Genomic DNA, 110,824 nt, shown 5'->3' on the forward strand with positions numbered 1-110,824 from the left:
GCCGCCCCGGCACCGGGCGTATCGGGCGCCGCCGGCAGGAGAGACGCGAAGTGGGTCAACGCGGCGTCCATCTCGACGACGTCGTCGGCATCGGCTCCTTCTGAGGGCCGAAGACGGCGGCGGCCCCGTTCGGCCCGAGGAGCGGGTTGGAGACGTCGGAGACGATGACGGCGCCCCCTTTCGGCAGGGCGACCAGCCCCGTCAGGTCGACGGAGCGCAGCGAGGCGAGCCCGCGCGCACCGGGCGCGATCGGCGCGCCCTCGGCGGTCAGGAAGACGGCGCCGAGGGCCTCGAGCGCCCCGGCTCCGCCGTCGGTGGAGCAGCTGGAGCCGACCGCTAGCAGCAGCCTCGATGCGCCGGCCGCGATCGCGCCGGCGACGGCCTCCCCGAAGCCGCGGGTCGTGGCATCCTGCGCTCTCAGGTCGTCTTCGGCGAGGAGGGTGATGCCGCTGGTCGACGCGAGCTCGACGACCGCCGTGCCGTCGGGCAGGAGCAGCCAGCCCGCGTCGACCGGATCACCGAGCGGGCCGGTCACGCGCAGCACTCGACGCTCGGCCCCCGGGACCGCCGCTTCGAACGCGTCGAGAGTGCCCTCGCCACCGTCCGCCATGGGCATCGGCACGACGTCGTCGTCGGGGCGCACCGACGCCCACCCGCGCCCGATGGCTGCGGCGACCTCGGCGGCGTCGGCGGAGCCCTTGAACGAGTCGGGAGCGACGATGATCCTCATCCCTCGAGCCTAGGGCGTCTCTCTCGATCGCCCGCGGGCCGTGTGCGGCCTTGCACCGCGATCCGCGGGCCGTGGAGGGCTGGCCTCCGCGATCCGCGGGTCGTGCGTCGGGGCGGCCCGGCGCGAGTACGATTCAAAGGCACAGCCCGAGCTGTGGGCGGGGGCTGTCCGAACGACCGACGGCGGAGAAACCGTGCCGAAAGACCAGCGCCCGAAGCAGGAGCGCGCCCAGGCGACGAGGGCGGCGATCATCCGTGCCGCGGCCGCGATCTTCGGCCAGCGTGGCTACGCCCGCACCACCCTCGACGTCGTCGCCGTCGAAGCCGGCGTCACCAAGGGCGCCCTGTATTTCCACTTCGACTCGAAGCACGACCTCGCGAACGCGGTGATCGCCGAAGAGCTGCGGCTCACCTCCGTTCGCGCGCAGGAGACCCTCGACGGCGGTTTCTCCGGCATCGAGACGCTCGTGCGCCTGAACCGCAACCTCACCGACCAGATCGTGAACGACGTGGTCGTGGCGGCCGGCGTGAAGCTCACGACCGAGGAGCTGGTGGCGCAGCTCTCGATCCAGACGCCGTACGACACCTGGACCGACGTCTACAGCCGGCTCTTCGAGCGGGGCATCGCCGAGGGGAGCTGCTCGCCGACATCGACGTCGAGCGACTCACCCGGTTCGTCATCGGGGCCTTCACGGGCGTGCAGATGATGTCCGCATCGCTCACCGGCCGTGCCGACCTCTTCGATCGGGTCCGCGAGATGTGGGAGATCCTGCTCCCGGCTATCAGCGCCCCGCACTGCCTGGAGGCGTGCCGCTCCCTGCCGGCGCTCATCCGCCCCTGACCCGCTGGTGGCTCTCCGCCGCGGCCGCTCGCCCGGTGACGACTCCGGCGGCGGCGCGGGTGAACCTCGGCGACGAGGCTAGAAAAGTACCGACCAGTATGGTTTCATCGATGGATCGGCACTGAGGGGCCGAGGCAACACTGGGGCGAGCTGCCGGTGCGAGCGCTTCGAGCCTCGCCCGGCACCTCTCGCCCTCCTCGCGGCGGCAACATCCATCGATCGGTTGATGCCGCACCGACCGATCCACTGTTCTGTTCCCGGCGACGCCGCGCGATCCTGGTCTCATGACAGAGACCGAGCACGTGATCGTGCGAGACCTGCGCAAGACCTACGGCACCTTCGACGCCGTCGCCGGGGTGAGCTTCGAGATCCACCGCGGCGAGACGTTCGCTCTGCTCGGCCCCAACGGAGCGGGCAAGAGCACCACCATCGAGATCCTCGAGGGCTACCGCGACCGCACCTCGGGCTCGGTGTCGGTCCTCGGCACCGACCCGCAGACGGCCGGGCGCGACTGGCGAGCTCGCCTCGGCATGGTCCTCCAGTCCAGCGGCGAGAGCGGCAACGTCACGGTCCGCGAGCAGGTGGCGCACTTCGCGCGCATCTACCCCGACCCCCGCGACGTCGACGAGACGATCGCCGCCGTCGGCCTCAGCGAAAAAGCCGGTACCAGGATCAAAGCGCTCTCCGGCGGGCAGCGACGTCGCGTCGACGTCGCACTCGGCGTGATCGGGCGCCCCGAGCTGCTCTTCCTCGACGAGCCCACGACCGGCTTCGACCCCGAGGCCCGACGCGAGTTCTGGGAGTTGATCCGATCCCTCAAACGCGAGGGCACGACGATCCTGCTCACCACCCACTACCTCGACGAGGCGGCCCAATTGAGCGACCGGGCCGGAGTGATCGCGGGCGGTCGGCTGATCGACATCGGGCGCATCGACGAGATCGGCGGGCAGGAAGCGCGAACTCCCGTCGTCCGCTGGCGCGACTCCGAAGGAGCGCACGAGGAGCGGACGGCGCAGCCCGCGGCGCTCGTGGCACGCCTGTACTCGACCCTGGGCGACTCGCTCGATCAGCTCGAGGTCGTGCGCCCCAGCCTCGAAGACATCTACCTCGGCCTCGTCGCCGAGTTCGAGCGGCGCCCCGCCGCAGAGAAGGAGCTCGCATGAACGCCATCGCCCTCGGCTTCGACCGCGCCCGCTACGAGACGCGGGTCTACTTCCGGCAGGGGGACACGATCCTGTTCACCTTCCTCTTTCCGATCATCATGCTGACGATCTTCTCGGTGGCCTTCAGCTCGGCCGGGAACATCGGCGCGCGCCCCGACGGCACAGGCGGTGTGACCCCCGCGGCCTTCTACCTGCCGGGGATGATCGCCGCGGGGATCCTGCTCTCCGGAGTCCAGAACCTCGCGGTCGACATCGCCGTCGAGCGCGGAGACGGGACGCTGAAGCGGCTGGCCGGGACGCCGCTGCCGGTGCTGTCGTACTTCATCGGCAAGCTGGGGCAGGTGTTCGCCACCTCGGTGCTGCAGGTGATCCTGCTCATCGTGATGGCGCACTTCGCATTCGGCGTGGCCCTCCCGACCCGCGCCTCCGCCTGGCTCACGTTCCTCTGGATCTACGTGTTCGGCATGATCACGTCGGCGGTCCTGGGGATCGCTCTGTCGCGAGTGCCGCGCTCGGGCAAGAGCGCGACCGCGGTCATCATCCCGATCGTGCTCGTGCTGCAGTTCATTAGCGGCGTCTACCTGCAGTTCTCGATGCTGCCCGTCTGGCTGCAGAACGTCGCGTCGATCTTCCCGCTGAAGTGGATCGCCCAGGGGACGCGATCGGTGTTCCTGCCCTCGTCGTTCGCCGTGCAGGAGCAGGGCGGCGACTGGAACCTCGGGGAGTCGCGCTCGTCCTCGGCATCTGGCTCGTCGTCGGGGTGGTGGCCGCGCTCGTGACGTTCCGGTGGATCCGCAAGGACTCCTGATGCCGTCGTCGACGGGTGTGGACACCTCCTGCGCGGCTTCGCCGATGCGTGGAATGCTGTCCGCATGACCGGGAACAGGTGGTGGCACGCGCTCTTCGCGACGACGATGGCCGTGCTCGTCGCGGTGGCCCTCGTGAACCTCCCCGGCGGCACCGGCGACGAGTACCTGGCGCTCGCGGCCATCGGGGTGCTCGTCGCCGCCTATGCCACCTTCGGCCGACGCGGCTTCGACTCGCAGCGCGTCGGCTTCGTCATGATCGCAGTCCTCGTCGTGTGCTCCGGCGCAGCCGTTCGCGTCGATCCGTCGATGGCACTGATCCAGTGCATCGCGATGCCGCTCATCTGGTGCCAGCTGCAGCGCACTCGCGACGCCGTCGTCGGCAACGTCGTGATCGTGGCCGTCATCGCGCTCGCCATGGCCGGCTACCTCGGTCCGTCCGCCTCCACCGTCGTCCAGGTCGTCCTCATCGAGGGCATCAGCCTGGCCGGCAGCATCGCGCTCGGGCTCTGGGTCTCGCGGCTCGCCGAACTCAGCGCCGAGCGCGCCCGCCTGCTCGACGAGCTCCGTCGAGCGCAGGCCGAGGTCGAGGCGCTCGGGTGCGAGGCGGGCAGCACCAGCGAGCGCGAGCGGTGGGCGCGCGAGATCCACGACACGATCGCGCAGAGCCTCACCGGGCTGGTGATGCTCGGGCAGCGAGCTCGCCGCGAACTCGCCGCGAGCTCCGCGCTCTCCGGGGCGGCTCCGATCGCCGAGAAGTCTCCGCGCGCCGAAGGGTCTGCGCTGGCCGAGACCCTCGAGCTCCTCGAAGAGACCGCCCGCCAAGCCCTCGTCGAGACGAGGTCGCTGGTCGCGGCGACGGCTCCGGTCGATCTCGGCGGCGGCATCGCCGCGGCGCTCGAGCGCCTGGGCCGACGGTTCGAACGCGAGACCGGTATCGCCGTGCTCGTGTCGGTCGACGACGGTCTCTCCTCGTCGACCCGGGGTCGGATCGCGGCGCCGAGGTGGTCCTGCTGCGCTGCGCCCAGGAGGGGCTGGCCAATGTTCGCAAGCACTCCGGAGCCTCGACGGCCGACCTGGTGCTGAGGCGCATCGGCGGCGACATCGTGTTGACCGTGCACGACGACGGCTGCGGGTTCGACGCCTCGGCCCTCTCCGACGGCTTCGGTCTGGCCGGTATGCGTGAGCGCATCGCCCTGGTCCGCGGTCACCTCGAGGTGCGGAGCGCTCCCGGCAGCGGATCGACGCTGACCGTGGCGCTTCCGGTGGAAGGGGCGTCGGCTGCCGGCGCCCCCGCGGCGGTTGCCTCGTCCAGTGCGGGCACGCCCGCGGGAGGCACGTCCACGGGGGCGGCCGCGCGGCAGCCGGGCGCGGTGGCGGGCGGGCCCGGGGTGCCGGTGTGATCCGGGTGCTCGTGGCCGACGATCACCCGATCGTCCGCAGTGGGATCGTCGCGCTGCTCGCCTCGACGCCCGACTTCGACGTCGTCGGCGAAGCCTCCGACGGTCGCGAGGCGGTCGAGCGGGCCCTCGTGTCGAAGCCCGACCTCGTGCTCATCGACCTCCGCATGCCCGTCCTCGGCGGCGAGGAGGCGACCGCGCAGATCCTGGCCGCCGACCCGGCCATCCGCGTCGTCGTGCTCACCACCTACGACACCGACGACGCCATCCTTCCAGCGATCGAGGCCGGCGCCAGCGGCTACCTCCTCAAGGCTGCTCCCGAGGAGGAGCTCCTGGCGGGCCTCCGCTCGGTGGCCCGGGGCGAAGTCGCTCTCGCGCCGTCGATCGCTGCGATGCTCGTACGCCGCGTAGCCACGAGCCGGACGGATCCCGCTCGTTCCGCCGATCCTGCGATCGTCCTCACCGAACGCGAGATCCAGGTGCTCGCCCTCGTCGCCCGCGGCCGGAGCAACCGGGCGGTCGCCGACGAGCTCTTCGTGAGCGAGGCGACGGTCAAGACGCATCTCGTGCACGCCTTCGAGAAGCTCGGTGTCCGAGACCGCACCCGTGCCGTGACTCTCGCGATGGAGCTCGGGCTGCTCCCCCGCTGACCTCTGCCCGCTGCGCCGCTGGCGACCTCTCGCCGGAGCCGGCGGTGAATATCCTGATAGTTCGCGCGAGCGACCCTCTAGTGTCGAGGGGTCGCCCACGGCTCCGCCCGAATCGGAGCCGGTGCCTGCGTACGAGCGTCGAACCCTAGCGGCGCCTCGTAGACCCGGCGGCCGTGCGCCCCGTCGTCCTGCGGCGGGGTGCACTCCTGCGTGCGGCGGCGGTGCCGGCGGCTCGCCGTTGCGCCGCCACCGCCTGCCCGGCGGGTCGGCCCGCCGGGCGCAGCCGCAGCCGCGCCCTAGTACGGCAACCGGACCCAGCGCCCTCCGTCGCGGCGGGTGAGGGCGGCACGCGTGACCTCGGCGAGGGGACTGGTCGCAGCAGCGACGGCGTCCGCGACGCGAGCGGCCGTGTGGTCGTCGTCGGCGGTGTAGCGAACGGTGATGCGGGCCTCGCCGCGCACCACGGCGACGTCTCGGGCCTCGACGGTCGTCAGGGTCGCGGCACCCGCGGCCGCGGCGGGCAGGACCGCATCGGGGGCGACCGCCGGCGCGAGACGGCCGACGGAGAGAGTGATCCGGTACGAAGCCACTAGCCCGCGTGCCCCGCGAGGCGCTGGACGAGCGACTGCTTCACGGTCGGCCACTCGCCGTCGATGATCGAGAAGACGACAGTGTCGCGGATCGTGCCGTCGGGCCACACCTTGTGGTTGCGGAGCACGCCGTCCTGCTTGGCGCCGAGCCGGGCGACGGCGGCGCGCGACTGCTGGTTGTGCCAGTGCACCCGGAACTCGACCGCGATGCAGCCGAGGGTCTCGAAGGCGTGGGTGAGCAGGAGGAGCTTCGCCTCGGCGTTGATGCCGGTGCGCTGCGCCGCGCGCCCGAGCCAGGTCGAGCCGATCTCGAGGCGTCGGTTGGCAGGTTCGAGGTTGAGGAACGTCGTGATGCCCACGGCCCGGCCGGACGCCGCGTCGACGACCGCCCACGGAACACTCGCCCCGGCCGCGTGCAGGGCTCGACGCGAGTCGATGTCGGCTGCCATCGCCTCGGGGGCGGCGATGTGCGTCGCGTACCAGGTCTTCCAGAGTTCGCCGTCGAGCACAGCCGCGGCCAGGTCGGCGGCGTGCGCCTGAGCGAGGGGCTCGAGGGTCACGCGGGCTCCGGTGAGCGTGGGCTGGGAAGTGAACTCCATGCCACCGACCCTAGGGCAGGCCGCCGACGCGGCCCGGCAGCCGGGCGGCCCGGCAGCCGGGCGGCCCGGCAGCTGGGCAGCCGGCTGCCCACGACCAGCAGCCGGCTCCCCACGACCGCGCGGCCCCGTACCCCGCCGTCGCACCTCAGTCGTACGTGCGCAGCAACCGCCAGAGCGTGCTGTACGGGTCGCGCGCCACGTCGAAGACGAACGTCTCGCCGCTCTCGGAGGTCGCCTGGAAGCGCCACGACTCGCGGCGCTCGAGCGGGTGCGTGAACGCGGGATCGAGGGCCGCCTCGGTCTGCCACCCGGGGAAGGTCGGGTTCAGGCGCGTGGGGGTGTCGCTCACTCGGAATCGCTGCGTGCCCCAGACGACCCGCTGGGGGATTCCGTCGTCGGAGACCCACACCATCACGGACTCGTCGACCCGGGTCATGGCTTCCACCGTGCTCCTCTCACTCGAACGTATGTTCGATAGAGGGCACTCTACGTCGAGGAGGCGCGACGCGCCAAGACCGGAGCCGAGACGGCAGGATCAGCCCGCTCGAACGATCCGATCCCCGGTCGTGAGCTGCCAGAGCGCGACGCCGTGCAGCCCGACCGACTCGGCGTAGTTAGACCGCACCGTCAGCGATTTGCCGTCGGACCACCAGAGCACGGTGCCGTCCTGCAGCTTGGCGGTCCACTCGCCCTGTGCGCTCACCCAGCTCGCCCGTGATCCTGCTTGCTTTCGCGCTTGAGCGGGTGTGACGACGCCGCCCTTGCCGTCTTTCTTCCAGCTGTAGCCGTAGCCGGCGACGCCGAGGTCGACCTTCGCGGGCTTCACGACGGAGGTGAGCGCCGAGACGACCTGTTTGGCCCAGAGGAGACCGCCGACCGGGCCGGCGGCGCTGAAGCCGGTGCCGTGCTCGTCGTAGGCCATGACCACGAAGCGGTCGACGAGGGGACTCAGGGCTGCCAGATCGTAGCCGGCGGCCTGATAGGCGGCGGGGCTCGTCTCGGCCATGACCGCCAGCGAGATGGTGGCGGTCTTCGGCAGGGTGGACCGCAGTTCGGTGACGAACGACACGAGATCGTCGGCGTTGTCGGCGGTGAGGTACTCGAGGTCGAGCTGGATCCCGTCGTAGCCGCCGTGGTCCACTTCGGACGCGAGGCCCGAGACGACGAAATCGCGGTTCTCGGCGCTCGAGAGCATCTTCGTCGCGATGCTGTTGCTGAAGTCGCCCTTGCTCGCGTCGATGTTGTTGACGAGCAGTTCGGACTTCGTGCCGTCTTTCTTCGCGGCCGCGGCGATCTTCAGGGCGTCGTCGGACGACGCGGCGACGCCTTCGCCCTCGGGCGTGATGCTGACCCCGGAGATCCCGATCATGTCGATGGCGTCGTGCTCCCGCGCGAGTGCGGCCAGCGTCGAAGCCCCGGCGACCCCGTAGCCCTCGACCGAGAGCGACGCCGGCACCGTCGCGGCCGTGGAGTCGGTCGAGGAGGAGGCCGAGCAGCCTGCGGCGGCGAGGACGGCGGCGACGGCGACCCCGGCGATGAGGGCGCGGCCCGTGCTCTGTCGATGCATGCGACGAGGGTATCCGGCTCGCGCGAGTCGACGCTGTGACCCCGCGCCGCCGTGGCGTCACCCCTTCGGCCTCGCCTGGGAGGTTGCGGGAGACACCCCCAGTTCGGGGTCCGACGCCGATCCGGTGGCCACGTCGCCAAGCGGTCCCAGGCGGACCTTCGACGCCGCCGGAGGGGTGTCCGAGCGGCTCACTGCGGACATCGCGCGCCCGGGGCGCACGACGTCAGGGGTACAAGAGGCCGTCGTGTCGGCGCGAAGATGGACCCGATCGCGGGCCCGCAGGATCACGCGCGTCACCGTGCCGGCCGGTAGCTCCTGCAATCGCACAGGCTGCAGTCGGTGCCGCGGCGGTAGTGCTCGTGCGCCTCTTCGACGTGGCCGCAGAGACAGAACCGTTCCGGCGGCGGCGTGGCGGGCGACATCGATCCTGCTTCGTCTGGGTGGAGGGGCTCACGGCTGAGGCGCTCCACCGACTCTGGAGATCACGATAACGCTCGGCGACCTCCTCGAACGGGCCGATTGCCATCGGGGTACACGGATGTCCTCATCGTGCCGGACCCGTGCTCTCCGGGATGCGCCCCGATCGGGTGACGAATCGGCCGACACCGGCTGCATCAGCAGGAGTGGGCGCCCGAAGCACCCCCGGACGCGGGGGTATTGCGGTCTCCCGGAGCGGAGCTACTTTGGCAGGACCCGAGGACGAGAACGGCAGCGGTCCCGAAGCCCACGCCGTTCGCGTCCAGGAGAAGAGGCGACCCGACCTCCTCTCCCCGCGCAGCCGTCGACGACCCGAACTCCTCGACGCCGCGCGAACAAGCACCACCCCTGCACCGCTTACCCGAATTGGCTACCCCATGACACCCAGCAGTGGCCTGCGCTCCAACGATCCGACCGTCTCGATCGTCATCCCCGCCCGCAACGACGCCAAGAACCTGGAGGTGGTCCTCCCCCAGCTCCCCGCCGTCCACGAGGTCATCCTCGTCGACGGCGACTCGGTCGACGGAACCGTCGAGACGGCCCTTCGCGTCCTCCCCGGCATCACGATCGTCCGCCAGACGCGCACCGGCAGAGGCAACGCTTTCGCCTGCGGCTTCGAGGCCGCGACCGGCGACGTCATCGTCATGTTCGACGCCGCAGGATCCGCCGACCCCGCCGAGATCCCCGCGTTCGTCGCGACCCTCGTCGCGGGCGCCGACGTCGCCAAGGGCAGCCGGTTCCGCCGGGCCGGTGGCTCCACGGGCAACCACGGTCTGAGCGTGGTCTGCAACATCCTGCTCGGCACCACGTACTCCGATCCCGGCTACGGCTTCAACGCCTTCTGGCGCGACGTCCTCCCCGCCGTCGACCTGCTCCCGACGACGATCGAGGCTCCGGCCGGAGGCGGCACGCTGTGGGGCGACGGCTTCGAGATCGAGACGATCCTGAGCTGCCGCTTTGCCGCCGCCAAACTGCGGGTGACGGAGGTGTCGAGTTCCGAGAAACACCGCACGCGCGGCGAGTCGACTATCGGTGATCGCCTCCGCGTCCTCAAGACGATCGTCACCGAGAAGCGTCGCGAGAACAGCGACGTCGACCTCACCGCCCTCGAGACCGTCGTCGCGCCGGCCGTCACGGCCCCGATCCGCATCGACGCCGAGCAGGGCGCCGCGTGACCCGCGCTCCCGACGTCAGCGTGGTCGTCTGCGCGCACGCGCGGCTTCGCTGGCGCGATCTCCAGGACTCCGTCGAGTCGGCTCGCGCTCAGCAGGACGCCGCGGAAGTCATCGTCGTCGTCGACCACGCGCCGGCACTGCTGCGGAGAGCGCAGGACCGGTGGCCGGCCCTCACCGTCGTCGAGAGCGCCGGGGCTCCAGGCCTTGCCGGAGCGCGCACCACGGGCGTGTCGGCGGCGACCACCGAGATCGTCGCGTTCCTCGACGGGGACGTCGTCGCCGACGCCGACTGGCTCACCTGGATGCTCGACTCGTTCGACGACCCCAACGTCGCCGGCGTCGGCGGGTTCGTGGAGCCGGTCTGGTCGGACGCCGCGGGCGTCGCCCGCCTCCCGGACGAACTGCTCTGGACCGTCGGCTGCACCCACGGGGGTCCTGCAGCCCCCACCGCCGACGTCCGCGACGTGCTCGGCTGCTCCCTGGCCCTCCGTCGCGCGGCGATCCTCGCCGTCGGCGGCTTCCCGTCGACCGGCGGTCGCCTCGGCGCGCTCCGGCTCGACGGGGGCGCAACCGAGCTCTGCATCCGCATCCATCAGGCCGATCCTGCCGCTCGGATCGTCTACGAGCCCCTCTCGCTCGTGCACCGCCGAGTCCCCGCGGACCGTGCCACCTGGCGCCACCTGTGGAGTCGCTCGTTCGCCGGGGGCGTCTCGAAGGCTGCGCTGAGTCGCGCGCTCGGCCGCACCGACGCGCTCTCGAGCGAGTCGTCGTACCTGACCCGCATCGTGCCCGGCGCCCTGGTCCGCGAACTCCGGCTGATCGGTCGCGGCGGTGGGAAGCGTGCCCTCGCGATCGTGACCGCGGTGGCGGCGACCCTCGGCGGCTACGCCCTCGGAGCCGTCGCGGGCGCCGTCACCCGCACCGCCACCGGTGGCCGGGCCCCCGGCGCAGGATCCGCGGCCGATCGCGCGCCGTCCGAGGCTGCGGTTCTCCGCTGATCGCCCCCGGCAGCCGGAGCGGCCCGGGCCGTTGAGTCAGGCTCGGAGCACCCCGGCTGGGCCCCACCGCTCGGGGCGGACCGGCCCGTTACACCGGGCTCAGCCCCAGATGCGCTGCGACACGATGTCAGCGCCCTCGCGCAGGGCGCGCAGCTTCGCCCACCCGACGTCGGTCGCGATGAACTCGTAGCTCGCGAAGGTTCCGAGGCCGCAGTCGATTCCGGCGATCACGCGCGTCGGGTCGCCGACGGCGTCGACGACCGCCTGGATTCGGTTCGCCACGACCTGCGGGTGCTCCAGGTAGTTCGTGGTGACGTCGATCACGCCCGGGATCAGCACCATGCCGTCGGGGAGCGGGTTGTCGCGGAACGCCACGCTCTCGTGCTCGTGGCGCGGGTTGCCCAGCGGGATGCTGAGCGCGCCGACCTTCGCCTCGTACAGCAGGTCGAGCAGCGCAGCCACGGGGACGTCGTCCTGGTGCGGTCCCTGCCAGTTGCCCCAGCACACGTGCAGGCGCACCTTCTCGGCGGGAATGTCGGCGAGCGCGAAGTTCATCGCCTCGATGTGCAGCCGCACGCTGTCGAGGAACACGTCGAGCGGGTCGTCGCCGAACATGATCACGCGCTCCATCGCGAGGTCGGGAGCATCGAGCTGCAGGACGTGCCCCCTCGAGACGATGTACTCGTACTCCTTCTTGAGCTCGGCCGCGACGCCGAAGACGTAGTCGCGGTCGGTCGCGTAGTCGGGGTTGTCGGCCGAGCGAAGCATCGTGGTGGTGACGATTCCGGGGGAGGCGGCGCTGACGAACGTCTCGCTCACCGCGGGCGAGATCGCAGGATCGCGGAGCCCCCGGTCGAAGAGATCGAGATCGTAGGTGATGCCGGCCAGCGACTCCTCGTAGTGCACCGCCTGCTGGGCCTCGGCGGTGTCCCACACCCGCGCCAGGTCTTCGGCCACGCCGATCTGGGTCTCGCCGAACTTCGCCCACTCGGGAAACTTCTGCAGGTCGAGCGACTGCTTGCGCCGGCTCACCCCGCCGAACCCCGACATGCGCTCGGTCACGTAGGTGGAGAAACCGACGCGCGGCACCTCGCCGTCGTTGACGATGTCGATCCCGGCCTCGACCTGGCCCTTCAGCACGAGGTCGAGAGCACGAGCGGCCTCGGCGTCGAACTCCGCCTGGTCGAACGGGCGCCGGCGCTCGCGGGCGACGAGGAGCTTCGTCAGCTCTTTCGTGCGGGGGAGGCTGCCGGTGTGGGTGGTCAGGATGCGGTCGGTGCTCTGCTTCACCGATTCAGGCTAGGGCACACGCCCAGGGCACGCCCGTCTTCCGTTACGCGGGGAGCGGGACTCCCTGGCTGCGGGGCCCGCCGCGGGGGAGGATGACTCCATGGACATGGATCGCGCGCAGCTGGCGCACTTCCTCCGTCGCCGTCGCGAGGCCCTCGTCCCGGCCGACGTCGGGCTCACGGACGGCGCGCGTCGCCGCACACCCGGACTCCGGCGCGAGGAGGTCGCGATGCTCGCCGGCATGAGCGTCGACTACGTCGGACGCCTGGAGCAGCAGCGCGCCACCCAGCCCTCGGAGCAGATGCTCAACGCGCTCGTCCGCGCCCTCCGGCTGACCCTCGACGAGCGGGACCACCTCTACCGGCTCGCGGGTCACAACCCGCCTGCGCGAATCGGCGCGACCGATCACGTGCATCCGACCCTCCTCCGGATCCTCGACCGCCTTCACGACACCCCGGCCCAGGTGGTCGACGACCTCGGGACGACGCTCGTGCAGAACCCTCTGGCGGTCGCCCTCCTCGGCGACGACAACCGCTTCGAGGGGCTCGACCGGTCGCTCGTGCACCGCTGGTTCACCGATCCGCGCGCTCGCGACGTCTACCCCGAGCAGGATCACGATCACCAGAGCCGCGTCCAGGTCGCCGACCTGAGAGCTGCCGTCGGGCGGAGAGGGGCGCAGGATCAGCGGGCCCGCGCCCTGGTCGACAGCCTCCTGGCCCGGAGCGCCGAGTTCCGGTCCCTCTGGGAGGAGCACGACGTCGCGGTCCGCCGGGGCGAGGAGAAGCGGATCGCCCACCCGCAGCTCGGCGTGATCGAGGTGCAGTGCCAGATCCTCAAGGTGAACGACGACTCGCAGTGGCTGCTCGTCTTCACGGCGACGCCGGGCACCGAGTCGGCCGGCCGGCTCGAGCTGCTCGGTGTGATCGGGCAGGGCTTGCTGGCGTAGCGCGAACAGGCCCCGCCGGGTGGGTTCGGGCCAGGACGCGCCCCTCGGCGCGGAGTGGGCGGAACCCGCCCACCCAAACAGGTCACTGCTAGGGACACGGACCTAGGCTGGACGCGAACCGACAACGACGCCAACGCAAAGGACCCCTCGTGAGCGACTCGACCGGCAACGCATCGCCGCAGCCCGGCTGGTACCCCAACCCTTCCGGCGAGGCCGGCTACCGGTGGTGGGACGGCCGTTCCTGGACGGAGCACGTCCGCGCTCCCGAGCCGACGGCTCCGCTGCACCAGCACGACTCGGTTCCGCGGCAGGCTCCCACTCCGGCCCCGCAGGTCGACCCGGCTCCCGTCCCGGCGCCTTCGTCGGTCACCGAGCCCGAGACCACGGTGCCGACGGCCCAGGAGGCGGCGCCCGGCGGGCGTGACGATGACCGGCCGGCGTACGGGGAGCGGATCCCTGGTTACCAGACGCCCGGCAGCTCGGCGGCGGCTCCGCGCTACGGCGAGAATGCTCCTCAGCAGCCCGGCGTCGGCCAGCAGCCCTACGGCCACCAGGGTTCCGCGGGTGCGTACGGCCAGCAGCAGCCGAGCCAGCAGCAGTACGGGCAGCAGGGCTACGGGCAGCAGCAGCCCTACGGGCAGCAGCAGTACGGCCAGCAGCAGCCGTATGGCCAGCAGGGTCACGGCCAGCAGCAGTACGGTCAGCAGCAGTACGGTCAGCAGCAGTACGGTCAGCAGCAGTACGGCCAGCAGCCCTATCCGGGCCAGCCCGGCTACGGCTACGCGCCCACGACCTTCCCGAAGGCGCCGGCGGGGGCCAAGATCTACAACCTCTTCATCTGGATCATCGTCGCTCTGCCGATCCTGTCGATCATCCTGAACCTCCTTTCGGTCAGCAGCATCGAGCCGATCCTGGAGGACGTCCTCAAGCAGGCCCAGGCCAACCCGGGCGCGCAGACCATCCCGACGACCCCGGCCACCACGCCGTGGGAGGTCGCGTCGCAACTCATCGGGCTCGCGATCGCGGCGGCCACGATCGTGCTCGCCTACTTCGACTGGAAGGCGCTCAAGGCGCAGGGCATCGCGCGTCCGTTCCACTGGGCGTTCGCCTTCTTCGCGCTCGCGACGCCGCTGGTCTACATCATCGGCCGGTCGGTCGTCGTCCGTCGCCGTGCTGGGCGTGGCCTCCTGCCGATGTGGATCTCGATCGGCATCCTCGTCGTCGGCTTCATCGTGGGGCTGTCGATCGTCATCGGCATCATCTCCGCGGTGGCCACGACGCTCAACTAGGGCCGGCGCCGGTCGGCCCCGCGGGCAGCAGGCGCCCGCCGGTCAGTTCAGCGCGCGGGAGAGCAGGACGGTCCCGCTCGACTCGTTCCTCACCTCGACGCGGCGAAGGTCGTTCAGGGTCGTGTCGATCGACCCCGTGGTGCGGGCCGTGGTGCCCGGGTCGGCCGTCCAGGTGGAGACGCGCTGGGTGTGTCCCTGGGCGTCGGTCACATACAGGCCGTAGCGCCAGGTGTCGTCGCCGGACGAGCCGGATCCTGCTGCGGGTCCGCCGTAGACGCAGGTCATGTCGATCCTGGTCCCCCACGCCTTCGTCGTGAAGGCGACGGTCGCGCTGAGGGCACTCGGAACCACCTGCTGCAGCGAGGTCGACGTCGTCGGCTTGGGCTGCGAGGCGAGCGGCGGCACGACGATGGCGAAGGCGACCACCGCTGCGGCGGCCAGGCCGGCCACGAGAGTGATGCCGAAGCGGCGGCGGCGAGTGCGGCGCACCCGGGAGACGAGGGCGGGCAGGATCTCGGCGGGCGGCTGGGCGGGGAACGCCTCGTCGACCGCCTCACCGTCGTCGACCGATGCGTCGGCGTCGTCGAGCATCGCGAACGCGTCCGCCGTCGGCACGGAGGCCAGCAGCCCGGGCATGGCGGCGAAACCCGCCACGGCGCGCTCGCACTCGGGACACGTGGCGAGGTGCTCCTCGAACTCGTGCCGCTCGGCCGGCGACAGCGCTCCGAGGACGTAGGCGGCATCCCACTCGCCGTAGCGCTCGCTGTGATCTCTCTGGTCGGTCATTGGGTGATCCCGCGTTCCTGCATGGCGAGACGGAGAGCTCGCAGGCCGTAGTGCATGCGTGACTTGACCGTCCCCTCGGGGATGTCGAGCTCGCGAGCGATCTCGGCGACCGAGCGGCCGCCGTAGTAGGCGTGGACGATGACCGCCCGGTGCTCCGGCCCGAGTGAGGCGAGGGCGTCGGAGACCGACCAGGCGTCGAGCAGAGCGTCGGCGCGGTCGGCGGCTTCCGGCTCGGGCAGGATCTCGGTCGGGAACTCGTGCGTGTGCCGCGCGCTGCGTCGGTCGTCGATGACGAGGTTCCGGGCGACGGTGAACAGCCAGGCCCGGGCGGAGGCTTCACGCTGGTCGAGGACGCTCGGCTTCTTCCACGCGCGGAGGAGGGTCTCCTGCACGATGTCGGAGGCGAGGGCGGTGTCGTGGGTCAGCCCGACCACATAGCGCCAGAGCGGCGCGGCGTGCTCGTCGTGCAGGGCACGCAGCAGAGTGGCGTCGTCGTCGACCATGCTCGTCCTCTCCCGCTCGCGGTGTGCCTTCGGTCACTAGATCACACGTGGCGTCGGGACAAAAGGTTCACTCGCGCTTGTCTGGGCGAAACCTCCGTTCCTGGCCGGTCGCGGCGGCGTAGCGTTCCGGCCATGGATCAGCTCACGGAACGTGAGGCGGCAGCTCTGGCTCTCGCTCTGGTCGCCGTCGCGACCGCTTCGGTGGACGGCGGGGAGGACGCGCAGTCCGCGAGCGAGGGCGGGCTCGTCGAACTCGTCGACGAGATGTGCGACGTACCGCTGACCGAACGGCAGGCCAGCGTGATCGAGACCATGGGAACCGCGAGTGCCGCCCTCACCGCCGGGCTCGGCGCCGCGCTCGCCGGGGAGCACGGCTGCGACGTCGCCGACGTCCTCCGTCTCGCCGCGCGGGCAGTGATCGGCCAGACGCCTGGCGACGACAAGCGGGCGGCCTGACGGAGCCCTCGCGCGGGCATCGATTCCGCGGCGACACGCCGCGTGTGCACGAGCGCGGGCATTCTCGTGCCCCATGCTTCTGAGAGGCGCTCGACCGACGCCGGAACCCTCTCGCCACAGGAGCACGAATGCTCGTCGCAGCCCAGGTCGTGGCCGCGCTCGCCGCGCTCCTCCACGTCGTCTTCTTCCTGTTCGAGAGCGTCTTCTGGAGCAGGCCGAAGATCTACGGCCGCTTCGGGATCGCCACCCAGGCGGAGGCCGACACCATCAGGCCCATGGCGTACAACCAGGGCTTCTACAACCTGGCCCTGGCGCTCGGCGTCATCGTCGGGATCTTCTTGCTCGAGGGGTCGTCCGGCATGTTCGTCGCCGGCAAGACCCTGGTCATCTTCGGCACGGCGTGCATGGTCGTCGCGGGGATCGTGCTCGCCTCGACGGGGCGCAGCTATCGGAGCGCGGCGGCGCTGCAGTTCGTGCCCGCCGTCGTCGCGCTCATACTCACTTCTTTGGTACCTGCGGCCTGATCCACAGCCCCGAGGATCAGCCTTGGGGAGGATGCCGGAACCGGAGAAGTGAAGTGAAGTAGAACCACACACGATGAGTTGTGAATGGGGTGGCGAAGTGAATGCTTACGGGGAGCTTGCACGTGATCTGTGGAGGGCTGCCGACGAGCGGCGCTTCCTCGCGATGGAGAGGCCGGACGACTTCTTCGGCGAGCTCGGGTCGCGGGTCGAGAAACGCGTCGCCGAACTGATCCCGATCTTCGCCGGCGACGCCCCGACCAACGAGCCGGCCCGCTGTCGCGACCTGCGCCTCCGCAAGGCCAAGAAGCAGTCCGAAGAGGTGGCTTATCAGGAGCTCATCTTCTCGCAGTCGGTCGTGCCGGCGTCGGAGCTCGTCGAGGCGTGACGGTGCGCTGCGTCGCCTGCCGGGTGGCGTGATCCTGCGCGGCCTTTCGCAGCTTCGCCGCCTGGGATAATCGACAGGTGACTTCTTCTGCGCCTGCCCTCGGACTTCTCCTCGACGTCGACGGCCCGATCGCCAGTCCGGTCACCCGGAGCATCAACCTCCCCGCGATCACTCGCGACCTCGTCGCGCTCGCGTCGGAGGGGTTCCGCTGATCTTCAACACCGGTCGCTCCGACGCCTTCATCCGCGACGAGGTCGTCAGGCCGCTGATCGCCGCCGGGCTGCCGGCCGACGCGCGCGTGCACGGTGTCTGCGAGAAGGGCGCCGTCTGGTTCTCGATCGGGCCGCAGTTCGGGCCCACCGGCATCGGAGGGCTGAGTGTCGACGAGTCCCTCGCCATGCCCGCCGACTTCGCGACGGAGATCGAGACTCTCGTCGCGTCCCGGTTCGCAGACGACGTCTTCTTCGACCGCACCAAGCGCGCCATGGTCTCCGTCGAGCAGCTCACGTCGATCGACACCGACGCCTACCTCGCGCTGCAGCCCGTGTTCGACGCGCTGGCGATGGAGGCGCTGCAGCGCCGGGGCTTCGGAGTCCGGCGCCTGGACGACGTCCGACCGGACGCCTCGGGCGAGGTGCAGTGGCGGATCGATCCGACCATCATCTCGACCGACATCGAGTCGATCCTCCTCGGCAAAGACCTCGGCGCCCGCCGTGCCCTCACCCTCCTCTCGGCCGACGGAGAACTCCCTCTCGCCTGGCGTACTGTCGGCGACTCGCGCAGCGACTACGCCATGGCCGACTGGCTGCACGCGGCGGGCTACACCGTCGAACACGTCGACGTGCGGCCGGCCGACGGTGTGCCCTCGAAGGCCTACCCGATCCGCGTGTCGGCGACCGGTGCCATCCACGACGAGGCCGGGGCGGAGTTCCTGGCGGGGTGGTTGGGCGAGGTGGCGTAGGGGGCTTCGCTTGTGCGCGTGTGCGGCGTCTCTCCGGCTGAGCAGGTCGGCCGGTCGCAGAGGAGGCGTGCTGAGCGCAGCACGAGAACGGGCCTGCAGCGTCGCGAGCGCCTTGAGTCGTGCGTGATCCTGCGCCGCCCGGAAGGACGCTTGCGCGAATCCCGTGGTCGGCGTGAAGCGGGCACGCGTCAGGTCTGACAGCGCGGGCACCAGTAGGTGTCGCGGAGCTCCAGCTCGGACTCGCCGAGGGAGCCGCGCCGGATCGTCGTTCCGCAGCGGAGACAGGGCTTGCCGGCGCGGCCGTAGACCCAGTCGGTCGCCCCGCGGAGCGTGCCGGTGGTGGTGCGCTCGACGCGGTCTTTGTTGGCGTGGATCAGGCGGTGGGCGAGGGTGACCAGGCGCGGCAGGTCGGGGACGTCGCCGACCGGGCGGGTCGGGAGCACCCCGCGGAGGAAGCAGAGTTCGTTGCGGTAGACGTTCCCGAGACCGGCGAGGGTTCGCTGGTCGAGGAGCGCTAGTCCGATTTCGCGAGCAGGATCACGGGAGAGGTTGGCCAGCGCTGTGTCTGCGTCCCAGCCGGGGCCGAGGAGATCGGGGCCGAGGTAGCCGACCACCGAGTCGTCGGGATCGCGCGGCACGAGCTCGACGACGCCGAGGTCGAAGCCCACGGTCACCCAGTCGGCCGTCTCGAGCACGACTCGCGCCTGGTAGGCGGGACGCCGCCACGCGGTTCCGTGCCGGTAGCGATGCCAGGAGCCCTCCATTTTGAAGTGGGTGTGCAGGGTGAGGTCGCCGATGTGGTGGAGCAGGTGCTTGCCGCGGCTGACGACGTCGTCGACCGTGCGGCCGGAGAGGTCGACGGTGGCGAAGGCAGGGACGCGGAAGTCGGTCGTCGTCAGGACCTGGCCCCGCAGGATCTCGTCGAGGTTCTTGGCTGCGCGGTAGACGGTATCGCCCTCGGGCACGGTCAGCGGCCTCTCGGGCTGCACGGGGCCACCCGGCGTGCAGCAGGGCCGCGGCCCACAGCGCCGCGCGACCAGTGTGCCCCGAGTCGGCCCGAGCGACGGGGCCCCAGCGCCGGGCCCCCGGCCGGGAGGATCGCGTCGCCGAGCGTCTGCCGCTCACGAGCGCAACCGCACGCCGCTCGGCGTCGGCGCGAAGCCGGCGGCCCGGAGAGCGTCGCCGAACGGACTGCCGAGGACGAACTCGCCGTCGACCCGTTCGACGGCCAGCTTGCCGAGGCGTGCGCGCACCACCGCGGCGAGAGAAGTGGCAGCGGCGGCCAGGTCGGCTTCGCCCGGCTCATCGAACGTGAGGATCGTCTTTCCGCCCCGCTCGACGTAGACGACGAGTCGGCCGTCGACGAGCACGACCAGCGCGCCGGCCTTGCGGCCGGGCCGGTGCCCGCGGGGGAGTCGTCGGGCACGGCCGGCCACGGGAGGGCTGCTCCGTACGGGTTGGCCGGGTCGGTGGCCGCGAGCGTGATCACGGGGAGGTCGGCGCCGCGCCCGGGGGCGGCGAGACCGTCGAGTGTCGAGCCGTCGCCGAACCCGCCGGCCCCGGCCGACGACCCGTCTCGGACGAAGGTGCGCAGGCGGTCGACGGTCGGCCCGGTCGCGAACTGCGCTGCTCCGAGGCCTTCCACGAAGTAGCCGCGTCGGGCGCGACCCGTTTCTTCGAACGACGAGAGCACCTTGTAGACGGTCGAAAAGCCGCCGCGGACGCCCTCGTTGACCACGGCGCCTCGGGTGACGACGCCGTGCCGCTCGAGGAGAAGCTCGGCCTGGGCGGCCGCGCGGATCGTCGCGTCGGGCTCGGCCAGGGGCAGCAGCGACCAGCGGCCGCCGACCGTGGGCGGCCCGGACTGGCGGGGCAGGACCGCGCGGGGCCGGCCGCGGTACGACGCGCGCGACCGGGTGGGGGTGCGCGGTCGGGGTGGCCGGCCGCCGACCTGCGTGCGGAGCGGGGCGAAGGTGTCGTTGGTGATCTGGCTCTGCCAGACGAGATCCCAGATGGCCGTGGCGAGTGCCTGGTCGTCGGTGGATCCGACCGCATCGGACAGCTGCCGGAAGAAGAAGGCGCCGCCACCGGCCAGAGCGGCGAGCACCTCGCGCTGCAGCTCGGTCGTCTCGGTCGTGGACGGCTCGGGGAGGGTGACCTGCGCGCCGTCGGCGAGGTGGAGGCTCACCCAGCCGTCGTTGCCGGGAAGCGCGCCGGCACCCGACCAGATGACCTCGCCGGTCGCGGTGAGCTCGTCGAGCATGCCGGTCGAGTACTCGGGGATTCTGGCGGGCAGGATCAGCGACTCCCACGCCGAGGCTGGAAGGGTCACCCCGCTGAGCTGGTCGACCACCTGGAGGACGCCGTCGAGCCCTCGGAGACCCGAGCCGCGAGCACCGGTCGCGACGTGCTGCCACGCCGGGAGGAACCGCCCGAGGGTGTCGCCCGAGACGGGCTCGACCTCGTGCCGAAGCGCGGCCAGCGACCGACTGCGCAGCTTGCGGAGAACCTCCGCGTCGCACCACTCGCTGCCCTGGCGGTCGGGCCGGAACTCGCCCTCGACGACGCGCCGCTGCGTGCCCAACCTGCGGAGGGTCTCGAGGACGACGGCCGTGCCGAGGCCGAGGCGCCGCGCGACGTCGACGGGTGCGAAGGGCGCGTGCGTGCGGGCGAATCGGCCGACGAGGTCGCCGAGCGGGTCGTCGACCGGTTCGACGAAGGCGGACGGGACGCCGATCGGAAGGTTGACGCCGAGGGCGTCGCGCAGGCGGCTGGCGTCTTCGATGCTGGCCCAGCGGTCGTCGCCGGCGTGGGTGAAGCGGAGAACGCGGTTGTTCCACGCCAGGGCGGACAGGGCCGCCTCGATCTCGGCGTGGGCGTCGTCCGACGGGCCGCCCGTCGGCAGGGAGTCGGCGGAAGCCGACCCGGCAGCCCCCGACGATCCACCCGCCGGGCCACCGGTCGACCCTGCCGAAGCAGCCAACCAGCTCCGCTCGACGATCTCGTCAGTCGACAGGGGCCCGAGGAGCCGCAGCAGGTCGACGACGCCCTCGATGTCGCGCGCTCGACGGTCGGGCGCGAGCCGCTGAAGCTCGAGCTCGTGCTGCTCGATGACATCGGCGTCGAGCAGCTCGCGCAGCTCGGCGCGGCCCAGCAGCTCGGCGAGGAGCGTCGAGTCGAGCGAGAGGGCGGCCGCTCGTCGCTCGGCCAGCGGCGAGTCGCCCTCGTACATGAACGCTGCGACATAGCCGAACAGGAGGGACCGCGCGAAGGGCGAGGGAACTTCGGTCTCAGTCTCGACGACTCGGATCTCGCGGCGCGTGAGCTCGTCGGTCAGCTGCATCAGCGCCGGGAGGTCGTAGACGTCTTGCAGGACCTCGCGGACCGCCTCGAGCACGATCGGGAAGGTCGGGTACTTGCGAGCGACGTCGAGCAGTTGCGAGGCCCGCTGCCGCTGCTGCCAGAGCGGCGACCGCTTGCCCGGGTTGTAGCGCGGCAGCAGGAGGGCGCGTGCGGCGCACTCCCGGAAGCGGGACGAGAACAGTGCCGACCCGCCGACCTCCTCGGTGACGATGGCGTCGAGGTCGTCGCGCTCGAACGTGAACAGGTCGGCACCCGGGGTTCGGCGTCGGTGTCGGGGATGCGCACGACGATGCCGTCGTCGGCGGCCATGGCGGAGCCGTCGATGCCGAGTCGGTCGCGGATGCGCGCCGAGACGGCCAGGGCCCAGGGGCGTGCACTCGCATGCCGTACGGGGAATGCAGGATCAGCCGCCAGTCGCCGAGCTCGTCGCGGAACCTCTCGACGACGAGCGTGGTGTCGGTCGGGACGTGGCCGGCGACGTCTCGCTGCTCGGTGAGGAACGCGAGCAGGTTCTTCGCCGCGCGTTCGTCGAGCCCTCCGGCGACGACGCGAGCGGTAGCCTCCTGCTCGCTCGACGTGGAGAGCTCACGCGTGTAGGCGCCGATCGCCCGGCCCAGCTCGGCCGGCCTGCCGATGCCGTCGCCCTTCCAGAACGGAACGCGACCCGGCTGACCGTAGGCCGGCGAGACGAGGACCCGGTCGTGCGTGATGTCTTCGATGCGCCAGCTCGTGGCCCCGAGCGCGAAGACGTCGCCGACCCGCGACTCGTAGACCATCTCTTCGTCGAGCTCGCCGACGCGGGCCGCCTTCTCGCCGACCATGAAGACGCCGAACAGCCCGCGGTCGGGGATCGTGCCGCCGCTGGTGACGGCGAGACGCTGGGCGCCGGGCCGACCCGTGAGGGTGCCGTGCACGCGATCCCAGACGATGCGGGGTCGGAGCTCGGCGAACTCGTCGGACGGATACTTGCCGCTGAGCAGGTCGAGGGTGGCCTCGTAGGCGGACCGCGGAAGCGAGGCGAAGGGCGCGCTGCGTCGCACGGTGTCGAACCACTCGTCGATGTTCACCTCGCCGAGGGCGACCGCCGCGACCGTCTGCTGCGCCAGGACGTCGAGCGGGTTCGCCGGCACCTGGAGCTCTTCGATCAGCCCGGCGACCATGCGCTCGGCGGCGACGGCCGAGTGGATGAGGTCGGCGCGGTGCTTCGGGAACAGCACGCCTCGCGACACCTCGCCGACCTGGTGCCCGGCCCGCCCGACGCGCTGGAGGCCGCTCGCCACCGACGGCGGCGACTCGACCTGGACGACGAGGTCGACGGCACCCATGTCGATGCCGAGTTCGAGGAACTCGTCGCGACGACGCAGCGGAGCCGGCCGCTCTTGAGGTCGTCTTCGATGATCGCCCGCTGGTCTTTGCTGACCGACCCGTGATGCGCGCGTGCGAGCAACGGCTCGGCGCCGGTGGTCTGGCCCGAGCTCATCATCTGAGCCGGAGGCGAACCGACGGGCACGGGGGCGGGGCCCAGGTCGTTGCCGCCCGGGCGCCGGGTGGCGGCGATGTCGTCGTCGGTGCCCGGGGATCCGGCGCTCTCGAATGCCCCGGCCGTGACGAGCGCGCCCTCGTCGGCGGTCACCGGGCCGAAGGTGCGCTCGACGTAGATGTCGTTGAGCCGCGCCGTCAGCCGCTCGGCGAGGCGACGCGAGTTCGCGAAGACGATGGTGGAGCGGTGCTCGAGGATCAGGTCGACGATGCCCTCTTCGACGTGGGGCCAGATGGACCCCTGCGGGGCGGAGCCGGCCGCCGACCCTTCGAGCGGGCCGGCGGTGCCCAGCTCGGTCATGTCGTCGACCGGGACCACGACGCGGAGGTCGAATTTCTTCTCGGAGGCGGGTGCCACGATCGCCACCGGCGCGCTGCCGCCGAGGAACCGTGCCACCTCTTCGGGCGGCCGCACGGTCGCGGAGAGGCCGATGCGCTGGGCGGGCTTCTCGAGCAGGGCGTCGAGGCGCTCGAGCGAGAGCGCCAGGTGCGCCCCGCGCTTGGTGGAGGCGACGGCGTGCACCTCGTCGACGATGACGGTCTCGACCCCGCGGAGGTTCTCTCGGGCCGCCGACGTGAGCATGAGGAACAGCGACTCGGGCGTCGTGATCAGGATGTCGGGGGCAGGCGCTGCAGCAGTCGCCGCTCGGCCGAGCTGGTATCGCCGGATCGCACGCCCACCGTGATCTCGGGCGCTTCGGTGCCGAGACGGCGGGCCGTCTGCGTGACGCCGACCAGCGGGGAGCGGAGGTTGCGCTCGACGTCGACGCCGAGGGCCTTGAGCGGGGAGATGTAGAGCACTCGCGTGCGGTGCATCTTCTCTTCGGGCGGGGAGACGACGCGAGCTTGTCGATCGACCACAGGAACGACGCCAGCGTCTTGCCGGAGCCGGTCGGCGCGATGACCAGGGCGTTCGCCCCGCTGGAGATGGCTTGCCAGGCCCCTCCTGCGCGTGCGTCGGACGCGCGAAAGCACCCCGGAACCACGTGGCGGTGGCCGGGGAGAAGCGGTCGAGGACGTCTGGCATGGTCGGACCATCTTCCCCCGGGCCACTGACATTGGTGCGGGCTGTTCCCAGGCGGCCGAGCCGGAGAAAACCACGGCGGTGACACCGGCAGGCGATAGCGTGGCATCCATGCCCACGCTGCTGCACCTCGACTCCTCCGCCGACCTCGTCACCTCCCGCTCGCGCGCCATCACGAAGGCCTTCGCCGACTCCTGGCGGGCGCAGGGCGACGACCACACGGTCGTGTACCGCGACCTCCACCGCGACCAGCTGCCCCACCTGTCGAACGCCGACCTGCACTTCCCGGGGCCGCTGCGCCCCGTCGATTCAGACGTCGACCCCGAGCAGGAGGTCCTGCAGAACGAGCTCATCGCCGAGCTGCTCGCCGCCGACGTCCTGCTCGTCGGTGTCCCGCTGTACAACTACTCCCTGCCCTCGACGCTCAAGGCCTGGGTCGACTACATCCACGTGCCGAGCGTCACCGCCCCGTTCGGCACCGACGAGTCGCAGCCGCTCGCCGGCCGACCGGCGATCCTCGTCTCGACCCGAGGCGGCACCTACGACCGCAACACCCCGACCGAGTTCGACGACCACGCCGTCCCGGCCCTTCAGCTCATCCTCGGCGGCGCCCTCGGCATGCGCGTCGAGACCATCGTCGACACCCGCACGCTGAGCGAGCGTTTCGGGGCTCCGCAGGCAGAGGTCGAGAAGCAGCACGCCGAGTTCGACGCGGCGATCGACGCTGCGACGTCGGCGGCGCACCGGCTGGGCTGATCCTGCGCCCGGGCCGCTCTCCGCGCCGAGTGACCCGCGACCGGCGGCAATAGACTCGACCCATGGAACAACGACGTCTCGGCCGCACCGCACGCGAAGTCTCGGTCATCGGGCTGGGCACCTGGCAGTTGGGCGGCGACTGGGGCGAGGTCGACGACAGCACCGCCTTCGCCATTCTCGATGCCAGCACCGAAGCCGGCGTCACCTTCTTCGACACGGCCGACGTCTACGGCGACGGCCGCAGCGAGAAGACCATCGGTCAGTGGCGGCGCAGCAACGAGGACGCCCCGCTCACCGTGGCCACGAAGATGGGTCGGCGAGAGGCGCAGGATCCCGAGAACTACACCCGCAAGAACTTCATCGCGTGGGTCGACCGTTCGCGCCGCAATCTCGGCACCGACACCCTCGACCTCGTGCAGTTGCACTGCCCTCCCACGCCCGTCTTCCACGACGCCGCCGTGTACGACGCGCTCGACGAGCTGGTGCAGCGCGAGGCCATCGCCGCCTACGGTGTCAGCGTCGAGGAGACGGCCCAGGCGCTCACTGCGATCGAGCACCCGAACCTCACGAGCGTGCAGATCATCCTGAACGCGTTCCGGCTCAAGCCGCTCGACGAGGTGCTGCCGGCCGCCCGAGAGGCCGGCGTCGCGATCATCGCGCGCGTGCCGCTCGCCAGCGGTCTGCTGAGCGGCAAGTACACCGCCGAGACCGAGTTCGCGCCGAACGACCACCGCACGTTCAACCGCCACGGCGAGGCCTTCGACCAGGGGAGACCTTCTCGGGCGTCGACTTCGAGACGGGTGTCGAGGCGGCGAAGGCATTCTCCGACCTCCACCCCGAGGGCGTCTCGACCGCGCAGTCGGCCCTCAAGTGGATTGTCGAGCAGCCCGGCGTCACCACGGTCATCCCGGGGGCCCGGACCGTGGAGCAGGCGCGCGCCAACGCCGAGGCGGGCGACGTCCCCGCCCTCGGCGACGAGTTCCACGATCGCGCCGAGCGTTTGTACGACCGGTACTTCCGCGCCAGCATCCACTCCCGCTGGTGAGCGCCGACGCGAGCGCCGGGGGAGGCTCCGAGCACAGCGTCGGCGGGTTCCGGGTCTACACCGAGCTCCTCGGGCCGCGCCAACGGCGGTCGCTGTTCGCCGCCGGCATCGCAGCGCGTCTGCCGATGGCCCTGGTCGGCTTCAGCATCCTCTTCTTCGTGCACGCCACCTCGGGTTCGTTCGCGACGGCGGGCTTCGCCTCCGGTCTCGCGGTGGCCGCGATGGCGGCCACCAGTCCGGTCTTCGGCCGGATCGCCGATCGCCGCGGCCAGAAGGGCGGGCTGCTCCTCGCGGCCGTCGGGCACCCCATCGCCGTCGCCCTGCTCATCGTCGTCGGCCTCACCGGCGCGTTCCTCCCGGTCGTCTCGATCGCGGCGGCTCTCGTCGGTGCGACGGTCGCTCCGGTCGGGGCGTACATGCGTGCCCGCTGGTCCGCTCTGCTCGGGCCGACGCCGCAGCTGCAGGTCGCGTTCTCCCTGGAGGCCATCGCCGACGAGCTGGTCTGGGTCTTCGGTCCTGCGCTGGCGTCGCTCGTCTCCGGCCTGATCAACCCCGCGGCCGGCCTCGTGCTCTCGGCCATCGCCGGCACTCTCGGCGCACTGTGGCTCCGACGCGGTGCCGACGTCGCCGTGGCTCCGGCGCCCACGTCCGGCAGACGCCACACGTTCGCCCCCTGGAAGTCGCGCCGCCTCGTCGCGGTCCTCATCGCCAACGCGGGGCTCGGTGTCGTCTTCGGCGTGAACGACACGACCGTCGTCTCCTGGACCACGAGTGTCGGAATCCCCGAGGTGGCCGGCCTGGTGCTCACCGCCTATTCGATCGGCAGCGTGACCGGTGGATTCCTGATGGGCATGGTCCCGTCCAGGATCCCCGCCTACCGCCTGCTGGGCGCGGCCGCCCTCGCGTTCGCCGTGTTCTGGGGCATCCTGTCGCTCGCGCCCGGGCCGATGTGGCTGTTCCTGTTCGGGTTGTTCGCCGGGGCGACGATCACGCCGTTCACGATCTCGACCAACCGCGTGCTGCACGAGAACACCCCGGCCGCCGTCTTCACGGAGGCCCTGGCCTGGGTGTCGGCCTTCGTCGTCGGGGCGATGGCCTTCGGCAACTTCCTCGGCGGCCTCATCGACCAGCAGATCGGGCCCAGCGCGGGCTTCGGATTCCTGGCGTACCTCGCGCCGATCCCGTTCGTGGTCATCGGCGTCGTCGGGATCCTGCCCGGTCGTCGCTCGTCTGCGGGCGTGGTCGACGCCGCGCGGTAGCCGCCGACGGCCGCGACATCGAAGCCCGTGGAACGCCGCAGAGCGCACCGCGTGTACCCCGTCTGAACGCCCGCGGCCCCGTCGCCGGGTAGACCGAACCGATGACCGACTCGATGTACACGCCCCAAGACCCCACCACGCAGTACCCCGGCCCGCCCTTCGAGAAGCAGCAGCAGTCCGGCCCCGGCGATGTGCACGACATGAAGCCGCGCCCCGACCACGGCGAGGAGTCGTACGTCGGCTTCGGGCGCCTGGCCGGACGCAAGGCGCTCGTGACCGGTGCCGACTCCGGAATCGGCCGCGCCGTCGCGATCGCCTTCGCCCGCGAGGGGGCCGACGTCGCGCTCGCCTACCTGCCCGAGGAGGAGACGCAGGCCAAGGAAGTCGAGAAGCTGGTGCAGGATGCCGGACGCACGGCCGTGCTGATTCCGGGCGACCTGCAGGACGAGGCGTACAACACCGAGCTCGTCGAGAAGACCGTGGAGGCCCTCGGCGGCCTCGACGTCCTGGCGCTGGTCGCCGGTGTGATGCCGACCGTCGACAGCATCGACGACTTCGAGACGGAGACGCTCGACCACGTGCTCAAGGCCAACATCTACTCGCTGTTCTGGACGACGAAGGCCGCGATGAAGCACCTGAAGCCGGGGGCGTCGATCATCACGACATCGTCGATCCAGGGCTTCGTGCCGTCGCCGTCGCTGGCGGAGTACGCGGTGTCGAAGGCGGGCATCGCGAACTGGACCCGCGCCATGGCGCAGCAACTCGCCGAGCGGGGCATCCGCGTCAACGGCGTCGCTCCCGGACCGGTCTGGACGCCGCTCCAGCCCGCGTTCGTGCCGCCCGAGAAGATCGAGTCGTTCGGCGAGGAGGCGGCTTACGGCCGTCCCGGTCAGCCGGCCGAGCTCGCGCCGCCGTTCGTGTTCCTCGCCTCGCAGGAGTCCAGCTACGTCAGCGGCGAGACCATCGCCGTGACGGGTGGCACGCCGACGCACTGACGCCGGGCCGATCCCGACTGCCTCTCCTTTTCGGGTTCCCCGCCCTCCCCGCCCTCCCGAAATCGAAGGGGATTTTCCGCCGATGCCCCGCCTTCCCGCCTGATCGGGCGGCCGGCCGGCGGATCCCCTTCGATTTCGGGAGGGCGGGCGGGCGAGAGGGAGGGAGGGCGAGAGGCGGCAGGGCAATGCAGGGCAATGCAGGGCAATGCAGGGCAGGGCAGGGCAGGGGCGCAGGATCAGCGCGCGGGCGCCTCGCGCACGAACTCGTCGAGCGTCGCGGTGAGCAGCTCGTCCGACCAGCGGTGCGCAGCAGTCGCATCGCGCTCCACGAGGGCCCGCGCGAGTTCGTTGTGGCGGTGTGCCGACGCCGGTGTGTACTCCGTGATGGTCAGTCGGCGCTCCTCGGTGCGCGTGCGTAGCAGCGCCTCGATGGTCGTGGCGAAGTGCGCCAGCACGGCGTTGCCCGAGCCGCGCAGGATCGAGGTGTGGAAGGCCACGTCGGCCTCCAGATACGCGCGCTGGTCACCGCTGGCGCTCGCCGAGACCATCGTCGCGGCCGCCCGCTGCACGAGGGACGCCTGCAGCGGCGTGAACGCCGTCGCAGCCAGGCGCGCGGCGACGGGTTCGAGCCCGAGCCGCAGTTCGAGGAGCTCGCGCATCTGCACGAAGTAGTCGCTGCTCCGGCCGCGCCATCCGATGACGAGCGGGTTCATGACGTCCCAGTCCTCGCGCGGGAGCACCTGGGTGCCGACGCGCTGCCGGGGTTCGACCATGCCGAGCGACTCGAGGACGCGCAGAGCCTCCCGCAGGACCGACCGGGAGACCGAGAAGCGCGCGCTCAGAACCTCGAGGTTCAGGATCGCGCCGCGCGGCAGGATCCCGTCGACGATCTCTTGACCGAGCGACCTGACGACGTGCGAGTGCAAGCCGCGATCCGTTCCCGGGGTCCGAGCCATTTGACCACCTCGTCGTTTCGTGACAGAGTCCATAAGTTCGATTAATCAGATTAATCGGATGTCTTGCAGAACCAGTGTGCCGCATCGGCCGCCGGTTCGACTCACCAGACGATGGGGTCGCACGGAAGCGGTCCCGGAAGAGGACGACGACGTGCACTTCTCCCCACCTCTCCTGGCTGCGGCCACGACACTCGTGAAACCGTCCGGCGGTGACGCCCAACTCGTCATCGCGGCCGTGGCCGGAGTCGCCGCGATCATCCTGATGATCACCTGGCTCAAGGTCCATCCGTTCCTCGCCCTGGCGATCGGGTCGATCGGCGTGGGCATCGGGGCGGGGCTCAGTCCGGCGGACACGGTGACCAGCTTCGGCAACGGGTTCGGCTCGACGATGACGAGCGTCGGGATCCTGGTCGGCTTCGGCGCCATGTTCGGCAAGCTGCTCGTCGACTCCGGCGGTGCCGACAGGATCGTGGACACTCTCGTGAAGCGTTCGAGTCCGCGATCGCTGCCCTGGACGATGGCCCTGATCGGCGCACTCATCGGGTTGCCGATGTTCTTCGAGGTGGGCGTGGTCCTGCTGATGCCGGTCATCGTGCTCGTCGCGCGCCGGTCGAAGCTGCCGCTGATGCGGATTGCCATCCCGGCCATCGCCGGGCTCTCGGTCATGCACGGACTCGTGCCTCCCCACCCGGGTCCGCTGGTCGCCGTCACCACCCTCGGCGCCAACCTGGGCCTCACGATCGCCCTCGGCATCGCCGTCGCGATCCCCACCGTCGTCATCGCCGGCCCGCTGTTCTCGGCCGTCGCCGCGCGGTGGGTGCCGATCTCGGCCCCGGCGCTGTTCGAGTCGGAGACGGATTCCGACGCGGACTCGGACGGGACCACCCCGAAGCGCCGGCCGTCCTTCGCGGTCGCGGTCGTCGGGATCCTGCTGCCCGTGGTCCTGATGCTGCTCAAGGCGATCTGGGACGCCGCCGACGAGAACGGCGCCGGTGCCCTCAAGAACCTGTTCGACTTCCTCGGGACGCCGATGATCGCCCTGGCGATCGCGTTGCTCTACGGCATGGTGTTCTTCGCTCGCAGCGCCGGGATGGGCCGCGACGACGTGCAGAGGTCGCTCGGGTCTGGCCTGCCGGCGATCGCCGGGATCCTGCTGATCGTGGGCGCCGGCGGCGGGTTCAAGCAGGTGCTGATCGACACCGGAATCGGCACCCTCATCGCGCACGCCGTCACCGAGAGCGGGGTGTCGGTGATCCTGGTCGCCTGGTTCGTCGCCGCGCTCGTGCGGGTCGCTACCGGCTCGGCTACCGTGGCCATCGTGACCGCCGCCGGAATCCTCGCGCCCGTGACCGCGCACCTCCAGGGCCCGGAGGTGTCGCTCGTGGTGCTCGCGGTGGGCGCGGGATCGCTGTTCCTCTCACACGTGAACGACGCCGGCTTCTGGCTGATCAAGGAGTACCTCGGAACGACCGTGGGCGAGACCTTCAAGACCTGGTCGGTCGTCGAGTGCATCATCTCGGTCGTCGGACTCGGCGGCGCGATGCTCCTGTCGGTGTTCATCTGATGTCGGCCGAGCGTCAGCCGGTCCTGGTGATCATGGGGGTCTCCGGCGTCGGCAAGTCGACGGTCGCGGACCTCCTGGCCGAGGAGCTCGGCTGGGACTTCGCCGAGGGCGACGTCATGCACCCGACCGCCAACGTCGAGAAGATGGCGGCCGGGCACCCTGGACGACGACGACCGCTGGCCGTGGCTGGAGATCGTGGCCTCGTGGATCCGCGAGCATACCGAGTCGGGTCGCCCCGGGATCATCACCTGCTCGGCGCTCAAGCGCTCCTACCGCGACATCCTTCGCGGGCCCGACGTCGTCTTCGTGCATCTCGCCGGGCCGATGGAGCTGATCGGCACCCGGATCGCCCACCGCCAGGGTCACTTCATGCCGCCGGCGCTGCTCGACTCGCAGCTCGCCACCCTCGAACCGCTCGGTGACGACGAGCGTCACCTCGTCATCGATGCCGGACGCGCACCGGAGGCCGAGACGGCCGAGATCATCGCCCGACTCGGGCTCGTTCCGGGTGTTGGATGAGCACATGGCACAAAAATGGGTGGCGACCGCTTTCGGATCGCTCGACGGGCTGACCAGGATCGACTCGGAGGTGCCCGCGCCGGGCGCCGGTGAGGTCACGATCGGCGTGCGCGCCGTGGGAATGAACCCGGCCGACGTCAAGGGGATCCAGTTCGGGCAGGATCCTGCCGCCCTTCCGCTTTCGATCGGCTACGAGGTCGCCGGCGTCGTGACGGCCGTCGGGCCCGACGTCGAGCTGACGGTGGGCGCCGAGGTGATCGCCTTCCGCGTGACGGGTGGCTATGCGACGGAGCTGACCGTGCCCGCCGCGGACGTGTTCGCGAAGCCGTCGACCCTCGACTGGGCCGCTGCCGCCAACCTCTTCTTGGCGGGCGCGACCGCCGCCGACATGCTGCGCGTCGCTGCTCCCGCCGAGGGCGACACGATCGTCGTGCACGGGGCCTCCGGCGCCGTCGGGGTCAGCGTGCTGCAGCAGGCGAAGCGCGCGGGAGTCCACGTGATCGGCACCGCTTCCGAGCAGCGCTTCGGCGTCGTCGAGGAGTTCGGCGGCACGGCCGTCGTCTACGGAGACGGTCTCGAGCAGAGGGTGCGCTCGCTCGCACCCGACGGCATCTCGGCCGCACTCGACTGCGTCGGCACCGACGAGGCGATCGACGTCTCGCTCGCACTCGTGCCCGACACCGGCAAGATCGTCAGCATCGCGGCGTTCGCACGGGCTCAGACCGACGGCTTCCAGGTGGTCGGGGGAGCCGTGCCGGAGTCGAAGGTGTTCCGCGACAGCGTGCGACAGCACCTCGTCGACCTGGCTGCCGCCGGAGAGCTCGTGGTGCCGGTCGCGCAGACGTTCGCGTTCGACGACGCGCGCGCCGCCCTCGAACTGCTGGCGACGGGGCACCCCGGCGGCAAGCTCGCGCTCGTCGTGTAGCAGCTGCGTTCGCGGTGCCTGCGGGGCGCTGGCTCTGCGCGCGCGCCCGCTCTGCGCGCGCGCCCGCTCTGCCTCGACCCCGCCCTGCCTCGACCCCGCCCTGCCGGAAATCGAAGGGGATCTTGCGGGCTGGCACATTTTGAGTGGGATCCGGGCGGGTGGGGGCGAAAATCCCCTTCGATTTCGGGAGGGGTGGTCGGAGGGCCGGCAGGAGGCGGGCGGGCAGGAGCCGGGCTGGCGGGCGGGAGCGGCAGCCGTCAGCGCGCGAAGGCGTCGACCGCCGCGAAGGTCGCTGCGGGCTGCTCGAGCTGCGGCAGGTGCCCGGCCTCGGCGACGAGCTCGAAGCGGCCGTCGCCGAACGCGGCGGCGTAGGCACGGCCGTACTCGGGCGTGAAGACGCGGTCGCTCTCGCCCCAGAGCACCAGCGCGGGCACGGTGACGGCGCCGAGCTTGGCGAGCAGCGACGGGTCGTGCATGTAGGGGTCGCCGGCGAGAAGACCCATGGTCTGCATGTTGGCGCGCTGCACAGCGGCCTGCTCGGGAGAGAAGGTCGCCGGGTCGACGTAGAAGCGGTCGGCGTCGTGCCAGGAGTGCTCTGCGATCTGCCGGGGCGTGAGCGAGAAGAAGTCGACGAACCGCTGCCCCTCGACCTTCACGCCGGCGCCGTCGATCACCACGACGCGGCCGACGAGGCCGGCCGTGTCGCGGACGGCCATCGCGGAGGCGATCCAACCGCCGAGAGACGAACCGAGCACGAGGACGTCGCTCAGCCCGAGGTCGGCCAGCAACGCGAGGTAGCTGTCGGCCAGGTCGTCGACGCGGGTCAGGGCCTCGGGGCGGGGTGCGCTGTTCCAGCCCGGGAGGGTGGGCAGGATCACGCGGCGCGATTCGGCGAGGTGGGCGCCGAGCCCGGCGACGGTGAATGGACCGCCACCGCCGTGGAGGACGAGCGCGGCCGGGCCGTCGCCCGAATCGTCGAAGGCGAGGTCGATTTCGAAGGAGGGCGTGATCACGCGGTGCGTCTGAGTCATGTCGACCAGAGTAAATCAACATGCTTATATAAACAAGCTGCTATTGTCGATCCATGGCGACGGACATCATGGCACTCGGCCGCGCAGTGAAGCAGGTGCAGTGGCGCCACCACCGAGGCCTCGACCGCCGGCTCGCCGACCTCGGCACGACGATCACCCAGTGGGACGCCCTTCGGGCGATCTCCGAGCTGCCGGGGGCATCGGCGCACGAGTTGGCGCTGCGGACGTTCCAGAGCGACCAGGCGTTCGGCACCCTGGCGAATCGCCTCGCGGCGCAGCAGCTCATCGCGCGAGCTCCCGGGGCCGGCCGCCGCATCGAGCATCGGCTGACGCCCGCCGGCGAGTCGCTGCTCGCAGAAGCCTCGCTGGTGGCTCATGAGTTCGTGACCGGGTCGTTCGCCGACCTCACCGAGCCCGAGCGCGCGATCCTGCTGTCACTCCTGACACGCCTGATCTAAGGCGACGCGCAGGTCACATCGTGAAGTCCGCGCTGATCGACGCCGAGACCTCGATGTCGCCGGGCTTGAGCACGTACGAGCCCCCGTCGTACGAGGCGGCCTTCATCATCATGCCGTCGCGCGCGAAGCCGCCGCCTCCTCCGAGGTTCGGCCGGAGCCCCTCCTCGAAGACGGCGTCGAGGGTGGGACTGCCCCGATCGAGAGCCGCCGCGTAGTCGTTCGCCTTGGTGATGGCATCCTGCACCGCGTCGATCCTGACCTTGCGCTGGAGACTCACGCGCAGCGGGTCGGTGAGGCTCCACGTGATGCCGTCGACGCCGATACCGGGGCGCTCAGCGAGATGGCTCACCCAGTCGGCCAGGACGCCGAAGTCGGAGAAGGTGACCGACACCGTCGAGATGGAGCGGTAGCGCAGGACCGTCTCGTCGCTGTCTTTCACGTACTCGCGGTAGGCGTCGGTCGACACGCGCTCGGCGGTCCACTCGGTGGCAGCGCCCGACTCCTGGTGCGCCGCGGCCTCCTGGGTCACCGCGATGTGCGCAGCGGTCGAGTCGGCTCGCACCTGCCTGCGGTCCGCCGCCGTGAAGCTCACGGTGATCTGCACGGTGCCGCGCTCGGCCGGGTGGCTCTTCGTCGCTGATCCTGCGACCACGAATGTCGTCATGCGCTCATCCTGCCGCAGGGCCGGCGGAGGCGCGAGGTCAGGCGGGGTGCACCCGACCCAGGAAGGCGTTGACGTCGTCGAGCTCCTCCTGCGCGATGCCGTGGGCCAGACCGGGGTAGACGTTCTGCTCGGAGTCGGCGTGCTCGGTCAGCCAGGCCGTGGTGCGCTCGACCGCGTCGAGACCGATCACCTGGTCGACGTCGCCCCGCCCGAAGAAGACGGCGGGACGCGAGGAGGCGACCGCGGCATCGACCTCGGCCGGTGCGCCGGGCACGACGAAACCGGCGAGCACGACCGCGAAGGCGAAGAAATCGGGCCGCCGGCGAACCAGTTGGAGCGCCAGCGAGCCTCCCTGCGAGAAGCCGAGCAGGCCCACCGCCGGGTGAGCCGTGCCGAGGAGTCGATGAAAGCCAGGACGGCGTCGGCCGCCTCGTCGACGGGGCCGTACTCCGGTGCGCCGGGCGTCGACAGCGGGTACCACGAGTAGCCGCCGCCGTACTCGAGGGGAGCGCGCAGCGAGGCGTAGACGAAGTCTCCGGAGAGATACGGCGAGAGCCCGACGAGGTCGCCCTCGTGCGACCCGACACCGTGCAGCAGAACGATCAGCGGCTTGCCGGCACGCTCGGCTTCTGGCAGAGACCAGCGGACGGTGGACGTGTCGATCGAGACCATGCCACCAGCGTAGTGAAGCGTGGCTGTCACGCGATCGACACGTGGGGCGGGTAAGAATGGGGCATGAGTTCCGTCCAGACCCCTGATCCCAACTCCGGCTGGCTCTCCGAGGAGGAGCTCTTCCAGATCCGGCAGCGCCTGCCGATCCTGTACGTGGAGGCCGTCCCGGTGCGCACCGATGGCCAGGGGGTCGTCACCGAAGTGGGTGTGCTGCTGCGCGCCGACTCCGAAGGGGCGATGACCAGGATGCTCGTGTCCGGCCGGGTCATGTACGGCGAGTCCCTGCGCACCGCGCTGTTCCGGCACCTGGAGAAAGACCTCGGACCGATGGCGTTCCCGCAGCTGCCGCCCTCGCCGGTGCCGTTCTCCGTCGCCGAGTACTTCCCGTTCCCCGGCGCCTCCGTCTACACCGACGAGCGCCAGCACGCCGTCTCGCTCGCCTACGTCGTGCCGGTCACCGGCACCTGCGATCCGCGGCAGGACGCCCTCGAGATCACCTGGATGAGTCCGCTCACCGCGGCTTCGCCCGAGGTCGCCGCCGAGATGGAGGGTGGGCGCGGGGCTCTCCTGCGCACCGCTCTGGCCTCCGTCGGCGCGCTCGGCTAGAACCCGGACGCGAGAAACCCGCCGCACGCGGGGCGTGTGGCGGGTCCCATCGGGTTGCCCGGAGCCGTCCAAACCCCGGACACGAACCGGGAGGGCCCACGCTTTCAGCGTGGGCCCTCCCGGCCGCTTCGGGGCGAGGGTTACTGCGCGATCTGGGCGGTGATGGTGGCGGTTCCGACGAGGAGGCCGGCCTTGACGGCGTCGGTCTTGAACGTGGAGTTCAGCAGCTTCGCGGCGTCGGGGGACACGTGCACGGTGGTCCCGGTCAGGATCGCGTCGTTGCCCTGGACCTGGAGGGGCTTCAGGGTGCCGCCGTGGAGGGAGAACAGGTACGCCTGCGTGACGGCGACCTTCCCGTTGACGAGCACGTCACCGTAGAGCTTCGAGTTGCCCGGGTTCACGGTGAAGTTCGCCAGGGTGACCTTCGTGGAACCCGCGGTCAGGTTCAGGCCCGACCCGTCGTGCTCGAGGATGCCCTGGACGTAGGGGCGGTAGTCGCCCTTCGGGGACCAGTACGCGACCGAGCCGCCCGTGATCGGGAACTTGATGGTGCCGTCGGTCAGGGTCGCGGTGCCGTCGACCGACGGGGTCAGCCCGAGGCTCTTCAACGCGGCGAGGAAGTTGCTGTCGAGAGCGACGCCCGTATTGCCGCCGAAGATCTCGGGGACCGCGGCGACGGGGGCGGGGATCTTCGCCGACGACGCGGCGAGGTGCACGGACGGGGCCGCGGTCGCGGCTGTCCCGATCCCGGCGGCTCCCGCGATGAGGAGTCCCGCGGCGGCGAAGCTGATTCCGGCTTTGGAGATGGTGCGCATGATCTGTTCCTTTGATGGACGATTGGTGAACGTTCCAGACACGTCCGGTGGGCCTTTGCCCGATGCACTGTGTTCGCCACCACCCCGCAGAACGATTGGTCGGATCTTGGGATCGCTTCTCAGGAGCTAGGGTCGTCCCGTGAACACGCGGGTGACGATCGTCGACGTGGCAGCGCGCGCGGGCGTCGCCATCAGCTCCGTCTCGAGCGCACTGAACAATCGTCCGGGGGTGTCGGAGGAGACGCGCAAGCGCATCGTCCAGGCGGCGCAGGATCTCGGTTTCGTCCCGTCCCTGCGCGGGCGCAGCCTGTCGGCGAAGCGCGCGTTCGCGGTCGGCCTGGTGGTGCACCGCGATCCGTACGTCCTCGAGTCCGACCCGTTCTTCGGGAGCTTCATCGGGGGAATCGAGACGGTCCTCGACCCCCGCGACTACGCGCTGATCCTGCAGATGGGTTCCGAACCCGTCGAGACGCTCGACCGCTACCGGAGCCTCGCCGCGAATCGCAGGGTCGACGGGGTGTTCCTCTCGGAGCTCGGGGTCGACGATCCGCGCGTGCCGCTCGTCCGCGAGCTGGGGCTGCCCGCCATCGGGGTCAACGCGGAGCTCGACTTCCCGATGCCGTCGGTTCGGCAGGGGCACGTCGAGGGCATCCGTGAGCTCGTGGCGCACTTCGCGCGGCTCGGACACCGTCGCCTCGCGCTCGTCACGGGGCCGCACGAGTTCATCCACGCCGGGCAGCGCCGCCGGGCCTGGAGTGACGCCGTGACGGCGGAAGGGCTCCCGGGCGGCGAGATCGTCGAGGGCGACTTCACCTACGACGGCGGCGTCGTCGCGGCCGACCGCCTGCTCGCGGGACGCGCTGCGTCGGAGCGGCCGACCGCGGTCATGTGCTCGAACGACCTGTCGGCGATCGGGTTCATGGCCCGAGCCGGAGAGCTCGGCGCGCGGGTGCCGGAGGACCTCTCGGTTGCCGGTTTCGACGGTATCCAGCTCGGCACCTACGTGCGCCCGACCCTGACCACGATCGCCACGACACCTCGCCTCCTCGGCCTGGAAGCGGCGCGGATGCTGCTCGCCGCCGTCGACGGCGAGCGGGTCGCGGACGTCGACATCGAGCCGGCTCGCCTCGTCGTCCGGTCGTCGACCGGCCCCGCCCCCGTCCTGCGCTGAGGGGACCTCGCCCGTGCGCGACGGGTGCGCCTGTGCTACTTTGACAAATACCGAAACGTTTCGGTTCTGTGTCCTGACCGAAACGTTTCGTCGCTCCGTTCTCATCGATCACCCTCAGGAAGCCCGACGACGTGTTCCTCCCCCTCACCGAAGACGCCCTGCGCGACAACCTCGACGCCGCGCTCGCGCACCGCAACGACGCCACGGCGCAGTTGACGCAGGGGCAGTTCTCCGCCGTGTACGAAGAGCGCCCCGACTGGGCCGTCGGCCCGTTCGACACCGTGTCCGAGGACGCCTTCCGCCCCGAGGGCCAGTGGAACGACCCCGTCGGCATCGGCTGGACGAGCTCGTCGATCTACAACCCCTCGGTGATCGAGAGCAACGGCGTGCTCCACCTCTTCTACCGCGCCTCGCCGACCAAGGAATCGCTCAGCAGCAGGATCGGCGTCGCGACGAGGACGACGGACGGCGCCTGGGTCGACTCCCCGGCCAACCCCGTCGTCTTCCCGACCCTCGACCTCGAGCTCTTCGGCTGCGAAGACCCCAAGGTGTACCGCGCCGAGGGGCGCTGGTACCTGTTCTACAACGGCATCTACCCGCTGACGCCGGAAGCTCGCGAAGCGTTCGGACCCGACCCGCGTGCGGAGGTGGGCTGCGAGATCCTGCTCGCCGTCTCGGACGATCTGGAGCACTGGACGAAGCTCGGTTCCGTGGTCGACCACACCGTCTCGCACCTCTGGGCGAAGGGCGCGGTCATCCCGCGAAACGGTGCGGGCGAGGCCGTCCGCATCGGCGGGGAGTACCTGATGTACCTCTCGGAGGGGTGCGGCGGAGAGCTCCACGTCGGCCGCTCCACCGACTTCGAGCACTGGACCTTCACCGCCGAGCCCTACCTCGACCTCACGGAGCTCGGAGGCCACCTGCACGAGGTGGCGTGCGCGATCGTCGACGACGATCGCCCCGACCGCCTCGTCCTCGACTTCTTCTACGCCGACCCCGTCGGCGCTTTCGCTGCCGGGCAGGCGCTCTACGCCACCGATGCCCCGTTCGATCAGCTCGAACTCCACCGCGGCGGGGCGCTGAGCTGGGGCGGCATGATCCGCTCCTTCGGCCGTCACCTCTTCGCGCAGGGCTGGGACGCGGACGCCGGCGAGCGGCGCATCGACTTCTACTCCGACAAGACCCTCATCACGCAGTAACGATCGGCGGCTCGGCCGCCACGAAAAGAAGGAGACACCGTGCAACGACGCACAAAGATCCTGGGCGCGGCCATCCTGGCCGCGAGCATGATCGGCATCACGGCCTGTTCGGGATCGAGCGGCTCCGGCGGCTCGCAGACGGCCAAGGGCCCGATCAAGATATGGTACTCGAACAACGAGCAGGAGGTCGCCTGGGGCAAGGCCACGGTCGCGTCCTGGAACAAGCTGCACCCCGACCAGAAGGTCACCGGCCAGGAGATCCCGGCCGGCAAGACCTCGGAAGAGGTCATCGGCGCATCGATCACGGCAGGCAACTCGCCGTGCCTCGTCTACAACACGGCCCCGTCCGCGGTCGGCCAGTGGGTCAAGCAGGGCGGCATGGTCGACCTGTCGAAGTTCTCCGACGGTGCGAAGTACATCGAGGCGCGCTCGGGATCGCAGGCGGACCAGTACAAGGGCTCCGACGGCGACTACTACCAGCTGCCCTGGAAGTCGAACCCGGTCATGATCTTCTACAACAAGGACCTGTTCAAGAAGGCCGGGCTCGACGCCGACAACCCGAAGCTCTCGACCTACGCCGACTTCCTGGCGACGGCGAAGACGCTCGTCGACAAGGGTGTCGCGCCCAACGCGATCCTGCCCGCCCCGACGAGCGAGTTCTTCCAGATGTCGTTCGACTTCTACCCGCTCTACGCGGCGGAATCGGGCGGTAAGCAGCTCGTCTCGAAGAGCGGCAAGTCGACTTTCGCCGACACCGCCGGCTACGACGCCGCCGGGTTCTGGCGCTCGCTCTACGCCGACAAGCTCGCCGGCCAGGAGGCCTACCAGGGCGACGCGTTCGCCGACGGGAAGGCGGCCATGGCGATCGTCGGACCGTGGGCCGTCTCGGTCTACAAGGACGTCAACTGGGGTGCGGTGCCGGTTCCGACCAAGAACGGCACACCCGCCAGCAAGACCTACACGTTCAGCGACGCCAAGAACGTCGGCATGTTCACCGCCTGCAAGAACCAGGGCACCGCGTGGAGCTACCTGAAGTACTCCACGAGCAAGGCGCAGGATCAGAAGCTGCTCGAGACGACGGGACAGATGCCGCTCCGCAGCGACCTGGCCACGACGTACGCCGACTACTTCGCCAAGAACCCGTCGTACAAGCTCTTCGGTGACCAGGCCAGCCGCACCGTCGAGGTGCCCGGCGGCCCGAACACCGTCGCCGAGATGCAGGCCTTCCGCGACGACTGGTCCTCCTCGGTGATCTTCGGCAAGGGCGACGTGAAGTCGTCGCTCGACTCGGCCGCCAAGAAGATCGATCAGCTCGCCGCCGAGAAGTAATCGTGTCGACGACGATCAAGACCCCGAGGGCGGGGAGCGCTTCGGCCTCCCCGCCCGAGGCGGGGGCCCGGAAGAGGCGCGGCCTCCTCGGGAAGAACCCGCTCGGGCTGCTGTTCAGCGCGCCGTACCTGGTGTTCGTCCTCGCCGTGTTCGCGTATCCACTCGTCTTCGCGGTCTACATCGCGTTCCACGACTACTTCTTCGCGGCCCCCGGCGCCGTGGTGAACCGGCCCTTCGTCGGGATCCAGAACTTCGTCGACGCGTTCACCGACCCCGACGTCATCCGGTCGTTCGGCAACGTCGGGATCTTCCTGATCATCAACGTGCCGCTCACGGTGGTGCTGAGCCTGATCCTGGCCGCCGGTCTCAACCGGGTCGTCCACCTGAAGGCGTTCTACCGGGTCGCGTACTACATCCCCTACCTGACGGCGAGCGTCGCGGTCGTGGCCGTGTGGCTGTTCCTCTTCAACGGCTCGGGGCTGGTCAACCAGATCCTGGGCCCGTTGGCGCCGAACCCGTCGTGGCTCATCAACTCGAGCTGGGCGATGCCGTCGATCGCCCTCTTCGTCACCTGGAAGCAGATGGGGTTCTACATCCTGCTGTACCTGGCCGCGCTGCAGAACGTGCCCAACGAGCTGTACGAAGCGGCGTCGACCGACGGGGCCGGCGCGGTCCGGAAGTTCTTCACCGTGACGGTTCCCGGCGTGCGTCCCGCCACCGTGCTGGTCCTGCTCGTCTCGACCGTCACCGGCGCGAACCTCTTCACCGAGCCCTACCTGCTGACGAACGGCGGAGGACCCAACGGGGCCTCGACGTCGCCGGTGCTGCTCATGTACCAGAAGGGCATCGAGCAGGGCCACCCCGACGAGGCGTCCGCCATCGGCGTCGTCCTCGTGGTCGTGGTGCTGATCATCGCGCTGCTGCAGAACCGATTCGCGGGAGGAGAGACTGATGTCGAAGTTCCAGACGACCCTGCGGAACGCCGTGCTCGCCCTCGGCGCCCTCGTGTTCCTGTTCCCGTTCTATTACATGATCATCGGATCGCTCCAGACCAAGCAGGACGCCAGCCTCGGCGGCGCCTTCCCGCACCCGAGCAACCTCACGGGGGCGAACTACGCGGCCATCAACGACCGGATCAACCTCTTCTCCGGGCTGCTCAACTCGAGCATCTTCACGATCGGCGTGCTCATCTGCACGCTGATCTTCGGAGTCCTGGTCGGCTACGCGCTCGCCGTCCTGCAGTGGCGCGGCCGCGGGGTCACCTTCGCGCTGGCCCTGCTGGTGCAGGTCGTGCCGTTCCAGCTGCTGATCATCCCGCTCTACGTGCTCATCACCCGCACCTACGGGCTGGGCGACAACTACCTGGGCATGATCCTGCCGTTCGCCATCAACTCGACGGCCGTCATCATCTTCCGCCAGTACTTCCTGCAGCTCCCCAAGGAGCTGTTCGAGGCAGCCAGGATCGACGGTGCGGGCGAATTCAAGCTGCTCTGGGGGATCGCGCTGCCGCTGGTGCGCCCGGCCCTCGTGACCGCCGCGCTGTTGACCTTCATCGGGCCGTGGAACGAGTTCCTGTGGCCGTTCCTCATCACCAAGAACGCGGCCATGCAGCCGCTGGCGGTCTCGCTGGCGAACTACATCTCGAACGTCGCGGCCACCGCGGCCAACCCGTTCGGAGCGATCCTGGCCGGCGCCGTCGTCCTGGCCGCGCCCGTCGTGATCCTGTTCATCGTGTTCCAGCGCTACTTCATCTCGACCGACGTCGGCTCGAGCGTCAAGGGCTGACGCCCTGCCATCCCGTTTAGGAGAACACCCATGTCCGAATTCCCGTATCGACTGACCCGGGTCGGCATCGTCATGACGCCCGAGCCCGGTAACGACCTCGAGGCCGAGGGGGTGCTGAACCCCGGGTCGGGTCGCTCGCCGGAGGGCGACCTCTACCTCCTGCCGCGCCTCGTCGCCACCGGCAACGTGTCCCGGATCGGCCTCGCGAAGGTCGTCGTCGAGGGCGGTGTTCCCATCGGCGTGGAGCGCGAGGGGCTCGTCCTCGAGCCCGACCGCGGGTGGGAGCGCGGAGCCACCCACGCGGGCGTCGAAGATCCGAGAGTCACCAGGATCGACGAGCTCGGTCTGGACGTGATGACCTACGTCGCGTACGGACCGCTCGGGCCCCGCACCGCCGTCGCCGTCTCGGACGATCTCCGCGAGTGGCGGCGCCTCGGGCCGGTCACGTTCGACTACGACGACTCGCTCGACATGGACCTCGGCCTGTTCCACAACAAGGACACCGTCTTCTTCCCGACGGCCGTCACCGCGCCGGACGGGGTGCGGAGCTTCGCCGTCCTGCACCGCCCGATGTGGAACATCGGCGAGACAGCACCCGGCGAGGGCATCCGCGTGCCGGCCGGGGTGACCGACACCCGCCAGAGCATCTGGATCAGCTACGTCTCCGTCGAGGCCGTGGCCCGAGACCTCGGCAATCTGACCCGCTGGGGTCAGCACCGCTTCGTCGCCGGCCCCGAGTTCGCCTTCGAGGAGCTCAAGATCGGCGGCGGTCCGGCACCGCTTCGGGTGCCCGAGGGCTGGCTCCTGCTGCACCACGGGGTCACCGGGACGATCGACAGCGCCTTCGCGCAGCAGCAGAACGTCAACTACGCGGCCGGCGCCATGATCCTGGACGGCGACGACCCGTCGATCGTCCTCGCGCGGACGGCCGAGCCGCTGCTCGCCCCGGCCACGGACGACGAGCGGGGCGGCATCGTGCCGAACGTCGTCTTCCCCACCGCCATCGAGGAGATCGACGGCGCGCACTACGTCTTCTACGGCATGGCCGACTCGAAGATCGGCGTGGCTCTGCTCGAGCACGCCTGACCCGTTCCACCAACGCAAGGAGCAGTTCAATGACGAACCTCACCACGTCCGGCCGGAGGCGGGTGGTGGCCGCGATCGCCGCCGCCGCGCTCGTCTCCGGGCTCGGCCTCACCGCCGCGGCGCCGGCTCTCGCTGCATCGCCGCCGGCGGCCGCGGCGCCCGCGCGCCTGACCGATCTCGCCCACCTCGACTTCCTGCTCGACCGGACGGCTCCGAAGCCCGTGGCCGGCCACACGACGTACGCGCTCGACTCGCAGCCGACGCTGACCATGCCGTGGGTGTACGCCGACGCGCGGCCGGGCGGGACTTTCCAGCGCGTGGGCGGCGGGCCCCTGGATCCTGCGACCGGGCACTGGGGGCAGGGCTCCTACGACGCGGACGACGTGTCGAGGGCGGCCGTGGTGTACCTCCGCGACTGGCAGCAGACCGGCTCGGCGACGAGCCGCCAGAAGGCGTACGAACTGCTGCGCTCGACGGCCTACTTCCAGACGACGACCGGGCCCGACGCGGGGAACGTCGTGCTCTGGATGCAGCCCGACGGCACGCTCAACCCGAGCCCGGTGCCGGTCGAGCTGCCGAACCCGTCCGACAGTGGCAACAGCTACTGGCTGGCGCGCTCGCTGTGGGCGTTCGGCGAGGGGTACGCCGCCTTCCACAAGACGGACCCCGCGTTCGCGGCCTTCCTGCAGCAGCGCATCCAGCTCGGCGTGAAGGCGCTCGACCGCGAGACGCTGTCGTCGTACGGGAAGTACTCCGTGGCCGACGGGGTGCGCGTGCCGAGCTGGCTGATCGTCGGGGGTGCCGACGCCTCCGCCGAGGCCGTTCTCGGCCTCTCCGCGTATTCGGCCGCGGCACCGAACGATCGGACCGCGCGCTCCGCCCTCTCCCACCTCTCGGAGGGCATCGCCGCCATGGGCTCGAAGCAGTCGGCGGCCGTGGCCGTGCAGAGCTGGCCGTACGGCGCGATCCTGCCCGGGACCACGTCGCGGTCGCAGTTGCACTCGTGGGCGTCGCAGATGCCCGAGGCCCTCGCCCGCGCGTCGGTCGTCCTGAAACGACCCGCCCTCCTGAAGCCGGCGGTGACCGACTCCGTCGCGTACTCCACGACGCTGCTCACCTCGACGGGCCCGATCAACGGCTTCTCGCCGACGCCGACCGACACGACCCAGATCGCCTACGGAGCCGACTCTCGGCTGCAATCCCTGCTGGCGGTGGCCGACGCCTCGCACAGCCGGGGCATCGAGCAGCTCGCGGGCCTGATGGGCAGCTGGTACTTCGGCAACAACACCTCGGGCAAGCCGACCTACGACCCGGCCACCGGCGTCACCTTCGACGGGGTGCAACCCGACGGGACCGTGAACACGGGCAGCGGCGCGGAGTCGACCATCCACGGCCTGCTGTCGATGCTCGCCCTCGACGCGCACCCCGCCGTCTCGGCTCTCGCGCAGGCGTCGTCGCACGCCGTCTCGCACGACGGGCTGAGCGTCGTCGAAGCCGAGAAGGCCGTCTCGACGACGGGCACGATCGTGACGCCGACGAACCCCAACGACGGCGAATCGCAGGTGAGCGGAGGCTCCGAACTGCAGCTCGACCGAGGTGACACGGCGCGATTCGTCGTGCCGGCCGACTCGGGTGCGCGCCACGTCGACGCCGTGATCGCCGAGCCCACGGGTTCCTCGGCCGTCTCGTCGTGGCCGGGCCTCGGCCTCCTCCGCTCCTCGGTGGGAGCGCAGGGCGTGACGCCCGTCGCGGGAGCCCTCCTGCCGCAGGCGCTGCCCGTGCCGCTCGCGGGACGCGCGACCAGCGCCTCTGTGAGGGCCGTGGCCGGGACCACCACGCTCGACGCGCTGATCCTGCGCCCGCTCGTCTCCCGGGTGAAGCTGTCGGGAGCCGGATCGTCGGCGACCGAGCTGGCCCAGTCGACGTCGCTGCTTCCGCAGCGGACCACGATCGGGAGCGCAGGATCGACGGTGCGCGTGTACGACGACGCCGGGCGCCTCGTGCAGACCCTCGCCCTCCGCGCCCCGCGCGCAGTGCTCCTCCCCGCGGGAGGCTTCGCCGTCGCGACGCGCTGAGCCGTCGCCACGCGGACGCCGTCTCTTCGGGCTTCGCCTCTGCCGGCACCGCTCGCGGGGGAGACACTGGTAACGCCAGGTGTCTCCCGCCGCAAGCGGTGTCGTGCGCTGCGCGCGCTCGCGAGCGGCTAGAGCGTGCCCGCAGCCAGGCCGAGCGAGATCTCGAGCGTGCGACGCACCAGGCGGGCGCGGTCGTCGGACGAGCGGTAGTCGACCAGCGAGTACGCCGTCGTGGAGTCGATCAGCGCGAAGAACTGCATGGCGACCAGGTCGGGGTCGGTGTCGTTGAAGTCGCCGCTGGCGATGCCGCTCGCGACGAGGTCGAGCACGAGGGCGTTCCACTCGCGCATGCTCTCGCGGGCCGCCTTGGCGAGGGGCGCGCTGCGTCGGCCGAGGCTCCAGGCATCGGCCCAGATGGAGTTGAAATTGTCGTGGCTGGCGTCGATGAGCGACTCGACCAGCACCCGGAGCGCCAGAAGCGGTGTCGTCTGCGCCGCGATGTCACGCGCGGTCTGCTCACGCTCGTCGGTGGCCAACTCCTCGAAGATGCGCGCCACCAGCGCCGTGATCGAGGGCTCGTGCTGGGCGATGACGCCGGGCTCGACTCCCACCGTGGCCGACAGTCGGCGCAGAGTGATCGCCGAGAGACCCGACGCGAAGGCGATCTTCTTCGCGGCGTCGTCGATCTCCGTCTGTCGCTCGCCTCCGGAGCGACCCCGGGGATCACTGGTCGTCATGCGCTCGATTCTAGGTGGCAGCCCACGAGCCGAGTGATCCCCACTTCAGGGAGAACCCGTTCGGGGAGGATGGAACCGTTTCCGGCGAGCGGACATTACCGGAGACCAGAACCACCACGAGGGGGAGCCATGATCACACGGGAACACTGCGATGTCGGCTGAATCCGCCGCCTGGGATCGCGTCCGGTCGGGCGATCCTGATTCATTCGGCCAGATCTTCGACCTGCACCGCGATCGCGTCTACGCCCAGGCGCTCCGCCTGATGAAGACGACCCACGACGCCGAAGACGTCGTGGCGCTCGTCTTCCTGGAAGCCTGGCGTCGGCGGGCCACTGTCCGCCTGGTCGAGGGATCCGCTCTGCCCTGGCTGCTCGTCACGACCAACTTCGTCGTGCGGAACGCGGCACGGACGGCGAGGCGCCACCGCTTCGCGATGTCCAAGCTGCCACCGCAGGATCACGAGCCGGATCCGTCCGACGAGATTCTCGCGCGGATGGACGACACGGCTCGGCTCGGTCGGCTGCAGCAGGGGTTCGTGAAGCTCGCGAAGGCCGACCAGGACATCCTGACCCTCTGCGTCGTCAACGAGTTCTCGACCGCCCAGGCGGCCGAAGCCCTCGGCGTCCCGCTCGGCACCGTCAAGTCGCGGCTCTCCCGAGCCAAGCAGCGGCTCGCAGCCCTCACGGGCTCGCCCCTTCCGGAAGACGTCTCGACACCCGCCCTCGGAGAGATCAAATGAACGAATCACCGCGTCTCGATCCCGCTCGCGCCACCGCGATGCGCGCCATGCTCGTCGACAACGCCCGCTCGCGGGTCCGTCCCCGGCTCCGCCCCGGGGTGATCGTCTTCACCTCGATGGCGACCGTCGCCGTGGTCGTCGCCGTCGGGGTCGGCTACGGCGTCACGCATGGGAGCACCGCTCCGGCACCCCGCGGGAACGTGGCAGTCGTGCCCCAGCCCAGCGCGACCCCGGACTCCACTCCCGGGTATGTGCAGGGCGCCGGGACGCCGAGCCCGACGCCGCTCGCACCGACGGTCGCCGACGTCGACACGGTGGTGTTCCACGCCGAGTGGATCGACCTCCTGCACGACGGGACGACCGTCGAGAAGATCTCGATGGTCGACCCGACGAGGGCGGTTGCGCAGATGACCGAACTGCTCGGGGCGCCGACCACGACTCACCGGGACGCCGAGCACTGCACCGTTGCGACGTCGACAGACGACTGGGGCGACGGGGCCGTCCTCTTCTTCCGGGAGGACGACCCGCAGACCGCGGAGCCGGCCTACAGCATCCGGGTGTTGAAAGCGTCTGTGACCTCCACTACAGGGTCGACGATCACTCTCGCCGCCACCGGGGTGAAGGTCGGCGACAACATCGCCGACGAATACGCCAAGGCTCCGGACACCTGGAAGTACAGCTTCGCGACGACCGCCGGCGGCACCTCGTCGCTCCTGATGCTCGGGCGCGGCTGGCTGGACCCCGCCTTCCCCGACGTGATCAGGGGGTCGGTGTCTTCTCCGACGACGACGTGGTGACGTCGATCGGCAATCCGGTCGCCACCAACTCCGATCAGGACTGCTGAACCGACAGACGAAAGCCCCCGCGGATGATCCTGCGGGGCTTTCCTCACTGCCGGCCTCAGTCGACCTTGCCGGCGGCCGTCTTGATCATGCCGACGTAGCGGTCGAGCGCGTACGGCAGGCTGAGCGGCGTGATGACCGTCGAGGCCATGGCCAGCTGCTGGTTGACGTTGGCGACGTACGAACCGCGCTCGACGGCGGGAATGGTCGAGAAGAGCTTCTGCTTCTCGATCTCCTTCTGGTTGGCCTCGTCGTTGAACCAGGTGAAGAGCACGTCGGTGTTCTTCAGCAGGTCGGCCTTCTCGAGGCCGATCGTCGAGACGAACGTGCCGGTCGATTTCGGCAGCGCGGCCAGGGTCTTGTCCTCTTTCAGACCGAGGCCCGTGATGATGTCGACCCGCGGGTCGCCCTTCTGGTAGATCGACAGGGCGCCGGGTTCGGCCGTGTAGACGTATGAGAACGTGAGGTTCGCGAACTCCGGGTTCGCCGCGGCGGTCTTCTTGAGCTTCGTCGTGATGTCGCCGACGAGCTTCGTCGCCTTGGCGCTTTCACCGAGGACCTTGCCGATGATCTGGATCTGCTTGCTCCAGGGCGTTCCCCAGGCCTCGCCGGGGTACGCGACCGTCGGAGCGAGAGCGCTCAGCGTCTTGTACTGGGCGGCGGTGATGCCCGACTGCGGAGCGATGATCACGTCGGGGTTCAGCTCGGCCAGCGCCGTCATGTCGATGTCGGGGTAGACCGCGAACGTCTTCGGCAGGGCGTCGCCGCGCTTCTGGATCGCCTTGGTGACCCACGGGTAGTCCTTGTGGCTGTCGCCTCCCCAGGTGACCTCCTCGACGCCGACCGGCGTCGTGCCGAGCGAGACCACGGTGTCGGCGGAGCCCCAGCCGATGGTGACGACCCGCTTGGGTTTCGACGGGATGGTCGCCGAGCCGAGTGCCGACGTGACGGTGACCGGGTAGGCGGACGAGTCGGAGGAGGCTTTGGCGTCGGACGATGCGGGGCTGCTGGAGGTGCTGCAGGCGGCCAGGGAAAAAGCTAGTCCTGCGGCGACGGCCAGGGCGGTGGCGCGGCGGAGATGACGACGGAGCACGAGTGCCTTTCGGTAGAGCGCGTGTGGTTAGGGTTGCCTATCCTAGGTAAGGTTAGCCTAAGCCTTGCACCGCGCTCATCCCCTGTCTCTCGGCCTCGTGAGATCGCAGGGCCCGTCCGGTCGTCGGCGACGGGTGCTGCGATCTCACGACGGGGTCAGTCGCTGAAGCCTCGGGCCCCCGCGATCAGACGCTCGAAGGCGGCCTCGGCAGCGGGATCGACGGTGCGCCGCGAGGCGTCGCCGTCGAACCACTCGATGATCTCGCGCGCCCCGGTGGACCACGGCGTGGTGGCCTGCCACCCGGGCACGAAGGCCTTCACCTTGCTGTTGTCGAACACGACCGAGTGCGCCTTGTCGCCCAGGATCCCGGGGCCCCACTCCGGTTCGACCACGGCGACGCTCTCGCTCGCGACGTGGACCAGGCGCGGTTCGTCGACCCCTGCGGCGGCGGCCAGCGTCGTGTAGATCTGATCCCAGGGCAGAGCCTCGTCGGAGGTGATGTGGAAGACGTCGCCGACGGCGGCCGGGAGCCCGAGGAGCCCGACGAAGGCAAGGGCGAAGTCGGTGTGGTGGGTCAGAGTCCACAGCGAGGTGCCGTCGCCGGGGACGACGACCTCGAGACCGCGGCGGAATCGGTCGATCGCGGTCCAGCCGCCGGTCAGCGGGATCGAGGTCCGGTCGTAGGTGTGCGACGGCCGGATGATCGTGACCGGAAAGCCGGTCGAGCGATAGGCGGCCACGAGGAGGTCTTCGCAGGCGATCTTGTCGCGCGAGTACTGCCACCACGGATTGCGCAGCGGCGACGACTCCCGGATCGGCAGCGCGGCCACCGGCTTCTGGTAGGCCGACGCCGAACTGATGAAGACGTACTGCCCGGCCCGACCCGCGAAGAGGTCGATGTCGGCCTGCACCTGGTCGGGCGTGAAGGCGACGAAGTCGACGACGACGTCGAACTGCCGGTCGCCGATCGCCGAGCGGACGGATGCATGATCGTGCACGTCTCCCGTCAGGACCTCGACCCCGGCGGGCACCGGGCGGGTCGATGACGAACCGCGGTTGAGCACGGTGAGCTCGTAGCCGAGCTCGAGGGCTCTGACGGACGCCGCCGAGCTGATGATTCCGGTGCCGCCGATGAACAGGACTGTCAGCGCTGACATGCGTACTTCTTTCTGATGGGGGAAGACCTCCAGTCTGCCCGCTTCGGCCGACTGCGGTCGGGCTCTCGTTCCACCGATCTGCCTCTGGATCGCGAGCCGAGACGCCGTCGTGAGGGATGATGGCTGAGTGATCATCCTGTCGATCGGCGCCATTGTCGTGGTCGGTCTCATCCTCAGCCGCGTCGCGCGGTCGGGCCGCTCCGGCTCCCGCGGCGTCTCGGGCGATGCGGGGGCGGCGCCCCAGAAGACGAGGGCGCAGGCTCCCTCCGCCCCGGCAGATGCTCCCGCACGCCCTCCGGCCGCGCAGCCCGCGCCGCCCTCCGCGGCAGCCGCCGTGAACACCCCGAGCGCCCTCGATCCGGCCGACCCCTCGTGGGCGGAGGCCCGTCGGCTGCGGCGCCTGCTGCTCGCCCGACAGGTGCCCGCGACACTCTCGCTCTGGGAGATCGTTCCCGAAGAGGGGGAGGTGTTCTTCTACGACCTCGAGGCCCTCTACGAGCGGTACTACGGACAGAACGCCACGTACGAGAAGGCCGGGACCTTCCTGCTGGGCAACCCCGCGTTCATCCTGGCGGGGCTGGCGGTCACCGGGCTCGCCAACGCGTCACGGCGCCGTGCAGCCGAGCAGCAGGCCGCGTCGCAGTGGCGCGACCGGCAGCGCGTGCGCGTCGTCGTCAGCAACCACCGGCTGATCCTGTTCCTCGGCGGGAAGTGGCTGAGCTATCACTACAAGGCGATGAACGCCGTCTATCCCGAGGTGACGGAGCGCACGCTCGTCTCCGGCTTCGCAAGCATCGCGCCGCTGCGGCTGAGCGGGCCGGACGCACCGATCCTCGCCGTCATGACGGTGTTCGCCACCTACGGGCTCGAGGGGTTGAGCGAGCACCCCTCGCTGCGCGCCCTCGACTGAGCGAGCACCCGTCGCTGCGCCCTCGACTGGCTGTGCCCGATGCTGCGGCGCCCGGGTGGAGCGACGAAACCCCGCGCCCGCCCGTTGCTCTCGTCCGCGGACGAGAGCAACGCGCAGAAGGGGGTCCGGCGACGAGCAGCGGCGTGAACCGAAGCTCTTATCGGCTCAACTCAGCGGCCGCGGCCGCCGCCCGACTTGGGGGCGGAGCCGCGGACGAGACTGCCGACCTTGAGCGACGACGGGCGTCCGCCCGACGACGACGCGCGGCGCGACCCGCCCTGACGGCGCTCGCCCTGCTCTGCGGCGAAAGCCGCCTGGTCGCCTCGGACGCCGCCGTTCGAGCGCGCGGGGCGCTCGTCGCGGGCGGGACGCTCGTCGCGAACCGGTGCTGCCGAGCGACCGGACTCGGTCGAGTAGAACGTGTCGCTGCCCGAGCGGGGTGCACCCTTCTGGCCGCCACGGCCGCCCCGTGCCGGAGCGCCCGTGCCGCGACCGGAGCCGCCTGCCGCGCGCTGGCCGCGACCGGCCGATCCGGCGCCCCTCGCGTCGTTGCCGGACGCCGCGGGACGACCCGAGCGGTCCTTGCGAGCGATGGGGCTGCCGTCGGCGTTCTGACGAGCGGCGCGCTTGCGCTGGGCGTTGGCGCCCTGCGAGCGTCCGCCGCCGGAGTGCTGTTCGGCTCGCTCCGACTTCGGTGCGGGCTTGACGTAGGCGGCGACCTGGCCGACCAGAGCCGTGACCTCGCGCGAGTCGGGCTTCACGGCGGTGACGGTCGCGGTGATGCCGGCCTTCTTCATCATCTGGGCGACGTCGCGACGCTGGCTGGGGATGACGAGGGTGACGACGTCACCCTCGGCGCCGGCCCGCGCGGTGCGGCCGGAGCGGTGCAGGTACGCCTTGTGCTCGGTCGGCGGGTCGACGTGGATCACGAGCTCGATGTCGTCGACGTGCACGCCGCGGGCAGCGACGTCGGTTGCGACGAGCACTCGAGCGGTGCCGTCCTGGAAGGCGGCGAGGTTGCGGTCGCGCTGCGGCTGCGACAGGTTGCCGTGCAGGTCGACCGCCGGGATGCCCGACTCGGTGAGCTGCTTGGCCAGCTTCTTGGCGTGGTGCTTGGTGCGCATGAAGAGGATGCGGCGGCCCTGGCCGGAAGCGAGCTTCTCGATGAGGGCCTTCTTCGTCTCGACGGACTCGGTCTCGAAGACGTGGTGCGTCATCTTGGCGACGGGCGAGTTGGCCTCGTCGACGGAGTGGAGGACCTCGTTGTGCAAGAACTGCTTGACGAGCTTGTCCACGCCGTTGTCGAGCGTGGCGCTGAAGAGCAGGCGCTGGCCGTTCTCGGGGGTCGACTTCAGGATGCGCGTCACGCCGGGCAGGAAGCCCAGGTCGGCCATGTGGTCGGCCTCGTCGAGGACCGTGATCTCGATCGCGTCGAGCTTCACGAAGCCCTGCTTCATGAGGTCTTCGAGGCGGCCGGGGCAGGCGACGATGATGTCGACGCCCTGCTTGAGGGCTTGCACCTGGCGGTTCTGCGAGACGCCGCCGAAGATCGTGGTGGTGTTCATGCCGTAGGCGGCTGCCATCGGCGCGAGGACCGCATCGATCTGAGTGGCGAGCTCGCGGGTCGGGGCGAGCACGAGGCCGAGGGGACGGCCCGGGCGACGCTTGCCGCCGGCGAGCTTGCCGCCGAGGCGCGCGGCCATCGGGATGGAGAACGCGAGGGTCTTGCCGGAGCCGGTCTTTCCGCGGCCGAGGACGTCGCGGCCGGCGAGCGTGTCGGGGAGCGTGTCGATCTGGATCGGGAACGCGGTGGATTTTCCATCGGCGGCCAGGGCCTTGACGATGGGGGCGGGGACGCCGAGGGAGACGAAGGTGGTGCCTTCCGTCTCGACGGTGGCGTCGGCCTGGGGGTTGTGAGTGTGTCGGTCACTGGTGCCTTTCGGGCATCGGGTATCGAGCCCCAGGGGCTTGCATCTGTCAACGACGCAGCTGGACTCGAGATGTGGCGACGGAGCAGTTGTGCTCGATCGTTTCGCCGCAGAGTGAGCTTCGCGAACCCGGTCTGTCACACGCCGTGTGAAGGCGGAACCGGGGAAGTGAGGGGCGTACTACGACGCAGGGAGCCGATCGGGTCGGCTCACAAGTGGTTTCAGTCTACACGACGTGCTTTTCGACGCTCCCGTGACCAGGATCCGACGCCCCGGGGCACGATCAGTAGCTGCCGAAGTACCGCTCGCCGACGGGGATCTCGACGGCCACGGTGTTGCCCGGCTGCGCGAGCGGGCAGGCCCAGGCCGGGTCGTAGGCGCAGCTCGGGTTGTAGGCGAAGTTGAAGTCGAGCACGATCGAACCCGGGGCCTGGCCGGGCCCGAGGTCGGCTCCTTGACGGTGTCGACGAGGTAGCGGCCGCCGCCGTACGTGCCGCCGTGCTGCCCTGCGAGGGCGTCTCGGACGGGGATGAAGAGGCCGCCGCCGTACGAGGCCAGACGCCACACGTCGAGCCGCCCCACACCGGGGACGTCGACGAGGCCGATGCGGTCGAACGGCACGTCGCCGTCGGTGCCGGTCGGAACGACCATGCGGTGCTCCTCGGCCGGCTGGACAGCGACCTCGAAGCGCCACCCGGCGTCGTACGGTCTCGTCGGGAGACCGGTGAACCGGGCGCGATCCTGCTCCATCACCGGGGTCGACGGGTGATTCGCGAACAGGTCGTCGCGGCGGCGGCGCCACAGGTCGTGGGCGGCCTCGAGGTCGGTCGCCTCGCGCACGCTGCGGTAGGTGTCGTGGATCGTTCTCCGCCACGACGCGATGTCGAGGGCGTCCTGGGCGGTCTGGGCAGTGGTGGCGGTCACGCCGGACACGCTACCCGCGTGCGGCTGCGGCCGGGGCTGCGGCTCCGCGAGACGACAGTGGACGCGCAGGACCACAGGCGCATCGCCCAGGGGCGCTCAGGAGAAGAGCTTCCCGAGAAAGCTCTTCTTGCGCTCCCAGCCGTGCTCCGTCAGCACGGCGTAGACCGGCGTCGTCACGGCCGAGGTCGAGAACTTCCAGGTGCCGGCGACGGGTGCGCCCGCGCTGCCTGCGCCCTCCACCGTGAGCGACGACGCCTTGTACTCGTTCGTCTCCGGCAACGGGGTGATCGTGAGGCGGTACGTCTTGTTGTCGGAGCTGGTGTTGACGTAGGTCCACTCTGCGACGATCTTGCCGTCGTCTCGGCGGCTGACCGTGAACGGGATCCTCGGGTCGTCGTTGAGGGCGAGAAGGGCCTCGGTGACGTCGGTCAGGTTACTGGGCATCGGTGTCTCCTGGGAGGTCGGTTCGCGCACTCGCCACGATGTCACGGATCACCGGCACCTGGGTCAGCGCCTCGCTGGCCGAGCAGGATCCCGTGATCTCGACCACCTCGGTCACGGCGCCGCGCGGCACCACCGTCACGGAGAGGGCCTGGAAGAGGGTGCCGAGCTCGGGGTGCCGGTAGCTGCCCTCGAAGCGGTAACCGGGGCCACCCAGCAGCGTGATCGCCTCGTGGCCGATCTCGACGTACTCGGGGAGCTCCTGGAGGCGGTGCCCGGCCGACACGACGACGCGCTCGAACGGCAGCAGGCCGCGAGTCGGCGTGATCGTGACGACGACGTTCGGGCGGTACGCGCCCGGGGTCTCCGGCGCGGCGACGGCGAGCTCGGCACCGTCGAGCGGCACGACCTCCCACGGCTCGGGGGCTTCGACGAAGACACGGGTGTGGAGATCGTTCATGAGAAGGGCAGGACTTTCTGCAGGTCGTCGACGAATTCTTCCGGACTGATCGAGACGTCGATCTTGACTCCGGCACCGACGCCGAGGGCTGCTCCGAGGTCGGCGTGGGCGCCGATCTCCTCCCAGCCGACCTTCACCTCGGCACCGACCTCGCCGCCGACGCCGGCCCGGACGTCGGGAGAGACGCCGAGCTTCAGCCCCATGGTGTCGGACTCGAGCGACACGCCGGCCTTCGCTCCGGCGTAGGCGCTGCCGCCCAGCTTCGCGCTGAGACCGTTCGGGCCCACTCCCGCGTGCGCGTCCCCGTCGGCCCAGGCTCCCGCCTTGGCGTCGGCCGTCCCGGTGAGAGATTGGACGCCGTCCGTGTAGGTCGCGTGCGCTTCTGCATCGGCGCCGGCCTCGGCGTCACCCTGCGCCCCGGCGTAGAGGCCGTCGTACTTCGTGGCGTACGCCTTGGCCGTGCCGGAGCTCTTGGCGCCGCCGAACGCCGATGCCCCGGCCGCGAGAGTGCCGAACCACTGCGTCTCGGCCTGGCCGCTGGCCGAGGCCTTCCCGCCGGCCATCGCGTTGCCGTAGGCCTCGGACGTGACGCCGTCCGGGCCGCTCGAAGCGCTGGCCCCGCCGCCGGCCTGCGTGCCGGCGAATGCGTCGGACTTGCCCGAGACGCTGCCGTAGTCGTTCGACGCGGAACCGCTGGCCTTCGCCTCGGCGCCCCACTGCGCCGAACCCGAAGCCTGACTGGTGGTCTTGCCCGAGGCATCGGTCGTGGTCGAGCTGCTGCCGTGCGACGAGGAACCCGTCGACGTCGACGACGAGGACGACGAGTGCGACGTCGAGTCGATGGCCGTGATTGTCGCCGCGCAGACGCGCGCCGCCTCGTCGAGGCCGTCGACGGTCGACTGCACCTGGACCTGGAGCAGCAGGTTGCGGTTGACCAGGGCGAAGTCGGTCGACCAGCTCTCGGTCGGGTTCTCGGCGTGGAACGTCTTCACGGAGGCTCCCAGCACGTCGGCCTTGTCACCCAGGTCGGAGAGGAGGCCTTCGCCGTGTCGACCGCGTCGGCGAAGGTCAGAAGTGCCGCAGCGACGGTGTCGACGCTTTCGCGGTAGGCGTCGGCGACAGCCGGCTGCGTTCCCATGGCCAGGACCAGGGTGAAGGAGAACGGCGAGGAGTAGGCGGCATCGACGCCCTGCCAGCTCTTCGCGGCGCTCGAGACCTCCTGGTGGACCTCGGCCGCGGCGGTGCGCAGGTCGAGGGCGGCCTGCCGGATCGCGCCCGAATCGGCGGCTATGCGGGGGAGCGACGCGGAGTCGACCAGGCTCGGCATCAGTCCATCCCCAGTCCGTGTGCGGTGGCGGAGGTCTGCGCGGCCATGTCCGAGTCGCCCTCGACGTGGGTGGCGGCGATCTGCCTGGCGGCTGTGGCGCACGAGCGCACGAAGTCGGCGAGCCCCGGGACGACGGTGCGCCGCGCCGATGCGAACGACTCGAGGGCCGCGACGACGTTCGCTGCGCCGACGGATCCTGCCGCGGCGGACAGTGCCCCGTCGGCCTTCGCGCCCGCGTCGGCAATGCCCGAGATATCGCTCTCGACGGCAGTCGCGGTCCTGCCGAGGTCTTCCGGCGACACGCTGAACCAGCTCATGGAACTCCCCTTGTACAACTCCCCCAGCCGAACACCAGCCGCTTCGACCCTACGCCGACGCTCGCGAGGAGGAAAGTCGGCCGCGGAGGGGACAGCGGCCCCGGGATGGTTGACTGGTGGGCGCGGCGCAGGGGTTGTGCCCGAGGGGAAGGGAACCGATGCAGAAAATCCAACTGGCCGGAGCCGTCCTGGCAGGAGCCTTCGTCGTGCTCGGCCTGACGGGTTGCAGCGTCAAGGCCACGGTCACGGTTCCCGCGAGCAACGTCGCCAAGGGCGCCGCCGACGCCCTCGAGAAGCAGATCGGCCAGCGCCCCGTCATCGACTGCGGCTCAGGTCGCGTCGACCTCGTCGACGGCACCAAGCTGCACTGCGACGTCGGGGCCAAGGGCGATTCCACCAAGTACGACAGCGTCGTCACCATCTCGCAGGTGAAGGGCACCGACTACCACGTCGACATCAAGGTCGACAGCCAGCCCGAGAACTGACGGGGTGCCGGAGGCGGCCACGAAGAGCTCCTCCGTCTCCTCCGTGCACCACGTGTGGAAGGAACCAGTCCGATGACGTGGGTACTGATCGCAGGCGGGGCGGTGCTCACCGCGCTCGGGCTCGGGGCGTACACGGGCGTCTGGCGGTCGTGGTCGGGGCGCGTGCGGGCCGACGTTGTCTTTCCGCTGCTGTTCGTCGGTCTCGCGATCCTGGCCGGCGGAATCTTCGGCGCGCTGATCGACACCCCGGCTGCCGTCGTCGGGTTCATCGTCTTCGCGCTCGGGGGGATCGCCGGCGCCTGCTTCCTCGTCTTGATCTTCTTCGGCGTGCCTCGATGGCTGCAGCCCCGCTGGTACCGCGCCGTCTCTCCGAGTCGAGCGTCGTGATCCTGCCCCCGGCGACCTGGGCGGCAGTCGCAGCGGCGGAGGCGTGCCGGGATCGTGAACGGCGGCGTTAGCGACGACGCGTCCACGTGGGGGCGAGCTGCCTCAGCCGGAAGCCGCGCCACTGCCAGACGAGCCACAGGCCGGGCCAGAGCAGCGGAGTGAGCGGCCCGGCGTGGAACTCCATGCGGTCGCGGAGTAGGGTGCCGCGGGGGAGCCCGGAGGCGTGCGGCGCCGGCGAGACCGCCATGCGGTGGCGGATGCGCAGCAGGGCGAAGGTGCCGGCGATGCCGCGACCGGTGTCCTCCTGCACGTCCGCGTCGCCGACCCGGTACCAGCGCAGGGAGACGTGCGTGCGGCCGAGCGGGAAGACGCCGAGGATCCGCGCGCTGACCCGCTGCGCGGAATCCGACCAGCGGCGGGGAAAGCCGTCGAGCTCCTCCGAGCGGTAGACCAGAAGCGGCGTGGTCACCGCCACCATGACCGCAGGGTTCGCGAGCGCGTCGCGGACGACCGCGGGGGAGGCGGCGAGAACGACCTTCAACTGCACATGCATCGTTCATTCCTACCCGCTGCGCGGATCGCTCGGCGCGGAGAGCGCCTCCCAACCCGCACGGTGTTTGTACCCGCTGCGCGGATCGCTCGGCGCGGAGAGCGCCTCCCAACCCGCACGGTGTTTGTACCCGCTGCGCGGATCGCTCGGCGCGGAGAGCGCCTCCCAACCCGCACAGCGGGCGGCGCGTGCCGGTGGGTTGCGGGTTGCTCTGCGCGGAGAGCGCGCGCGTGCCGGTGGGGTTGCGGGTTGCTCGGCGCGGAGAGCGCGCGAGTGCCGGTGGGGTTGCGGGTTGTGACCACACCACCCCTCGATATCGTGGGGGCATGCAGGAGTTCCGCGACCAGGGCCGCTACCAGGTGAGGTTCGAGTGGGGCGAAGCGGGCGCGAAGCGCATCGCGCACGGTGTCCACGCCGTCGTCGTGGTCGACGAACTCGACGGACACGGCGACGCGTCGGCCGCCCAGCTGGCGGCGGGGATCGCCCAGGCGACGGCATCCGGCGGTGCCGCAGCACCAGCCGTGCTCTGCGCGACCGAGGCCTCCGCTGCCGACGCGGCGTCGGTGATCCTGCGTCTCCAGGAGCGGCTCGGCGACCGCTGCATCATCGCTCTCGTGGGCGCCGGGTCCGTCGACGCGGACGGCTTCCGGACCGCCGTCGAAGACCACCTCGCAGCAGGCGCCGTCGTCGACGCGCTCGCCGAGGCCGGCATCGACTCGTCCAGCCCCGAGGCTGCAGCCGCCTGCGCGAGCTGGCAGAGCCTCCGTCGGGCGACCGGGCACCTGCTCACCGCGTCGACCTCCGCCAGGCGCTCCGGGGAAGGCGCGCAGGATGCCAGGGCTCAGCGGGCAGCGCATCCCGCCTCCGTCGCCGTCCTCCGGGAATTCAGCGCCCCGGCGTAGCGTTCGCCCTCGTAGATCAACCCTGTGGAGGAATCATGAAGGCTGTACTGAGCGACGGGACCGTGGTGGCCGAGGCCCCCGAGTCCGACCTGATCAAGATCGAGGGCAACTGGTACTTCCCGCCGGCGAGCGTCAACGATGCCCTCCTCGAGAAGACCGACACCCCCTACACGTGCCCGTGGAAGGGCGAAGCGCAGTACTTCGCCGTCAACGGCCTCCAGGACCGCGCGTGGAGCTACCCGACCCCCTACCCGACGTCGTTCGACCGCGTCGGCAAGGACTACTCGGGCTACGTCGCCTTCTGGAAAGAGGTCTCGGTCGTCGAGTAGCCCTCTTCGTCTACCTTCTGCCGCAACACGTTTCCCGGACAATTCAACCGGCCGCGACCGGTCTCATTGTCCGGGAAACGTGTTGCGGCCCGAGCCCTGGTCACACTCCGTAATCCGGATTAGGCAGAGCGCCGCCCGAGCGAAAGCATGGAATCATGCCCGAAACCCTGCCCACCTCGGTGGAACGCGCCGCAGCGACCCGCGACGCGTGGCGCAAGTCGCGCCTGGCCGGAGTCGCCGCCCCGCAGGGCAACCTCGCCCTGATCGAGACGCGCTGGCTCCCCGACGGCACCGAGATCAGCGACGCCGAGGCGCTCGCGGGCCAGCCGGCGACAGTGACGGTCACCCGCCTGACGCGGAGCAACCTCGACGACGGGCGGCCCGAGCACGGCATCCGGCTCTGGGACAGCGCGTCGGCCGCGATCCAGCACTTCGACACCATCTCGCTGTTCGACTTCGACCCCGGCTGGGTCATCGATGCCGAGTTCACACCCGTCTCGGCCGATCGCACCATCCCGTTCGAGCACATCCGAGACAACGGCTCGTCGCGCGACCTCGTCGTGCCCGGCGACATCACGTTCTCCCGCGACGGCGTCGACTACCGCCTGAGCGCGTTCGACGACGGCGGCGTGCTGCTGCTCGTGTTCGGCGACGCGACCAACGGCGCGCAGGATCCCGAGACGACCACCTACGGGTCCGGCCGCTTCCTCTTCGTGGAGCGCCCGTCGTCCGGCACCGGTTTCGTCGACGCCGGCCCCGTGGTGCTCGACTTCAACAAGGCCTTCGTGCCGCCCTGCGGCTTCTCCGAGCAGTACAACTGTCCCCTCCCACCCGTTCAGAATCGCTTCCGCGGTCCTGTCGAAGCCGGTGAGCGCGATCTCGTGCTGACCGACGGCTTCAGCATCCACTAGTCCCTTCCGCAGCACCGTGCGCCGGTCGCCTCCCTGCTCGACCGGCCGCAGACCATCCCCAGGAGTCCCAACCCGTGAAGAAGAAACTCGGCCTCGCCACAGGCGTCGCCCTCGTCGCAGCCCTGGCTCTGGCGGCCTGCTCCGGCACGTCGACCAGCCCGACGAAGCCCGTGAGCGCGACGATCAACATCGGATCGGTCTACGAGCCGCAGAACCTCGACAACACCGCCGGCGGCGGCCAGGGCGTCACCGAAGCCCTGAACGGCAACGTCTACGAGGGTCTGTTCCGTCTGACCGACTCCGGCAAGGTCCAGAACCTCCTCGCCAGCAGCTACACGAAGTCGTCCGACGGACTCACCTACACGTTCACGCTGCGCTCGGGCGTCACCTTCCACTCCGGCGACAAGCTCACCTCGAAAGACGTGAAGTACAGCATCGACAAGGTCACGGCCGCTGATTCGCAGTCGGCCCGCAAATCGAGCCTCACCGTCATCAAGAGCATCGACACCCCCGATGACGCGACCGTCGTCGTGCATCTCTCCAGCCGATCCATCTCGCTGCCCTACAACCTCAGCTACGTCTGGATCATCGATCACTCGGCGAAGAACCTCAAGACGTCCGAAGACGGCACCGGTCCCTACGAGCTCGGCACCTGGAAGCACGGCTCGTCGCTCAGCCTGGACCGCTCTTCGAAGTACTGGGGCACGCCGGCGAAGAACGCCGGCGTGGTCTTCCACTACTACTCCGACGCCACCGCTCTGAACAACGCGCTGCTGACCAACGCGGTCGACGTCGTCACGAGCGAGCAGAGCCCCGACGCGCTGACCCAGTTCACCGGCAACGCGTCGTACAAGGTCACCGACGGCAAATCGACGACCAAGCTCCTGCTCGCGTTCAACGACAAGGTCGCGCCGTTCGACAAGGTGGAGGTCCGAAAGGCGATCACCTCCGCCATCGACAACAAGAAGCTGCTCGCGTCGATCTGGGGGAAGTACGGCACGCTGATCGGTTCCATGGTGCCGCCGACCGACCCCTGGTACGAGAACCTCACGAAGGTCAACCCGTACGACGTGACACTCGCCAAGAAGGAGCTGGCCGAGGCCGGCTACGCCAAGGGCTTCACCTTCACCCTCGACACACCGAACTACGACCCGCACCCCGCCGCCGCTCAGATCATCAAGAGCGACCTCGCGAAGGTCGGCATCACGGTGAAGATCAACATCATCACGCCCGACACCTGGTACTCGAAGGTCTACCAGGCGCACGACTTCGAGGCGACGATGCAGGAGCACGTCAACGACCGTGACGTCGTGTTCTACGGCAACCCCGACTTCTACTGGGGCTACGACAACCCGAAGGTCACCGCCTGGGTGAAGGAGGCCGAGGAGGCGCAGACCACCGCCGGCCAGACCGCTCTGCTCAAGAAGGTCAACACGCAGATCGCCGACGACGCGGCCAGCGACTGGCTGTACCTCTACCCGCAGATCGTCGTCGCCTCGTCGAAGCTCTCCGGCTACCCGGTCAACGGCCTGAACTCGCAGTTCTACGCCTACGACATCGTCAAGAAGTAGGTACCGTCGCACCCGATGGTCTCGTATCTGATCCGACGGTTCGCGTTCCTCGTCATCACCCTGGTGCTGGCGTCGATCGTGCTGTTCGTCCTCCTCCGGCTGCTGCCGGGCGACCCGGCGAACGCTCTGCTGTCGGTCGGCGCAACGAAGGAGCAGATCGCGGCGGCCCGCGAGCACGTCGGTGAGAACCTGCCGCTGGTCGCCCAGTTCTTCCGCTGGTTCGGACAGCTCGCCCGTCTCGACCTCGGCACCTCGTACATCTCCGGGCTCCCGGTGGGTCCCGAGATCGTGCAGCGACTCGTCGTGACGGTGCCGCTGACACTGATGGCCTTCGTGCTCGCGGTGATCATCGCGGTGCCGGTCGGATTCGTCGCCGCCTACAAGTCGCACCGCTGGTACGGGATCCTGCTCTCGGCCATCTCGCAGCTGGGGATCGCGGTGCCGGTCTTCTGGATCGGCGTCCTGCTGGTCACGCTCTTCGCGCTGACGCTCAAGGTGCTTCCGGCCGGAGGTTTCCCGCAGGACGACTGGGCCGACCCCGGCGCGGCGCTGCAGTCGCTGGCGCTGCCGGTCGTGACCGTGGCGCTCGTGATGTCGGCATCGGTCACGCGCTACGTCCGGAGCGCCGTCCTCGACGTCCTCGACAGCGACTACCTCCGGTCGTCGCGGGCCCTCGGCGCCGGATTCGCCGAAGCCATGTGGCGTCACGGGCTGCGAAACGCCTCGGTGCCGGTCATCTCGATCCTGGGCATCGAGCTGGCGACCACCTTCCTCGGGGCGGTCGTCGTCGAGAGCGTGTTCGCGCTGCCCGGGCTCGGCAGCATGCTGCTCACGTCGATCGCGCAGCACGACTACCCCGACATTCAGGGCGTCCTGTTCGTGAGTACCTTCGTCGTGCTCGTCGTCGGGTTCCTGGCCGACTTCGTCCAGCGCCTCGTCGACCCGCGGCTCCGCGCCAGCGTCAACGGCAACCGCTTCGCGTCCGGACGACGTCGGGCGGCCAGAGCATGAGCGGCGACGTCGCGAGCCTGCCACCGGTGGTCCGGGTCGCGAACCGGACGACCGGCCGGCGGCGGTCCGCGACGCTCTGGATCGGCGTCGTGCTCGTCGGCATCATCCTCGTGACCGCGCTGGTCTCGTTCGTCTGGCTGCCGTACTCGCCGGAGGACATCTCCGGCGGACGCCTCGCGCCGCCGTCGGCCGCACACTGGGCGGGCACCGACAAGCTCGGCCGAGACCTGCTGACGCAGCTCATCATCGGTGCGCGCATCGCGCTCGAGGTCGGGGCAGGATCCGTCGTGCTCGGCGGGGTGATCGGCCTCCTCCTCGGATTGGCCTCGGCGTTCGCGCAGCGCTGGCTCGACGACGGGCTGTCGGCCGTGCTCGACGTCCTCATCGCGTTCCCCACGCTGCTCGTGGCGATGCTGGTCGTGGCGGCCAGCGGGGCGTCCCTGGGGTCCGCGATCCTGGCGATCGGGCTCGCCATGAGCGCCGTGGTCGCGCGTCTGACCCGGATCCTGGCCAAGCGCGTGCTCTCGCTCGACTACATCACGGCCGCGCGGGTGTCCGGAACGCGCTGGCCCGGACTCGTCGTGCAGCACGTGCTGCCCAACATCTGGCCGACGGTCGTGGTGAACCTGGCCCTGCAGTTCGGTCTCGCCGTCCTCGCCGAGGCCAGCCTCTCGTACCTCGGCCTGGGCAGCCCGCCGCCGAACGCCTCGTGGGGAAGCATCCTCCAGCAGGCGCAGGGCACCGTGCTCGTCGCCCCGATCGGCGCGATCGCCCCCGGGGTCCTGCTCGTCGTGCTCGTGATCGGCGTCAACCTCGTCGCCGACGGGCTCCGCGACGTCGGCGACCCGACGCGCAGGAGGCGCTCGTGAGCGACACGGCCGCGACCAGCGGCAGCGACGGCCTCGTCGTCCGGAACCTCACGATCGCGGGGCCCGACGGCTCTGCTCTCGTCGACGACTTCTCGTTCGCCATCGCACCCGGACAGCGGCTCGGCGTGATCGGTGAATCCGGCAGCGGAAAGTCGCTGACGGCGCTGGCCGTGCTCGGGCTGCTGCCCGACGCCCTGGTGCCGAGCGGCTCGGTCCGTCTCTCCGGGCGCGAGATGGTCGGCGCCGCCGAGCGCTCCCGGGTCGCGCTGCGGGGCACCGAGGTCGCGATCGTGTTCCAGGAGCCGCTCACCTCCTCGACCCGCTGATGCGGGTCGGCCGGCAGGTCGCGGAGCCGGTGCGACGCACCGCGGCCCGGCAGGGCTCGAAGCCAGGCCGCACCGAGATCCCCGAGCGCGTGCTGGAGGCGCTTCGCGAGGTGAGCCTCCCCGATCCTGCGCGCATCGCGAACGCGTACCCGCACGAGATCTCCGGCGGCCAGCGCCAGCGCGTCGCCATCGCCATCGCGCTCGCTGCGCGCCCGAAACTGCTGATCGCCGACGAACCCACGACCGCGCTCGACGTCAGCGTCCAGGCCGAGATCCTCGAGCTGCTCGACCGGGTGGTGGCCGAACGCGACACGTCGCTGCTGTTCATCAGCCACGACCTCGCCGTCGTGTCGCAGGTGGCCGACGACGTCGTCGTCCTCCGGCAGGGGCGCGTCGTCGACCGCGGGTCGCTCCGCGCGCTCATCGCGACCCCGGGGAGCGAGTACACCCGCGCGCTCGTGGCGGGAGCCCGCGTGCTGGACGACGCGCTCGACAACCCGGGGAGGGTCTCGTGACCGCGCCGCTGCTCGAGGTGCGCGACCTCGGATACACGTACCGGCGTGATCCTGCGCTCGAAAACGTGTCGTTCACGGTCGACCGGGGCCAGAACCTCGGCATCGTCGGCGAGTCCGGCGCCGGCAAGACGACCCTGCTGCGGCTCCTGCTGGGCCTCACCCGGCCGACGACCGGCGGCATCGACACCGACGGCGTGCCGTTCGACGCCGGCGACCGAGCCGCGCTGCGGCGCCACCGCACCTTCGCCCAGGCGGTCTTCCAAGACCCCTACTCGTCGCTCGATCCGCGGCAGAACGTGGGCAGGATCGTCTCGGAGCCCCTCCGATCCCTCCACCTGTCGACGACGGGCTCCGAGACGCGGACCAGGGTCGCATCCGCTCTGGAGGCCGTCGGCCTGCCCGCCGACGCCGCGGAGCGCTACCCGCACGAGTTCTCCGGCGGCCAGCGCCAGCGCATCGCCATCGCCCGCGCCATCGTTCCGCGGCCTCAGCTGCTCGTCGCGGACGAACCGGTCAGCGCGCTCGACCTCTCGACCCGGGTGCGGATCGTCGAGCTCCTGTCGTCGCTCTCGATCGGCGGGCTGACAGTGGTGGTCGTCTCCCACGACCTCGGAACGGTCGCCGCCCTCTGCGAACGGACCCTCGTGCTCGAGCGCGGACGCGTCGTCGAACAGGGGCCGACGGCCGCCCTGCTCGCGGCGCCCGAGCACCCCTACACGCGGAAGCTCCTGGCCGCCGTGCCGCGCCTGCCGCGGCGCTAGCCGCCTGTTGCCCCGTGCCCGTTGCCCGTTGCCTTGTGCCGCAACGCGTTTTACGGACACTTCAACGCGCCGCGGCGCGTCTCATTGTCCGCAAAACGTTTTACGGCAGCCCGGTAAGGGGCCGAGGAGGCAAGGCGCAGAGGCAGGAGCAGCGCTACCGCCAGCGCCAGCTGGTCGCCGGGCGCCCGCCCGTCGCGGCCGTCGAGTCGAGTCGCTCCAGCCCGGGGTGCTTCGAGAGGCCCCGGTGGAAGTTGCCCGCGTGCGGCTTCAGCCCCGTCAGCTCCGCCTCGAGGGCGCTGCCGGCCGCGGTCGAGAAGGTGTCGCCGGTGAGGGCGCGGGTCAGGGGGACGTCGGACCAGAGCCGGGTGCGGACGTGCTCCCGCGCGACGGCGATGATCGCGTCGTGGTCGAACGGGAGGTCGAGGGCGCCCGAGGCCGCGGGTGTCCACAGGGTCGCCGAGCCGGCGTCGGGACCGGTGACAGCGACGAAGGCGACGCTGATCGCCCGGCTGCGCGGGTCGCGCCCCGGGCCGTCGAAGGCTCCGAGCTGGGCGAGGTGACGCACTTCGGCCGCCCTGATGCCCGCTTTCGCGTCGAGCGCCCGCGACGCCGCCGCCACGAGCAGCTCGGACGGCCCGAGAAGCACGCCCGGCAGGGCCTCCGATCCGGCGAACGGATCGAAAGCCCGGGTAGCCGTGCCGATCAGCAGGCCCGCGACGCGGTCGAAGGCGAGCGGGACCACGTCGATGGCGATGAGGGGCTGGTCTCGGACGAGATCAGGCACGGTCTCAGCCCTCGGTGTGCGGGGTGCGAGCGGCCCTGGCGGCCCTGGCGTCGCGGAGAGTGGCGCGGACATCGGCGAACGACTGCAGCCTCATGAACGCTCCGTCCTCCCAGACGGTCTGCAGCAGGCTGTCCGCTTCGTCGGCCGGTGACACCTGGTCGGTCTGGACGATCTCTCCGGTCGCGTCGAGGTGGAGCGCGATCCTGCCCTTGGCGCTCTTCTTGCCGGCGCCGCCGGTCTTCGGGTCTTTCTGGATGTCGACCGGCACCCCGTCGACGAGCGCCCAGGTCGCCTTGACGGCGCTGCCGAGGTTGTCGCGGGTGAGGTACTGGTACGTGTACGACCCGACGCCGAGCACGACGTTCTGCGACGAGTAGCCCTTCGCCTCGAGCCGCTCGAAGATGCGGCGGGCCCGGTCGAGCGTGATGCTGTCGCCGTAGATGACGCCGACGTGGGTGTCGAGCACCTTGTAGCCCTTGTCGTTGACGGTGTGGCCGAACTCCTCGTCGAGCAGCTCGACGACGCCCTTCTCGGCGGGCGTGCGCGCGGCGCGGTCGGTGTCCGACAGCTCGGCCAGCGTGTCGCCGAACAGCTCGCCGGTCACGATGTCGACGGGGTCACCCGAGTCGGGCCGGATCACGAGGCGTCCGTCGCGCCCCAGGATCCGGTCGCGAAGGGCCGGAAGCACCTCGGTGACCACCTTGAACAGGTCGTAGCCGTCGCTGACCGCCGACACGATGCCGGTCGGGTAGGTGTCGAGGATCTGCTCGAAGGTCTCGAGTTCGCCCTGCTCGCCGCGGATGCACATCACCGAGTGCTCGGTGGCCGGCACCGAGGCCGCCACCCAGCCGTTGTCGCCGGGGTAGTAGCGGTCGATGAAGTCGAAGGTCGGCATCGAGTCGGTGCCGAGGAAGGAGAGCAGGTGACCGGCGCTCGACGCGGCAGCCGACTCGATCGAGGCCTGTCCGCGCATCGAGAAGTCGTGCGCCTGGAAGTCGACGGTCGCAGGATCCGCGCCCGTCTTCTCGGCCCACGCCTCCATCAGATCGCGGTATTCGAGCGCGATCGTCGCGACGGTCGACGGGTGCCAGATGCTGGCCGACAGCGCCGTCTCGATGTAGTTCGGCAGCCAGAAGAACGCGTCGTGTGTGTTCTCGACGGTGAGCGTCGCCACGCCGATCGGGGCGAGCGTGCCCTCGGGAAGGGCCTTGACGCGCAGCGGCAGGTAGCCGAGGTCGTGGAGGGCCCGCACGTGGTCGGACCCGATCTCGTTCGGACCGAAGTAGCCGAGCAGCGCCTTCTCGAAGAGGTCGCAGACCTCGTCGACGTCGGCCTCGAAGAACGGCGCCCAGGCCTCGGTGAGGTAGCTCTGCGCGAACGCCTGGAGGCCGAAGACGACCGCGTGGCTGGACCCGGGCAGCAGCTTGTTGCTGCGGTTGGTCCAGTTGATCAGGATGCGCGTGGTGCCGGCCGGGTAGAGCTGGCGGTGGCTCTGCTTGTAGCCGTCGGTGGTGAGGAGCGCCGCGATCGGGCTGGCGGTGGTGATGCGCGGGGTGATGGTGGACGTCACTGGAGTGCTCCTGTCAGGTAGCTTTCGAGGGGGATGGTGATGAGGCCGGGGATCTCGTTCTGGGCCTCGTACGAATCGGTGGTGACGACTTCTCCGAAGTGCTCGGCGAGAGCCGGTGCGCGGCCCGAGAAGACGCCGTGGCTGACGTAGAGGCCGAGGCGCTCCCTCGGGAGGCCGGTCGCCTCGGCCAGGCCCATGAACGTTCCGCCGCCGTCGCAGATGTCGTCGACGACCAGGAAGCGGCCGGTCTCGGGAAGTTCTTCGCAGGTGAACCCGCCCAGCTTGCCGGTGTCGGGGTTGCGGTGCTTCTCCGCCCGGTAGAGGGGGAGGTGGGCGATGGTCGCGACCGCTTGGGCGCGGGCCACGGCACCCTTGTCGGGGGCGATGATGCCGGCGTAGCGCTGCGGCCTGACGTCGCTGTCGGCGCGGCCGACGACGTGGCGCCGCACGAGCTGGGCCGAGTCGACCACGGTCAGGTTGTCGATCAGCCCGACGATCACGGGCGAGTGCGGGTCGAAGGCGACGACCTGGTCGAGGTGGAAGCCGTTGATGATGTCGGCGTAGACCTTCGCTCCGAACGGGAGACCGCGATCCTGCCGTGCTCCGGGGAGGTACGGGATGAACGCGACGCTGCGGGCGCCACGCTGGCGGACGGCGTCGGCCCACATGCCCAGCATGATCAGGTCGTTCGCGTCGGTGCCGATGAGGGTGAAGGTCTCGGTGAGAGGGCCCTTGTGGTCGTTCTCGTTGATGACCTTGATGTGCGCTTCGCCGGCCGGGAAGAGCATGGATTCGAACGTCGGGGTGGTGACGTAGCCGGGCCCGATCCGAGTTGCCATCGTGTATGTCATGGCTCCACTGTAGCAGTAATTCTCATTACGAGAAAAAGTGTTGCAGCCCGGGTGTGTCGCTCGCTTGCTGCCGCAACGCGTTTCCCGGACAATTCGACCGGCCGCGGCGCGTCTAGTTGTCCGGGAAACGCGTTGCGGCGGCTCGAGCCCGGTGCGCGCGGACCTTGGCCCGGTTGCCGCACTTCGGCATGGAGCACCAGCGACGGCTGCCGGCCCGGGAGTCGTCGTGGAAGACGAGGCCGCAGTCGTCGGCAGCGCACCTCTTGATCCGGCGATCGGCCTCGCCGAGGAAGCCGACCGTCGAGAACAGCGTGACGGCGTCGCGTGCGACGGACGACATCGCCTGGCCGACCCGTAGGCGCCCCGCGCCCGCCTGGCGGCTTCCGCCCGCGAGCGAAGGCGGTACGTCGGGGGTCGCCGCATAGAGGTTGAGCAGGTCGACGTCGCGGGTGTCGGGAGTGTGGCCGTCCGCCGCGCACAGAGCCAGGCGGGCGATCGCGTCGCGCAGGGACCGCGCGTCGAGCAGCTCGCGCTCGGTCGGGGCGGAGCCGAGGCCCTCGTAGCGCTCGGAGAGCCAGTCGCCGAGGTCGGCGGGGAGCAGCAGGCCGTCCCATCCCGCGCCGGGCAGCCCGCTGGCGGGCCCGAATGCGTCGTCCGGGAACCCGCCGAGGTAGGCGAAGTCGAGGCTCGGGGCGCCCGCGTCGAAGAACCAGCGTGTTCCGCTGTCGGAGCGGAACCAGTTCCCCTGAGGCATGTAACCAGCCTAGCGGGGAGCTGCCGCCGGAAATCGAAGGGGATTTTCGCGCGGGCAGCGTGTTCATGGGGATCGGAGGCCGTCCGGGCGAAAATCCCCTTCGATTTCTGCCGGGGCCGGGGCCGGGGCGGGGCCGGGGAGCGCGAGGTGGGGCCGGGGCGGGGGCCGGGGAGCACGAGGTGGGGCCGGGGTGGGGCCGGCGGCGCGACGGGCGGGGCCGGACGACGGGACGTCAGGCGGGGCGACGGCTCCAGGAGATCAGGTTGGCGGCGTCGTACCGCTTCGCGCAGCGGCCGCAGGCCAGCGGTCGCAGGGGCGTCCGGTACCGGTAGTGCTCGTGCCCGGCCGGGCAGCGCCCGATCCACGGAGCCAGCTCGGACGCGATGGCGCCGTCGTGCAGTCGGCCCCCGACGTAGCCGAGCTCGCGCGCGACGGTGCGCCAGCGCGGCCCGTGACCCGCCTTCGATCCTGCGATCGCGTGAGCGACCTCGTGCAGCAGCACCTGGTGGATCTCGTCGTCGTCGTATCGCCCGGCCAGGTGCCGTGACACGGTGATGCGGTGCTTCGTGTAGTCGCAGAGCCCCGCGCGCGTCTTGGCGTTGTCGAAGGCGAAGTTCCAGACGGCAGGATCGAGATGGAGCGAGATGAGCGCGTCGGCCCACTGCCGCACGCGGTCGAGTTCCGCCACGCCCGACCCGCTACGAGCGGTCGGACGGGGGCGTCTTCTGGTTCGACGCGTCGAACGCGCCCCAGATGCTGCGAGCGGCCTTCCGGGCCCGGTTGACCTCGGCGTCGAAGCCGGTGGCCTGCGGCTCGTCGTCTTCGTTGCGGTCTTCGTCGTCGACCGAGCGGCGCGAGCGGCCCGGGGCGGTGGCGTGCGGCACGGCGATGGCCTGCGTCTCGACTCCGATCGACGCGGCGTCGGGCACGGGCTCGTCGGAGGCCGCGTCGGGGTCGAGGCGAGCGGCGGCGGGATCGAGGCGGGCGGGTGCCTCCGGCGCTTGTTCCGGGGCGCCGAGGAAGGCGGGCGAGCCGGTGGTGCGGAACAGGGGCGTGGGGTTGGTGTCTCCGTCGTCGGCGTCGTCGGCCTCCGCTTCGACGGCCGTCTCGGTGCCGAGGGTGCCGGGCGCGTCGACGACGACCGGGGTGACCATGGGCTCGCGAGCGTCGTCGACCTCGTCGCCGTCGGCCGCGTCGGCCGCGTCTGACGTGGAATCGACGAGGGGCTCGGGAGCGGAGCCCTGCAGGATCGCGCGCATGACCCCTTCGATCGCGACCCGCAGCCCGTTGGTGCGCTCGGCCGGTGCGCCGGCCTTCTCGTACGCGGCCAGGGCGGCGGTCAGGGAGGTGCGCGCCTCGTCGTAGCGACCGAGGTCGTAGAGCGTGTAGCCCTCGAGCTCGGCGGCCGCGGCCTCGAGCTCGTGCCACTCCTCGGTGGCTGCGCTGATGCGGCTGGTGTGCAGGTCGTTCAGGGCCCGCTCGAGGCGGCCCTGCTCTTTGAAGACGTAGGCGCGACGGATGCGGGCGGCGGTGGAGTCGGCCCGGTCACCGGTGAAGTGAGCGAGGCGGAACGCCTCCTCGGAGATGGCCAGAGCCTCGTCGAGTCGGCCGAGCATGCGCAGCAGGTCGGCGCGCTCGCCGAGGGCGGCGGTGCTGCGGCTGGCTCCGAGTTCGGCGAGCCGACCCTCGAGCGAACCGGCGTCGATCGCGGGGCGGAGGCTCACCGGGTCGAAGTGCGCGGTCGACGAAGCGCCCGTCGGCACGATCGGTGCGGTCAGGCTCGCGGGCACGGGGTGGCTGGTCGGGCCACCGTGCGCGTCGTTGTCGGAGTGGTCGTGCTCGGTCATCGTTTACGAGGGTAGTCGCGCCGGGCCGGTTTTGGCTCCATCGCCGCGCGCCGTCGGTCGTTCGCGGTGCGCACATGACGGCTTCGACCGGACGTGAGCGGCGAGTCGAGCACGACGAACGAACGGGGTCACGGGCGGTAGGCGCGGAGGAACGCCTGCACCCCGTCGGCGACGATCTCGTGGCGACGCGCCTTCGGAGCGTCGGCCTCGTCTTGAAGGAGGCGGAACGTCAGCGCTCCGAAATGGTCGGCCGCCGTGAGCGGCTTCGCAAGGCGCAGGAGCCCGATGCGCTCGAACGTCGTGAAGTACTCGGCCAGCAGGGTCTCGGGCTCGCGGGTGTCCCACTGGTCGCGGAGCACCGGCAGGTGGGCTGCCTCGGTCGACACCAGGCGCCGCAGCGAGCTGTACGCGTCGGAGCCCATCGTGGTGTCGGAGATCCGCGCGACGAACCGGATGAGGCTCGCCTCGAGCGTCTCGGGAGCCTCGGAGACCGGCCCCAGCTCTTCGTCGGCCGCCTCCGTCACCGAGGCCAGGAGGGAGGCCGCGGCCGACTCGACGACTCGGAGCAGGATCGTGCTCTTGTCGCCGAAGTAGTCGTAGATCGTCCGTTTCGACACCCCGGCGGCGGCCGCCACGGCGTCGACGCTCGTGCGCTCGAAGCCCTCGGTCATGAAGAGGTCTCGGGCGGCCAGGAGGATGGCGGAGCGCTTGGCCGCGGATCCTGCGCGAAGCGGTTTGGTCTCGACCGGAGGCATGCGCCGATTCTAGTGACCCCTCGCTTAACTACACTGCACGGTGTAGTTTACTTTTCATGACTTCGACACTCGAAACGACGCCGGCGCTGGTCAGCGACCGACGGCTCACCGTGATCAGCGTCGTGCTGCTCCTCGGCACGATCACGACGATCCTCGACACGACGATCGTCAACGTGGCCCTCGACCACCTCCACGTGGTCTTCCACGCCTCCGTCGCCTCGACCCAGTGGATCTCGAGCGGGTACCTCCTGGCGCTCGCCGGCGTGATCCCGCTCTCCGGGTGGGCCACCGAGCGCTTCGGCGCGAAAGCCGTCTGGACCACCGCGGTCGGCGCCTTCCTCCTGGGGTCGGTCCTCTGCGGGCTCTCGTGGAACCTGCCGAGCCTGATCGGGTTCCGCGTCCTCCAGGGCATCGGCGGCGGTCTCGTCCTGCCGCTGACCGTGACGATCCTCACCCAGACGGCCGGCCCGGCGCGCCTCGGTCGAGCCATCGGCACCATCGCGATCCCCGGCCAGCTCGCCCCGATCCTGGGGCCGGTCATCGGCGGCGCGCTCGTGTCGTCGGTCAGCTGGCGCTGGCTGTTCTTCGTCAACGTCCCGCTCTGCCTCGCCGCGCTGATCCTGGCGCCGCGTCTCCTGCCGGCCGGCGAGCCCAAACGCGGTCACCCGTTCGACGCGATCGGGTTCGTCCTGCTGACACCCGGGCTCGTCGCACTGGCCTGGGGCATCAGCGCGGCAGGACGCGACGGTGGATTCTCGGCGGTCGGCTCGTGGCTGCCGACGATCGCCGGCGCCGTCCTCGTCGCCGCCTTCGCCGTCTGGTCGCTCCGCTCCAAGGGCATCCCGCTCCTCGACGTGCGCCCGTTCGCCCGCCGGAGTTTCGGCCTGTCGAGCGTGATCACCTTCGTCGGCGGCTTCTCCAGCTACGCCGTCATGTTCCTGCTGCCGCTCTTCTACCAGCAGCTGCGCGGCGACTCGACACTCCAGACCGGCCTGCTGCTGATCCCGCAGGGGCTCGGCACCGTCACCTTCATGCTGCTGAACCGCACGATCGCCGGGCGCGTCCCGACCAAGTGGATCGTGGCCACCGGCTCCCTCCTGATCATGCTCGGAGCCGTGCCGTTCGCCGTCGTCGGGGCATCGGGACACGACGTCCTGCTCCTCGCCTCGCAGTACGTCATCGGCTTCGGCTCGGGCGCGATCCTGATGACCATCATGACGCTGGCCTTCTCAGGCCTCGGCCGGAGCGAGATCCCCGGGCCGGCGCGGCGTTCAGCGTCGTGCAGCGGGTCGGAGCGCCGTTCGGAGTGACGGTCGTCGCGGTCCTGCTCGAGAGCGCCATCGACCGAGGCGGCGCAGGATCCGAGGCGCTCGCCGGGGCCTTCGGATCGACCTTCTGGTGGGTGGTCGGGTTCGGGGTCGTGCCGCTCGTGCTGGCGCTGTTCCTGCCGCGCGCGCCGAAGCAGCCCGCCGTCTGAGGCGCCCCGCACCCTGCGCTCCCTCCAGAAATCGAAGGGGATTCTCGCTGGACGGGCCCGCCTGCCGCATGCGAGCTCGTCGGGGACGAGAATCCCCTTCGATTTCGGGAGGGTGGGGGCAGGTGGGTGCGGAGCAGTGCGGGGCAGAGGCAGGCTGGTCAGGCGGGGACGGCGACGGGGGTCGGCGCGGAGGCCGGGCGCGGGACGAGGGCGGCGCGGAGCGGCCAGTCCTGGTTCTCGAGGATCAGCTGCGCCGACAGCCCGGTGGTCGCGTTGACGACGATGGGCGCCATCAGGTTCACGGTCGTGCCGGACGGCGCGGGGTTGGCGACGACCAGGACGAGCGCGTCCTCCGGGCTGTGCACCCCGAGCGACTCGCCCTGCTCCTCGGAGATCTCCGGCGAGTAGTCGGGCAGGTGGACGCCGGCGTCCACGACGAAGAGCCGGGTGGTCGGCGCCGCACTGGCGTGGAGCGAGTACAGGCCCGTGGCGCCGGACACCTCGTCGAGGGTGAAGTCGACGACGGGGTCGAGTCCGGGAGGAGGCGTGACGAAGGTGAGGAGAGCGCTCATCGGAGGAAGTCCATCAGGGTCGGCTGGATCACCTTGGCGGTGGTCGCGAGGGCGGATTGGTAGGAGACTTGCTGGGTTTGAAGCTGGAGGATGACCTTGGCGAGGTCGAGGTCCTCGATGCCCGAGCGCTGGTTCTCGAGCGAGACGGAGGACGACTTGAGGGAGTCCTGAGCGCGCTCGATCTGAGCCTGGCGGGCTCCGACGTCGCCCCGGGCCGCGTTGACGGCGTCGAGGCGGGCGTCGATGGCGTTGAGCTGCGGGTTGACGTTCACCCCGGCGCGGAGGTCGGAGACGATCGAGTCGACCATCGAGAACACCGAGTCGGAGCCGGTGCCGAACACGGCCGCCCCGTCGGTGTCGACCTTGACGGTGGTGCTGTCGGAGATCCTGCGCTGCACGCTGCTCCCGGCCGTGCCGGTGAACGCGGGCGGGGTCGTCGTCACCACGCCGGTGACCGGATCGGTGGTGCTGGTCTCGGGCGAGAAGGCTCCGTTCGCGTCGGACGTGCCGGCGAAGACGGAGCGCCCCGCGTAGGTCGTGTTGGCCGAAGCGAGGAGGTCGCTCTTGAGACCGGTCAACTCGGTGGCGATGGCCTCCTTCGCGGTGGGCGACATCGAGCCGTCGTTGGCGCCCTGCACGGTGAGGTCGCGGATCCGGCGGAGGATGTTGGCGGTGTCGCTCAGAGCCGAGTCGGTCATGGTGAGCCAGCCGTCTCCGTCGTCGGCGTTGCGGGAGTACTGGGTGTTGGCGGCTTGCGCGCTGCGGACGAGGAGCGACTGCCCGGTGCCCGTCGGGTCGTCGGACGGGACGCCGATCGCCTTGAGCGACGACGCCTGGCCCTGCAGCTGCGCGAGCCGGGCGGCATTGGCCTGCAGCTGGCGCGAGGCGGCCATCGCGGAGGTCTGGTTCGTGACGCGGCCGAGCATCAGGCGATCCCCACGTGTCCGACGTGGTTGATGAGCGTGTCGAGCATCTCGTCGACGGCCGTCATCACGCGGGCGGCGCCCTGGTAGGCGTGCTGGAAGGTCAGCATGTTGACGTTCTCCTCGTCGAGGTCGACGCCCGCGGTCGACTGCTGCTGCGTCTTGGCCGCGGTGGCGGCGATCGTGGCACGGTCGGACGACGCGATCTCGGTCTGTGCGAGGGCGCCGGTCGAGGTGACGAAGGCGGCCCAGGCGCGGTCGGGAGCTGCGGCGCCGACGCCCAGGTGGGAGATCTGCAGGGCGACGGAACCGTCGAGGGCTCCGGATCCTGCCGTCCCGGTCTGGATGTCGGCGGCCGACTTCGGGATCACGGAGAGGCCCGTCGCAGCGGGGCCGGTGGCGGAGACGGCGAAGAAGTCGGCGCCGGTGGTGCCGGACGGCGTGGAGCCTGTCTGGTAGACCGAGTTGACGGCGGCGGCGAGCTGGGTCGCGAAAGCGTTGTAGCTGGCCGCGGCCTCGGCGAGGACACCGCCGGATCCTGAGCCGTCGGCCGGGGCGAGCACGGACAGCGCGCCCGCGATCTGCCCGCCGTCGAGCCCGACGGAGGTACCGGGACGGTGGGTCCACTCGAGGGTCACCGGCGATGCGCCCGCGCCCTCCAGGGTCGAGGATCCGGTGACCTGCACGGAACGCGACTCGGTGCCCGAGACGATGGCGTTGCCACCGATCAGGACGTCGACGGTGCCGTCGGAGTTGGCGTGGACCGACCCGCCGGCGAGCGACGAGATCTTCTCGGTGAGCGCGTTGCGCTTGTCGACCAACTCGTTGACGCTGCCGCCGGTGGAGAGTCCCTGCTGGATCTGCTTGTTGAGGTCGGCGACCTGCGCCGCGGCCGAGTTGAGGTCGTTCGCCAGGGAGGCGACCTGGGTCCTGGTCGCGCTCCACTGGTCGGAGACCTGCTGGTAGCCCGTCTTGAGGGTGTCGGCGATGGTCTGCGCCTCGCCGAGGAGGGTCGAGGCGGGGGAGGCGCCGCCGGGGGCGTTCGCCATGTCGCCCCAGCCGGCCCAGAACGTGTTGAGCTGCGCGGACAGGCCATTGGTGCCCGGCTCGTTCAGCGACGCCTCGAGCGTGGACAGGACGCTGGAGCGGACCGAGCCGTAGCCGGCGCTGGACGCGGTCGACCGCACCTGGGCGTCCTGCTGGGCGTCGCCGATCCTGGCGTACCCGTCGACCGAGACGCCCTGGCCGATGGCGGTGCCGGTGGAGAAGAGGCCGGGCTGCACCGCGTTGATCGACGACGTCGTGACCCGCTGGCGCGTGTAGCCGTCCGTCGACGCGTTGGCGATGTTCTGCCCGACGACGTCGAGACCCGCGCGGGCCGCCGAGAGGCCGCGGTACGCGGTGTTGAGTCCGGAGAAGGTGCTCACGTGTCTACAGTCGCCCGTCGAAGAGGTGGCTCGAGGTGGAAGTGCTGCGGCCGGAGCCGGTCGCGTCGTAGGTCGCAGGATCCGTGTTGACCGTGGCGAGCGTCTCCTGCGTGGAACGGGCCGCGGCGCGGAGGAACTGCTCGTTCTCGTCGCGGAGCTGCTTGATCTGGCGCGTCAGCTCGGTCATGGCCCGGAGGTGCGACGTGAAGATGTCGGCCCAGGGGCCGTCGGGAGCGTGGTCGACGAGTTCGCGCAGCGGCGTCTCGCCCTCGGTGCCCCACTCCTCGGCGACGACGGCCACCTCGACCGTGCGCTCGAGACCGGCGGCCCGGAGACGTTCGAGCACCTGCTCGACCTCGCGGGTCGCGTGTTCGATCCAGCGGGACTTCCCGGCGGTGAGGAGCAGCTGCTCCTCTTCGAGCTTGAACGTGAGCAGCTCGAGGAGCTCCCTCTCACGCCAGAGCACGGCGGACAATTCGTTCACGCCCACGGTCCCTCCAAGTTTCGGCTGCGGTCCGGCCAGGCCTCCCGCAGAGAGCGGTTGCGCTCTCGAGATGCACTATCGGCCGGTAGGACCCCACCGTAAGGAGTGGACCTTGCGGTTGCCGACGCAGCTTGTCGACACGTGTCTGGTACTCGTGATCCTGCGTGGCTTAAACAAGGCCCCGTTGGGGGTGAAATCCGCGAGAATTCACGCTTTGTCCTCCTAAATGACGACACCCCAAACCCCCGTAGTGGGGGCTTTCCGGCCTAGTTTTGCCCCTCCCGGGCTCAGTAGCGTTGTGGGTGTCGGAAGATCACTCCGGCCAGCGAAGGAAGAGCCGCTAGGGGCCCTTCCGAATCGCAGATCACTTTCGAATCGTCTTCGGCGAGCCATGCCGCCGAGGCGATTCGTCATGCCGATTTCCGAACAGACCGGGGTGCAGGATGAACAGGACAGAGCGCAACGCGATGGTGGTGCAGAACCTCCCTCTCGTCGGCTACCTCGTCTCCGAGGTCTGCGCCCGCGCCACGCACCTGAGCCGCGACGACTTCGCCTCGGCCGGCGCCCTCGCCCTCGTCCAGGCCGCCGACGCGTTCGACCCCGCGCAGGGCGTCCCGTTCGGTGCCTACGCCCGCACCCGCATCATGGGCTCCTTCGCCGACGACATGCGCTCCAGCGACTGGGCCAGCCGGGCCACGCGCAAGCGCATCAAGGAGACCCTCTCCACTCAGGAGACGCTGACCGCGGCTCTCGGACGCACGCCCAGCGTCGACGAGATCGCCTCGTCCCTCGGTGTCGACCGCCAGACCGCCACCGACGCGCTCACCGACGCCGCCCGCACCGTCACCGCGATCGACGAGACGGTCGCCGACCAGCTCGCCGCCGACATCATCCTGCCCGAGGAGAGCGCGCTCGAGCAGGAGCGCACCCGCTACCTCCGCGCCGCCGTCGAGGCCCTGCCCGAGAAGATGCGCTACATCGTCGAGAACGTCTACTTCGGCGACAAGAGCGTGACGGAGATCGCCGATGAGCTCGGGATCACCCACTCGGCCGTGTCGCAGCAGCGCACCGAGGCGATCCGCCTCCTCCGCGACGGCCTCAACACGCACTACGCCTCGGACGAGCGAGCCGAGGGCTCCGAGGTCGTCTACGAGTCGAAGACGGCGCCGGCCCGCCGCGCGGCCTATCTGTCTCGCGTCGCCAGCAACGCGGTCGTCGGGATCGGCCTCGCCATGCGCGACGACATCGCGGCCCAGCGCGAATCGGCCGCCTCCTAGAACTTTTTGAGAATTCGCTAACGGCGGCGATCCCGCCGCCGATAGCTACAGATGTCAGCCCACGGATGGGCGGCAGAACACCCCCAACAATTCACGGAAGAGAGTTCCATCATGGGTTTCCAGATCAACACCAACCTCGCGGCGAACAACACCTACCGCAACCTCAACAGCACGCAGAACTCCCTCAGCTCCTCGCTCGAGAAGCTGTCCTCGGGTCTTCGCATCAACCGTGCCGCTGACGACGCTGCAGGCCTCGCCATCTCCGAGGGACTCAAGTCGCAGGTCGGTGGCCTCACGGTCGCCGCCCGCAACGCCCAGGACGGCGTCTCCGTCGTCCAGACCGCTGAAGGTGGACTGACCGAAACGCAGTCGATCCTCCAGCGCATGCGTGACCTCGCTGTTCAGGCCGGTAACGACTCGAACAACGGTGACTCCCGCAAGGCGATCACCACCGAGGTCTCGGCCCTCACGGACGAGCTCACCCGCATCTCGGGCTCGACCAACTTCAACGGCATCAAACTGCTCGACGGTTCCTCCAACAGCCTCAGCTTCCAGGTCGGAGCGAACGGTGACGCCAACAGCCAGATCAACGTCGACCTGTCGGGCGCCAACGTGTCCAACATCGCTTCGACGCTGAAGAACGCTTCGGCTTCCACCAACTTCGCAGTGGCCTCCGTTGCGGGTGTGGACGTGGCTTCCGGCGCGACCTTCACCTCGACCAAGGACGGCGTCGTCACGACCGCCACCCTCGGCGCGCTGAACGGTGGCACCGCTTTCACGGCGACTTCGTCGATGGACGACGTCGCGGCCGCTCTGAACAAGGACTCGAACTTCTCGGCCGGCTTCAGCGCGACCGTCTCGCGTGACGCCGCCGGTGTCGCAACGGGCATCGACGTCCAGGCGAAGAACGGCGGCGAGGTCACCTCGTCGGCGATCACCGGTGTCGCCACCGGCGTCACGGGCACCGGAGCGGGTCTCCAGTTCGACACCGCCGCTCACGCCCAGGCTGCGATCACGCTGCTCGACACGCAGATCACCGCGATCTCGACCGCTCGTGCCGGCCTCGGTGCCGTCCAGAACCGCTTCGACCACGCCATCAACGTGACGAACGTGGCTCAGGAGAACCTGACGGCCGCCGAATCGCGCATCACCGACACCGACATGGCTCAGGAGATGGTCAAGTACACCCGTGCCAACATCCTCAGCCAGGCCGGTACCGCGATGCTCGCTCAGGCGAACCAGTCGACGCAGGGCGTCCTGTCGCTCCTCCGCTAGCCGGTAGCGACAAGCCGTAGCGACAAGTCGGTAGCGACAACCAGTCGCCGCACCGGTAGCACCCAGCACCACCACCCGCGGGTCGGGTGACGAGAGAGAGTTCGGGTTCTCTCGTCACCCGCCCGCGGAACACTCATCCCCCGAAGGAGGCGCAGCGCGTGACATCCGCATCAGGACTCGGCATCGACGGGCTCGTCTCCGGCCTCGACACCACCTCGCTCATCAACTCGCTGATGACCGCCGAGGCCCAGCCGCAGACGCTGCTGAAGGCCAAGGTCACCGACACCCAGAGCAACATCACGGCGCTGCAGGGGCTGAACACTCAGGTCGCCTCCTCGCCGCCCTGGCCGCGACGGCGAAGTCGCCGACCGCCCTCGCTCTCTTCACGACGTCGACGTCGTCCAGCAACGTCACCGCCGCCGCCGGCACCTCCGCCGCGCCCGGCTCGTTCGACATCGTCGTCGACCAGGTCGCCCAGGCCAAGGTCGGCGTCAGCCAGGCCTTCACCTCGTCGACCTCGCCGAAGTCGCTGACCATCGTGTCGGCGGCCGGCACCTCGATCGACATCACGCCCGCGTCCGACTCCTGGACGACCTCGTCTCCGCGGTGAACGCCTCCTCGGCCGGCGTCAAGGCCCTCAAGGTCGCAGCGGGCAAGGACGCCGACGGGAACGCCCAGTACCGCATCCAGTTCAGCTCGGCGACGACGGGTGCGTCCGGCGACTTCCAGGTCTACTCGGGGACCAGCGCCGACGTGGCGGCGGGCTCGGCGACGAATCTGCTGACCGCTCCGGGCAGCGCCGTCATCAAGACCGCGCAGGATGCCAGTGTCCGGCTCTACGCCGGGACGACCGCCGAGCAGACGATCACCTCCAGCACGAACACCTTCACCGGCCTCCTGCCCGGCGTCGACGTGAGCGTCAGCAAGGCTTCGAGCGATCCGGTCACGATCGGAATCGCCCAGGACACCTCGGCGGCCACGGCTGTGGCGAGCGGTCTGGTCAGCGCCGTCAACGGCGTCCTCGCGCTCATCTCGACCAAGAGCGCCGTCGTCAACAGCACCGACTCCGCCGGCAACAACGTCGTGTCGGGCGGCCCCTTCACCGGCGACAGCACCGTGCGCGGCGTCAACGACGCGCTGGTCACCGCCGCGTCGATGCCGGTCAACGGCCACTCGCCGTCGGAGATCGGCATCAGCATCACGAAGGACGGCAACTTCGAGTTCGACCAGGACAAATTCTCCGCAGCACTGGCGAAGGATCCTGCCGGAACCCAGTCGATGCTCGCCACCCTCGCGAGCCGCGTCGCGGACGCCGCCACGACGGCCTCCGACAAGTACGACGGCCAGCTCACCGGCGTCATCACCGGCCAGCAGTCGATCGTCACCGACCTCAACAAGCAGGTCGACGAGTGGACCCTGCGCCTGACCGATCGCCGCTCCGCCCTCGAGAAGCAGTACGCGACCCTCGAGACGCAGCTCTCCACCCTCAACTCGCAGTCGTCGTCGCTCTCGAGCGCCCTCGCCGGCCTGCCCGCCGTCTACACCGGGGCCTGATCATGACTCTCACCTACGGAACCAGCGCCCAGCAGCGCAGCGCCTACGGGCGCGAGGCGGTGCTCTCGGCCACGCCGGTGCGCCTGCTCACCATGCTGTACGACCGCCTCCTCCTCGACCTCGGCCGGGCCGAAGCGGCGCAGACCGCGGGCAATTGGCCGGTGGCCTCCGAGAACCTCCTGCACGCTCAGGCGATCGTCGCGGAGCTGAACTCGTCGCTCCGAGTCGACCTCTGGGACGGCGGGCAGGATCTGCAGGCGCTCTACACCTACGTGTCGGTCGCGCTGGTCAACGCGAACGTCCACCGTGACGTCGCCCTCACCCGCGAGGGCATCGCGCTCCTGGAGCCGCTCCGCCAGGCCTGGCACGAAGCCGCAGCACTCGTGCCCGCCACCGGCGCGGCGTCGATGGACTCTCCGACCTTCACCGGCGGGAGCCTCGGAATTGGCTAGGTCGGAGGAGACGCGGGCCGCCTGGCTCGCGGCGCTCGCCGAGATGGAGGCCGTTGCCGGCGCTTCCGGCGACGGAACCTGGGCGCCCTCCGCGTGGAGCCCGGACCCCGACCTCGGGCCGCTGCCTCCCGAACTGGCCGAGCGCGCTCGCGAGGTCCAAGCGAAGCAGAAGTCGGCGATCGCCCGGGTGCTGGGGGCGCGTCGCACGGTCATCAAACACATCGCGGCCCTCAAGTCGGTGCCGCCGGCCAAGGACACCGATCGCGCCGTGTACCTCGACGCCGCCGGCTGAGCCAGCGCTCGCCGCAAGACGTTTTGCGGACATCTCGACGTGCCGCGGCCCGTCTAGATGTCCGCGAAACGTGTTGCGGCAGCCCGGCATCGCGCGGGAACTATCGCGTCGACCAGAGCGCCGTCGCGATGAGCAGCGGCTGACCGAGCAGGCGCAGCGCGCGCTTGCGGTCGGTGTCGAGACCGAAGGCGGACGCGTGGTTCGCGAGCTGCGACAGGTTGCCCGGGAACACCGCGACGAAGAAGGCGGCCGCGATGGACCCCACGCTCCGCTTCCTGATGCCGGACAGCAGGGCCACACCCAGGGCGATCTCCACGACGCCGGACGCGAGCACGATCTGATCCTGCGTCAGGGGCAGCGGCTTGGCGAGGCTGTTCGGCACCTGAGCGCGGAAGTCTTCGCGGGCGAAGGTGAGGTGGCTGGTGCCGGCGAAGGCGAGGGCTCCGCCCAGCAGGAGGCGGGCTGCGGTTCGAGGGAAGGACATGACTCCATCCTGGCCCGCTCCGCCCTCGGCGCGTTCCGATCGACTGCTGCATCGGCTCGATGACGACCACGACCCCCGAAGACGGGGCGCGGGGAGCGCCGACCGCTCCTAACGCGCACCGGGGCTGGGCCGATAGAGCACAGTGAGCACGGATCGCTCACTCCCCAGGCCACGGATCGGCCGCCCGCCCCGTCCCCTGTGAAGCGAGCCACCGTGCTGGAATCCGTGACATCCCGAGCTCTGGAGAGCGCCCTCGACGGCCTCTCCCTGCGGCAGAAGGCGACCGCGAACAACATCGCCAACATCAACACGCCGGGATACACCGCGGAGCGCGTCTCGTTCGAGGACGCCCTCGCGAAGAGCGTCCAGGAGGGCAACGGCGCGACGACCGCCACGATGTCGCGCTCGCTCGAGCCGACCCGCGAAGACGGCAACAACGTCAACCTCGACACCGAGACCCTCAGCAACACGACGACCGTGTTGCAGTACCAGTTCGCCACGCAGGCCGAGAACCAGGTGCTGACCAGCATCCGCGCCGCACTGAAGGACGGCTGACCATGGGCATGTTCGACGCGATCGGGATCGCCGGCACCGGCCTCACCGTGCACCGCAAGTGGCTCGACGCCATCTCCGACAACATCGCCAACGTCAACACCGTCAAGCCGATGTCGGGTGCCGCGTTCCAGGCGCGCTACGTCGAGGTCCAGGAGGGCGAGGAGTCTCCGGCGTCTACGTCAAGGGGGCCGCCTTCGGCAGTGCCGCCGGTCGAGTCACCTACGACCCGACCGACCCCCAGGCGGACAAGAACGGCTACGTCCGCATGCCCGACATCGACCTCGGCACGCAGATGGCCGACCTGATCATGGCCCAGCGGGGCTACCAAGCAAACGCAGCGGTCGTCGACCGAGCCAAAGACTCCTACCAGGCTGCCCTCGAGATCGGACGCAACTGATGGCCATCTACCCCGTGAACGGGACCTTCCCGGTCTCCTCGACCCAGTCGCCCGCCACGGTCGCCTCGACCGTCAACGGCCTCGACGCGACCCCGACCACCGGCGCCTCGTCGTTCGGCAACGTCATCGACGGACTCCAGGCGCTCCAGGGCCAGTCGCAGGATCTCGCCGTCAAGGCCGTCACCGGCAGCGTCGACGACGTCCACACCGCGACCATCGCCGCCACCCGCGCTCAGGTCACCCTCGAGCTCGTGGCCGCCGTCCGTAACAAGGGCGTCGACGCCTTCAACGAGATCATGAGGATGCAGGCCTGATGCCTCCCGCGCTCCGCTCCTTCTTCACCGGCCTCGGCGACCGCGTCCGGTCGTTCTCGCTCGCCCAGAAGACGCTCGCTCTCCTGGCCGTCGCCGTGCTCATCCTCGGCTCGGTCGCTCTGACCTCCTGGCTGACCAAGCCGGCGTACACCCCCTGTTCACCGGACTCGCGGCCACGGACGCCTCGAGCGTCGTCAGCCAGCTGCAGACCGACAACGTGCCGTACCAGCTGACCGACGGCGGCGGGACGATCCTGGTTCCCCAGTCGCAGGTCTACGCGGAGCGCCTCAAGGCCGCTTCCGCCGGGCTCCCCGCCGACAACAGCGGCGGGTACGCCCTGCTCGACACCATGGGCGTCACGGCGTCGGAGTTCCAGCAGAACGTCACCTACAAGCGCGCGATCGAGGGCGAGCTGGCCAAGACCATCGGTGCCCTCGACGGCGTCCAGACCGCCAGCGTGCAGCTCGCGATCCCGCAGGAGACCGTCTTCGCCGACCAGAAGAAGGACCCGACCGCGTCGGTCTTCATCGCGACCAAGTCGGGCGTGACGTTGACGACGGAGCAGGTCCAGGCGATCGTCCACCTCACCTCGGCCGCGGTCGAGGGCATGAAGGCCACCGACGTCTCGGTCGTCGACTCGAAGGGCGACGTCCTGTCGGCCGTCGGCACCGGCGCAACCGGCAGCGCCTCGCAGCAGGCCGGCGAGTACCAGACCCAGACCCAGGCCGCCGTGCAGACCATGCTCGACAAGGTCGTCGGCGCCGGCAACTCGACGGTCGTCGTGGCCGCCGACATGAACCCCAACTCCGGCACCAAGACGACCGAGTCGTTCTCGACCCCGACCGGGGGCGCGTCACCGCTCTCCGAGACGAGCACCAAGGAGTCCTACTCGGGAAACGGCGCAGGATCGGCGGGCACCACCGGCGTCCTCGGCCCCGACAACATCGCCGTTCCGAGCGGCAGCTCCACCTCGGGCACCGGCGACGGCGGGTACGTGAACGAGTCGTCGACCAAGAACAACTCGGTCGACAAGACCACCGAGTCGACCTCCATCCCCGCCGGCGGTCTCACGAGGCAGAACATCTCCGTCGCGATCAACAGCAAGGTCGCCGCAGGACTCGACATGTCGAGCATCACCGACCTCGTCTCGAAGGCGGCCGGGATCGACACCTCGCGCGGCGACCAGGTCAGCGTCCAGGCGGTCTCGTTCGACAAGACCGGCGCCAAGCAGGCCGCCGCGGCCCTCAAGGCTGCCAGCGCCCAGGCGGCGACCGACAGCATGTGGCAGACCATCCGGACCGGACTGATCGCCGCCGGTATCGGGATCCCGCTGATCCTCGCCCTGTTCCTGGCGACCCGCCGCGGCCGCAAGCAGCAGCGCGAGAACATCGACCTCGGAGAGATCTCGTCGGTGCCGGGCACCTGGCCCGGTGACGCCGTGACCAAGCCGCTGTCGCTCGACGACGTGGAGGCGCGCAAGCTGCTCGAGTCGTCGCAGCCCGTCACCGCCCCGACCGTGCAACTGCCGTCGCTCGACGGCGAGGGCGCGACGCTGGAGCGCAAGCGCGCCGAGATCGACGCCCTCGCCGGCAGCGACCCCGACCGCACGGCCGAACTCCTGCGCGGCCTCCTCGACGACAGGCAGACCGTATGAGTCCCGCCGCCCAGAAGTCGGCCGAGCTGACGGGTGCGCAGAAGGTCGCCGTGATCCTGATGCAGATGGATCAGACCCGCGCCGCGGCCGTCATGCAGAAGTTCAGCGAGCAGGAGGCCGACGAGATCACGGCCGAACTCGTCAAGATGCGCCGCGTCGAGGCGTCGATCGCCGACACGGCCGTCGCGGAGTTCCACGAGCTCACCACCAAGGGGCGGCTCACCCGCCGCGGCGGACGCGACTTCGCCGTCGGTCTGCTCGAGGCGTCGTTCGGCTCCGAGAAGGCCGCCGGCGTCATGGAGCGACTCGCGTCGTCCATGGCCGGGAAGTCGTTCGAGTTCTTGGAGACGGCCGACTCCGGTCAGCTGCTCACCCTGCTCGACGGAGAGCTGCCGCAGACCATCGCGCTCGTGCTCGCGCACCTGCACGCCGAGCAGGCCTCCGCCGTGCTCACCGGGCTCGACGTCGGGCTCCGCACCGACGTCGCGCAGGCGATCGCCACCATGGGGACCGCGACGCCCGAAGCCGTCGGCATCGTCGCGCAGACCCTCAAGGTGCGGGCCGGCGCCGTCGTCGCCCCGCGCGAGCAGGTCGAAGCCGTCGGCGGGATCCAGCCGCTGGTCGACATCATCAACCGGTCGGACGCCGCCACCGAGCGGATCCTGCTGGAGAGCCTCGAAGCGCGCGATCCTGCCCTCGCCGAGGAGGTCCGCTCGCGCATGCTGACCTTCGTCGACATCGTGAAGCTCGACGACCGCGACATCCAGCAGGTGCTGCGCGGCATCGACGCGGCCGTCCTCGCGATCGCCATGAAGGGCGCGCCGGACGCCGTGACCACCGTCATCCGCGCGAACGTCTCCGAGCGCAACCGCGAGCTCCTGGACGACGAGATCCGCGCCGCCGGCCCGGTCCGCCTGTCGCAGGTCGAAGAGGCCCGCGCCTCCGTCGTCCGTGCCATCCGCGAGCTGGAGGCCCAGGGCGCGATCACCGTGCAGCGCGGCGACGAGGAGGCCCTCGTTGAGTGACGCCGCCTTCTCCCGCGTCGCGTTCCCGGTGCTTCGCGATCCTGCGACCGCCCACCGCGAGGACGAGGCCTCGGCGCGAGGTCACGCCGCCGGCTACGCCGCCGGTCTCCGAGCGTCGGCCGCCGAGACGGCCGCTCTGCGCGCGTCGCTCGAGGCCGACCACGCCGCCGCTCTCGCGCACCACGCCGCTCGCACCGACCGCGCCATCACCGTGCTGACGACGGCCGCCGCCGCGATCGACGCGCGCCAGCTGGCCCTTCGGACCGAGGCGCAGGAGACCCTGGTCGAGACGGGGCTGAGTCTGGCCGAGGCGATCCTGAGCTACGAGGTGCGCACCAATGCCTCCTCCACCGTCGTGGCCGCGCTCACCCGCGCACTCACGGTCGTCGATCCGGCGGAGGTCGTCGCCGTCCGCCTGAACCCGGACGACCTCGAGGTCCTGCCCGCCGGCACCGCCGACGACATCGGCGTGCTGTTGGTCGCGGACGCCGCGCTCGCTCGCGGCGACGCGCAGGCCGACCTCACCGCCGGCTTCATCGACGCCGCTCTCGGCACCGCGCTCGAGCGCGCTCGCCAGGAGCTCCTCGGGGGTGCCGCGTGAGTCTCACGATCGACCGACCCCGTTTCGAGAGCGCTGTCCAGGCCGCCCGGCCGCAGCGCGTCGGCTCCGTCTCCAGCGTCGTCGGCCTCGGGCTGACCGTGACGGGGCTCGACTCCGCCATCGGTGAGGTCGTCGAGGTCGGGACCTCGGCCCCCGGGTCTCCCCGCCGCCTCGCGGAGGTCGTCGCGACCACCGCCGACGGTGTCCGCTGCATGCCCCTCGGAGCCATGACCGGAGTCCGCTCCGGCATGTCCGTGCGGCCCACCGGCCGCCCCATCCTCGTGCCGACCGGCCGTGGACTCTTCGGCCGCGTCATCGACGGCCTCGGCCGCCCGATCGACGGCAAGGGGCCGCTCGCCTTCGACGAGCTCGTGCCGCTCGACCACCCGACCCCGTCCGCCATGGGTCGCGCCCGCATCGACACCCCGCTCCAGCTCGGCGTCCGGGCGCTCGACACCCTCGCCACCGCGGGCCGGGGCCAGCGCATGGGCCTCTTCGCCGGGTCCGGAGTCGGCAAGTCGTCGCTGCTGTCGATGATCGCCCGCGGCACCGACGCCGAGGTGAGCGTGGTCGCCCTCGTCGGAGAGCGCGGCCGTGAGGTGCGCGAGTTCCTCGAGGACGACCTCGGACCCGAGGGCCTCGCCCGGTCGATCGTCGTCGTCTCGACCTCGGACGAGCCGGCCCTGATGCGCCTGCGCGCCGCGTTCGTCGCGACCCGCATCGCCGAATCCTTCCGCGACCGCGGAGCCGACGTCGTGCTGATGATGGACTCGCTCACGCGCGTCGCCATGGCGCAGCGCGAGATCGGCCTCTCGGTCGGCGAACCACCGGCCACGCGCGGCTACCCGCCGTCGACCTTCTCGACGCTCGCGACGCTCCTCGAGCGCGCCGGCACCGACACCACGGGGTCCGTCACCGGCCTCTACACCGTCTTGGTCGACGGAGACGACCACAACGAGCCGATCGCCGACGCCGCGCGCAGCATCCTCGACGGCCACATCGTCCTCGATCGCAAGCTCGCCGTCACCGGCCACTTCCCGTCGATCGACGTGCTCGGCTCGATCTCGCGTGTCGCCACCAAGGTCATCTCGCCGTCGCAGTCGGGCGATGCTCGCCTGCTGCGCTCCGTCATGGCCGCGCGCAGGCAGGCGCAGGATCTCATCGACGTCGGTGCCTACCAACCCGGAACGAACCCGCTCGTCGACGCCGCCGTGGCCCACCAGGCGGACATCGACGCGTTCCTGCAGCAGCGCATGGACGACCAGACCCCGGCGGTCGAGGCCTGGGCACGGCTCGCGGCCCTCGGCGCGATGCTGGGAGGCGGTGCCTGATGGCCATGAAGCCGTTCTCCCTCACCGGCCTCCTGCGCGTCCGGCACGCCCAGCAGCAGAAGGCCATGGCCGAGCTCTCCGAGGCGAACCGCCGCATCCGCGACGTCGCCGAGCGGCGGGCGCGCACCGAGCGGACCCTCACGGACGCCGTCGGCAGCAAGGACGTCGTCACCGACGCCGCCACGCTCAACGCCGTGGCGGCGGCCCGGGCCTCCACGCGCGGAATGCTCGCCGAGCTCGACGCCGTCGCCGCCGAGCACCGCGCCGCCGCCGCCGCGGCCCAGCAGGAGTACAACGCCACGCGCGCCCGCTCCATCGCCCTCGAGAAGCTCGAGGCCCGCCACGCGATCCTCGCCGCCGCGGCAGAACTCCACGACGAGCAGATCGCGCTCGACGAGATCGCCTCCGTCGCGCACCACCGAGACGACCTCCAGGGGGAGCAGTCATGAGTGTCACCAACGTGCTGTCCCGGATCTTCGAGATCCAGAGCACGATCGCCCAGCTCCAGACCGGCACGCTGCCCGACAGCGCCACCGCGTCGACGACCGCGACCGATTCGGCGTCGACCTTCGCGTCGGCGCTCGCCGCAGCCGGCACGGACGCCACCGGGACCACCGCGTCCGCCGACGCCCTCGACTCGACCGCGGGCACCGCCGCCACCCCGGCGTCGCCCACGGGCGGGCTCGTGAACAACGGCGTCACCGGTGCCGACGTCGTCGCCGACGCCAAGAAGTACCTCGGAGTGCCCTACGTGTTCGGCGGCACCACCACCTCGGGCATGGACTGCTCCGGCCTCGTCCAGACGGTCTTCAAAGACCTCGGCATCACGATGCCGCGCGTCGTCCCCGACCAGGCGAACATGGGCGTCAAGGTGCCCGACCTCGCTCACGCCAAGCCCGGCGACATCATCACCACCAAGGACGAGGGGCACATCGTCATCTACCTCGGCGACGGCAAGATCCTGCACGCGCCTCGCCCCGGCAAGGACGTACGGATCATCGACAACTACCTCAAGGACTCGGACATCGGCGAGATCCGCCGCATCGTCCCCTCGACCGCCACCACGTCGTCGTCGTCCTCGCTGAGCGGGTCGTCGCCCTCGTCCGCGTCGCAGTCCGATCTCGTCACCGCTGCGCTGCAGCAGCTGATGGCCTCGAGCGGAGCCACCTCGTGAGCGCCGTTCCGTCGTCGGGTGCGGCCTCGGTCGCCGACCTCGCTCCTGCGCGACCCGCACGGGCATCGCGTTCGGCCGGCTCGTCTCCCGACTCGGCCGCCACGTTCGACGTCGCCATGCGCGGGGCGGGAGACGCGCCTGCCTCCACCGCGGAGCGTCGCGACCCGAAGGCGCCGGCGCGCGACGAGCACTCCGACACCGCCGCTCGCGCCTCGCGCCGCGAGCACCGGCACGGCTCGCGCCCCGCCGCCGCGACGCCGGCCGTACCGCCGGCCGACGGCACCGACGACGACGCATCGGTCGTCGCGGCTTCCGCGCTGCTGCCGATCGCCACGGCTGCTGCGGTCGCGACGCCCGCGACCGCCCTCAGCCTCGCTGCGCTGCTGGCAGCTTCGTCCGCCACCGCGTCGGCGCCTCAGGGCGCGGCGGCGGCCGGCTCCGGCGGCGCTACCTCCTCCGCGGGCGCGCCCGTCGCCCTCGTCGACCTCGCGTCGGCATCTCAGGGTGCAGGCACGAGCGTCGCCCCCGGCGGCCCGAGCTCGCCCGCGGGCGCGGGCCTGCACCCTGACGTGCCGTCGGCGCTTGCCGCCGCGCAGCCGGTCGCGGCCGGGCCAAGCCCGGCCGCGGTCCCCGCCGGCCACCCCGCCCCAGTCGGCCCCGCCGGCCCCGCGTCGGCATCTCAGGATGCGAGCACCGCCCCCGGCGCCGCGCACGCATCCTCGACCGCAGCCGCCGACCTCCAGCCTGAATTCCCGACCGGGCCGGCGGCTGCGGCCGCAGCCGCTCCTGCCGCCCCGGCCGGCGTCGCCGCTCCCGGCCCGGCGTCGGCAACTCAGGCTGCGGGCGCCGCGCGGCCGGTGCCCACGGCGACCCCGGCTGTGGCCGGCGGCTTGCAGCCTGAAATGCCGACCTCGACGCCGGCAGCCGCTCCGGCCACCTCGTCCCCGGAGGCCCAGGCTTCCCAGGCGCCCGCACCGATCCTCGTCCCCGTCCAGCACTCCGCCGGGCCGGCCACGAGCGCGACCCCGGCGGCGCAGCCGGCCACCGCGGCCACCGCGGTCGCTGCGGCGTCGAGCTCCGCCGACGGCTCGGCGACCGGCGGCGCGACGACCGCCGCCGCGCCGCCAGCGACCGCAGCGGCTCCGCAGCCCGCCACCGACGGCGCCACCGCATTCGCGGCCGTCGCGCAGGCCGCGGCTCCCGCCCCGACGGCCGCCGCCGCCCCGCCGGCCCCCGCCCAGCCGGCCCAGCCTCTGCAGACCCAGCTCGCACGACCGCTGTTCACTCTCGCCGCCGCCGGCACCGGGGAGCACACGGTCACCGTCCAGGTCAGCCCCGACGCACTCGGTCCGGTCACGGTCCGGGCACACGTGGGAGCCGGACTGATGCGGGTCGAGTTGTACGCGCAGTCGGACGCGGGACGGGACGCGGTCCGCGGGATCCTGCCCGATCTTCGTCGCGACATGCAGGCCGCGGGCGTCCAGACGAGCGTCGACCTGTCGAACCAGAACCAGCCGTCGAGCGGCCAGGGTCAGCAGAACCCGCTGAACGCCGGGCAGCAGGACCACGGCTCGGCGAACGCCACGGCGCACGCCGGCCCCGATCGCCGCGACCGCAGCGGCGACGAACCCGAATCTCCCGCAGCCGCGCTCCGCGGCCTCGCGGACTCCGCCACCTCCATCGACGTGATGGCCTGAAAGGACTCATCGAATGGCACTCGACGGCATCACCGGCACGGTCTCCACGTCCGTTCCCGCGACCAGCACCACGACCCGCGCTCCCTCGCAGGAGATGAACAGCGACATGTTCATGCAGCTGCTCGTCAAGCAGCTCCAGAACCAGGATCCGTCGTCACCGATGGACACCAACGCCATGATCGGCCAGACCACGCAGCTGGCGATGATGGAGCAGATCACCAACAACACCACCACCGGCAACGAGAACTTCTCGTTGCAGATGCGCATCTCCGCGGCGAACCTCGTCGGCAAGCAGGTGTCGTACACCGACGCCACCACCGGCACCGACGTGAAGGGCACGGCCAGCGCCGTGTCGTTCGCCGGCTCCGTGCCGACCGTCACGGTCGGCGGCAAGGACATCCCCCTCGACTCCATCTCCGGCGTGATCGACCCCACCTCGTCGACCGCCACCTCCTGATCTTCACCACCCCTCTACCCCACGAAAGAAGAGAACAATGCTCCGTTCGCTCTACTCCGGCATCGCCGGACTTCGCGCCCACCAGACCATGCTCGACGTGACGGGCAACAACATCGCCAACGTGAACACCGTCGGCTTCAAGGGCTCCGCGACCGTGTTCCAGGACACCCTCTCGCAGATCACCAAGGGCGCCGGCGGCCCGCAGGAGGGCCTCGGCGGCACCAACCCCGCCCAGGTCGGCCTCGGCGTGCAGGTCGCCGGGATCACCACGAACTTCGCGCAGGGCTCGGCGCAGGCCACCGGCAAGGCGACCGACCTGATGATCTCGGGCGACGGGTTCTTCGTCACCCGCGACGGCAACAACAGCGTCTACACGCGCGCCGGCGCCTTCGACTTCGACAGCACCGGTCGTCTCACCACGACCGACGGCAAGATCGTCCAGGGTACCCGGCCACCGACGGCGTCGTCAACACCAACGGCGGCCTGACCGACATCACTCTCCCGGTCGGTGCCACGTCGCCGGCCGTGGCGACCACGAAGGCCAGCGTCGGCGGCAACCTGCCCTCCGACTCGGCCACCGGCACCAAGATCACGCGCGATGTCGACGTGTACGACAAGCAGGGCACCAAGCACACCCTGACCCTCGACTTCACCAAGACGGCGGCCGGCTGGGACGTCGCCGGCGACGACGGCCAGGGCGGCACCGGCACCACGACGCTCGCCTTCGCGGACGGCAAGCAGACCGGCGCCTCGTCGATCACGATGGGCGGTATCACCGCCGACCTGTCGAGCGTCACCGGCTTCGCGACCCTGTCGACCGCCGCCATCTCCGACGTCGACGGCCGTCAGGCCGGCACGCTGAACGGCTACACGATCTCGGCGGACGGCACGCTCATCGGGTCCTTCTCCAACGGCCAGTCGTCGGCCCTCGGCCAGATCGCCCTGGCGACCTTCACCAACCCCGCCGGCCTCGAGAAGGCGGGCAACTCGGGGTACGTCGTCACCGCCAACTCCGGCAACGTCACGCTGGGCACGCCCGGCGAGCCCGGCCGCGGCTCGCTGGCCGGCGGCACCCTCGAGATGTCGAACGTCGACCTCTCGCAGGAGTTCACCAACCTCATCGTCGCCCAGCGCGGTTTCCAGGCGAACGCCCGCATCATCACGACCTCCGACGAGGTCCTGCAGGAGCTCACCAACCTCAAGCGCTAGCGTATGTCGCCCAATTAACCGGAGGTCGTGTGTGGTCTGGTCTCGTGAGCTGCAAGGCGGGTGACGCAGGAGGCCGCCCGCGGCCTTCAAGGACCCGCCGCCGCAGATTGCGCGATCCAGGGCACACACGACCCGCGGAGAATTGAGAGACACGCGCTAGTCGCGAGCTCCACCCGCGCGTGTGCGCACAGCGCGGCTCACCTTCTCGGTGACGCCCGGTGTGCGCACACTTTCGGTGATCAGCCGCGGCGGATCGGCCGACGTCGCCGTACCGCGAGTCCGGCGCCGGCGAGCAGCAGCCCAGCCCCGAGAAGGGCGAGGCCGGCAGGATCCGACCCGGTGTACGCCAGGCTCGCGGCCGCCGTCGCCGCGGCCGTGATCGTGATCGGCGTCCAGCCCAGCAGGGTGCCGTCCGCGGCGTAGACGGCGATCCGGTGTGCGCCCGGGTCGACGTCGGCGGGAATCGCCACGCGGATGGTGCCGTCCGCCGCGACCGTTACCCGGCCGAGGGAGCGCGGTTCCGAGTACAGGAACGCCGAGACCTTCTCGCCGGCGTGCGCGGCGCCGACGGCGACCGTGACGCTCGATCCCGCGGCGGCTCGGGCGGGGCCGGAGACATCGCCGCGGTTGGCGGCCGTGAGCCGGTCGCCGGGCAGCGGGTTCGGTGCCGCGACGGGAGTGGTGCCTGACCCGCTGCCGGAGCCGGTGCCAGTGCCGCCGCCGGTGCCGGAGCCGGTGCCGGTGCCGGTGCCGGGAGTACCCGAACCGCCGCCGCCCGTCCCTCCGCCGGATCCACCCCCGGGCGGGCCGGTCGACTCACACGGGTACGTCCCCGCGCGGAACGAGTAGCCGTCGGTGTCGTTGTCGTCCGCGAAGAACGTCAGCCGCGCACCGTCGGAGCAGGTCGCGGCCGGAGCGATGGCGAAGCCCTCGTTGGCCAGGCTCCGGTCGGCATTCGCGGGCGGGTCGTACAGCGTCGTCTGCGTGAACGCCCCGGCGGAGTCGAGCGAGAACAGCGCGGTCTGGCCCGAGCAGGCGTCGTCGCAGATGACCCAGAGCTTGCCGAGGTCGGCGTCGAACTGGACGTCGGCGACGACGGGGAACGCCGTCGCGATCGTGGCCACCCGATGGAAGACGCCGTTCGGCATCAGGGCGTAGGCGTAGACGCTCGCCGTTCCCTCGATGCCGACGAAGAAGAGCCCGTCGCCGTGGTTCGCGTACGTCGACGGCGTGTACGCGGCGCCGGTCGACTGGTCGACGAAGCTCCCCGCCGTGAGGAACGAGTCGGGCACGAACGTGACGCCCTCGGCACCGGAGTTGGCGCCGAGCCCGGGGAAGTCGGGCGCGAGATTCCACTCGCCGGAAGCCGTGAGCGTGCTCGCGGATCCTGCGACATCGAAGCGCAGGATCGCAGGACGGCTCACCGTCGAATTCTGGTCATCCCGCTCGGTCGAGACGTAGACGCCGCCGGCGGAGGAGTCGTCCGCCACCGTGACGCCCTCCGCGTCGGGCGTGCCCGTGCCGTCGGCGTAGTGCAGTGTCTTACCCGCAGCCCAGCCGCCGGTGCTCGCGGGCGCCCAGCCGCCGGAACCGTCGGACACGATCTTGTAGAGCAGGCCGTTGCCGTTCTCGACTCCCCAGAGGGTGCCGTCGGCGGAGGTTCCCGAGGGCTCGTAGTCGAGTCCGGAGAGGTCGCCGGTGTAGGTCGACTCGGCGTCGAGTGCGGTCTCGTCGGGGCTGCCTGGCCAGGGCGTGGCGACCACGGTGCCGGTGAACAGGTTCGCCGCGTCCTTGGTCGAGGCGGAGGTCGTCTCGAAGGGGCCGGTCCCGTCGGGGTCGCGGCCGTAGGTGGTGCCGGCGTGCGAGGTCCAGCTGTACGAGTCGACGAGGGTGGAACCGTCCGGGAGGTACAGGCGTGCGCTGTCGGCGCTACCGAGGCCGAAGTCGAAGCCGTTCGGCGAGCTGGCGGTCTTCGTGTCGAGGACGGCGAAGCCGCCGGGCGCGATCGTGGTGCCGGCCGGGATCGTGTACGAGTGCGAGTCGTCGTCGTCTTTGAAGACGTAGCCGGAGATGTCGACGGTGGTGGTGCCGGTGGTCGTGAGCTCCACCCAGTCGTCCGGGGTACCGCCGTTCGACTCGACCTCGTTGATGACGACAGGTGAGGTGGTCGCGGAAGTCGTAGCCGCGGCCGTGGTCGCGGCAGCGGGCGGAGCCGCGGCGGACGGCGTAGTGGCGGCCGAGGCGACGCCGGCCGTCCCGGTGAGGAGGCCGACGACCACGACGCTGCCGGCGAGGCCGATCGCACCGAGGCGGAGAGGGAGCGGGCGCATGGGGGTCCGTTCTGTGGTGGAGGGAGGACCCCAGCATCCCGACGACGGGTGTCGCCGAAGTGAATGGTTGCCGCCCCGCGCGTGAACGACCCTCGGCACGCGGGATGCCGGCAGCAGCGTCCTCCGACCTCTCCACGCCCGAAATCGAAGGGGATCCCGCCCGCCGCTTCGACTTCATGCCGATCGGGCGGGCACCTGCCGAAAATCCCCTTCGATTTGGGGCGGAGGCAGGCTAACGGCGCGCAGACGCCTGCCGATAGTGAGAAGTAAGCAGCGCAGGACGCGCGCTTCGCGGGACACGGATGGACCGCGAGAACACAGACCTAGGACGGGCCGATGATCGTCGTCACACGACTCAATGACAGTCAGTTCGCGATCAACCCCGACTTGATCGAGCGAATCCACGAGAACCCCGACACCACCCTCGTGATGGTGGACGGGGCGAAGTACATCGTCACCGAGACGATGGCCGAGGTGATCGAGCTCGTCGCTCGTTACCGCTCCCGCATCGTGTCGCTCGCCTACGACGAGCAGCCGCAGCCCGCCAGGACCCTCGAACTCGTCCCGAACGAGCCCGCACCCTTCACCAGGGGGCGCTGACATGGATCCGGCAACAATCATCGGACTGGTCGTCGCCTTCGGCGCCCTGTTCGGCATGATGACGATGGAGCACGTCGGCATCGTGTCGATCATCATCCCCGCTCCCATGATGCTCGTGTTCGGCACGACCATCGGCGTGGGCCTCGCCAGCGGCGCCCTCTCCGACACGATCAACTCGTTCAAGGCCGTTCCCGGCGCGATCCTGGCCAAGAAGTCGAACCCCGCCAAGCAGATCGAGGACCTCGTCACGATCGCCGAGAAGGCCAGGGCCAACGGGCTCCTCGCCCTCGAGCAGGAGGCCGAGGGCGTCGACGACCCCTTCCTCAAGGGCGCCCTGCAGAGCGTGGCGGACGGCACCGACGGCGACGAGCTCCGCGAGCTGCTGGAGGACGAGATCCAGTCGCGCACCGCCACCATGCGCACGGCTGCCAAGTTCTTCATGTCACTGGGCGGCTACGCCCCGACCGTCGGCATCATCGGCACCGTCGTCTCGCTGACGCACGTGCTCGAGAACCTCTCGACCCCCGACAAGCTCGGACCGCTGATCGCCAGCGCCTTCGTCGCGACCCTCTGGGGTCTGCTCACGGCCAACCTCATCTGGCTTCCGCTCGGCGGCAGGATCAAGCGCGTCATGGAACTCGAGATCGCCCGGATGACGCTGCTCATGGAGGGCGTCCTCGCGGTCCAGGAGGGCACTCAGCCCCGACTGCTCGGCGAGCGGCTCCGGGCCATGGTGCCGAAGTCGCAGCTGCCGGCCGAGGGCAAGCTGGTGAAGTCGAAGAAGGTCTCCGAGGATGCGGACATGGCCGCATGAGCGCCTCGAAGAAGTCCCGCAGGGGCCACGGCGGCGAGGACCACGGCGACGACCACCCGGACGAGCGCTGGATGGCGTCCTACATGGACATGATCACCGTCCTGATGTGCATGTTCATCGTGCTGTTCGCGATGTCGAGCGTGGACGCCAACAAGTTCGCGGCGCTCAAGGAGTCGCTCGCGACCGGTTTCGGCCAGACGCACTCGAAGAAGGTCGACACGGCGTCCGGAACGGTGGTCAAGGCCGACGAGGTCACGAAGGGCGGCTCGGGCTACTCCGCGTCGAAGACCGACGCGAAGACGGCGACAGCGGCCAACGGCGTCAAGGAGACCAACAGCGACGCGGCAGGATCGTCGACGTCGTCGACGACCGCCAGCGCCGCGACCACCCAGACCTCGGCCCAGATCGCGGCCAACACGAAGCTGGCGACGAAGGAGGTCGACGATCTCACGGCGATCCAGAAGGCGATCGCCAAGAACCTCGCGGCCAAGGGCCTGACGCAGGATGTCACGTTCACGCTGGACGCGCGCGGCCTCACGGTCCGTCTGGTCGGCTCGGAGACGTTCTTCGGATCGAACTCGGCCGACCTCTCGACGATGGCGCGCTCGGTCATGGACGCGATCGCTCCCGTGCTGAGGGGATCCGGTCACCAGGTCTCGGTGGAGGGCCACGCCGACTCCCGCGACTCGGCGGCGCCGTACCCGACCAACTGGGAGCTGTCGTCGGCGCGCGCGACGGACGTCCTCCGCGACCTGGTCGAACGCGGGGGATGCCGCCGGCCGGCATCCAATCGGTGGGCTACGGATCGTCACGGCCGCTGGCCACCGGGACCACGGACGCCGACCTGGCGAAGAACCGGAGGGTGGACATCGTCGTCCTGTCGAACCAGAAGGACGACGTCAACGCGCTGATCCCGAAGATCGCCGCCGCGGAGGCCGCAGTGCACAAGTAGATCCCTCCGAGAAGTAGCTAACCAATCGAGACATTTTTCTAACGTGATGCGTCGAGCGTCCGATAGCTGTATTCGTGACCCTCCTCGACCAGACCGCCCCGAGCCAGCAGAGCGCCCTGCGCGCCGCGCCCGCCCGCCCGGTCGAGGTGTACGACTTCCTGCGTCCGACGACGCTGGCCCGTGAGCACTCGCGCGTGCTCGAGCTCGCCTTCGAGACGTTCGCCCGCCAGTGGGGCACGCAGCTCACCGCCAAGGTGCGTGTGCTCTCGCAGGTGACCTGCGAGCAGGTCGTCATGACGACCTACGACGAGTTCGCCGCGTCCCTCCCGGCCACCACGGCGATGGTGCTCTGCCCCCTCGACGGCGCGACGGCCAAGGCCGTCATCCAGTTCCCCTCCGCGGCCGCGCTGGGGTGGGTCACCCACATGCTGGGTGGCACCCCGGCGGTCGGCGTCGAGCTTCCCGAGCGCAAGTTCACCCCCATCGAGCAGGCCCTCGTGCGCCGCCTGATGGACGACGCGCTCGAAGACCTCCGCTACTCGCTCGGCTCGCTCCTGGTGACCCCGATCTCCGTGGGCGGGTTCCAGTACAACTCGCAGTTCGCCCAGGCCGCCGCGAAGAGCGACCTCATGATCGTCGCCGCGTTCGAGATCCGCGTCGGCGAGTCGACCGCGCCGGCGACGCTCGCCCTGCCCGCGGAGATCCTGCTCCCGCAGCTCGGTGAGACCAACCCGACCTCCACCACGGCCAACGCCCGCGAGCTGATCGACAGCCAGCTGGCCGCCGTCCCGGTCGAGGTCGCCCTCCAGTTCCTCCCCGCGCAGGTGCTGCCCAGCAAGGTCCTCGACCTCGCGGTCGGCGACCTGCTGGCTCTCCCGCACCCCGAGCACCGCCCTCTCGACGTCACCATCGACGGGCAGACCGTCGGCCGTGCCGCGGTCGGGGCCAACGGCTCGCGCCTGGCCGGGATCATCGTCACCACCGAAGAGAGACTCGCATGACCACGACCGTCACAGCCCTGCACTCGGCAGCAGCCGCGGCACTCGCCTCGCAGCTGCCCTCGAGCGTCCCGCTGGTCACCCAGCTGGCCTCCTTCGTGCCGGAGGACGTCCTCTCCGGAGCCGTCACGGCGAACTTCGTCGGCGACGTCTCGGCCGACTTCGCCGTCGTCGTCGCCGACCTCCCCGGTGCGGCCGAGGCCGGCCTCGAGGCCACGGATCTGCTGCGTCCCGCGCTGGAGGCCGCCGGTCAGGCGCTCGGAGTCGGCGTGCTCGGCGACGTGCACCACGGCGGCGCGGCCGAGTTGGCCTCGGATCCCGCCAGCATCGTGTTCGAGCTCGTCGACGCCGGTCGCCCGGCCGGCTGGTTCGTCGTGCGGGTCCGTGAGAACGGCGTCGTCGGTTCGTCGGCCTCGAGCTTCCAGGGGTCGGTCGCAGACAAGCTGGGCCGCATCAACAACGTCGAGATGGCGCTGACCGTCGAGATCGGCCGCACGCGCATGAGCGTCCGCGACGTCCTCTCCTCGAGCCTGGCGCCGTCATCGAACTCGACCGCTCCGCCGGTGCTCCCGCCGACGTCCTGCTCAACGGCCGCCTGATCGCGCACGGCGAGGTCGTCGTCGTCGACCAGGACTACGCGGTCCGGATCACGCAGATCCTCGACATCGCGGACGGGCAGAACTGACCGTGGACACTCTCTTCGTCGGCCTGCGGGTCGTGGTCTCCTCGCCGCCGTGCTGGGGTTGCTCTGGTTCATCCAGCGCAAGATCGCAAAGACCGGTCGCGTCACCCGTCAGGCGAAGCACGTCACCGTGGTGGCCCGCCAGGGCATCTCGGGCAAGGCGTCCGTCGCCGTCGTCGACGTCGAGGGTGTCCGGTACGTCCTGGGCGTCACCGAGCAGAGCGTCAGCGTCCTCGGGTCGAAAGAGGCCCCGCAGGATGCCATCGTCACCGCGATCGCGCCCGCTGCGGCCGCGGCTCCGGCCGCGACGTTCGCGCAGACCCTCGCCGCCCAGCCCGCCGTCGTGGTGCCGGCTCCCGCGGCCACCCCGATCGACAGCCCCCGCCGCGCCGCCCGAGCCGCAGCCGCGGCCGCACCGGCGGCCCCCGCGCAGGCCGCCCCGTTGGCCGGCTCGATCCTCTCCGCCGCCACCTGGAAGCAGGCCGCCGCAGCCATGAGATCGCAGAAGCGCGCATGACGGACCAGCCCCGCCGCCGCTCCACGTGGGCCGCGGCTCCCTCCGGCGCGCCGCAAATCGTCCTGTTCGGCTCGGCCGAGGGCAACCGCTCCTCGGCTCTCGTCACCGCCCTCCGCGCCGGGTTCGAGCACTCCTTCGCCGCAAAGATCCTGGGCCTCGGCCCGGCCACGGCTCCGGTGCTCGTCACCAGCGTCGAGCTCCGTCGCCACCGCCGCTCTCGCCTGGCCCGCGCCCTCCGGGTCACGACCGTCGTCGTCGCCCTGCTGGCCTTCGTCGCAGGCTTCGTCCTCCTCCAGGCGCACGGCGCCCACGCCGCTCCGGTCGCGCCGACGGCCCCCGTCGCGCCGACCGGCCCCACGGCTCCCGCCACCACCGGCACCGGCGGGCTCTCCGTCGACATCAACGGCCCCGACGGGACCCCGTCCTCCGCCGTCGTCACGCTCCTCGGCCTCACGCTCCTCAGCGTCGCGCCGGCCCTGCTGCTGATGATGACCAGCTTCACCAAGATCTTCGTCGTCCTGGCCATGACCCGGAACGCGCTCAGCCTCCAGTCGATCCCGCCGAACCAGGTCATCGCCGGTCTCGCGCTCTTCCTCAGCCTGTTCATCATGGGCCCCGTGCTGATGCACGTGAACGACCTCGCCCTGCAGCCCTACCTCGCCGGCAAGATCGACTTCCAGCACGCGATCACCCTCGCGGAGGGGCCGATGCGCCACTTCATGCTGGGCCACACCCGCGAGGAGGACATCGCGCTGATGACGCGGGCCGCCAAGAAGGCGAACCCGGCCACGATGAACGCGACGCCCATGCTGACGCTGATTCCGGCTTTCATGATCTCGGAGCTCCGCGCCGCCTTCATCATCGGCTTCGTCATCTTCATCCCGTTCCTGGTCATCGACCTCGTCGTCTCCGCCGCCCTGATGTCGATGGGCATGATGATGCTGCCGCCGGTCATGATCTCGCTGCCCTTCAAGATCCTGCTCTTCGTGCTCGTCGACGGCTGGGGCCTGATCATCAAGAGCCTGATCGAGAGCTACAACACATGAACACGACCGGAGTCCTCGACATCGGCGTACAGGCGCTCCTGGTCGCCGGCAAGCTCGCCGCCCCCGTGCTGATCACGGCCCTCGTGGTCGGCTTCGCGATCTCGCTCCTCCAGTCGATCACGCAGATCCAGGAGCCGACGCTGGCCTTCGTGCCCAAGGCGATCGCCGTGGCCATCGCCCTGGTCGTCTGCGGCAACTGGATGATCTCCACGATGATCTCGTTCACGACGACGATGTTCGACCGGATCCCGTCGCTTCTGGGCGGTGGCTAGACCGTGGACTTCCGGTTCGACATGAGCGCGGTGGAGGCCGTGATGCTGGCGGGTGTCCGCATCGTCGCCTTCATCATGATCGCGCCGCCGTTCTCCTACAAGGCGATCCCCGGCAACGTGAAGGCGATGCTGTCGGTCGGCCTCGCGATCGCCGTGGCGCCCAGGATCGTCCCCGGCTACCACGCGCAGACCACCGGCGACTTCTTCGTCTCGCTCGTCCTCGAACTCGTCGCCGGCGCCACGCTCGGCTTCCTCGTGTGGCTCGTCTTCGCCGCCATCCAGTCGGCCGGCAGCGCGATCGACCTGTTCGGCGGCTTCCAGCTCGCTCAGGCCTACGACCCGCAGTCGATGGTCAACGGCGCCCAGTTCACCCGCCTGTTCCAGATGACCTCGCTCGTGCTCATGTTCACCTCGGGCGGCTACCAGTTGATCATCGGCGGCATCATGCGCACCTTCGACGCGGTGCCGATCGGCGTCGGAATCGACCTCTCGCACCCGGCCGCCCTCATCGTGAAGGCCGTGACGCAGATGTTCGTCGCGACGCTGCAGATCGCGGGTCCGCTGATCGTCGTCCTGTTCCTCGCGGACGCGGGCCTCGGGCTCCTGACCCGAGTCGCTCCCGCGCTCAACGCGTTCCAACTCGGCTACCCGCTCAAGATCATGATCACGCTCGGTCTCGGCGGCATGGTCTTCGTGGCGCTGCCGCAGATCGTCTCGACGCTGTCGAAGCAGGCCGTCGACGTCCTGGTGGGGGTGAGCTGATGTCCGACGCGTCCGGCGAGAAGACCGAGCAGGCGACCGAGAAGCGGATGAAGGAGGTCCACGGCAAGGGCCAGCTGTCCAAGTCGCAGGATCTCTCCGCCTGGGTCGGGGTCGGGGCCGCCGTCGTCATGATGCCCGCGACGATCGCCCGGGCGTCCGACGCGGGACTCGTCCAGATGGCCACCGTCAAGAACGTCATCGCCGCCCCCTCGGTGGGCGCCGCGAAGAGCGCCATGTTCGACGCGTTCGCCCAGATCGGCGGCATCGTCGCGCCGCTGCTCGCGGTCAGCGCCGTCGCCGTCCTGGTCGTCGCCATCATCCAGGGCGGCGTTCATTTCAAGAAGTCGATCGCCAAGTTCGAGCACTTCAACCTGCTGAACGGCATCAAGCACACCTTCGGTCCGCAGGCCCTCTGGCAGGGAGCGAAGGTGCTGCTGAAGACGGGTGTCGTCGCCCTGGTGCTCTGGATCGTCATCAAGAACCTCATGCCGGTGCTGATGAACTCGAACCTGCCGCTCACCTCGCTGCTCTCGGCTGCCAGCGGCGGCGTCTCCTCGCTCGTCGTCGCAGCCGTCGCCGCGGGCCTCGTGCTCGGCGGGCTCGACGTGATGGTCGTCCTGCGGCGCAACCGCAAGAAGACGCGCATGTCGAAGAAGGAGATCAAGGACGAGAGCAAGTCGTCCGACGGCGATCCCCTCATCCGCCAGCAGCGTCGTCAGCGAGCACTGGCCATGAGCCGCGGCCGCATGATGTCGAACATCGCCGACGCCGACGTCGTCATGGTCAACCCCACCCACGTCGCCGTCGCCCTGAAATACGAGCCGGGCCGTTCTGCGCCGCGCGTCGTCGCCAAGGGCGCCGGCGAGGTCGCTCGCGGGATCCGCGAGAAGGCGGAGCAGGAGGGGGTCCCGATGGTCAAGGACATTCCCCTGGCGCGCGCCCTGCACGCCGCCTGCGAGCTCGGCGACGAGATCCCCGTCGACCTCTACTCACCGGTCGCCCGCGTCCTGACCTTCGTCATGGCCCTCAGAGCGCGCGGCTCCTCTGCCGCCGCCGGAGTGCACACCATGCCCGGCGGCACCATCGCGGCCGAGCCCGAACCGTCCGAACACACCGAACCCTCGGCTAGCACCCTGGTTGGAGCACCCTCGTGAAAAACCTTCCCAAGCTCGTCGTCCCCATCGGCGTCGTCGGCATCGTCCTGCTGCTCGTCGTGCCGGTGCCGTCGATCCTGCTCGACACGCTGATCGTCTGCAACATCCTGCTCGCCCTGGTCATCCTGCTCACGACGATGTTCGTCAAGAAGCCGATGGACTTCTCGGTGTTCCCCTCGCTGCTGCTCGTCGCGACGCTGTTCCGCCTCGGACTCAACGTGGCGTCGACCCGCCTGGTGCTGAGCAAGGGCTTCGCCGGGGAGGTCATCCAGGCCTTCGGGCACGTCGCCGTCGGCGGCTCGGTCATCATCGGCGCCGTGATCTTCCTCATCCTGGTCGTCATCCAGTTCGTCGTCGTCACGAAGGGCGCCGAGCGCGTCGCCGAGGTGGGCGCTCGCTTCACCCTCGACGCCATGCCCGGCAAGCAGATGGCGATCGACGCCGACCTCAACGCCGGGCTCATCACCGACGAGATCGCCAAGAAGCGCCGCGCGGAGGTCGCCGGCGAGGCCGACTTCTACGGGGCCATGGACGGTGCCTCGAAGTTCGTCAAGGGCGACGCGATCGCCGGCATCCTGATCATCATCATCAACCTGATCGGCGGCATCGCGACCGGAATGGTGTCGGGCGGTCTCGCCATCGGCGACGCGCTGAGCAAGTACGGCATCCTCACCATCGGCGACGGCCTCGTCACCCAGATCCCGGCTCTGCTGATGGCCGTCTCCACCGGCATGATCGTCACCCGCTCGAACGCGGAGTCGGACCTCGGTTCGACGGCGTCGTCGCAGCTCACGCAGTCCCGCACCGCCGTCATGATCGCCGGAGTCGCCGCCATCGGCATGGCATTCATCCCCGGCATGCCGATCGTGCCGTTCATCCTGGTCGGCGGCAGCCTGCTCTTCATCGGCTACCGCATCAAGGCCCGGGAGAAGAAGGCGGCACAGGATCTCGAGCTGGCCGCGATGACGCAGGCGGTCGCGCCCTCCGAGACCACCGAGGACCTCCTCGAGCAGATGCGCGTGCACGCGCTCGAGATCCAGCTCGCCCCCGACCTCGTCGACATGGTCTCCGGCGCCTCCGACGACCTCCTCGGCCGCGTCCGCGCCCTGCGCCGCAAGATCGCCATGGAGCTCGGGGTCGTCGTGCCACCGGTCCGCACCCGCGACAGCGTCGAGCTGCCGCCGTCGACCTACGCGATCCGGATCGCCGGGGTCGAAGCGGGTCGCGGCGTCGCTCCCGCCTCCAAGGTCCTGGCGCTCGGCGACCTCCTCGACGCGCTGCCCGGAACGAGCACCGTCGAGCCCGTCTTCGGCCTCGCCGGCAAGTGGATCCCGGCCGAGATGCGTCACTCCGCCGAGATGACCGGCGCCACCGTGATCGACCGCGTCTCGGTGCTCGTCACCCACCTCTCGTCGATCATCACCGACAACGCCGCCCGCCTGCTCAGCCGAGAGGACGTCCGCGTGCTCGTCGAGGGCGTCAAGACCGTCAACGCCCCGGCGGTCGACGAGCTGATCCCGAGCATGCTGAGCATGGCCGAGCTGCAGCGCGTTCTCCAGGGCCTCCTGCAGGAGCAGATCCCGATCAACGACCTCGGCCGGATCTGCGAGGCGCTGACGCTCCGCGCCAAGGTGTCGACCGACCCCGAAGGGCTCGTCGAGGCGGCCCGCGCGGCTCTCGGCCCGGCACTCAGCGCGCAGTACCTCGACGGGAACACCCTGCGCGTCATCATGATCGAGCCCGGTCTCGAACAGTCGCTCCTGGAGGGCCTGCGTCCCTCGGAGCTCGGGACTCAGATCCTGCTCGACGCGCACCGGATCGAGACGATCCTGTCGTCCCTCAAGGCCCAGGTGCAGAACGTCGAGGCGTCCGGGCTGAGCGCCGTCCTCGTCTGCGCGCCGGCTCTGCGTCCTGCGATCCGCCGCCTCGTCTCGGCGCAGACCGGCGGCCTGCCCGTCCTGTCGTACCAGGAGGCGACGGCGGGCAACGTGACCATCGAGACGGTCGGGGTCGTGCGCGGCGTCGACTCGCTCGCCGCCTGACCCTGTCGTCCACCGACCCCGTCTGAGAGGATGAAGCGATGAGCGGGCCGAGCATCACCGTCACGGGCAAGACCCTCGACGAGATCGCCACCCGGGTGCGCGTCGAGCACGGCCCGCGCGCCCGCATCGTGGCGGCGGAACGCGTCACCTCCGGTGGCATCGCCGGGCTCTTCGCCAAGCGCTACGTCGAGGCCACCGTCGAACTGCCCGAGCGCGGTCGCCGGGCGGCGCGAACGGGGCGGGACGCGCCCGGTCGCCGCGCCTCCGACACCCCCGCCTCGCAGGCGGCCTTCTCACCCACGCCGGCGCAGCGCGTGGGGCTCGCCGCGCTCCTGGCCGACGCCGAAGACGCCGAGGAGGCGTTCGCGCTCGAGGAGAAGCCCGCCGAGCCCGCGGTCTCCACCCGATCCGGCGCCTTCGCCGACCTCATGGACGATCTCGCCTTCAACGGCGTCATCACCGATCCCGTCGTTCCCGAGCCGCTGGTTCCCGAGCCGGTCGTTCCCGAGCCGGTCGTCAAGATGACTGCGACCCCGGTGGCGCCCGCAGCACCCGAGGCGCCCCGCCCGGCCCCTGACCTGCTCGACGGCCCGGGCGACCTGGTCGTCGTGGTGGGCGAGCGCCCCGACACGGTCGCCGTCGCGCAGGCGATGGCCGAGGGCTCGAGCCTGCAGCGCGCGGCCATCCGAGTGGCAGGATCCTGCGCCGACGGCCGATTCGTCAGGGTCACCGACCGACGCGGCGCGCTCGAGGCCAGGGCGTCCGGCGTGGAGCTCGACCGGGCCACCTTCGTCGCCGTGGGGTGGGATTCGGCCACGGCCGAGATCGTCGCCGCGCTCGCGCCCGACCAGATCTGGTTCGCCGTCGACGCCGGGCGCAAGCACGCCGACACCGAGCGGTTCCTCGCGACGGCGTCCGCCGTCATCGACGCCGACGGGCTCGCCGCGGCGGGCCTGGCGGGCACCTCGACGCCCGACACCGTGCGCACTCTCGGCCTCCCCGTCGGCTGGACCGACGCGTAGGTCGCCGCCGCGACGCGTTTCCCGGACAACTCAACGCGCCGCGGCGCGTGTGAATGTCCGGGAAACGCGTTGCGGCAGACAGGACCACACCCCGGTAGTCTTGCGGGATGCTGGTGCTTACGCGCAAGGTGGGGGAGAGGATCCTCATCGGTGACGACATCGTCCTCACCATCCTCGACTCCCGCGGCGACGGCATTCGCGTCGGCATCGACGCCCCGCGCGGCATCAAGGTGCAGCGCGAAGAGGTCGTGCGAGCGGTCACCGAGGCCAACGCCGAGGCTGCCAGCGCACCCGACGACGCCGAGGCGCGCCTGCGCGATCTGCTCGGTGGGGCGCAGCCGCCCGCGGATCCTGCCCCCGAGCAGTAGTCCCCAGCCAGCCAGCCAGCCCCCTCTCCCTGCCTCCCTCCCGAAATCGAAGGGGATTTTCGCGCCGACCCTGCCCGATCGGCATGAAGCCGTCGTCGCCGCGAAAATCCCCTTCGATTTCTGCGGGGTGGGGGCTGCAGCGGCGCGGGGCAGGGGCGGGGCGGGGGCGGGTGTGCGGGGCGGGTGTGCGGGGCGGGTGCGCGGGGCGGGGCGGGCCGGGACAGGAGGACGGTGCCGGTGCGCGCGGGCGCTGGAGTCAGCGGCCGCCGAACACCGATCGCGACGGCTCGGGGGACGGCACGGCGGTGGCGTCCGTGACGACGGGCGCCCCGGCGACGAAGTCGCGCAGCTCGCGCCCGGCCACGACCTTGGCGGGCAGCGGGTCGGAGGAGTAGACGCGGGGCATGCGGTCGACCGGCAGCTCGGAGTGCGATCCGACCAGCACGACGTTGCCGAACCGCCGACCCTTCAAGGTGCCCGGGTCGGCCACGGCGACGACGTGCTCGAAGACGGTCTGGAGCGTCGACGCCTGGCCGCGGGCGAACGCGAGGCCCGCACCGTCGGCCGAGTTGACGATCAGCATGCCGGTCGGGGAGAGGAACGCGGCCGCGGCCGTGTAGAACTCGAGCGAGGTGACGTGCGCGGGGATGCGTGACCCGCCGAACACGTCGACGACCAGCAGATCGACGGTGCCGCGCAGGCCGGCGGGCAGCTTCTCCATCACCTCGCGGGCGTCGCCGTAGCGCACCCGGATCGACGCGCCGCGCGGGAACGGCAGTTGGGCGCGAACCAGGTCGACCAAGCCCTGCTCGAGCTCGACGACCTGCTGGCGCGAGCCCGGCCGGGTGGCCTCGACGTAGCGGGGCAGCGTGAGGGCGCCGGCCCCGAGGTGCAGGGCCGTGAGCGGGCCAGGCGGGAGGAGGTCGATGGCGTGCCCGATCCTGCGCACGTATTCGAAGGCGAGGTGCGTCGGATCGTCGAGGTCGACGTGCGACTGCGGTGTGCCGTCGACGACGAGCGTGTACGAGCCGGGGCTCCAGCGGTCGGGATCGATTCTGGCCTGGCCCGCACCGATGGTGATCTCGAGCGGGGCGTCGTCTCCGGAGCCGACGGTGTCGCGGGACGAGCCGCGGGAGGAAGCCATGCCTCCAGCCTGCCACGGCGCGCTGGGATCTCCACCCCGCACTTCCACCCGTGGGTGGTGGGCCGGCCCGGCTGCCGCTGCAACTCTTGAGACATCCCCAGAAGAAAGGTCACACCGTGTCGGTCCAGCTCCTCACCAACATCGTCATCGGGCTCGCGCTCGTCGGCTTCATCGCCTACCGTCAGCTGCGCTGGACGCGGACCGACCGCGCGAGCGTCTGGCGCATGCCGCTGATCCTCGGCGTGATCGGCGTCATCAACCTCTCGTCGACCGCGAAGAACGCGACCGTCGGCGCCCCGGACATCACCATCATCGGCATCGAGCTCGTCCTCGCGGTCGTGATCGGTCTCCTCATGGGGCGCCTGACGGTGTTCCGGGTGGCGGCGACGCCCGATTCGAAGGGGCGCAGGATCGAGGCGCGCTCCGGGGCGCGGGCGCCGCGCTCTGGGTGGTCCTCATCGTGGTGCGCGTCGGCCTCGACGTGGTCGGCGGGATGATGGGCGCCCACCTGCTCACCGCGACCGGCGTGATCCTGCTCACCGTCGCCGCCAGCCGCGCCGCTTCGGCCCTCATGATGGACGGCCGCATGCCGCAGGTCTCGACTGTCAGGGCATGATGGCGGTGTGACCGCCGCCTTTCCTCCGACCCGGACCGCCCGCGCGGTCTGGGTTCGGCGCTCAACGGCATCGGAGCGATCATCGTGGCCTTCTGGCTCTTCGCGGGTCACGTCGCCGGCGCGCACCTGACGACCCCGGTGATCGCGATCAGCCTGGTCGCTCTCGTCGCCTGGGTGGTCCGCGCGTTCACCCGCGAGAACCGGCTCGGCGACGTCTCGGCCGTCGTGATGCTCCTCGGCGGAACCACGATGGTGCAGGCGACCGATGCGCTGATGATCACCCCCGCCATCATCGCGGTGCTCGCCGTCACTGTCGACAGGCGTCACCCGATCGCCGTCGGGGCCTCCTTCGCACTCGTCGGCGCGGCCATCGTCACCGCGACCTCGATCGCGTACGGGCGCCCGCCGTCGTTCCTCCTCGGTGTCCTGGGAGGCCTGGCGATCGGCTTCGTGATCGGCTTCAACCGGAGGCAGACCAGGATCGCCGCCGAACGCGAACGCGAACTCCTCGCCCGCGATCTCGAGATCGACCGCGAGCAGCAGCGTTCGAGTCTGCTGGCCGACCGTGCTCGGGTCGCCCGCGACATCCACGACGTCCTCGCCCACAGCCTGGGCGGGCTCGTCATCCAGCTCGACGCCGTCGAGGCCCTGCTCGAGAACGGCCGCACCGACGACGCCGCGGCCCGGGTGCTCGCCGCCCGGCAGCTCGCCGCCGAAGGGCTGGGCGAGGCTCGGCGGGCCGTCGCGACGCTGCGCGACCCGGATGCCGACCCCAGCCCCGAACGCGATGCTCTCGGGGCGCCCGACGCTCTCGAGCGCCTGATGGCTGCTCACGAATCGCTGGGCGGCCGTTCGGTCGTCGAGGGCAGGTCCGCCCTCGATCAGCTCGATCCGGAGCACGCGCGCGCGGTGGCCGGGGTGCTCCGCGAGACGCTGAGCAATGCGCGTCGGCACGCCCCCGGCGAGACCGTGACTCTGGTCTTCTCGCTCGACCGGCACCGTGGCATCCTGCGCTTTCGGGTGTCGAACCCCGTTCCGGCGTCGGAAGCCGTGTCGCCGGGAGGCGGCCACGGGCTTCCGGGCATGCGCGAGCGGGTGGCCGAGCTGGGCGATGCCTCGTGGGTCGACGCCGAGCGGCGCGGGGCGGAGTTCGTCATCGAGGAGAGGTGGTGACGCGGTGACGGAGACGACACCGGCGGGCTCCATCAGGATCGTGGTCGCCGACGACCAGGCGATCGTCCGCGACGGCCTGGTGACGATGCTCTCCCTGGTCGACGACTTCGAGATCGTCGGGCAGGCCGCCGACGGGGCCGAGGCCGTCCGTCTCGTCGACGAGCTGACGCCCGACGTCGTGCTCATGGACCTCCGCATGCCCCAGCTGTCGGGCGCCGAAGCGACCGCACGTGTCCTCGCGTCCCACCCGGCGACGGCCGTGCTCGTGCTGACGACCTTCGCAGACGACGAGTCGATCGTCGGCGCCCTGCGGGCCGGCGCTCGCGGGTACCTCACCAAGGACGCCGGGCGCAAGGAGCTCGCCAGCGCGATCCGGGCGGTCGCCGCCGGTCAGTCGATCTTCGAGGCCTCGGTGGGTGCGCTGCTGGTGCAGAGCTTGACGGCAGGATCCGCGAATCGCTCCCCGGCCGGCGTCGAGCCGCCGCGCTCGTCCGCCGACTCCTCCGCGCACGCCACCCCGACCTCACCCCGCGCGAAGCCGAGGTCTTCGCGCTGATCGCCCTCGGACTGTCCAACCCCGAGATCGCGGTGAAGCTGTTCGTGAGCATCGCCACGGTGAAGGCCCACGTCAACACGATCTTCGCGAAGCTCGACGTGACGACACGAGCGCAGGCCATCGCCCTCGCGCTCGGCTGACGTCGCGCTTCGCCGGTCGTTCACCCGACGGGTCTAGACATCACCCCCGTTCGGGGGTTATGTTGTTCGTACCCGACGGCGAACCGAAGCCGCCAGGTCTTGTCGGTGGTGCACACCCAGGCACCCGCTCTCCCCGGCCCTTCGCGGCCGAGCGAAGCCAACCGCGCCTCCTGGCTTCGACTTCTGCCACCACCCGACACCCGAAAGTCCCGCATGCCCGCCACGCGTCTGTCCGCGCCCGCTCACCCGTCCACCCGCCTCACCCCTGGGAGACGTCGTCGTCTCGCCGCCCTCCTCCTCGTTCCACTCCTGGCGTTCGCCGCACTGCTCTTTGGAGCGGCGGCACCGGCCCAGGCGGCCCCCATCACCGGTGCCATCACCGACGTCAGGATCGCTCCGACGGATCCCCGGTTGGGCGCACAGCTCACGACGGAGATCGACTGGAGGGTGCCCAACGGCACGCAGTCCGGCGACACCTTCACGCTGACGCTCCCGTCGAACCTGCGCAATCTTCCGCAGGGCTTCGCGCTCGTCGACCCCGACGGTGGAGCGGTGGTGGCCAACGCCGTCCTCTCGCAGACGATGCCGGCCGTGATCACGTTCACGATGACGGACTACGCGTCGACGCACTTCGACACCCACGGCACCGCCTTCGTCACCTCGAACTTCTCGGCCTCCAGCACGCCGGCGGGCGTCACGACTCCGCTCACGTACACGAGCGGCGACGGGCGGGTCTTCACCGTCCCGGTCACGCCGACCGGCTCACCGACCGGCACCGACCGTCCCTCGAAGTACGGCGTGTACACGCGACCCGACCAGGGTCGCACCAACGGGACCGACTTCCTCGCGTACAACATCTCGACTCCGGTCGGACCGTTCGAGTCGGCCACGACGACCGACACGGTCGGCTCCGACCAGAAGTGGACGTTCGACTGCTCGACCATCTCGTACCTGGACGTCCGCCTCAACGCCGCCGGGACCATGGTCGGTCGTACCCCGACGACGCCGGCCTCGACCTCGTGCAGCCCCACGTCCCTCACGGTCGGCTGGGGTCCGGCTGTCGCGCTCCACGAGTACCGCGTGGTGATCGACGCGAGCCTTCCCAAGGCGACGGGCGTCTCCACCGCATCGCAGACGTTCACCAACACGGCCCGAGTCGTCACCGTGCAGGGCGGCGCCCGGCGCTCGCAGGCGGCCACGGCCGTCGACCAGCAGTCCTCCGGCGGCGGCACCGGCGTCGGGGTCAACCCGGCCGTCGCCATCGTCAAGGGCGACTCCCGCGGTAACGCCGCCGACACCGATGCCGCCCGTGTCACCCTCGGGGCCGACGGCACCGCGTCGCTGGTCTACCGCGTCACCAACACCGGCAGCGACGTTCTGCAGAACGTCCAGGTCTCCGACCGCGTCGTGTCCAACGGCACCGTCACCGGGCTCAGCTGCGACTTCTCCGCTCTCGGCGGGCCGACCAGCGGCACCTCGTTCTCCGGTCACTTCGCCGTCGGTGTCAGCTTCCCCTGCACCGCGAACCTCAGCGGCGTCTCCGCGGGCGACACCGACCACCAGGACGTCGGCACCGTCACGGCCACCGGTGTGCTCTCCGGGCAGCGAGTGACCGGCTCGAACGCGTACTTCGCGCGCGTCGCCGGTCTCAGTGGTCCGACCGGCGGGACGTCGACGCCCAACGGCGGCACCACGCGGCCGACTGCTCCCGTCACGGCTCCGGCCCCCGCACCCGCGGCGGTCGGCACGACCGGGCCGGCCGTCGCGCCGGTCGCGTCGGACGACGACTCGACGCTCGCCTACACGGGCACGGACGTGGTCGCTCCGCTCGGTGCTGCCGGAGTGCTCCTCGCGCTCGGCCTCGGTCTCACCGTTGCAGCTCGCCGCCGCCGGGTCGCCGACTCGGAGTAGGGACGGCGGCTCGACCCGCCGGGCTTCGGCTCGGCGGGCCGGGCTTCATCAGTCGCGGGCGACGACGACC

Annotated in this window: 118 protein-coding genes and 9 pseudogenes (2 of these 127 only partly in view); 85 read left to right on the forward strand and 42 right to left on the reverse strand. The window is 70.5% G+C overall.

Annotated elements, in window-relative coordinates:
- Positions 1-730: pseudogene (locus QUE79_RS05615) on the reverse strand (glycerate kinase) (it extends 358 nt beyond the left edge of the window).
- Between the two features lie 193 nt (positions 731-923).
- Here QUE79_RS05615 and QUE79_RS05620 point away from each other — a divergent pair.
- From QUE79_RS05620 to QUE79_RS05650, 7 genes and pseudogenes are all read left to right on the forward strand, one after another.
- Entirely contained in the window at positions 924-1,436 is a 513-nt protein-coding gene (locus QUE79_RS05620; RefSeq protein ID WP_286345815.1) for a TetR/AcrR family transcriptional regulator, read from the forward strand.
- Positions 1,433-1,570: a hypothetical protein gene (locus QUE79_RS05625; RefSeq protein WP_286345816.1), complete on the forward strand. Its 138-nt coding sequence runs from the start codon at positions 1,433-1,435 to the stop codon at positions 1,568-1,570. The genes QUE79_RS05620 and QUE79_RS05625 overlap by 4 nt, the downstream gene beginning before the upstream one ends.
- A 284-nt stretch (positions 1,571-1,854) precedes the next feature.
- Complete coding sequence (locus QUE79_RS05630; RefSeq protein ID WP_286345817.1) at positions 1,855-2,733, forward strand: ABC transporter ATP-binding protein; 879 nt, start codon at positions 1,855-1,857, stop codon at positions 2,731-2,733.
- A pseudogene (locus QUE79_RS05635) lies at positions 2,730-3,541 on the forward strand (ABC transporter permease). The gene QUE79_RS05630 and the pseudogene QUE79_RS05635 overlap by 4 nt, the downstream one beginning before the upstream one ends.
- A gap of 64 nt (positions 3,542-3,605) precedes the next feature.
- The gene (locus tag QUE79_RS05640) at positions 3,606-4,625 is read left to right on the forward strand and encodes a histidine kinase (protein WP_286345818.1); all 1,020 of its coding nucleotides are present in this window, start codon (positions 3,606-3,608) and stop codon (positions 4,623-4,625) included.
- A complete protein-coding gene (locus QUE79_RS05645; protein ID WP_350271642.1) occupies positions 4,544-4,942 on the forward strand; it encodes a sensor histidine kinase in 399 nt (132 codons plus the stop codon). Before QUE79_RS05640 ends, QUE79_RS05645 begins: the two co-directional genes overlap by 82 nt.
- A complete protein-coding gene (locus QUE79_RS05650) occupies positions 4,939-5,589 on the forward strand; it encodes a response regulator (protein WP_286345820.1) in 651 nt (216 codons plus the stop codon). The genes QUE79_RS05645 and QUE79_RS05650 overlap by 4 nt, the downstream gene beginning before the upstream one ends.
- Before the next feature lie 296 nt (positions 5,590-5,885).
- On the opposite strand, the gene QUE79_RS05655 is transcribed toward QUE79_RS05650, so the two are convergent.
- From QUE79_RS05655 to QUE79_RS05670, 4 genes are all read right to left on the reverse strand, one after another.
- Positions 5,886-6,179: a hypothetical protein gene (locus QUE79_RS05655; RefSeq protein WP_286345821.1), complete on the reverse strand. Its 294-nt coding sequence runs from the start codon at positions 6,177-6,179 to the stop codon at positions 5,886-5,888.
- Positions 6,179-6,778: a GNAT family N-acetyltransferase gene (locus QUE79_RS05660; RefSeq protein ID WP_286345822.1), complete on the reverse strand. Its 600-nt coding sequence runs from the start codon at positions 6,776-6,778 to the stop codon at positions 6,179-6,181. The genes QUE79_RS05655 and QUE79_RS05660 overlap by 1 nt, the downstream gene beginning before the upstream one ends.
- A gap of 145 nt (positions 6,779-6,923) precedes the next feature.
- Positions 6,924-7,223: a DUF6504 family protein gene (locus QUE79_RS05665; protein WP_434011036.1), complete on the reverse strand. Its 300-nt coding sequence runs from the start codon at positions 7,221-7,223 to the stop codon at positions 6,924-6,926.
- Between the two features lie 90 nt (positions 7,224-7,313).
- The gene (locus tag QUE79_RS05670) at positions 7,314-8,345 is read right to left on the reverse strand and encodes a glycosyl hydrolase family 18 protein (protein ID WP_286345823.1); all 1,032 of its coding nucleotides are present in this window, start codon (positions 8,343-8,345) and stop codon (positions 7,314-7,316) included.
- Positions 8,346-9,199: 854 nt separating this feature from the next.
- On the opposite strand from QUE79_RS05670, the gene QUE79_RS05675 reads away from it, so the two are divergent.
- On the forward strand, positions 9,200-9,997 hold the full coding sequence (locus QUE79_RS05675; RefSeq protein WP_286345824.1) for a glycosyltransferase family 2 protein: 798 nt from the start codon (positions 9,200-9,202) through the stop codon (positions 9,995-9,997).
- Positions 9,994-10,995 carry a glycosyltransferase family 2 protein gene (locus tag QUE79_RS05680; RefSeq protein WP_286345825.1) on the forward strand — a complete coding sequence of 334 codons (1,002 nt, stop codon included), beginning with the start codon at positions 9,994-9,996 and terminating at the stop codon, positions 10,993-10,995. The genes QUE79_RS05675 and QUE79_RS05680 overlap by 4 nt, the downstream gene beginning before the upstream one ends.
- Positions 10,996-11,094: 99 nt before the next feature.
- Here QUE79_RS05680 and QUE79_RS05685 read toward each other — a convergent pair whose 3' ends face one another.
- The gene (locus QUE79_RS05685) at positions 11,095-12,285 is read right to left on the reverse strand and encodes a uroporphyrinogen decarboxylase/cobalamine-independent methonine synthase family protein (protein WP_286345826.1); all 1,191 of its coding nucleotides are present in this window, start codon (positions 12,283-12,285) and stop codon (positions 11,095-11,097) included.
- Between the two features lie 106 nt (positions 12,286-12,391).
- On the opposite strand from QUE79_RS05685, the gene QUE79_RS05690 reads away from it, so the two are divergent.
- A complete protein-coding gene (locus QUE79_RS05690) occupies positions 12,392-13,231 on the forward strand; it encodes a helix-turn-helix transcriptional regulator (protein WP_286346850.1) in 840 nt (279 codons plus the stop codon).
- Between the two features lie 149 nt (positions 13,232-13,380).
- Positions 13,381-14,520, forward strand: a complete 1,140-nt coding sequence (locus QUE79_RS05695; protein ID WP_286345827.1) for a DUF2510 domain-containing protein — start codon at positions 13,381-13,383, stop codon at positions 14,518-14,520.
- 42 nt (positions 14,521-14,562) lie between these two features.
- Here QUE79_RS05695 and QUE79_RS05700 read toward each other — a convergent pair whose 3' ends face one another.
- Entirely contained in the window at positions 14,563-15,306 is a 744-nt protein-coding gene (locus tag QUE79_RS05700; RefSeq protein WP_286345828.1) for an anti-sigma factor family protein, read from the reverse strand.
- Entirely contained in the window at positions 15,303-15,809 is a 507-nt protein-coding gene (locus tag QUE79_RS05705; RefSeq protein ID WP_286345829.1) for a sigma-70 family RNA polymerase sigma factor, read from the reverse strand. The genes QUE79_RS05700 and QUE79_RS05705 overlap by 4 nt, the downstream gene beginning before the upstream one ends.
- 132 nt (positions 15,810-15,941) lie before the next feature.
- Here QUE79_RS05705 and QUE79_RS05710 point away from each other — a divergent pair, with 132 nt between their 5' ends.
- The 4 genes and pseudogenes from QUE79_RS05710 to QUE79_RS05725 all read left to right on the forward strand — a co-directional run bounded on the left by QUE79_RS05710 (position 15,942) and on the right by QUE79_RS05725 (position 18,135).
- Positions 15,942-16,265, forward strand: a complete 324-nt coding sequence (locus QUE79_RS05710; protein WP_286345830.1) for a hypothetical protein — start codon at positions 15,942-15,944, stop codon at positions 16,263-16,265.
- Between the two features lie 128 nt (positions 16,266-16,393).
- Entirely contained in the window at positions 16,394-16,789 is a 396-nt protein-coding gene (locus QUE79_RS05715) for a DUF1304 domain-containing protein (protein WP_286345831.1), read from the forward strand.
- Between the two features lie 163 nt (positions 16,790-16,952).
- Positions 16,953-17,174: a hypothetical protein gene (locus QUE79_RS05720; RefSeq protein WP_286345832.1), complete on the forward strand. Its 222-nt coding sequence runs from the start codon at positions 16,953-16,955 to the stop codon at positions 17,172-17,174.
- A 77-nt stretch (positions 17,175-17,251) separates the two neighbouring features.
- Positions 17,252-18,135, forward strand: a pseudogene (locus tag QUE79_RS05725) (hypothetical protein).
- Positions 18,136-18,323: 188 nt separating this feature from the next.
- On the opposite strand, the gene QUE79_RS05730 reads toward QUE79_RS05725, so the two are convergent.
- Positions 18,324-19,100, reverse strand: a complete 777-nt coding sequence (locus QUE79_RS05730) for a DNA-formamidopyrimidine glycosylase family protein (RefSeq protein WP_286345833.1) — start codon at positions 19,098-19,100, stop codon at positions 18,324-18,326.
- A 156-nt stretch (positions 19,101-19,256) separates the two neighbouring features.
- Positions 19,257-24,064 (reverse strand): annotated as a pseudogene (locus QUE79_RS05735) (Lhr family ATP-dependent helicase).
- 108 nt (positions 24,065-24,172) lie between these two features.
- Between QUE79_RS05735 and QUE79_RS05740 the strand changes: the two are divergent.
- The 4 genes and pseudogenes from QUE79_RS05740 to QUE79_RS05755 all read left to right on the forward strand — a co-directional run bounded on the left by QUE79_RS05740 (position 24,173) and on the right by QUE79_RS05755 (position 28,116).
- Positions 24,173-24,817 carry an FMN-dependent NADH-azoreductase gene (locus tag QUE79_RS05740; RefSeq protein WP_286345834.1) on the forward strand — a complete coding sequence of 215 codons (645 nt, stop codon included), beginning with the start codon at positions 24,173-24,175 and terminating at the stop codon, positions 24,815-24,817.
- A 62-nt stretch (positions 24,818-24,879) separates the two neighbouring features.
- Positions 24,880-25,862 (forward strand): annotated as a pseudogene (locus QUE79_RS05745) (aldo/keto reductase).
- Positions 25,859-27,121: an MFS transporter gene (locus QUE79_RS05750; protein ID WP_286345835.1), complete on the forward strand. Its 1,263-nt coding sequence runs from the start codon at positions 25,859-25,861 to the stop codon at positions 27,119-27,121. The pseudogene QUE79_RS05745 and the gene QUE79_RS05750 overlap by 4 nt, the downstream one beginning before the upstream one ends.
- 101 nt (positions 27,122-27,222) lie before the next feature.
- A complete protein-coding gene (locus tag QUE79_RS05755) occupies positions 27,223-28,116 on the forward strand; it encodes an SDR family oxidoreductase (RefSeq protein WP_286345836.1) in 894 nt (297 codons plus the stop codon).
- Positions 28,117-28,352: 236 nt separating this feature from the next.
- Here the strand turns inward: QUE79_RS05755 and QUE79_RS05760 are convergent, their stop codons facing one another.
- On the reverse strand, positions 28,353-29,072 hold the full coding sequence (locus tag QUE79_RS05760) for a FadR/GntR family transcriptional regulator (protein ID WP_286345837.1): 720 nt from the start codon (positions 29,070-29,072) through the stop codon (positions 28,353-28,355).
- 262 nt (positions 29,073-29,334) lie between these two features.
- Between QUE79_RS05760 and QUE79_RS05765 the strand changes: the two genes are divergently transcribed.
- The 3 genes from QUE79_RS05765 (at position 29,335) to QUE79_RS05775 (ending at position 32,080) form a co-directional block, all read left to right on the forward strand.
- Positions 29,335-30,636: a GntP family permease gene (locus tag QUE79_RS05765; RefSeq protein ID WP_434011074.1), complete on the forward strand. Its 1,302-nt coding sequence runs from the start codon at positions 29,335-29,337 to the stop codon at positions 30,634-30,636.
- 195 nt (positions 30,637-30,831) lie between these two features.
- The gene (locus tag QUE79_RS25270; RefSeq protein WP_350271645.1) at positions 30,832-31,155 is read left to right on the forward strand and encodes a gluconokinase; all 324 of its coding nucleotides are present in this window, start codon (positions 30,832-30,834) and stop codon (positions 31,153-31,155) included.
- Positions 31,156-31,159: 4 nt separating this feature from the next.
- A complete protein-coding gene (locus tag QUE79_RS05775; protein ID WP_286345839.1) occupies positions 31,160-32,080 on the forward strand; it encodes an NADP-dependent oxidoreductase in 921 nt (306 codons plus the stop codon).
- 257 nt (positions 32,081-32,337) lie between these two features.
- Here the strand turns inward: QUE79_RS05775 and QUE79_RS05780 are convergent, their stop codons facing one another.
- Entirely contained in the window at positions 32,338-33,111 is a 774-nt protein-coding gene (locus tag QUE79_RS05780; protein ID WP_286345840.1) for an alpha/beta fold hydrolase, read from the reverse strand.
- A 53-nt stretch (positions 33,112-33,164) separates the two neighbouring features.
- Here QUE79_RS05780 and QUE79_RS05785 point away from each other — a divergent pair, with 53 nt between their 5' ends.
- Entirely contained in the window at positions 33,165-33,569 is a 405-nt protein-coding gene (locus tag QUE79_RS05785; RefSeq protein WP_286345841.1) for a MarR family winged helix-turn-helix transcriptional regulator, read from the forward strand.
- Positions 33,570-33,582: 13 nt separating this feature from the next.
- On the opposite strand, the gene QUE79_RS05790 is transcribed toward QUE79_RS05785, so the two are convergent.
- Entirely contained in the window at positions 33,583-34,233 is a 651-nt protein-coding gene (locus QUE79_RS05790) for an SIMPL domain-containing protein (protein WP_286345842.1), read from the reverse strand.
- Between the two features lie 37 nt (positions 34,234-34,270).
- A complete protein-coding gene (locus QUE79_RS05795; protein WP_350271646.1) occupies positions 34,271-34,714 on the reverse strand; it encodes an alpha/beta hydrolase in 444 nt (147 codons plus the stop codon).
- 254 nt (positions 34,715-34,968) lie between these two features.
- On the opposite strand from QUE79_RS05795, the gene QUE79_RS05800 reads away from it, so the two are divergent.
- Positions 34,969-35,511 (forward strand): NUDIX hydrolase family protein, encoded by a 543-nt coding sequence (locus QUE79_RS05800; RefSeq protein ID WP_286345844.1) that lies wholly within the window; start codon positions 34,969-34,971, stop codon positions 35,509-35,511.
- A 140-nt stretch (positions 35,512-35,651) separates the two neighbouring features.
- Here the strand turns inward: QUE79_RS05800 and QUE79_RS05805 are convergent, their stop codons facing one another.
- Positions 35,652-36,326, reverse strand: coding sequence for a hypothetical protein (locus QUE79_RS05805; protein WP_286344282.1), 675 nt, complete (start codon positions 36,324-36,326; stop codon positions 35,652-35,654).
- 139 nt (positions 36,327-36,465) lie between these two features.
- Between QUE79_RS05805 and QUE79_RS05810 the strand changes: the two genes are divergently transcribed.
- From QUE79_RS05810 to QUE79_RS05840, 7 genes and pseudogenes are all read left to right on the forward strand, one after another.
- The gene (locus tag QUE79_RS05810) at positions 36,466-37,497 is read left to right on the forward strand and encodes a LacI family DNA-binding transcriptional regulator (RefSeq protein WP_286345845.1); all 1,032 of its coding nucleotides are present in this window, start codon (positions 36,466-36,468) and stop codon (positions 37,495-37,497) included.
- Between the two features lie 131 nt (positions 37,498-37,628).
- The gene (locus QUE79_RS05815; RefSeq protein WP_286345846.1) at positions 37,629-38,696 is read left to right on the forward strand and encodes a glycoside hydrolase family 130 protein; all 1,068 of its coding nucleotides are present in this window, start codon (positions 37,629-37,631) and stop codon (positions 38,694-38,696) included.
- Positions 38,697-38,735: 39 nt separating this feature from the next.
- Entirely contained in the window at positions 38,736-40,025 is a 1,290-nt protein-coding gene (locus tag QUE79_RS05820) for an extracellular solute-binding protein (RefSeq protein WP_286345847.1), read from the forward strand.
- 14 nt (positions 40,026-40,039) lie between these two features.
- Positions 40,040-40,972, forward strand: a pseudogene (locus tag QUE79_RS05825) (carbohydrate ABC transporter permease); the annotation flags it as partial.
- 4 nt (positions 40,973-40,976) lie between these two features.
- Positions 40,977-41,810 (forward strand): carbohydrate ABC transporter permease, encoded by an 834-nt coding sequence (locus tag QUE79_RS05830; protein WP_286345848.1) that lies wholly within the window; start codon positions 40,977-40,979, stop codon positions 41,808-41,810.
- 30 nt (positions 41,811-41,840) lie between these two features.
- Positions 41,841-42,896, forward strand: coding sequence for a glycoside hydrolase family 130 protein (locus QUE79_RS05835; RefSeq protein WP_286345849.1), 1,056 nt, complete (start codon positions 41,841-41,843; stop codon positions 42,894-42,896).
- Positions 42,897-42,925: 29 nt separating this feature from the next.
- On the forward strand, positions 42,926-44,971 hold the full coding sequence (locus QUE79_RS05840) for a hypothetical protein (protein WP_286345850.1): 2,046 nt from the start codon (positions 42,926-42,928) through the stop codon (positions 44,969-44,971).
- A 128-nt stretch (positions 44,972-45,099) separates the two neighbouring features.
- Here QUE79_RS05840 and QUE79_RS05845 read toward each other — a convergent pair whose 3' ends face one another.
- Entirely contained in the window at positions 45,100-45,708 is a 609-nt protein-coding gene (locus tag QUE79_RS05845; RefSeq protein ID WP_286345851.1) for a TetR/AcrR family transcriptional regulator, read from the reverse strand.
- A 151-nt stretch (positions 45,709-45,859) separates the two neighbouring features.
- Here QUE79_RS05845 and QUE79_RS05850 point away from each other — a divergent pair, with 151 nt between their 5' ends.
- The gene (locus QUE79_RS05850; RefSeq protein WP_286345852.1) at positions 45,860-46,447 is read left to right on the forward strand and encodes an RNA polymerase sigma factor; all 588 of its coding nucleotides are present in this window, start codon (positions 45,860-45,862) and stop codon (positions 46,445-46,447) included.
- The gene (locus QUE79_RS05855) at positions 46,444-47,244 is read left to right on the forward strand and encodes a hypothetical protein (protein ID WP_286345853.1); all 801 of its coding nucleotides are present in this window, start codon (positions 46,444-46,446) and stop codon (positions 47,242-47,244) included. The genes QUE79_RS05850 and QUE79_RS05855 overlap by 4 nt, the downstream gene beginning before the upstream one ends.
- A gap of 103 nt (positions 47,245-47,347) precedes the next feature.
- Here QUE79_RS05855 and QUE79_RS05860 read toward each other — a convergent pair whose 3' ends face one another.
- Positions 47,348-48,382 carry an iron-siderophore ABC transporter substrate-binding protein gene (locus QUE79_RS05860; protein WP_286345854.1) on the reverse strand — a complete coding sequence of 345 codons (1,035 nt, stop codon included), beginning with the start codon at positions 48,380-48,382 and terminating at the stop codon, positions 47,348-47,350.
- Positions 48,383-48,537: 155 nt separating this feature from the next.
- Positions 48,538-49,539 (reverse strand): SDR family oxidoreductase, encoded by a 1,002-nt coding sequence (locus QUE79_RS05865; protein WP_286345855.1) that lies wholly within the window; start codon positions 49,537-49,539, stop codon positions 48,538-48,540.
- Between the two features lie 127 nt (positions 49,540-49,666).
- Between QUE79_RS05865 and QUE79_RS05870 the strand changes: the two genes are divergently transcribed.
- Complete coding sequence (locus tag QUE79_RS05870) at positions 49,667-50,449, forward strand: hypothetical protein (RefSeq protein ID WP_286345856.1); 783 nt, start codon at positions 49,667-49,669, stop codon at positions 50,447-50,449.
- A 170-nt stretch (positions 50,450-50,619) separates the two neighbouring features.
- Here QUE79_RS05870 and QUE79_RS05875 read toward each other — a convergent pair whose 3' ends face one another.
- From QUE79_RS05875 to QUE79_RS05905, 7 genes and pseudogenes are all read right to left on the reverse strand, one after another.
- On the reverse strand, positions 50,620-52,293 hold the full coding sequence (locus QUE79_RS05875) for a DEAD/DEAH box helicase (protein ID WP_286346851.1): 1,674 nt from the start codon (positions 52,291-52,293) through the stop codon (positions 50,620-50,622).
- A gap of 367 nt (positions 52,294-52,660) precedes the next feature.
- A pseudogene (locus tag QUE79_RS05880) lies at positions 52,661-53,301 on the reverse strand (DUF1684 domain-containing protein).
- A 96-nt stretch (positions 53,302-53,397) separates the two neighbouring features.
- Entirely contained in the window at positions 53,398-53,745 is a 348-nt protein-coding gene (locus QUE79_RS05885) for a hypothetical protein (RefSeq protein ID WP_286345857.1), read from the reverse strand.
- Positions 53,735-54,202, reverse strand: a complete 468-nt coding sequence (locus QUE79_RS05890; protein ID WP_286345858.1) for an LpqN/LpqT family lipoprotein — start codon at positions 54,200-54,202, stop codon at positions 53,735-53,737. The genes QUE79_RS05885 and QUE79_RS05890 overlap by 11 nt, the downstream gene beginning before the upstream one ends.
- Complete coding sequence (locus QUE79_RS05895; RefSeq protein WP_286345859.1) at positions 54,199-55,194, reverse strand: hypothetical protein; 996 nt, start codon at positions 55,192-55,194, stop codon at positions 54,199-54,201. The genes QUE79_RS05890 and QUE79_RS05895 overlap by 4 nt, the downstream gene beginning before the upstream one ends.
- On the reverse strand, positions 55,191-55,529 hold the full coding sequence (locus QUE79_RS05900) for a hypothetical protein (protein ID WP_286345860.1): 339 nt from the start codon (positions 55,527-55,529) through the stop codon (positions 55,191-55,193). The genes QUE79_RS05895 and QUE79_RS05900 overlap by 4 nt, the downstream gene beginning before the upstream one ends.
- The gene (locus QUE79_RS05905) at positions 55,529-55,846 is read right to left on the reverse strand and encodes a DUF6507 family protein (protein WP_286345861.1); all 318 of its coding nucleotides are present in this window, start codon (positions 55,844-55,846) and stop codon (positions 55,529-55,531) included. The genes QUE79_RS05900 and QUE79_RS05905 overlap by 1 nt, the downstream gene beginning before the upstream one ends.
- A gap of 158 nt (positions 55,847-56,004) precedes the next feature.
- Between QUE79_RS05905 and QUE79_RS05910 the strand changes: the two genes are divergently transcribed.
- Entirely contained in the window at positions 56,005-56,331 is a 327-nt protein-coding gene (locus tag QUE79_RS05910) for a hypothetical protein (protein ID WP_286345862.1), read from the forward strand.
- A gap of 72 nt (positions 56,332-56,403) precedes the next feature.
- Complete coding sequence (locus QUE79_RS05915) at positions 56,404-56,718, forward strand: hypothetical protein (protein WP_286345863.1); 315 nt, start codon at positions 56,404-56,406, stop codon at positions 56,716-56,718.
- 67 nt (positions 56,719-56,785) lie between these two features.
- Here QUE79_RS05915 and QUE79_RS05920 read toward each other — a convergent pair whose 3' ends face one another.
- Positions 56,786-57,271 (reverse strand): hypothetical protein, encoded by a 486-nt coding sequence (locus QUE79_RS05920; RefSeq protein WP_286345864.1) that lies wholly within the window; start codon positions 57,269-57,271, stop codon positions 56,786-56,788.
- Positions 57,272-57,594: 323 nt separating this feature from the next.
- Between QUE79_RS05920 and QUE79_RS05925 the strand changes: the two genes are divergently transcribed.
- The 9 genes from QUE79_RS05925 to QUE79_RS05960 all read left to right on the forward strand — a co-directional run bounded on the left by QUE79_RS05925 (position 57,595) and on the right by QUE79_RS05960 (position 64,463).
- A complete protein-coding gene (locus QUE79_RS05925; RefSeq protein ID WP_286345865.1) occupies positions 57,595-58,170 on the forward strand; it encodes a hypothetical protein in 576 nt (191 codons plus the stop codon).
- 35 nt (positions 58,171-58,205) lie between these two features.
- Positions 58,206-58,499 (forward strand): DUF427 domain-containing protein, encoded by a 294-nt coding sequence (locus QUE79_RS05930; protein ID WP_286345866.1) that lies wholly within the window; start codon positions 58,206-58,208, stop codon positions 58,497-58,499.
- Positions 58,500-58,654: 155 nt separating this feature from the next.
- A complete protein-coding gene (locus tag QUE79_RS05935; protein ID WP_286345867.1) occupies positions 58,655-59,410 on the forward strand; it encodes a DUF1684 domain-containing protein in 756 nt (251 codons plus the stop codon).
- Positions 59,411-59,484: 74 nt separating this feature from the next.
- Positions 59,485-60,981, forward strand: a complete 1,497-nt coding sequence (locus QUE79_RS05940) for an ABC transporter substrate-binding protein (RefSeq protein WP_286345868.1) — start codon at positions 59,485-59,487, stop codon at positions 60,979-60,981.
- 15 nt (positions 60,982-60,996) lie between these two features.
- Positions 60,997-61,992 carry an ABC transporter permease gene (locus QUE79_RS05945; protein ID WP_286345869.1) on the forward strand — a complete coding sequence of 332 codons (996 nt, stop codon included), beginning with the start codon at positions 60,997-60,999 and terminating at the stop codon, positions 61,990-61,992.
- Positions 61,989-62,861: an ABC transporter permease gene (locus QUE79_RS05950; protein WP_286345870.1), complete on the forward strand. Its 873-nt coding sequence runs from the start codon at positions 61,989-61,991 to the stop codon at positions 62,859-62,861. Before QUE79_RS05945 ends, QUE79_RS05950 begins: the two co-directional genes overlap by 4 nt.
- Complete coding sequence (locus tag QUE79_RS25275; protein WP_350271647.1) at positions 62,858-63,187, forward strand: ATP-binding cassette domain-containing protein; 330 nt, start codon at positions 62,858-62,860, stop codon at positions 63,185-63,187. The genes QUE79_RS05950 and QUE79_RS25275 overlap by 4 nt, the downstream gene beginning before the upstream one ends.
- A 29-nt stretch (positions 63,188-63,216) precedes the next feature.
- Positions 63,217-63,702 (forward strand): ATP-binding cassette domain-containing protein, encoded by a 486-nt coding sequence (locus tag QUE79_RS25280; protein ID WP_350271648.1) that lies wholly within the window; start codon positions 63,217-63,219, stop codon positions 63,700-63,702.
- Positions 63,699-64,463, forward strand: a complete 765-nt coding sequence (locus QUE79_RS05960) for an ABC transporter ATP-binding protein (RefSeq protein ID WP_286345871.1) — start codon at positions 63,699-63,701, stop codon at positions 64,461-64,463. The genes QUE79_RS25280 and QUE79_RS05960 overlap by 4 nt, the downstream gene beginning before the upstream one ends.
- Before the next feature lie 154 nt (positions 64,464-64,617).
- On the opposite strand, the gene QUE79_RS05965 is transcribed toward QUE79_RS05960, so the two are convergent.
- The 7 genes from QUE79_RS05965 to QUE79_RS05995 all read right to left on the reverse strand — a co-directional run bounded on the left by QUE79_RS05965 (position 64,618) and on the right by QUE79_RS05995 (position 71,024).
- Entirely contained in the window at positions 64,618-65,247 is a 630-nt protein-coding gene (locus QUE79_RS05965; protein WP_286345872.1) for an NUDIX hydrolase, read from the reverse strand.
- A gap of 4 nt (positions 65,248-65,251) precedes the next feature.
- Positions 65,252-66,817 carry a nicotinate phosphoribosyltransferase gene (locus QUE79_RS05970; RefSeq protein WP_286345873.1) on the reverse strand — a complete coding sequence of 522 codons (1,566 nt, stop codon included), beginning with the start codon at positions 66,815-66,817 and terminating at the stop codon, positions 65,252-65,254.
- Positions 66,814-67,668 carry a ribose-phosphate diphosphokinase gene (locus QUE79_RS05975; protein WP_286345874.1) on the reverse strand — a complete coding sequence of 285 codons (855 nt, stop codon included), beginning with the start codon at positions 67,666-67,668 and terminating at the stop codon, positions 66,814-66,816. The genes QUE79_RS05970 and QUE79_RS05975 overlap by 4 nt, the downstream gene beginning before the upstream one ends.
- A 112-nt stretch (positions 67,669-67,780) precedes the next feature.
- Positions 67,781-68,422 carry a CGNR zinc finger domain-containing protein gene (locus QUE79_RS05980; RefSeq protein ID WP_286345875.1) on the reverse strand — a complete coding sequence of 214 codons (642 nt, stop codon included), beginning with the start codon at positions 68,420-68,422 and terminating at the stop codon, positions 67,781-67,783.
- Positions 68,423-68,654: 232 nt separating this feature from the next.
- Positions 68,655-69,110 (reverse strand): SprT-like domain-containing protein, encoded by a 456-nt coding sequence (locus tag QUE79_RS05985; protein WP_286345876.1) that lies wholly within the window; start codon positions 69,108-69,110, stop codon positions 68,655-68,657.
- A 10-nt stretch (positions 69,111-69,120) separates the two neighbouring features.
- Entirely contained in the window at positions 69,121-70,269 is a 1,149-nt protein-coding gene (locus QUE79_RS05990; RefSeq protein WP_286345877.1) for a tetratricopeptide repeat protein, read from the reverse strand.
- A gap of 128 nt (positions 70,270-70,397) precedes the next feature.
- Entirely contained in the window at positions 70,398-71,024 is a 627-nt protein-coding gene (locus tag QUE79_RS05995; RefSeq protein WP_286345878.1) for a TetR family transcriptional regulator, read from the reverse strand.
- 56 nt (positions 71,025-71,080) lie between these two features.
- Between QUE79_RS05995 and QUE79_RS06000 the strand changes: the two genes are divergently transcribed.
- Together QUE79_RS06000 and QUE79_RS06005 are read left to right on the forward strand one after the other, a co-directional pair.
- Complete coding sequence (locus tag QUE79_RS06000) at positions 71,081-72,334, forward strand: DHA2 family efflux MFS transporter permease subunit (protein WP_286345879.1); 1,254 nt, start codon at positions 71,081-71,083, stop codon at positions 72,332-72,334.
- Positions 72,331-72,501 carry a hypothetical protein gene (locus QUE79_RS06005; RefSeq protein WP_286345880.1) on the forward strand — a complete coding sequence of 57 codons (171 nt, stop codon included), beginning with the start codon at positions 72,331-72,333 and terminating at the stop codon, positions 72,499-72,501. The genes QUE79_RS06000 and QUE79_RS06005 overlap by 4 nt, the downstream gene beginning before the upstream one ends.
- Before the next feature lie 158 nt (positions 72,502-72,659).
- Here QUE79_RS06005 and fliW read toward each other — a convergent pair whose 3' ends face one another.
- From fliW to QUE79_RS06025, 4 genes are read right to left on the reverse strand one after another with little or no spacing between them, the layout of a single operon-like run.
- Positions 72,660-73,073 carry a flagellar assembly protein FliW gene (gene fliW / locus QUE79_RS06010; RefSeq protein ID WP_286345881.1) on the reverse strand — a complete coding sequence of 138 codons (414 nt, stop codon included), beginning with the start codon at positions 73,071-73,073 and terminating at the stop codon, positions 72,660-72,662.
- Complete coding sequence (flgL, locus tag QUE79_RS06015; RefSeq protein WP_286345882.1) at positions 73,070-73,999, reverse strand: flagellar hook-associated protein FlgL; 930 nt, start codon at positions 73,997-73,999, stop codon at positions 73,070-73,072. Before flgL ends, fliW begins: the two co-directional genes overlap by 4 nt.
- Positions 73,999-75,423, reverse strand: coding sequence for a flagellar hook-associated protein FlgK (gene flgK / locus QUE79_RS06020; RefSeq protein ID WP_286345883.1), 1,425 nt, complete (start codon positions 75,421-75,423; stop codon positions 73,999-74,001). Before flgK ends, flgL begins: the two co-directional genes overlap by 1 nt.
- A 4-nt stretch (positions 75,424-75,427) precedes the next feature.
- Positions 75,428-75,913 (reverse strand): flagellar protein FlgN, encoded by a 486-nt coding sequence (locus tag QUE79_RS06025; protein ID WP_286345884.1) that lies wholly within the window; start codon positions 75,911-75,913, stop codon positions 75,428-75,430.
- Positions 75,914-76,350: 437 nt separating this feature from the next.
- Here QUE79_RS06025 and QUE79_RS06030 point away from each other — a divergent pair, with 437 nt between their 5' ends.
- Positions 76,351-77,184, forward strand: coding sequence for a sigma-70 family RNA polymerase sigma factor (locus QUE79_RS06030; RefSeq protein ID WP_286345885.1), 834 nt, complete (start codon positions 76,351-76,353; stop codon positions 77,182-77,184).
- 111 nt (positions 77,185-77,295) lie between these two features.
- A complete protein-coding gene (locus tag QUE79_RS06035) occupies positions 77,296-78,459 on the forward strand; it encodes a flagellin N-terminal helical domain-containing protein (RefSeq protein WP_286345886.1) in 1,164 nt (387 codons plus the stop codon).
- Between the two features lie 297 nt (positions 78,460-78,756).
- Here the strand turns inward: QUE79_RS06035 and QUE79_RS06040 are convergent, their stop codons facing one another.
- Positions 78,757-79,029 carry a hypothetical protein gene (locus QUE79_RS06040; RefSeq protein WP_286346876.1) on the reverse strand — a complete coding sequence of 91 codons (273 nt, stop codon included), beginning with the start codon at positions 79,027-79,029 and terminating at the stop codon, positions 78,757-78,759.
- A 36-nt stretch (positions 79,030-79,065) separates the two neighbouring features.
- On the opposite strand from QUE79_RS06040, the gene fliD reads away from it, so the two are divergent.
- The 3 genes from fliD to QUE79_RS06055 are packed head-to-tail and all read left to right on the forward strand — an operon-like array spanning position 79,066 to position 80,757.
- Complete coding sequence (fliD, locus tag QUE79_RS06045; RefSeq protein ID WP_286345887.1) at positions 79,066-80,013, forward strand: flagellar filament capping protein FliD; 948 nt, start codon at positions 79,066-79,068, stop codon at positions 80,011-80,013.
- A gap of 2 nt (positions 80,014-80,015) precedes the next feature.
- Positions 80,016-80,465, forward strand: a complete 450-nt coding sequence (fliS, locus tag QUE79_RS06050) for a flagellar export chaperone FliS (RefSeq protein ID WP_286345888.1) — start codon at positions 80,016-80,018, stop codon at positions 80,463-80,465.
- Positions 80,458-80,757 carry a hypothetical protein gene (locus tag QUE79_RS06055; RefSeq protein ID WP_286345889.1) on the forward strand — a complete coding sequence of 100 codons (300 nt, stop codon included), beginning with the start codon at positions 80,458-80,460 and terminating at the stop codon, positions 80,755-80,757. The genes fliS and QUE79_RS06055 overlap by 8 nt, the downstream gene beginning before the upstream one ends.
- A 100-nt stretch (positions 80,758-80,857) precedes the next feature.
- On the opposite strand, the gene QUE79_RS06060 is transcribed toward QUE79_RS06055, so the two are convergent.
- Positions 80,858-81,241, reverse strand: coding sequence for a DoxX family protein (locus QUE79_RS06060; protein ID WP_286345890.1), 384 nt, complete (start codon positions 81,239-81,241; stop codon positions 80,858-80,860).
- Positions 81,242-81,454: 213 nt separating this feature from the next.
- Here QUE79_RS06060 and QUE79_RS06065 point away from each other — a divergent pair, with 213 nt between their 5' ends.
- The 13 genes and pseudogenes from QUE79_RS06065 (at position 81,455) to QUE79_RS06120 (ending at position 91,655) form a co-directional block, all read left to right on the forward strand.
- Positions 81,455-81,796 (forward strand): flagellar basal body rod protein FlgB, encoded by a 342-nt coding sequence (locus tag QUE79_RS06065; protein WP_286345891.1) that lies wholly within the window; start codon positions 81,455-81,457, stop codon positions 81,794-81,796.
- Between the two features lie 2 nt (positions 81,797-81,798).
- Positions 81,799-82,193 (forward strand): annotated as a pseudogene (locus tag QUE79_RS06070) (flagellar basal body rod protein FlgC).
- Positions 82,193-82,507, forward strand: a complete 315-nt coding sequence (gene fliE, locus QUE79_RS06075; RefSeq protein WP_286345892.1) for a flagellar hook-basal body complex protein FliE — start codon at positions 82,193-82,195, stop codon at positions 82,505-82,507. Before QUE79_RS06070 ends, fliE begins: the two are co-directional and overlap by 1 nt.
- The gene (locus QUE79_RS25285) at positions 82,507-82,740 is read left to right on the forward strand and encodes a hypothetical protein (RefSeq protein WP_350271649.1); all 234 of its coding nucleotides are present in this window, start codon (positions 82,507-82,509) and stop codon (positions 82,738-82,740) included. The genes fliE and QUE79_RS25285 overlap by 1 nt, the downstream gene beginning before the upstream one ends.
- A complete protein-coding gene (fliF, locus tag QUE79_RS06080; protein ID WP_350271743.1) occupies positions 82,710-84,161 on the forward strand; it encodes a flagellar basal-body MS-ring/collar protein FliF in 1,452 nt (483 codons plus the stop codon). The genes QUE79_RS25285 and fliF overlap by 31 nt, the downstream gene beginning before the upstream one ends.
- A complete protein-coding gene (gene fliG / locus QUE79_RS06085) occupies positions 84,158-85,186 on the forward strand; it encodes a flagellar motor switch protein FliG (RefSeq protein WP_286345893.1) in 1,029 nt (342 codons plus the stop codon). The genes fliF and fliG overlap by 4 nt, the downstream gene beginning before the upstream one ends.
- Positions 85,179-85,787: a FliH/SctL family protein gene (locus QUE79_RS06090; protein ID WP_286345894.1), complete on the forward strand. Its 609-nt coding sequence runs from the start codon at positions 85,179-85,181 to the stop codon at positions 85,785-85,787. Before fliG ends, QUE79_RS06090 begins: the two co-directional genes overlap by 8 nt.
- A complete protein-coding gene (locus tag QUE79_RS06095; RefSeq protein WP_286345895.1) occupies positions 85,784-87,118 on the forward strand; it encodes a FliI/YscN family ATPase in 1,335 nt (444 codons plus the stop codon). The genes QUE79_RS06090 and QUE79_RS06095 overlap by 4 nt, the downstream gene beginning before the upstream one ends.
- The gene (locus tag QUE79_RS06100) at positions 87,118-87,567 is read left to right on the forward strand and encodes a flagellar FliJ family protein (RefSeq protein WP_286345896.1); all 450 of its coding nucleotides are present in this window, start codon (positions 87,118-87,120) and stop codon (positions 87,565-87,567) included. Before QUE79_RS06095 ends, QUE79_RS06100 begins: the two co-directional genes overlap by 1 nt.
- Positions 87,564-88,292, forward strand: coding sequence for a C40 family peptidase (locus QUE79_RS06105; RefSeq protein ID WP_286345897.1), 729 nt, complete (start codon positions 87,564-87,566; stop codon positions 88,290-88,292). Before QUE79_RS06100 ends, QUE79_RS06105 begins: the two co-directional genes overlap by 4 nt.
- Positions 88,289-89,989 (forward strand): flagellar hook-length control protein FliK, encoded by a 1,701-nt coding sequence (locus QUE79_RS06110; RefSeq protein WP_286345898.1) that lies wholly within the window; start codon positions 88,289-88,291, stop codon positions 89,987-89,989. The genes QUE79_RS06105 and QUE79_RS06110 overlap by 4 nt, the downstream gene beginning before the upstream one ends.
- A gap of 13 nt (positions 89,990-90,002) precedes the next feature.
- Positions 90,003-90,446: a flagellar hook assembly protein FlgD gene (locus tag QUE79_RS06115; protein WP_286345899.1), complete on the forward strand. Its 444-nt coding sequence runs from the start codon at positions 90,003-90,005 to the stop codon at positions 90,444-90,446.
- Between the two features lie 37 nt (positions 90,447-90,483).
- Positions 90,484-91,655: pseudogene (locus QUE79_RS06120) on the forward strand (flagellar hook protein FlgE).
- A gap of 239 nt (positions 91,656-91,894) precedes the next feature.
- Here QUE79_RS06120 and QUE79_RS06125 read toward each other — a convergent pair.
- Positions 91,895-93,985, reverse strand: a complete 2,091-nt coding sequence (locus QUE79_RS06125) for a lamin tail domain-containing protein (protein WP_286345900.1) — start codon at positions 93,983-93,985, stop codon at positions 91,895-91,897.
- Between the two features lie 336 nt (positions 93,986-94,321).
- Between QUE79_RS06125 and QUE79_RS06130 the strand changes: the two genes are divergently transcribed.
- The 14 genes from QUE79_RS06130 (at position 94,322) to QUE79_RS06190 (ending at position 105,214) form a co-directional block, all read left to right on the forward strand.
- Positions 94,322-94,585, forward strand: a complete 264-nt coding sequence (locus QUE79_RS06130) for a flagellar FlbD family protein (protein WP_286345901.1) — start codon at positions 94,322-94,324, stop codon at positions 94,583-94,585.
- 1 nt (position 94,586) lies between these two features.
- On the forward strand, positions 94,587-95,399 hold the full coding sequence (locus QUE79_RS06135; protein WP_286345902.1) for a motility protein A: 813 nt from the start codon (positions 94,587-94,589) through the stop codon (positions 95,397-95,399).
- Entirely contained in the window at positions 95,396-96,310 is a 915-nt protein-coding gene (locus QUE79_RS06140) for an OmpA/MotB family protein (protein WP_286345903.1), read from the forward strand. The genes QUE79_RS06135 and QUE79_RS06140 overlap by 4 nt, the downstream gene beginning before the upstream one ends.
- 115 nt (positions 96,311-96,425) lie before the next feature.
- Positions 96,426-97,352, forward strand: a complete 927-nt coding sequence (locus QUE79_RS06145; protein ID WP_286345904.1) for a flagellar motor switch protein FliM — start codon at positions 96,426-96,428, stop codon at positions 97,350-97,352.
- The gene (locus tag QUE79_RS06150; protein WP_350271650.1) at positions 97,349-97,948 is read left to right on the forward strand and encodes a flagellar motor switch protein FliN; all 600 of its coding nucleotides are present in this window, start codon (positions 97,349-97,351) and stop codon (positions 97,946-97,948) included. The genes QUE79_RS06145 and QUE79_RS06150 overlap by 4 nt, the downstream gene beginning before the upstream one ends.
- Positions 97,930-98,034: a FliM/FliN family flagellar motor switch protein gene (locus tag QUE79_RS25290; RefSeq protein ID WP_350271744.1), complete on the forward strand. Its 105-nt coding sequence runs from the start codon at positions 97,930-97,932 to the stop codon at positions 98,032-98,034. The genes QUE79_RS06150 and QUE79_RS25290 overlap by 19 nt, the downstream gene beginning before the upstream one ends.
- A 49-nt stretch (positions 98,035-98,083) precedes the next feature.
- The gene (locus tag QUE79_RS06155) at positions 98,084-98,548 is read left to right on the forward strand and encodes a flagellar biosynthetic protein FliO (protein WP_286345905.1); all 465 of its coding nucleotides are present in this window, start codon (positions 98,084-98,086) and stop codon (positions 98,546-98,548) included.
- A gap of 260 nt (positions 98,549-98,808) precedes the next feature.
- Entirely contained in the window at positions 98,809-99,594 is a 786-nt protein-coding gene (gene fliP / locus QUE79_RS06160; protein ID WP_434011075.1) for a flagellar type III secretion system pore protein FliP, read from the forward strand.
- Positions 99,591-99,866 (forward strand): flagellar biosynthesis protein FliQ, encoded by a 276-nt coding sequence (fliQ, locus tag QUE79_RS06165; RefSeq protein WP_286345906.1) that lies wholly within the window; start codon positions 99,591-99,593, stop codon positions 99,864-99,866. Before fliP ends, fliQ begins: the two co-directional genes overlap by 4 nt.
- 3 nt (positions 99,867-99,869) lie before the next feature.
- Positions 99,870-100,628: a flagellar biosynthetic protein FliR gene (locus QUE79_RS06170; protein ID WP_434011037.1), complete on the forward strand. Its 759-nt coding sequence runs from the start codon at positions 99,870-99,872 to the stop codon at positions 100,626-100,628.
- Positions 100,628-101,782: an EscU/YscU/HrcU family type III secretion system export apparatus switch protein gene (locus QUE79_RS06175; RefSeq protein WP_286345907.1), complete on the forward strand. Its 1,155-nt coding sequence runs from the start codon at positions 100,628-100,630 to the stop codon at positions 101,780-101,782. Before QUE79_RS06170 ends, QUE79_RS06175 begins: the two co-directional genes overlap by 1 nt.
- Positions 101,779-103,824 (forward strand): flagellar biosynthesis protein FlhA, encoded by a 2,046-nt coding sequence (locus QUE79_RS06180; RefSeq protein ID WP_286345908.1) that lies wholly within the window; start codon positions 101,779-101,781, stop codon positions 103,822-103,824. The genes QUE79_RS06175 and QUE79_RS06180 overlap by 4 nt, the downstream gene beginning before the upstream one ends.
- 38 nt (positions 103,825-103,862) lie before the next feature.
- Positions 103,863-104,846 (forward strand): hypothetical protein, encoded by a 984-nt coding sequence (locus QUE79_RS06185; protein ID WP_286345909.1) that lies wholly within the window; start codon positions 103,863-103,865, stop codon positions 104,844-104,846.
- Positions 104,847-104,953: 107 nt separating this feature from the next.
- The gene (locus QUE79_RS06190) at positions 104,954-105,214 is read left to right on the forward strand and encodes a carbon storage regulator (RefSeq protein WP_286345910.1); all 261 of its coding nucleotides are present in this window, start codon (positions 104,954-104,956) and stop codon (positions 105,212-105,214) included.
- A gap of 256 nt (positions 105,215-105,470) precedes the next feature.
- Here the strand turns inward: QUE79_RS06190 and QUE79_RS06195 are convergent, their stop codons facing one another.
- On the reverse strand, positions 105,471-106,358 hold the full coding sequence (locus QUE79_RS06195) for a spermidine synthase (protein ID WP_286345911.1): 888 nt from the start codon (positions 106,356-106,358) through the stop codon (positions 105,471-105,473).
- 116 nt (positions 106,359-106,474) lie between these two features.
- Between QUE79_RS06195 and QUE79_RS06200 the strand changes: the two genes are divergently transcribed.
- The 6 genes from QUE79_RS06200 (at position 106,475) to QUE79_RS06225 (ending at position 110,754) form a co-directional block, all read left to right on the forward strand.
- Entirely contained in the window at positions 106,475-106,855 is a 381-nt protein-coding gene (locus QUE79_RS06200) for a hypothetical protein (RefSeq protein WP_286345912.1), read from the forward strand.
- Positions 106,819-106,974, forward strand: a complete 156-nt coding sequence (locus QUE79_RS06205) for a hypothetical protein (RefSeq protein ID WP_286345913.1) — start codon at positions 106,819-106,821, stop codon at positions 106,972-106,974. The genes QUE79_RS06200 and QUE79_RS06205 overlap by 37 nt, the downstream gene beginning before the upstream one ends.
- Before the next feature lie 84 nt (positions 106,975-107,058).
- Complete coding sequence (locus tag QUE79_RS06210; protein ID WP_286345914.1) at positions 107,059-108,147, forward strand: sensor histidine kinase; 1,089 nt, start codon at positions 107,059-107,061, stop codon at positions 108,145-108,147.
- Positions 108,148-108,151: 4 nt separating this feature from the next.
- Positions 108,152-108,703, forward strand: a complete 552-nt coding sequence (locus QUE79_RS06215) for a response regulator (protein ID WP_286345915.1) — start codon at positions 108,152-108,154, stop codon at positions 108,701-108,703.
- Complete coding sequence (locus QUE79_RS06220) at positions 108,703-108,843, forward strand: response regulator transcription factor (RefSeq protein WP_286346854.1); 141 nt, start codon at positions 108,703-108,705, stop codon at positions 108,841-108,843. The genes QUE79_RS06215 and QUE79_RS06220 overlap by 1 nt, the downstream gene beginning before the upstream one ends.
- A 213-nt stretch (positions 108,844-109,056) precedes the next feature.
- Positions 109,057-110,754, forward strand: coding sequence for an Ig-like domain-containing protein (locus tag QUE79_RS06225; RefSeq protein ID WP_286345916.1), 1,698 nt, complete (start codon positions 109,057-109,059; stop codon positions 110,752-110,754).
- Between the two features lie 48 nt (positions 110,755-110,802).
- On the opposite strand, the gene QUE79_RS06230 is transcribed toward QUE79_RS06225, so the two are convergent.
- A protein-coding gene (locus QUE79_RS06230) for a maltokinase N-terminal cap-like domain-containing protein (RefSeq protein WP_286345917.1) crosses the window boundary here: on the reverse strand, positions 110,803-110,824 show its 3' end. The gene runs 647 nt beyond the window's last position; 22 of the gene's 669 nt are visible here — the last part of the coding sequence; the start codon falls outside the window, past its right edge — the gene reads right to left on this strand; the stop codon is at positions 110,803-110,805.

Source organism: Frondihabitans sucicola (genome assembly GCF_030296615.1).
Lineage (GTDB): Bacteria > Actinomycetota > Actinomycetes > Actinomycetales > Microbacteriaceae > Frondihabitans > Frondihabitans sucicola.

Bases quoted from the DNA above. Each gene is read 5' to 3' on its own strand.
- QUE79_RS05755 (WP_286345836.1), top strand. From the start codon at position 27,223: ATGACCGACTCGATGTACACGCCCCAAGACCCCACCACGCAGTACCCC.
- QUE79_RS05905 (WP_286345861.1), bottom strand. From the start codon at position 55,846: ATGAGCTGGTTCAGCGTGTCGCCGGAAGACCTCGGCAGGACCGCGACT.
- QUE79_RS05800 (WP_286345844.1), top strand. From the start codon at position 34,969: ATGAGTTCCGTCCAGACCCCTGATCCCAACTCCGGCTGGCTCTCCGAG.
- QUE79_RS05740 (WP_286345834.1), top strand. From the start codon at position 24,173: ATGCCCACGCTGCTGCACCTCGACTCCTCCGCCGACCTCGTCACCTCC.
- QUE79_RS06125 (WP_286345900.1), bottom strand. From the start codon at position 93,985: ATGCGCCCGCTCCCTCTCCGCCTCGGTGCGATCGGCCTCGCCGGCAGC.
- QUE79_RS05705 (WP_286345829.1), bottom strand. From the start codon at position 15,809: ATGGTCGACGACGACGCCACTCTGCTGCGTGCCCTGCACGACGAGCAC.
- QUE79_RS06130 (WP_286345901.1), top strand. From the start codon at position 94,322: ATGATCGTCGTCACACGACTCAATGACAGTCAGTTCGCGATCAACCCC.
- QUE79_RS06105 (WP_286345897.1), top strand. From the start codon at position 87,564: ATGAGTGTCACCAACGTGCTGTCCCGGATCTTCGAGATCCAGAGCACG.
- QUE79_RS05690 (WP_286346850.1), top strand. From the start codon at position 12,392: ATGGATCGCGCGCAGCTGGCGCACTTCCTCCGTCGCCGTCGCGAGGCC.
- flgL (WP_286345882.1), bottom strand. From the start codon at position 73,999: ATGCTCGGCCGCGTCACGAACCAGACCTCCGCGATGGCCGCCTCGCGC.
- QUE79_RS05625 (WP_286345816.1), top strand. From the start codon at position 1,433: ATGATGTCCGCATCGCTCACCGGCCGTGCCGACCTCTTCGATCGGGTC.
- QUE79_RS05710 (WP_286345830.1), top strand. From the start codon at position 15,942: ATGGATCAGCTCACGGAACGTGAGGCGGCAGCTCTGGCTCTCGCTCTG.
- QUE79_RS06035 (WP_286345886.1), top strand. From the start codon at position 77,296: ATGGGTTTCCAGATCAACACCAACCTCGCGGCGAACAACACCTACCGC.
- fliG (WP_286345893.1), top strand. From the start codon at position 84,158: ATGAGTCCCGCCGCCCAGAAGTCGGCCGAGCTGACGGGTGCGCAGAAG.
- QUE79_RS05675 (WP_286345824.1), top strand. From the start codon at position 9,200: ATGACACCCAGCAGTGGCCTGCGCTCCAACGATCCGACCGTCTCGATC.
- QUE79_RS05990 (WP_286345877.1), bottom strand. From the start codon at position 70,269: ATGACCGAGCACGACCACTCCGACAACGACGCGCACGGTGGCCCGACC.
- QUE79_RS05935 (WP_286345867.1), top strand. From the start codon at position 58,655: ATGCCCGAAACCCTGCCCACCTCGGTGGAACGCGCCGCAGCGACCCGC.
- QUE79_RS05900 (WP_286345860.1), bottom strand. From the start codon at position 55,529: ATGCCGAGCCTGGTCGACTCCGCGTCGCTCCCCCGCATAGCCGCCGAT.
- QUE79_RS06115 (WP_286345899.1), top strand. From the start codon at position 90,003: ATGGCACTCGACGGCATCACCGGCACGGTCTCCACGTCCGTTCCCGCG.
- fliW (WP_286345881.1), bottom strand. From the start codon at position 73,073: ATGAGCGCTCTCCTCACCTTCGTCACGCCTCCTCCCGGACTCGACCCC.
- QUE79_RS05765 (WP_434011074.1), top strand. From the start codon at position 29,335: ATGATCACCTGGCTCAAGGTCCATCCGTTCCTCGCCCTGGCGATCGGG.
- QUE79_RS06185 (WP_286345909.1), top strand. From the start codon at position 103,863: ATGAGCGGGCCGAGCATCACCGTCACGGGCAAGACCCTCGACGAGATC.
- fliE (WP_286345892.1), top strand. From the start codon at position 82,193: ATGGCCATCTACCCCGTGAACGGGACCTTCCCGGTCTCCTCGACCCAG.
- QUE79_RS05925 (WP_286345865.1), top strand. From the start codon at position 57,595: ATGCAGGAGTTCCGCGACCAGGGCCGCTACCAGGTGAGGTTCGAGTGG.
- QUE79_RS05920 (WP_286345864.1), bottom strand. From the start codon at position 57,271: ATGCATGTGCAGTTGAAGGTCGTTCTCGCCGCCTCCCCCGCGGTCGTC.
- QUE79_RS05700 (WP_286345828.1), bottom strand. From the start codon at position 15,306: ATGACCGACCAGAGAGATCACAGCGAGCGCTACGGCGAGTGGGATGCC.
- QUE79_RS06100 (WP_286345896.1), top strand. From the start codon at position 87,118: ATGGCCATGAAGCCGTTCTCCCTCACCGGCCTCCTGCGCGTCCGGCAC.
- QUE79_RS05720 (WP_286345832.1), top strand. From the start codon at position 16,953: ATGGAGAGGCCGGACGACTTCTTCGGCGAGCTCGGGTCGCGGGTCGAG.
- QUE79_RS05760 (WP_286345837.1), bottom strand. From the start codon at position 29,072: ATGGCTCGGACCCCGGGAACGGATCGCGGCTTGCACTCGCACGTCGTC.
- QUE79_RS05660 (WP_286345822.1), bottom strand. From the start codon at position 6,778: ATGGAGTTCACTTCCCAGCCCACGCTCACCGGAGCCCGCGTGACCCTC.
- QUE79_RS05950 (WP_286345870.1), top strand. From the start codon at position 61,989: ATGAGCGGCGACGTCGCGAGCCTGCCACCGGTGGTCCGGGTCGCGAAC.
- QUE79_RS06150 (WP_350271650.1), top strand. From the start codon at position 97,349: ATGACCACGACCGTCACAGCCCTGCACTCGGCAGCAGCCGCGGCACTC.
- QUE79_RS05845 (WP_286345851.1), bottom strand. From the start codon at position 45,708: ATGACGACCAGTGATCCCCGGGGTCGCTCCGGAGGCGAGCGACAGACG.
- QUE79_RS05885 (WP_286345857.1), bottom strand. From the start codon at position 53,745: ATGCCCAGTAACCTGACCGACGTCACCGAGGCCCTTCTCGCCCTCAAC.
- QUE79_RS06030 (WP_286345885.1), top strand. From the start codon at position 76,351: ATGAACAGGACAGAGCGCAACGCGATGGTGGTGCAGAACCTCCCTCTC.
- QUE79_RS05790 (WP_286345842.1), bottom strand. From the start codon at position 34,233: ATGACGACATTCGTGGTCGCAGGATCAGCGACGAAGAGCCACCCGGCC.
- QUE79_RS05890 (WP_286345858.1), bottom strand. From the start codon at position 54,202: ATGAACGATCTCCACACCCGTGTCTTCGTCGAAGCCCCCGAGCCGTGG.
- QUE79_RS06140 (WP_286345903.1), top strand. From the start codon at position 95,396: ATGAGCGCCTCGAAGAAGTCCCGCAGGGGCCACGGCGGCGAGGACCAC.
- QUE79_RS05785 (WP_286345841.1), top strand. From the start codon at position 33,165: ATGGCGACGGACATCATGGCACTCGGCCGCGCAGTGAAGCAGGTGCAG.
- QUE79_RS05980 (WP_286345875.1), bottom strand. From the start codon at position 68,422: ATGCCTCAGGGGAACTGGTTCCGCTCCGACAGCGGAACACGCTGGTTC.
- QUE79_RS05805 (WP_286344282.1), bottom strand. From the start codon at position 36,326: ATGCGCACCATCTCCAAAGCCGGAATCAGCTTCGCCGCCGCGGGACTC.
- QUE79_RS06000 (WP_286345879.1), top strand. From the start codon at position 71,081: ATGACTTCGACACTCGAAACGACGCCGGCGCTGGTCAGCGACCGACGG.
- QUE79_RS05995 (WP_286345878.1), bottom strand. From the start codon at position 71,024: ATGCCTCCGGTCGAGACCAAACCGCTTCGCGCAGGATCCGCGGCCAAG.
- QUE79_RS05910 (WP_286345862.1), top strand. From the start codon at position 56,005: ATGCAGAAAATCCAACTGGCCGGAGCCGTCCTGGCAGGAGCCTTCGTC.
- QUE79_RS05835 (WP_286345849.1), top strand. From the start codon at position 41,841: ATGTCCGAATTCCCGTATCGACTGACCCGGGTCGGCATCGTCATGACG.
- QUE79_RS05630 (WP_286345817.1), top strand. From the start codon at position 1,855: ATGACAGAGACCGAGCACGTGATCGTGCGAGACCTGCGCAAGACCTAC.
- QUE79_RS06175 (WP_286345907.1), top strand. From the start codon at position 100,628: ATGTCCGACGCGTCCGGCGAGAAGACCGAGCAGGCGACCGAGAAGCGG.
- QUE79_RS06225 (WP_286345916.1), top strand. From the start codon at position 109,057: ATGCCCGCCACGCGTCTGTCCGCGCCCGCTCACCCGTCCACCCGCCTC.
- QUE79_RS05945 (WP_286345869.1), top strand. From the start codon at position 60,997: ATGGTCTCGTATCTGATCCGACGGTTCGCGTTCCTCGTCATCACCCTG.
- QUE79_RS06135 (WP_286345902.1), top strand. From the start codon at position 94,587: ATGGATCCGGCAACAATCATCGGACTGGTCGTCGCCTTCGGCGCCCTG.
- QUE79_RS05775 (WP_286345839.1), top strand. From the start codon at position 31,160: ATGGCACAAAAATGGGTGGCGACCGCTTTCGGATCGCTCGACGGGCTG.
- QUE79_RS06195 (WP_286345911.1), bottom strand. From the start codon at position 106,358: ATGGCTTCCTCCCGCGGCTCGTCCCGCGACACCGTCGGCTCCGGAGAC.
- QUE79_RS05930 (WP_286345866.1), top strand. From the start codon at position 58,206: ATGAAGGCTGTACTGAGCGACGGGACCGTGGTGGCCGAGGCCCCCGAG.
- QUE79_RS05830 (WP_286345848.1), top strand. From the start codon at position 40,977: ATGTCGAAGTTCCAGACGACCCTGCGGAACGCCGTGCTCGCCCTCGGC.
- fliQ (WP_286345906.1), top strand. From the start codon at position 99,591: ATGAACACGACCGGAGTCCTCGACATCGGCGTACAGGCGCTCCTGGTC.
- QUE79_RS05850 (WP_286345852.1), top strand. From the start codon at position 45,860: ATGTCGGCTGAATCCGCCGCCTGGGATCGCGTCCGGTCGGGCGATCCT.
- QUE79_RS05915 (WP_286345863.1), top strand. From the start codon at position 56,404: ATGACGTGGGTACTGATCGCAGGCGGGGCGGTGCTCACCGCGCTCGGG.
- QUE79_RS05855 (WP_286345853.1), top strand. From the start codon at position 46,444: ATGAACGAATCACCGCGTCTCGATCCCGCTCGCGCCACCGCGATGCGC.
- QUE79_RS05780 (WP_286345840.1), bottom strand. From the start codon at position 33,111: ATGACTCAGACGCACCGCGTGATCACGCCCTCCTTCGAAATCGACCTC.
- QUE79_RS05865 (WP_286345855.1), bottom strand. From the start codon at position 49,539: ATGTCAGCGCTGACAGTCCTGTTCATCGGCGGCACCGGAATCATCAGC.
- QUE79_RS05975 (WP_286345874.1), bottom strand. From the start codon at position 67,668: ATGACATACACGATGGCAACTCGGATCGGGCCCGGCTACGTCACCACC.
- QUE79_RS05715 (WP_286345831.1), top strand. From the start codon at position 16,394: ATGCTCGTCGCAGCCCAGGTCGTGGCCGCGCTCGCCGCGCTCCTCCAC.
- QUE79_RS06060 (WP_286345890.1), bottom strand. From the start codon at position 81,241: ATGTCCTTCCCTCGAACCGCAGCCCGCCTCCTGCTGGGCGGAGCCCTC.
- fliS (WP_286345888.1), top strand. From the start codon at position 80,016: ATGACTCTCACCTACGGAACCAGCGCCCAGCAGCGCAGCGCCTACGGG.
- QUE79_RS25285 (WP_350271649.1), top strand. From the start codon at position 82,507: ATGCCTCCCGCGCTCCGCTCCTTCTTCACCGGCCTCGGCGACCGCGTC.
- QUE79_RS06190 (WP_286345910.1), top strand. From the start codon at position 104,954: ATGCTGGTGCTTACGCGCAAGGTGGGGGAGAGGATCCTCATCGGTGAC.
- QUE79_RS05840 (WP_286345850.1), top strand. From the start codon at position 42,926: ATGACGAACCTCACCACGTCCGGCCGGAGGCGGGTGGTGGCCGCGATC.
- QUE79_RS05640 (WP_286345818.1), top strand. From the start codon at position 3,606: ATGACCGGGAACAGGTGGTGGCACGCGCTCTTCGCGACGACGATGGCC.
- QUE79_RS05670 (WP_286345823.1), bottom strand. From the start codon at position 8,345: ATGCATCGACAGAGCACGGGCCGCGCCCTCATCGCCGGGGTCGCCGTC.